Below are 113,878 nucleotides of genomic sequence, written 5' to 3'. Positions count from 1 at the left end.
ACCCGAAGGCCCGGGCGAGGCTGAGGCGGTCACTGGCGAGCAGCTGGTCGTAGCGACGCTCGCTGTCGACCCATGCGCCCGACTGCAGGGTCGAGTGGGCCAGCCAACTGGCGCCGCCGAAGGTCGGTGAGGTCAGGAAGGCGCTGCGCGCCTGGTAGCCCGCGGTTGTCAGCGCGCGGCTGCCCTGGTCGAGGACGTCGACGACCGACGGCGCGAACCAGCTGTCCTCGAGCGCCACCCGGCCGTAGCTCTCGAACCAGACGAGCAGCACGTCCTTGCCGCGCAGCCCGCGCAGCAGCCGGTCGCCGGGCGTCGTGGCGAAGGTGTCGGTGGCGAGCACGCGGGAGAAGACCCGCGTGTCGTGGTGATCGGCGCGCACCTGGTCGACCGTGTCGACGACGAGGCCGGCGGAGCCCGCCGCCGCGACGCCGTCCACCGGCCCACCGAGGGCCGCGCAGAGGATCCAGACCGTGCCGAGGGTGGCCACCGTGCGCCCCGCCGGGCGTGGGCGCCCGGCGGCGGCGTGGGCGACCCGGACGGCGGCCCAGGTCAGCAGCGCGGCCAGGGCCACGACCAGCGAGATCACGCCCACGAGCAGCACGACGGCGACCAGCCCGCCCTGGGTGTCGCGGACGACGCCGTAGCCCTTGGGCAGGTAGGACCAGTCGCCGAGCAGGTGGAACGGCCGTCCCAGGTAGACCTCGAAGCCGAGGCCGAGCCCGCGCAGCAAAGCGAGCGCCGTCATCACGAGCCCGAGGACGACGGCCAGCGCCCGGCGGCCGAGCGTCGGGAGCACCATCGCGAGTACGACCAGCACCAGCCCCTCGACCGGGATCCGGGCGAAGTCGCCGGGGCCGACCCCGTCGGCCACGTGCGGCGGAGCCAGCGCGATCCAGAGGGTGACGACCGCCGCGAACGTGACGAGCCGCGGCGACGGCGCCGTCGTACCTGCGGGGACGGGCGCGTCGGCGGGATCGTGCCGGTGGCGCCACTGCCAGACGACGTCGTGGCCGAAGGACTCGACGAGCAGCAGCAAGGCGGCGACCACCGCGGCGCGGGCGGTCGGCTCGGGCAGGAGGGACGACGCCGCGACGGTCAGCACGATGCCCTGGATCGCGGCGACGACCTTCGCCCAGTACCGCGGCGGGGTCGGTCGCCGCAGCCACGGCAGCGCCCGCGCGGCGGCGACGTAGGCGTAGCGCATCGCCCCGATCGCGAGCACCCACCACCCGAGCGTCGGCGCCACGTGGACGCTCAGCACCGCGATCAGGAAGGCGTCGGTCTCCATGTCGAAGCGAGCGCCGAATGCGCTCGCGGTGCCGGTACGACGCGCGATCCAGCCGTCGACCGCGTCGAGCACCAGCGCCACCGTGCTCACCGCCACCAGGACGGCGGTCAGCCGCGGGGACAGCGGCTCGACCAGGCCGCGCACGGCGAGCACGGCGGCACCGCCCGCGAGGGCGGCGCGCACCGCCGTGACCCGGTCCGCGGGGCCGAGGTGCACGCTCGATTGAACCCGATCCATCGCGCCTCCGTGCTTAGGTGGTACCCACTGCTACGACGCGCGCAGGACATCGGTTCACCAGACGACGAGAGGAGTCCGGGGTGGTCGACGAGGCCCGGGCGTACTGGCTCGCCGAGCCCGGACGCGGCGAGATCCGCCCGGTCACCCTGCCGGAGCCGCGCGACGGCGAGGTCCTGGTCCGGACGCTGCGCTCGGCGATCAGCCGCGGCACCGAGTCGCTCGTCTTCGCCGGCCGGGTGCCGGCCGGTCAGCGCGCCGTCATGCGGGCACCGTTCCAGGACGGCGAGTTCCCCGGCCCGGTGAAGTACGGCTACCTCAGCGTCGGCGTCGTCGAGCGCGGCCCGGCCGCGCTGGTCGGGCGCTCCGTCTTCTGCCTGTACCCGCACCAGACCGCGTACGTCGTGCCCGCCGAGGCCGTCGTCCCGGTGCCGGAGGGCGTCCCCGTGGCGCGGGCGGTGCTCGCGGGCACCGTCGAGACGGCGGTCAACGCGCTCTGGGACGCGCCGCCGCTCGTCGGCGACCAGGTCACGGTCGTCGGCGCGGGGCTCGTCGGCTGCTGCGTCGCACGGCTGGCCGCCGGTGTCCCGGGCGTGACGGCGACGCTCGTCGACACCGACCCGAGTCGGGCCGCGGTGGCCGCCGCGCTCGGCGTGGGCTTCGCCGCCCCGGAGGCCGCGCCGGCCCACAGCGACCTGGTGGTGCACACCAGCGCGACGGAGGCGGGGCTGCGCCGCGCGCTCGAGCTGGTGCAGCCGGAGGGGACGGTCCTCGACCTGTCCTGGTACGGCGACCGGCCGGTCGCCGTACCGCTGGGGGAGGCGTTCCACTCCGCCCGGCTCACCCTGCGTAGCAGCCAGGTGGGCATGGTCGCGCCGGCCCGTCGTGGCTCGCGCAGCCACCGCGACCGGCTGGCGCTGGCGCTGGACCTGCTCCGCGACCCGGCTTACGACGCCCTGCTGACCGGCTGCTCGCACTTCGACGAGCTGCCGGAGGTGATGGCGAGGATCGCCGCCGGCGCCCTGCCGGGGCTCTGTCACGCCGTCGACTACACCGACCACCCCGACCACCGCGACCACCGCGACCACCGCGACCACCGCGACCACCCCGACCACCCCGACCACCCCGACCACCCCGCACCGTCTGAGGAGGCCTGATGTTCCGCGTGAGCGTCCGCGACCACATCATGATCGCGCACAGCCTGCAGGGCGAGGTGTTCGGACCGGCGCAGCGGCTGCACGGCGCGACCTATGTCGTCGACGCGACGTTCTCCGGTCCGGACCTCGACGCCGACGGCATCTTGGTCGACATCGGCCGCGCCACCGACGTCGTACGGGAGGTGCTCGGGCGGCTGCACTACCGCAACCTCGACGACGAGGACGCGCTCGCGGGGCAGAACACGTCGACCGAGGTCCTCGCGCGCTGGGTCGCCGACCGGCTCGCCGAGCGCGCCTCGGGTGGCGACCTCGGGGCGGGTGGCCGGGCCCTCACGGGCGTCGAGGTGACCCTGCACGAGTCGCACGTCGCGTGGGCGAGCTACGAGCGGGCGTTGTGACGGTCCACATCCTCGTTCCGGACGGCGTCGACGACCCGCGGCGGCCGAGTGGCGGGAACGTCTACGACCGGCGGCTCCGCGCCGGCCTCACCGTCCTCGGGCGAGAGGTGCGCGAGCACCGGATCGGCGCCGCGACGCTCGACGCCGTCCTGGCGGGGCTGCCGGACCGCGCGGTGGTGCTCGTCGACGGACTGATCGCGTCGACCACCGACGTCCTGGTAGCCGACAGCCGCCGGCTCCGGGTGGCGGTGCTCTTGCACATGCCGGGGTCGGGGCCGGCCGAGCCGGCGGTGCTGGATGCCGTGGCGGCGGTCGTGACGACGAGCGCGTGGTCACGGGCCTGGGTGCTCGACCGGGTGCCGGGGGCATCGGTCCAGGTCGCGCGGCCCGGCGTCGACCTCGGCCCGACGGTCGCCGGCACGGCAGGTGGCACCCACCTGCTCTGCGTCGGGCCGGTCACCCCGGCCAAGGGCTACGACGACCTGCTCGGCGCGCTCGCCGAGGTCCGCGACCTCGACTGGCACTGCCGGTGCGTCGGCGCGCTCGACCTCGCGCCGTCGTACGTCGAGAGCGTGCGCGCGCGTGCCGGCCGGCTCGGCCTCGGCGATCGGCTCGAGCTCCTCGGGCCGATGTCGCCGGCCCGGCTCGACGACGTCCGCACGGCGAGCGATCTGGTGGTGGCGCCCTCGCACCGCGAGTCGTACGGCATGGCGCTCGCCGAGGGGCTCGCGCGCGGGCTGCCGGCGATCGCGACCGATGTCGGCGGTCACCCCGAGGCGCTCGGCAGGGCGGACGACGGCACGCTGCCGGGCGCGCTCGTCCCCGTCGGCGACCCGGTGGGGCTGGGGCAGGCCCTGCGGGCCTGGCTGTGCGACGCCGACCGGCGCGCGCGCTGGCGGGCCGCGGCGCTCGGACGCCGCACGGGGCTGGAGGGCTGGACCGCGACCGCGGCCGCGGTCGACGGGGTGCTGAACCGGATCGCGCCCGGCGTCGTACTGACAGGAGACGGGTGACGGAGAGCGAGCGGGGAGAGGAGCCGGCCATCGACGCGACGAGAGCGTGGGCGCGGATCCGGCTGCTGGCCGCCGTTGCGATCCTGGTCGTGCTCGCCGTCCGGCTGGGCGCGCGGCCCTTCCTCGACGGTCTCGCGCACACCGACGCGCGCGCGCTCGCGGTCGCGCTGGTCGTCACCGCGGCGACCACCGCCTGCTGCGCGCGCCGGTGGAGCCTGGTGGCGACCGGGCTCGGGGTCGGGATCCCGTTCCGGGCCGCCTACCGCGCCTACTACCGGGCCCAGCTGCTCAATGCGACGCTGCCCGGTGGCGTGGTCGGCGACCTGCACCGCGGGTTCCGGCACGGCCAGGACGCCGGCGCCTTCGGGCGCGGTCTGCGCTCGGTGTTCTGGGACCGGGCGAGCGGTCAGGCGGTCCAGGTCGCGCTGGCCGTGGCCGTCGTACCGCTGCTGCCGGGGGCGCTGCGCGGCTGGGCGCTGGCCGCGGTCGTGGCCGTCGGTGCGTTCGCCCTGCTGGTCGTCGCGGCCGCCCGGAAGGAGGCCGCGGCGGCGCTGGGCGGGACCTGGCCGGAGGTGCTGCTGCTGTCCCTGCTCGCGGCGTCGGGGCATGTGGCCGTCTTCCTCGTCGCGGCGCGGACCGCGGGCGTCACGGCGTCCACGCCGCGCCTGCTCGCGCTGGCGCTCGCGGTGCTACTGGCATCCGCCGTACCGGTGAGCATCGCCGGCTGGGGTCCGCGCGAGGGCGCCGCCGCGTGGGCGTTCGGGGCGGCGGGGCTGGGCGCCGCAACGGGGGTCGAGGTGGCCGTCGTCTACGGCGTCATGTCGCTGGTCGCGACGCTGCCGGGGATCCTGGTGCTGCGGGCGCCGCGCCCGCCGCGGGCCTCGGACGGCGTCCCGGTCGGGAAGGAGGAGCCGGCATGGGCGAGCGGCCGTACGTCCTCCTGAGCTGCAGCGTCTCGCTCGACGGCTACCTCGACAGCGCGGGGGAGGAGCGGCTGCTGCTCTCCAACGACGCCGACTTCGACCGGGTCGACGCGGTGCGTGCCGGGTGCGACGCGATCCTGGTCGGCGCGGCGACGGTCCGCAACGACGACCCGCGGCTGCAGATCCGGTCGGCGCAACGGCGTCGTGCCCGGGTCGCGCAGGGCCGCCCGGAGGGCCCGGTCAAGGTGACCCTGACGTCGGGCGGCGAGCTCGAGCCGGGTGCCCGCTTCTTCACCCTCGGCGACGGCGAGAAGCTCGTCTACTGTCCGGACGCGACCGCCGCCGGGCTCGAGAGCCGGGTCGGCTCGCTCGCCAAGGTCGTCGCGCTCGGCCCCGAGGTGCGGATGGCCGATGTCGTCGCCGACCTCGGCGCGCGCGGCGTACGCCGGCTGATGGTGGAGGGCGGCGGGGCCGTGCACACGCAGTTCCTCGCCGCGGGGCTCGCCGACGAGCTGCAGCTCGTGGTGGCGCCCTTCTTCGTCGGCGACTCCCGCGCCCGGCGGTTCGTCGGCGACGCCGACTTCCCGTTCTCGGCGGGGCGACGCGCCGAGCTCGTCGAGACGCGGGCCATCGGCGACGTGGCCCTGCTGCGCTACGCGCTGTCCGACCGGTTCGAGGCCTGACTCACATTCGTGCAGCCGCCGACCCTGCCGCTTTCTGAGCCGTCGTCCCTCTGGACGGGCCGGGCGCGACGGCGTTTCGATGTGCCGGTCCAGTTCGGAGGAGAAAGGCATCTCGGATGCAGTTGTCAGCTCGGATCAGCAGGATCTCCCTCGGCGTCGCCTGCCTCGCCACCGCGTTCGCAGGCGCGCTCGTCTCGACCTCGTCCTCGGCCGACGCCACCACCGCGTCGACCGGCGACGTCCCCACGTTCCGGGAGTTCGAGGCATCGACGTACGTCGACGTCGACGGCGCGTACGTCGTCAACGGCGACGAGGCGCTCGCGACCAAGGCGGAGCTCAAGAAGTTCTACGACCGCATGGTCAGCACGCCGGACACCCGCAACGACGGGCTCATCGTCAACACCGTCGGCGGCGTCGACGACAAGTGGAGCGCGTCGCAGGCGCTCAACCTGACCTACTGCGTGAGCACCAGGTTCGGCACTCGCCACGACGACATCGTCGCCGCGATGGCCGCCGGCGCCGGGCTGTGGGAGGGCGCGACGTCGAAGGTCAACTTCGTCTACGTCCCCGCCCAGGACGCCAAGTGCACGACCCGCAACAACAGCATCCTGTTCTCCGTCGAGCCGGTGAGCACGACGCAGTACATCGCGAGGTCCTTCTTCCCGAGCACCCCCAAGCGCTCGCGCAACGTCCTGGTCGACGACTCGATCTGGACGTCGGGCATCTGGGAGCCGGGCGACATCCTCGGCCACGAGCTGGGCCACGTGCTGGGCTTCCGGCACGAGCACACGCGCCCGGAGGCGGGCACCTGCTTCGAGGACAACAACTGGCGGCCGCTGACGCCGTACGACGCGGCGTCGATCATGCACTACCCCCAGTGCAACGGCAGCTCGGCCGACCTCGAGTTCCAGGCCTCCGACGCGGCGGGGGTCCGGGCGCTCTACGGCGCCTGAGCCACCCGCAGTGGGGCGGCGAGGGGGTCCGGCGGTGATTCGGGCCCCCTCGTCGTACCGAACTAGAATCAGCGCCCGTGGCACTCACCATCGGCATCGTCGGTCTCCCCAACGCGGGCAAGTCGACGCTCTTCAACGCGCTGACCAAGAACGACGTCCTTGCGGCGAACTACCCGTTCGCCACCATCGAGCCCAATGTGGGCGTGGTGGGCGTGCCCGACCCGCGCCTGGCGAAGCTCGCCGAGATCTTCGGCTCCGAGCGGATCCTGCCCGCGACCGTGGAGTTCGTCGACATCGCCGGCATCGTGCGCGGCGCCTCGCAGGGTGAGGGCCTGGGCAACAAGTTCCTCGCGCACATCCGCGAGTCGGCCGCGATCTGCCAGGTGACGCGCGTCTTCCGCGACGAGGACGTCACCCACGTCGACGGCGAGGTCAACCCGGGCAACGACATCTCGACCATCCAGACCGAGCTCATCCTGGCCGACCTGGAGACCGTCGAGAAGGCCGTCGTACGGCTGGAGAAGGAGGCGCGCAAGGTCAAGGAGCTCGCCGCCAACCTCGACGCCGCCAAGGCCGCCAAGGAGGCGCTCGAGGCCGGTACGCCGATCATCGCCACCTCGATCGACCGCACCCTGCTGCGCGAGCTCTCGCTGCTCACCGCCAAGCCGTTCATCTACGTCTTCAACTGCGACGCCGACGAGCTCTCCGACGACTCGCTCAAGGAGAAGATGCGCGCTCTCGTCGCGCCCGCCGAGGCGATCTTCCTCGACGCCAAGTTCGAGTCCGAGCTGATCGAGCTCGACGAGGAGGAGGCCGCGGAGTTCCTCGCCGAGGCCGGTGTCACCGAGCCCGGCCTCGAGGTGCTGGCCCGCGTCGGCTTCGACACCCTCGGCCTGCAGACCTACCTCACCGCCGGCCCCAAGGAGACCCGCGCCTGGACGATCGCCAAGGGCGCGACCGCCCCCGAGGCCGCCGGCGTCATCCACACCGACTTCCAGAAGGGCTTCATCAAGGCCGAGGTCGTGTCGTTCGACGACCTGACCGCCGCGGGGTCGATGGCGAAGGCCAAGGAGGCGGGGAAGGTCCGGATGGAGGGCAAGGACTACGTCATGGCCGACGGTGACGTGGTGGAGTTCCGCTTCAACGTCTGAATCCGGCGGCCCGGCGGCCCGGAGGCCTGCTCAGGCCGCCGGGCTCTCGGTGGCGGTGGCCATCTCGTCGAGCCAGCGGCGGATGAGATCGAGGCCGGTGTGGCTGGGGCGCTCCGGCGTGTCGGCAGTGGCGTCAGTGTTCACGGTGTTACCTTTCGGGTGTACACCGCACGGGGGGAATGGCAGTTCCCCTGGTGCGGCTTCGTGGCTCCGCCCGAGAACGGTTGGTCCTGTCAACCGTCCCTGATCGGCGGGCGGGCCCGACACCTGAGGGTTTCGCGCGAGTTGCCTCGGTCTCGCGCGTCCGTCGACGTTTCAGGTCGGCTCTCGATCGGCCCATCGGACGGCGCGGTACGCCGTCCGCAGCTCCTGCCGCGCCGAGGCGACATACCACCAGGCGCCGATCACGCCGAGAATCGCGATGCGCAGCACCCAGCGCGCCCGGCTCAGGCCTGCGGCGTCCCACGTCGAGGCCGGCCAGCTGAGCGCGCCGATCAGCGCCCACAGCCAGAAGGCGGGCAGGGCGACCAGCACGCCGACGATCAGTGGGACCATCCGGACCTACCGGCGGAACGTCAGGTGCGTCGTGCCGCTCTCGGCGACCTCGCTCGTCACCTCGTACGACGACTCCAGCCCCCGCAGGTCGTCCCACAGCCGCACGCCCCGGCCGAGCAGGATCGGCGCGATCGCGACGTGGAGCTGGTCGACGAGGCCCGCCTTCAAGAAGTCCCGTACGACGGTCGGGCCGCCGCCCACCCGCACGTCCTTGCCGCCGGCGACCTCCAGCGCCCGGTCGAGGGCCTCCTGCGGCGTCGCGGTGAGGAAGTGGAAGGTCGTGCCGTTGGCCATCTCGATCGAGGGGCGCGGCGCGGTGTGGGTGAGGACGAAGACGGGGATGCGGAAGGGCGGCTCGTCGCCCCACCAGCCGCGCCAGTCCGGGTCGTCGGGGAAGTTGTGCAGGCCGAACATGCCGGCGCCCATGATCTCCGCGCCCAGCTCGGCGAAGTAGGCCTCGGCGTACTTGTCGTCGACGCCGGTGGTGCCGGCGCCCGAGCTGTCGTGCAGGACGCGCTCGCGGAAGGTGCGGGTGGCGACGTACGCGCCGGTGAGCCGCGGCCAGTCGTCGCCGAACGGGTTGTCGTGCGTCTGGTCGGTCGTGGTCGCGAATCCGTCCAGGGAGATGTTGAGGTCGACGCGCACTGCCATGCGGGCAGCGTACTCAGGCCGGAGCTAGCGCGAGAGCGCCAGCGCCGTCCGCCGCGCCAGCACCAGCCAGCAGCAGATCGCCACCCCGGAGAAGGTTGCAGGGACCCAGTGCCCGAGCATCAGCGACGCGGCCACCGCGCAGGCGAACGCCGTCAGGTTGGCCAGGACGTCGTAGACGGGGGCGATGAACTGGCGGTTGATCACGTGGGCGACCGCGATCACGACGCCGCACGCGAAGGTGACGGACAGCAGGAAGCTCACCACGCGCACACGCTATCCGTGGCCTGGGAGGATCGAGTCATGGACAGGTCGGCGCAGCGCGATGCACGCTCGGACCGGTGGACCTCGTGACGATCGACGAGCTCCTCGTCGCCGACCCCGTCGACGCCTGGCGCGACGCCGGCTTCCACGTCGACGCGGACGGCGTCAGCCGGGTCGGCTCGGTTCGGATCCGTCTGGTCGGGCGCGAGCGGGGCCGGGGGATCGTCGGGTGGTCGCTGCGCGGGGTGGCCGCCGACAGCATCGACGGGATCCCGACGACGGCCGCGACGCGCGAGGCCGAGCCCGAGGCCGCGGAGGCGCGGGAGCACCCCAACGGCGTCACCCACATCGACCACGTCGTCCTGCTCACCCCCGACCTGCGCCGCACCGTGCGCGCGCTCGAGGCGATCGGTCTCGACATACGGCGTGAGCGCGACGGCGAGCTCGGTGGCCGGGCGATGCGGCAGGTCTTCTTCCGGATGGGCGAGGTCATCCTCGAGGTGGTCGGCGCCGCCGACGAGCAGGCCGACGGACCGGCGAGCCTGTGGGGCGTGACCTTCACGGTCGCCGACATCGACGCGACGGCCGCGCTGCTGGGCGAGCGGACGTCGCCGGTCAAGGACGCCGTCCAGCCCGGTCGCCGGATCACTACGCTACGCCACCGCGACCTCGGCCTGTCCGTCCGGATCGCCCTCATCTCGCCGCACGTGCGGTCATGAGGATCTCCGTCGTCGGCAGCTCCGGCTCCGGCAAGACCACCCTGGCGCGCCGCCTCGCCGACGTCCTCGGCGTCGAGTCCGTCGAGCTCGACAGCATCCACTGGGGCCCGGACTGGACGCCGCGCGACCCCGACGAGATCCGCGCCCGCGTCGTCGCCGCCACCGCGGGGGACTCGTGGGTGGTCGACGGCAACTACCAGTCCATCCTCGGCACCCTGGTCCTCGAGCGCGCCGACGTCGTCGCGTGGCTCAACCCGCCGCGCTGGCGCGCCATGAGTCGTTCGGTACGACGTACCGCCCTGCGCGCCGCGACCGGAGAGGAGCTGTGGTCGGGCAACCGGGAGTCGTGGCGCGGCCTGATGTTCTGGCGCGGCGAGAGCTCGGTGGTGTGGTGGGCGTGGACCTCCTACCCGGGCACGACCGAGCGCTACGAGCAGCGGATGGCGCAGGCGGGAGGCACCGGCGCGCGCTGGCACCGGCTCCGCACCCGCCGCGACGTCGAGCGGTTCGTGGCTGCGGTCAGCGCCGCCCGCGGTTGAGCACGACCCAGCCGAGTGCGACGCCGAGGCCCGCGAAGATCGGGCCGACGATCGAGAAGGCCTGCGAGGTCTGGTCGCCGATCACGCCCCACGACAGCAGCGTCCACCACACGCCGATGGCGAGCAGCAGCACGGCCGGGGGCAGGCCGAGCGCCAGCGTCTGCCAGCGCGGTCGGGTGCCGTAGCGATCGGGATCCACGCCCCGAGGCTAGCCGACGCGGCAGGCCCGGCCGGAAGGGGAGTCGTGTGCCTGAGAACCCGTCCAGGCGGGTTCTCAGGCACACGACTCACCCAGGGGAGAGGGCTACTCGTTGACCAGCACCGGTACGCCGACGGCCGCCGACACGGCCTTGCCGCGAAGCCCGGCAGGAACGGCGATGGTGAACCGCTCGTGCTCCGACGGCGGACCCGAGTCGTGGTGGGTGTCCTCGTCGAGGTGGTGCGTGAAGCGGTTCTGCCCGATCAGCCGGCCCTTCGCGTCGTAGAACCCGGCGAGGACCTGCAGCTCGAGCAGGTCCGAGACGTCGCTGGTGATGTCGAGCGCGCCGGTGACCTGGCTGCCGTCGAAGCGCAGCCGCGCCAGTGCGAACCGGTCGTCGAACGGCCCGGGGATGTGGCCGACGGCGCCCGCGGCGGGGGCCGACGTCGCGATGCCCGGGAGCTCGGGGTCGCCGGTAGGCGTGGGCAGGTCGGGGAAGGAGGTCATCACGACCGGGGAGGGAGTGCTCGCGCCGGGCGCCGCAGCACCGCCACCCTCAGGGGCGGCGGTGCTGCAGGCGGACAGTGCGAGGGCGGCCAGGGCGACCGCGATCGCGTTCTTCACCAGGTGCTCCGTCAGCGGACCCGGACGGACAGCGAGCCCGACGCCGAGGCGTTGTACGACGTGCTGCCGGCGTAGGCGGCGGTGATCCGGTGCTTGCCCTTCGCGAGCTTCAGCTTCACGACGGCCTTGCCGCCGGAGAGGTTGACGGTCCGGACGACCTTGCCCTTGTCGAGGATCTTGACCGAGCCGGTCGCAGCGGCCGGGGTGACCGTGACGACGATCTTGGCCTTCTGGCCGGCCTTGACCTTGGTCGAGCCGGACAGCGCGGTCTTCGACGCGACCTTGGCCGGCGTGCCCGAGACGTCGAGGCTGAGCGCGTGGCGGACGATGCCGAACAGGTCGGTGTTCTGGATCTCGCCCTCGAGCGCCGAGGAGCCCGGGCCGTAGGCGAAGACGGGGACGTCGGCGCCGGTGTGGTTGCCGGACAGGTAGGTCAGCCACAGGCTGGCCTGCGGGCTGCCGTCGGTGACGCCGGCCGGGTCGTCCGCGGTGCGGAAGGTGGCGGGGGCGAACGCCGTACGGGACGGGTCCTTGGCCTGGTTGGCCGTGCGCAGCGGGGTCGAGTTGTTGGCGGCGTTGCCGGAGTCCTTGTTGACCGGCGGGACGTCGGCCTCGGCGTTGGTGAAGCTGCCGTGCTCGATGATGTTGAAGCCGGCGCACTCGTGGTCGGCGGTGACGATGACCAGCGTGTGGCCGTCGGCCTTGGCGAAGTCGAGCGCGACCTTGACCGCGTCGTCGAACGCCTTGACCTCGTCGAGCGTCTGCGCCGCGTCGTTGGCGTGCGAGCGCTTGTCGATCAGCGCGCCCTCGACCTGGAGGTAGAAGCCCTTGCCGGTGCCGTTGGACTTGGCCTTGAGCAGGTCGATCGCCTTCGACGTCATGTCGGCGACGGTCGGCTCCTGCGCCTCGGGCGCGGCCGGGTTGTCGTGCTTGAACTTCTCGATCGTCAGGTTGCCCTTGTTGAACAGGGCGAAGACCTTCTTGCCGGACGCGGCGGCCAGGTCGGTCTTGGTGGCGACCGTCTGCGACGTCGGCGAGCCGAGGACCGTGTAGCCGCTGTCCTTCAGCGCGGTCTCGTCGGCCGCGTCGAAGCGGGACAGGCCGCCGCCGAGGATGACGTCGGCGGTGTTGTTCCGCGCGATCTGGTCGGCGATCGGGGTGACCCGGATGTCGCTGGTCGGCAGCTCGCTGCCGGTGATGGCGAGGTCCTGGCACGAGCCGGTCGAGTACGACGGCCCCTGGCAGCCGCGGGCCAGCGCGTGGGACATCTGGCCAGCCGGGGTGGCGTCGGTGATCTCGGCCGTCGACACGTTGCCGGTCGCGAGGCCGGCGGCGTGCGCCTGCTCCATCACGGTGGGGACGACGGTGCCCTTGGCGTCGACGCCAAGGGCGGCGTTGTAGGTCTTCACGCCGGACGACCACGCGGTGGCCGCCGAGGCGGAGTCGGTGACGAGGTTGGGGTGGAAGTCGGCCGCGCCGGGCTGACCGGAGTTCTTCTCGAGCGCGTAGGTGCCGACCTGGCCGACGGCCGGCATCTTCTCCATGTTCAGCAGGCCGTCGGCGCCGTAGTAGCGCTGGCGAGCGGCGGTGACGTGGGTGCGGCCCATGCCGTCGCCCAGCAGGTAGATGACGTTCTTGACCTTGCCCTGGTCGGCGGGAGCGGCCGTGGCCTGGCTGCCGATGCCGGAGCCCACTCCGGCCGCGCCGGCGAGCAGGATCGCCGCCACCGCCGTGCCCTTGATGCGAGATCGCATGATCCGTTGTCCCTTTCCTCCGCGCCGCCGATCGGCGCGACGGCCGCAGGCTAGGAAGCCCTCCGCAACCTCGCGCCAGCAGCAGTTGGCCGGCAGGTGTGCGCGACATGAACGGCTCGGGAGCGCTCCTTGGGCATCTGTCCAGGCCGACTTGTCGGCGGCTCCATGGCCAGGGGCGTGTGACGGGTGTCACGATGGTCCGGGCTGCTCGGGGGCGCTGCATGGGGGCAGCGGCCGGCCCGGACGGATGGGAGATCCGCCATGTCGCTCCACTCACGAGACACGGTCCCGGAGCGCTCGGGCAGGCTGAGCAGGCGGTCCTTCGTCGGCTACGTCCTCGGCGGCGCCGGACTCGTCGTCGCCGCCGACCTCGCCCTCGGCGCCGGGCCCGCGCAGGCGAAGGGGCTGCCGATCCCGTCGCTGCCGCAGATCCCCGAGATCTACGACCTCAACGACTTCCTCACCCACTGCACGCTGCCGACGTCCGGCCTGATCGCGATCCACATCGACGAGCGCGGCGACGCGCACTTCGCGCTGCCGCGGATGGAGGTCGGGCAGGGCATCACCACCTCGACCGCGATGCTCATCGCCGACGAGCTCGACCTGCCGCTCGACCGGGTCCACGTGACGCTCGCGCCGGCCCGCCCCGAGCTGCTGTTCAACCAGCTCACGGGCGGCTCGAACACCACGATCTCGACGTACACGCCGATCCGGGTCGCCGCCGCGGTCGCCCGCAAGGCGCTGCTCGACGCCGCCGCCATCCAGCTCGGCGCGCTGGTGAGCACGCTGGTCACCAAGCGCGGCGTGATCAGCGACCTGCTCGGCAACACCCTGTCGTACGGCGACGCCGCCGCGCTCGCCGCGTCGCCCGAGACCCGCGAGGTGAAGGTCCGGCTCAAGCCGGTCGCCGACCGCACCATCGTCGGTACGCCGCAGCGCCGCCTCGACGCGCTCGACGCGGTGACCGGCCGCAAGCGGTTCGCGATGGATCTGGACATCCCCGGCGCTCTGCCCACCATGGTGTGCCGGGCGCCCGACCTCAACGGCACCGCGAAGGAGGTCCGCAACCAGGCGGCCGTCGAGGCGATGCCCGGCGTCACCCACGTCGCGATCATCCCGACCGGCGTCGCCGTCCGCGCGCGGACGTTCGGGCAGTGCATCGACGCGGTCCGGGCGCTCGACGTCGCGTGGAACGCCGGCACGGTGCCGGGAAGGTCGGCCGACGACATCCTCCGCGAGCTGCGGCGCGCGGAGCTGCCGCTCGCCGTGCCGAAGCTCGGGGCGACCACCGTCGAGGGCGACTTCGTCTTCCACTTCCGCAGCGGCTCGGCGCTCGAGCCCAACTGCGCGGTCGCCGACGTCCGCGACGGGTCGGCGACGATCTGGGGCGGGCTGAAGTCGCCGATCGACGCGCAGTCGAAGGTGGCGAAGGCGCTCAAGCTGCCGCAGAAGGCGGTGACCGTCAACGTCGTCCAGGGCGGCGGGTCGTTCGGCCGCAAGCTGTTCAGCGACGCCGCGATCGAGGCGGCGCACGCGTCGCGGGCGTTCGGCGCGCCGGTGAAGCTGATGTGGCACCGCGCCGACGAGCCGCGGCAGGGGCGGGTGCACCCGATGGCGACCTCGCGGGTGCGGGCGACGATCCTGCTCGGCAGCGTCGCGACCTTCGAGCAGCGGCACACCTCGGTGTCGACGGACTTCACGCACGGGCTCGGCGAGCGGCTCACCGCCGAGGTCGCCGCGCTGCCGACCGGGCTGGCGAACCTCGGCTTCTCCGAGACGATCTTCACGCTCACCCAGGAGGTGCCCTACGACTTCGGTGTCGTCACCCAGCTGCTCAACGAGTCGAACCTCGACTTCGACCGCTTCAACACCAGCTCGGTGCGCAACATCTACTCGCCCGACGTCCGCTGCGCCAACGAGCTGATCGTCGACCAGCTCGCGAAGAAGCTGAAGGAGGACCCGGTCGAGTTCCGGCTGCGCCACCTCAAGAGCCCCGTCGTGAAGCGGGTCCTGCGTCGCGCGGCCGAGCTGGGGGAGTGGGGCCGGGCGATGCCGGCGGGCACGGCCCAGGGCATCGCAATCCACAAGGAGTACAAGGGCGCGACCGCCGTACTCGTCGAGATCGACTGCCGCCCAGGGACCGTCGGCCGCAAGGTCCGCGACGCCGTCACCGGTCCGCGGGTCACGAAGGCGACCGTCGTCATCGACTGCGGGCTCGCGGTCAACCCGCTCGGCGTCCAGGCGCAGATGATGGGCGGCTTCTCCGACGGGATGGCGCAGGCGCTCAGCTATGGCAACCACCTCGTCGACGGGCACTTCCTGGAGGCCAGCTGGGACAACTCGGCGTACACGCGGCAGTGGAACGCGCCGCTGGAGTTCCACTGCGAGGTGATGGACGGCGACAGCACCGAGCCCGGCGGCGTGGGCGAGGCCGGCGTCGCGGCGTCGATGGCGGCCGTCGCCTGCGCCTACGCGCGGGCGACCGGCACCATGCCGACCGAGTTCCCCGTCAACTTCCGCGCCCCGCTGCACTTCGAGCCCAAGCCGTTCGTCCCGTCCGTCCCCGAGTCGCCGACCAACGGCCTCGACCACGTCTCCTGAGGAGCTCGCGATGCCGAAGCACACCTTCCAGCTCAACGGCGAGACCGTGACCGTCGACGTCGAGGACGACGTCCGCATCCTCTGGGTGCTGCGCGACGTCCTCGGCGTGACCGGACCCAAGTACGGCTGCGGGATCAACGTCTGCAAGGCCTGCACCTCGCACATCAACGGCAAGGCGTTCAACCCCTGCTCGGTGCCGATCGACGCGATCGGTGCCGACGACGAGATCACCACCATCGAGGGACTCGCCGACACCGTCCCCGGCGACGGGCTGCACCCGATGCAGGAGGCCTGGCTGGAGCACGACGTCGCCCAGTGCGGCTACTGCCAGCCCGGGCAGATCATGGCCGCGGTCGCGCTGGTCCACCGGGTCCGCCAGGAGGGGCGGGCGATCACCGAGGACGACCTCGACGCGATCCGCAACGTCTGCCGGTGCGGCACCTACTCCCGCATCCGGCAGGCGATCAAGGCGGGCGCGGAGGCGATGTAGCGGTCGGGCGTCGCGGTCAGGGCAGCCGGACGGCGCGGACGCCGACGAGCAGCTCGACGACGTCCTCGAAGCGGTGGAGGTCGGCGCCGGTCTTCGTCGCGATCCGCTCCAGGCGGTAGTAGACGGTGTTGACGTGGACGTGCAGCGCCCGGGCGGCGTCCTTGGCGTTGAGGTCGTGCGCGACGTACGCCTCCAGTGAGTCGGCGTAGACGCCGTCGGCGGCCAGGTCGTCGGTGAAGAAGCCGAGGATCTCGGGGCGCACCAGCTTGCGCACCGTGGGGTCGGGACGTCGTACCAGATAGCTGAGCGGCGAGATCGCGTCGAACGCCAGCAGGCCCGGCGCACCCTCGAGCGTGTCGTGCGCGAGCAGCGCCTCGCGGTAGGCGTCGGGCGCGGAGGCGTGGCCCTCGTGGGTGAGGCTGACGCCGACGACCGCGTCGACGCCGGCGGCGTGCAGCTCCTTGACCGCGCGCTCGACGTCGGCGTCGGCGGGCACGAGGCCGACCAGCTCGTGGTGGCGGATCACGAACATCCCGGGCGCGTGGTCGGTGAACGCCGAGCGGGCCTCGGTCCCGGGCGTCACCACGATCACGACGTACGACGTGTCGCCGGTGCCGACCCCGCTCAGCCCGGCGTGCGCGAGCGTCGCGCGATGCTGGTCGAGCAGCGCCTGACCGTCGAGGAGCCGCTCGAGGGTGTCGCGCTGGGTGCGCTCGAGGTCGGCGATCCGGTACTGCTGCGCCTGGTGGTAGGCCGCCGCGGCCGCCGAGCTGCCGACCTCGATCGTCCGCATCACGTGCGCGACCAGAGCGATGAGGACCGCCTCTCGCTCCGCACCGTCGGCCGGGAACGCCTGCAGGCTCTCCCACATGGTCAGCTGGCCGATCCGGAACGCCTTGAGGAAGTCGGCCAGCGCCACGCCCACCTCGACCCGCCGCTCGGCGTGACCGATCGTCTGCGGGAAGTCGCCGAGGTCGGGGTCGCGGCGCTCGCGGACGGTCTGCGCGAAGACCGCGAAGATCTGCCGGCAGTGCGCGGTGACCTCGGCCTCGAGCCCGCTCGTGCGGTACGGCGGAACCGCCTGCCAGATCGCCCGCGTCGCGGCCGCCGCCATCTCGTCGAGGCGCTCCTCGACCCACGTGGCGAGGCGCTCGCGGTCGAAATCGCGCGCGAGCTCGATCGGGGACGGTTCCGGGAGCATCCCGTGATGCTAGATCGTCGTGGCTGGTCGGACGTTGGCGTGTCCGGCACTCAGGCGAGCGCGAGCTTCACGGCGACGACCACCATGGTCGCGGCGATGCAGATCTCGAGCACCTGCCACGAGCGCGGCTTGGCGAGCAGCGGCGCGAGCAGCCGGGCGCCGAAGCCGAGCCCGCAGAACCAGAGCACGCTCCCGAGCGCCGCGCCCACGCCGAACCACCAGCGTCCGGCGACCGCGCCGCCGTCGTGGGCGGCGGCGATCGAGCCGATGAGCAGGACGGTGTCGAGGTAGACGTGGGGGTTGAGCCAGGTGAGCAGCACCGTCTTGCCGACGACGGCGCCGCGGGACTCCTGGACACGCTTCGCGCCGGGGCCGTCGTGCGCGCCCTCGCCGTCGGCCGCGAGGGACTCGGGCCGGGTGGCGCGGCGCAGCGACGCGGCGGCGTACCAGAGCAGGAAGGCGACGCCGATCCAGCGGACCACGACCAGCGCCCACGACGTCTCGTCGACGAAGGCGCCGACGCCGCCGACGCCCGCCGCGATCAGGACGGCGTCCGACAGCGCGCAGATGACGACCACGACGCCGACGTGGGAGCGGAGCAGGCCCTGGCGCAGGACGTAGGCGTTCTGGGCGCCGATGGCGACGATGAGGGAGAGGGTCGTCAGGAGTCCGGCGACGGCGGGGGCGAGCACGTCCGGCAACGCTAGGTGGCGGACCAGCCTTCAGGCCAGCGAATGTTCCTACAGGAACTTCAGTCTTGCTTAACTGGGGTCATGCGCTTCGACCCCGGTCAGCTCGAGACGCTCCTCGCGATCACCGAGGAGGGGACCTTCGACGCGGCCGCGCGCCGGTTGCACGTGACGCCGAGCGCGGTGAGCCAGCGGGTGCGGGCGCTGGAGCAGGCGGCGGGCCAGGTCCTCGTCCGCCGTACGACGCCGGCGAGCGTGACGCCCGCCGCAGAGCCGCTCGTCCGCCTCGGCCGCCAGCTCCGGCTCCTCGGCGCGGAGGCCGCCGCCGCGCTCGGCTCCGATGGCATCGTCGACCTCGCGGTCGCCGTCAACGCCGACTCGCTCGCGACCTGGTTCCGGCCCGTTCTGGCCGAGGTCGCCCGGCGGCCGGGCATCGCGCTGCGCCTGCACGTGGAGGACCAGGCCTACTCCCACGACCTGCTCCGCCGCGGCGAGGTCCTCGCCGCCGTCACCGGCTCGCCGGAGCCGGTCCAGGGCTGCGTCGTCGAGCGCCTCGGTGGCATCCGCTACACGCCCGCCGCCGCGCCCTGGCTGGTCGAGCGCCACCGGCGCGGCCGCGGCGTCGACTGGTCGGCGCTGCCGCTGGTCGTCTACAACGAGAAGGACCACCTGCAGGACGAGCTGCTCGCCGCCCACGGCGCCGGCCGCCCGCCTGTCGTCCACCGGGTGCCCAGCACCGCCGACTTCGAGGTCGCGGTCACCGCCGGCCTCGGCTGGGGCATGCTGCTCGACCCGCAGCTCGAAGCGGGCGTCGCCGCCGGCGACGTCGTACGGCTCCCGGGAGCGCGGCCGGTCGTCGTACCGCTGTACTGGCAGCGGTGGCGCCTCGACAGCCCGGCGCTCGCCGCCCTCACCGACGACGTACGGCGGGCGGCCGGCGTCCTGCGTCGGGTCCCGGCTCCTGCTACGGGGCCGGTCTGATTGGTCTCACCCGGCAGATCGGTCCGGTTTCGGCGCTGATCGGAGCAGGAATGCCGGGTGACACCGACGACCGGGCCGTGGATCACGCCGAGCGGGTCGCCTCCGCATGCGCTCGCTTGACCAGCTCCACCACCGACACCCCGTGCTCGGTCGGCTGGGTCCGGGCCTGGCGGTCCAGCCACATGGCCGCGTCGAGGGCGTCCGCGGCGAGCCGGCGCAGGTCGTCGGAGGTGTGCTCGTGGGCGCCGGCGACCGGCTCGTCGATGGTGGTCATGAACGAGCTCGCGGCGCCGGGGCCCTCCTGCCACCAGGTGCGGAAGACGCCGAAGCGCGGGCCCTCGTGCAGCCACGTGCCCGGGTCCTCGTCGGCGTGCTCGGCGGCGCTGGTCACGCACCAGCGGGGGCAGTCCGGACGCTCCTCGTCGGTCTCCACCCCTGGCCGATCGGCCCGGCGCGACGGGACCTGAGTCGCGGCGGGAGAAGGGGATCGCGGAACCTCCGTCCCGCGGTGGATACTCTCCGCCATGCCGTCGACCAGTCAGCTCGCCGCCTTCGCGGTCGCGTCCTTCCTGTTCATCCAGGTGCCCGGCCCGAGCCTGCTCTTCACCATCGGCCGCGCCCTGACGGTCGGACGGCGTGACGCGCTGCTCTCGGTCGTCGGCAACGCGCTCGGCCTGGTCACGCAGGTGGTGCTCGTGGCGGTCGGCCTCGGGGCGGTGGTGGCGGCGTCCGCGACGGCGTTCACGCTGCTCAAGCTCGGTGGCGCCGCGTACGTCGTCTACCTCGGCGTGCGCGCGATCATCCACCGCGCCGACGCCCGGGCGGCGCTGGCGGAGGCCGGAGTCGGGGTGGCGGAGCCCGAGCGCGGGCTGGCCTCGGTCCGCACCGGGCTCGTGGTCGGGGCGACCAACCCCAAGACGATCGTCTTCTTCGTGGCGTTCCTGCCGCAGTTCATCGACGGCGGGGCGGCGGCCGCGCCGCAGCTGGTCCTGCTCGGCGTCCTCTTCGGCGCGATGGCGGTCTGCTCCGACGCATGCTGGGCGCTCGCGGCCAGCCGGGCGCGCGACTGGTTCGCCCGCAAGCCGACCCGCCTCGACACCCTGGGCGCCGCCGGTGGCGTGATGATGGTCGGCCTCGGGATCACGCTCGCCACGGCCGAGAGCCAGTAGCTACCGGCGCGTAACCAGGCTGACGCGCCCCTCGTTCAGCCTGTGTGAAGCGCGTCACTCTGCTGGTCCTCGCGGTCCTGGCCGCCCTGCTCGCGATCCCGACCGCGCCGGCGACCTCCGCCGACCCGTTCTCGAAGACCACGCTGCACTTCAAGGTGCTCGTCGGCCCGACGGGGACGCAGGTCTGCGACGTCATCGGCGACGTCTACGTCCCCGCGACCGCGAGCGCCACGCGCCGCGTCCCGGCGGTGCTGACGACCAACGGCTTCGGCGGGTCGAAGGACGACCAGGGGGCGGCCGCGGCGGCTCTCGCCAGCCGCGGGTACGTCGTCCTGTCCTACTCCGGTCTCGGCTTCGGCGGGTCTGGCTGCGCGATCACCCTCGACGCGCCCGACTACGACGGCAAGGCGGCCAGCCAGCTGGTCAGCTATCTCGGCGGGGCGACCGGGATCGCCTTCGTCGACAAGGCCCACACCCAGCCGGCGCCCGCGCTCGACGTCGTCCAGCTCGACGCCCGTGACCACGACGGCGTGGCCCGTGCGAACGACCCGCGGGTCGGCACCTTCGGCGGCTCGTACGGCGGCGGCTTCCAGTTCGCGGTCGCCTCGATCGACGCGCGGGTCGACGCGCTCGTGCCGGTGATCACCTGGAACGACCTCAGCTACAGCCTCGCGCCCAACAACACCGCGCAGACGACGGGCGTCTCGACGTCCGTTCCGGGTGCCGCCAAGCTGGTCTGGGCGCTCGGCTTCTCGGTCATCGGCGTCAGCAGCGACCTGATCAACCAGCAGGTGCCGCCGGACCTGCTGCCGTGCCCCAACTTCGCCGCCTTCGTCTGCCCGGCATTGATCACGGCGGGCGCCACCGGCTACCTCCAGCCGGCCGACGTCGCGCATCTGCGCGGGCGGTCGGTCGCATCGTTCCTGCCCGCGATCAAGGTCCCGACGCTGCTCGTCCAGGGTGAGCGCGACACGCTCTTCAACATCAACGAGGCGGTGGCGACCTATCGGGCGCTGCAGGCGCAGGGCACCGAGACCAAGATGGTCTGGCAGCTCGGCGGCCACTCCGGCGACGGCGCCCCCGGCGAGGTGAACTGGACCGATCCGGCGTCCGGCTATGTCAGCGGCCGCGTCCTCAACTGGTTCGAGCGGCACCTCAAGGGCCGCGCGGTCGGCACTGGGCCCGAGTTCGCCTACTTCCGCGACTGGGTGCCCTACACCGGCAGCGCCGGCCCGGCGTACGCGACCTCGCCGACCTTCCCGGTCGGGCAGCAGCGGACCTGGCGGCTCTCCGGGGCCGACGCCCTGACCACCGGTACGGCGACCGCGGGGCGCCAGACTCTGCTGACCCCGCCGGCCGGCCTGCCGACCCGCCTCGACGAGCTCGACGTGCTCGGCAGCAAGGTCGGACCGGTCACCTCCCTCGTCACCGACCTCCCCGGCACCTTCGCCGCCTGGTCGACGGCCCCGCTGACCACGCCGCTGCGCGTGGCCGGCTCGCCGACCGTCCGGCTGCAGGTCAGCGCCCCGGGCGCCGTCCTCACCCAGCAGCTCGGCCCCGCCGGGCAGCTGGTGCTCTTCGTCAAGGTCGCCGACGTCGGCCCCGACGGCAAGGCGCACCTGATCAACGGGCTCGAGGCGCCGGTGCGGATCGCCGACGCGACCAAGCCGTTCACGGTGCAGCTGCCGGCGATCGTGCACGAGTTCGCGCCCGGGCACCGGCTGCGCCTGGTCGTCGCCGGCGGCTCGATCAACTACCGGGGTGGCGTCACCCCCAACGCGGTCACCATCGCGTCGGGAGCTGCGCAAACCCTCACCCTCCCGGTGGTCCCCTGATCTAACGTAGACCGTGATGAGCACGGAACCGGCCGTTCGACCGGGCGCCGCCGTCACGGTCAACGGAGCCGCCCGGGCGCTGGACGACGCCCAGCCACCGGCCACCGCGCTCGACTGGCTGCGCTCGATCGGCCTCACCGGCGCCAAGGAGGGCTGCGCCGAGGGGGAGTGCGGCGCGTGCGCCGTCCTGGTGGCGCGGCCCGGCGTCGACGCCCCGACCGAGTGGACGGCGATCAACGCCTGCCTGATCCCCGCCGCCTCGCTCGCCGACCAGGAGGTCGTGACCGCCGAGGGCCTCGGGACACCGGCCGCGCTGCACCCGGTCCAGCACGAGATGGCGGTCCGCGGCGGATCGCAGTGCGGCTACTGCACGCCCGGCTTCGTCTGCAGCATGGCGGCCGAGTTCTACCGCCCCGGTCGCGCCGCGTTCGACCACCATGCGCTGTCGGGCAACCTGTGCCGCTGCACCGGCTACCGTCCGATCGTCGACGCCGCCGAGGCGCTCGGCGCGCCCGCTGCCGACGACCCCCTCGCCGCCCGTACGACGTCCGCCCCGCCAGCCACGCGCCCTCACCGCGTCGCGGGCTGGGTGCGACCCGGATCCCTCGACGAGGCGCTGGCCCTGCTCGCCCGACCGGGTGCGGTCGCGGTCGCGGGTTCCACCGACCTCGGGGTCGAGGCCAACCTCCGCGGCGCCCGCCCCGACCTGCTGGTCGCCGTCGACCGGCTCGACGAGCTGCGCGGCCTGACCGTCGGCGACGACCTCGACGGCATCGCCGAGATCGGCGCCGGCCTCACGCTGAGCGAGGTCGAACGGCGGCTCGAGGGGAGAATCCCCTTGCTGGACGCGGTGTTTCCGCAGTTCGCCTCGCGCCTGATCCGCAACGGCGCCACCTTCGGAGGCAACCTCGGCACCGGGTCGCCGATCGGCGACCTGCCGCCCGCGCTGCTCGCGCTCGATGCCGAGCTGGTGCTGGTCGGGCCCGCCGGCGAGCGGACCGTCCCGCTGGCGGGCTTCTTCACCGGCTACCGGCAGAGCGTGCGCGTGCCGGGCGAGCTGATCGCACGGATCCGGATCCCGCTGCCCCTCGCCGCCACCACCGCCTTCCAGAAGATCGCCAAGCGGCGGTTCGACGACATCTCCTCGGTCGCTGTGGCCGTCGCGCTCGACCTCGACCCGGCCACCCACACGGTGCGCCGCGCGGCCATCGGCCTCGGTGGTGTGGCCGCGACGCCCATCCGCGCCACCGCCGCCGAAGCCGCGCTCGTCGGCGTCCCCTGGACGGTCGAGGGCATCGCCCCGGCGGCCAGGGCGCTGGCCGACACCGGCACGCCGCTCGACGACCACCGAGCCAGCGCGACCTACCGGCGGGCGATGCTCGGGCAGGCGCTGCCGCGGCTGCTCGCCGAGACCGAGGAGCGACAGCCATGAGCGTCGGCGAGGCTCGCCCCCACGAGGCGGCCGCCCTCCACGTGACCGGACAGGCGCTCTACACCGACGATCTGGCGCTCCGCCTGCCCGGCCTGCTCCACGCCCACCCGGTGCAGGCGCCCCACGCCCACGCCCGCGTGACGCGGCTCGACCCGGCGCCGGCGTACGGAATCCCTGGTGTGGTGCGGGTTCTGACGGCCGCCGACGTCCCCGGCGTCAACGACGCGGGCACCAAGCACGACGAGCCGCTGTTCCCCGACGAGGTGATGTTCCACGGCCATGCGGTCGCGTGGGTGCTGGGCGAGACGCTGGAGGCGGCGCGGCTCGGCGCCGCGGCGGTCGCGGTCGACTACGAGCCGCTGCCGGCGCTGGTCGACGTCACCGAGGCGATCGCCGCCGACAGCTTCCAGGGCGCGCGACCCGTGATGGAGCGGGGCGACGTCGAGGCCGGATTCGCCGCATCCACGCGGGTCTTCGAGGGGATCACCGAGTTCGCGGGGCAGGAGCACTTCTACCTGGAGACGCACGCGTCCTTCGCGCAGGTCGCCGACGACGGCCAGGTGCTCGTCCAGTCCAGCACCCAGCACCCGACCGAGACGCAGGAGATCGTCGCCCACGTGCTCGGCCTCGCCAGCCACCAGGTGACCGTCGAGTGCCTGCGCATGGGCGGCGGCTTCGGCGGCAAGGAGATGCAGCCGCACGGCTTCGCCGCGGTCGCCGCGCTGGGCGCCACGCTGACCGGGCGGCCGGTGCGGGTCCGGCTCACCCGCCAGCAGGACATGACGATGACCGGCAAGCGGCACGGCTTCCACGCCACCTGGCGGGTCGGGTTCGACGACGACGGCCGCCTGCAGGCCCTGGAGGCGACGCTGACCTCCGACGGCGGCTGGAGCCTCGACCTCTCCGAGCCGGTGCTCTCCCGCGCGTTGTGCCACGTCGACAACGCCTACTGGATCCCGCACGTCCGCGTCGCCGGCCGGATCGCCCGCACCCACAAGACCTCGCAGACCGCCTTCCGCGGCTTCGGCGGCCCGCAGGGCATGCTCGTGATCGAGGACGCGCTCGGTCGCTGCGCACCCGCGCTCGGGCTGACCGCCGACGAGCTGCGTCGCCGCAACTTCTACGTCGAGGGCCAGGCGACGCCCTACGGACAGTCGGTCCGGCACGCCGAGCGCCTCGACCGCGCGTGGCAGCAGGTCCTCGACACCAGCGAGTACGCCGTGCGGCGCAAGGAGATCGACCGCCACAACGCCGAGAGCCCCCATCGCAAGCGGGGTCTGGCGATCACCCCGGTGAAGTTCGGCATCTCGTTCAACTTCACGTCGTTCAACCAGGCCGGCGCGCTCGTGCACGTCTACAAGGACGGCTCGGTGCTCATCAACCACGGCGGCACCGAGATGGGCCAGGGCCTGCACACGAAGATGCTGCAGATCGCCGCCACCACGCTGGGGCTGTCGATCGAGCGGGTGCGGCTCGCGCCGACGCGCACCGACAAGGTGCCCAACACCTCCGCCACCGCGGCCAGCTCGGGCGCCGACCTCAACGGTGCGGCGATCAAGGACGCCTGCGCGCAGATCCTCGCGCGGATCGCCCCGGTGCGGGAGCGGCTGGGCGCGACGGCGCCGTGGGAGGACGTCGTACGGCAGGCCTATCTCGACCGGATCCAGCTCTGGGCCGCGGGCTTCTACCGCACCGAGGGCCTCTCGTGGGACGCGACGACGATGACTGGTACGCCCTTCAAGTACTTCGCCTACGGCGTCGCCGCCGCCGAGGTCGAGGTCGACGGCTTCACCGGCGGCTACGACGTGCGCCGGGTCGACATCGTCCACGACGTCGGCGACAGCCTCTCGCCTCTCATCGACCTCGGCCAGATCGAGGGCGGATTCCTGCAGGGGATGGGCTGGTTGACGCTCGAGGACCTGCGCTGGGACACCACCGACGGCCCGGGCCGCGGCCGGCTGACGACCCAGGCCGCGTCGACGTACAAGCTGCCGAGCCTGTCCGAGCTCCCTGCCGACCTGCGCGTCGCGCTGCTGCCGCGTGCCACCGAGGACGGCGTCGTCTACGGCTCCAAGGCGGTGGGGGAGCCGCCGCTGATGCTGGCGTTCTCGGTGCGGGAGGCGCTGCGCGACGCGGTCGCGGCCTTCGGCCCGCTGGGGGCGAGCGTCGAGCTGGCCTCGCCCGCGACGCCCGAGGCGGTGTGGTGGGCGATCGAGCGGGTGCGGCGCTGATGGACTGGCTGCGTGCGCTCCAGCACCTCCGCGAGACCCGCACCCCCGGCGTGCTGGTGACGATCACCGAGGTCCGCGGCCACGCGCCGCGCGCCGCGGGCGCCAAGCTGGTCGTCGCGCCCGACGAGGCCTGGGGGAGCATCGGCGGCGGCAATCTCGAGGAGTCCGCCGTACGACGGGCCCGCGCGCTGATCGCCGACGGGGCGACCGCGCCCAGCACCGAGCGGCACGACCTGTCCGACCGCGCCCCGCTGGAGTACGGCGTCCAGTGCTGCGGCGGCGAGGTCGCGCTGCTCTACGAGCCGCTGCCCGTCCGGCGTGCGATCGCGGTGTTCGGCATGGGTCACGTCGGCTTCGAGCTGGCCCTGCTGCTGAGCCGCCACGACCTCGAGGTCCACCTCGTCGACTCGCGCGCCGACCAGCTCACTCCGGAGCGCGTGGGACCGCTGCTCGCCGGGCCCGCCGACGTCCGCGTGCACGAGGTCCCCGTGCTGCCCGAGCTGGTGATCGCCGATCTGCCACCGGGCGCCGACGTCCTGGTGCTCACCCACGACCACGCCGAGGACCTCGCCCTCCTCGACGCGCTGCTGCGCTCTCCGATCCCCGGCTCGATCGGGTTGATCGGGTCGAGCGCCAAGTGGACGCGCTTCCGCGGCAAGCTCGCCGAGCTCGGGCACGACCCGACCGCCATCGGGCGGGTGCGCACGCCCATCGGCGCCCAGGGCATCACCGGCAAGGAGCCCGCGACCATCGCGCTCGCGGTCGCCGTCGAGCTGCTGGCGCCGGCGCGCGAGCGCTCTGCGGGCTAGCTCACCACCGAGCCGGAGGGCCGCCGGGTCGCCAGTGTCGTCGCGTGGAGGTTGGCCGGCCTGACGGTCTGCGGCAGCTCGACGGTGAACAGGGAGACGCCGCGGTCCTCCGCGAAGGAGAGAGCCTGCTGCGTGTAGCCGGACAGGGCGAAGCAGGCGACGGGATGTCCGTCGGCCGCGCCGACGAGCTGTTGGATGACGGGTCGCCCGACCGGGCGCGAGGTGTACTTCACCTGGGCGAGCAGGCCGGTCGCGCGTACGTCGATGCCGCCGTCGGCGCCGTCCTCCGTGACGTGGGCGTCGAGGTAGCCGAACCGTCGAAGGGCGAGCGCGGCCAGCTGCTCGGCACGCTTCCAGTCCGCGTCCGGGACGACGATCTCGAACTCCCAGTCCTCGCCGTCGACCGGTCCGCCGGGGGAGGCGCGGTCGAGATCGACGGCGCCGTAGGGCAGCGAGTTGAGGAGTCGCAGCCGGCGGTCCTGCGTGGACTCGAAGGGCGCGATGCCCAGGATGCGTCGCGTCCACGACTGGGCCGCGTCGTGCAGCGGGTGGAGGCGGGCGAGGCAGTCGACCAGGACGGCGTCCGAGGGCTGGTCGTAGCGCAGGGCCCAGACGAGTCGGTCGCGCGCGAGGAGGAGGACCTCACCGGCGTTGGCGTTCGCGCCCTCGATCTCCTTCGTGAGCTGCCGCAGCTCCGCTCGGGTGCCGATGGTCATCCGTCGCTGGAAGACCGGTGTCTGCTGGAACGCGAGCAGGTCGGCATGGATCCGCATCAGGTGCTCGACCTCGTTGAGGCGGGCGAGCCGATCGGAGCGCGTCGCCAGCCGCGCGGCCGCGATGGCGTGCTCGTCGGCGGCGGGCTGCCGCCAGAAGCTCCAGCCCGCGGGAGCCGGCGGCCAGCCGAGGTCGGGCGTCCAACCGGCCGGCGGATGCCAGCCGGCCGGCGGCTGAGGCCACTGCGGCGGAGCCGCCCAGACCGGCGCCGGCCGCCGGGGAGGGACTGTCGGCGGTTGGTGGAAGAGCTCGACGTCCTCGTCGTCGCCGACGACCTGCCAGAACTCCCAGTCCTCGGGCGGATTCGGCCAGTAGCGACTCGGGCGCCAGTCGAGCTGGGGCGCGAAGCCAGCAGGGGCGGGATCCCAGCCCGGGGGAGCCGTCCACTCGAGTCGGTACTCGCCCGGCGGGGACGGGGCAGGCCCGAGACTGCCGTGGTCGTTCTGCGTCACGCGCCATATCTTCGCCTGCGGCGCCGGTCGGTGAGCACGAAATCGGGAGTCGGTGCGGCGCGCGCTCAGTAGTGGGTGCGCCCCTCGTGGGCCAGCCACGCGTCGAAGGGCGCCGCCGCGTCGGGCACCCGCAGGTGGGCGATGGCGAGCGCCCACTCCGAGCGCGGCCGCTCGAAGAGCGCGTAGAACGCGGAGTCGTCGAAGCCGCCGCGGGCCGCGTCGTCGCGGTCGGCGGCGTAGACGACCCGGTCGAGGCGGGCCCACAGCGACGCGGACAGGCAGAGCGGGCACGGCTCGCACGAGGTGTAGAGCGTGCAGCCGGCGAGCTCGAAGGTGGCGAGCTTGGTGCAGGCGGCGCGGATCGCCGTCACCTCGGCGTGCGCGGTCGGGTCGAGGTCGCGGGTCACCCGGTTCTGGCCCTCGGCGACGACCACGCCGTCGCGGACGATCACCGCGCCGAACGGCCCGCCGCCGTCGGCGACATTCGTCGTCGCGAGCGCCACCGCACGCGCCAGCCAGCCCTCGTCACCGTTGCTCGCAGAGGTCGCAGCCATGCGGCCATTCAACCCTGTGAGGCGACCAGGCGCTCCATGACGTGGCGCAGCGCCTGGACGACGACCTGCACCGACCGCCGCCGCAGCGTCTCGGGGCGGGCGAGGACGTCGATCGTGCGGCTGGTGCTGAGTCCGTGCAACGGGCGGAGCACGACGTCGTCGTACGGATGGGCGGAGGTGTAGCGCGGCAGCAGCCCGATCACCGATCCGGCGGCGACGAGCGTGGCGACGGCGCCGTAGTCGTTGACCCGGTGGACGACGTCGGCCGGGCGGCTGGCGACCGCGGCGACGGCGGTGAGGACGTCGTCGGGGGAGTAGCCCACCCGGCTGGTGACCCAGCGCTCGCCGATGACGTCGCGCGGGCGCAGGCTCCTGCGGTCGGCGAGCGGGTGTCCCGCGGGCAGCGCGACGTCGAGCGGCTCCCGCGCCAGCTGGACGACGTGCAGGTCGGCCGCGGGCCAGGGCGGGCTGTGCTCCATCCGGTGCGCGAGGACCAGGTCGTACTGCGCGGTGAGCGCGGGGAAGTCGCTCTGGGCGACGTCCTCGTCGGCGAGCCGGAGCTCGGGCGCGGTCGGGTCGGCGCCGAGCTCGTGGAGCAACGGCCCGAAGAGCGCCTGCCCGGCGCTGTGGAAGCTGCTCAGGGTGACGGTGCCGCCGGTCTCGTGCTCGAACTCGTCGACGGCGCTGCGGGCCGCCGCCATCGCTTCGATGACGCCGGCGCCGGCCTGGGCGAGCACGTGGCCGGCGTCGGTGAGGGTCAGCACCCGGCCCTCGCGCCGGGTCAGCGGCGTCGCGAACTGCCGCTGCAGGGCGGCGAGGTGCTGCGACACCGCCGAGGGGGAGACGTGCAGGGCCTCGGCGACGGCGGTGACGCTGCCGAGGGCGCCGAGCTCGCGCAGGACGGTCAGCTGGTGGAGCTCCACGCCGGCCAGCCTACTGTGAAGCGATCACTTAACAGACGTTGCAGGAAGTGCCCGTTGCTCTGCACGGTCGCCCGGCGCTCCAATGGAGCCATGAAGGCGCTCTTCAAGCCAGAGGCGGGCCCCGGGCTCGAGCTCGTCGATCGGCCCGACCCCGTCTGTGGTCCGGCCGACGTGATCATCAAGGTGCTCCGCACCGGCATCTGCGGCACCGACCTCCACATCCTGCGGTGGGACGACTGGGCCGCGGGCGCGGTGAAGGCGCCGCTCACCCCGGGCCACGAGTTCTACGGCGAGGTGGTCGAGGTCGGCCCGCTCGTCACCGACGTCGCCGTCGGCGACCGGGTCTCCGGCGAGGGCCACATCGTCTGCGGCACCTGCCGCAACTGCCGCGCCGGCCGCCGACAGATGTGCATCCGCACCATCGGCCTCGGCGTGCAACGCGACGGCGCCTTCGCCGAGCTCCTCAGCCTGCCGGCCAGCAACGTCTGGGTGCATCACCCCGACGTCGACCCCGACCTGGGCGCGATCTTCGACCCGCTCGGCAACGCCGTCCACACGGCGCTGGCGTTCCCGCTCGTCGGCGAGGACGTGCTCGTCACCGGCTGCGGCCCGATCGGCCTGATGGCGATCGCGATCGCCCGCCACGTCGGCGCCCGCTTCATCGTCGGCACCGACGTCAGCGCCGCCCGCCTCGAGATGGCCAAGGGGATGGGCGCCGACGCGGTCGTCGACGTGTCGCAGGGCACCGTGCTCGACGTCCAGCACGCGCTCGGGATGCGCGAGGGCTTCGACATCGGCTTCGAGATGAGTGGCGCTCCCTCGGCGCTGCCGCAGATGATCGACAACATGAACCACGGCGGCCGGATCGCCATGCTCGGCCTGCCCAGCGCGCCCTTCGCGATCGACTGGGGCAAGGTCGTCACCCACATGCTGACCCTCAAGGGCATCTACGGCCGGGAGATGTTCGAGACCTGGAACGCGATGGGCGCGATGCTGCAGTCGAGCAGCGCGCTGCGCGAGGCGATCGCGTCGGTCATCTCCGACCGGCTGCCGGCCGCTGCGTGGGAGCGGGGATTCGAGATCGCGGCGTCCGCCGGGGTCGGCAAGGTCGTTCTGGACTGGACGGAGCTGTGATGTACGGAGACTTCAGGAGCCACCTCGCCGCCGAGCTCGACGGCATCGAGCAGGCCGGGCTGACCAAGCGCGAGCGCGGGATCCGCGGCCCCCAGAAGGCGGAGATCGTCGCCGACGGCGCCGACGTCCTCAACTTCTGCGCCAACAACTACCTGGGCCTCGCCGACGACCCGCGGCTGCTCGACGCCGCTCGCGGCGCGCTCGACGAGTGGGGCTACGGGATGGCGAGCGTCCGCTTCATCTGCGGCACGCAGGAGCAGCACCTCGAGCTCGAGCGCCGGCTCTCCGACTTCCTCGGCACCGAGGACACGATCCTCTACTCCTCGTGCTTCGACGCCAACGGCGGCGTCTTCGAGACGCTCTTCGGGCCCGACGACGCGATCATCTCCGACGCGCTCAACCACGCCTCGATCATCGACGGCATCCGGCTCTCGAAGGCCCGCCGGCTGCGCTACGCCAACCGCGACATGGCCGACCTCGAGGCGCAGCTGAAGTCGGCCGCCGACGCGCGCTTCCGCGTCGTCGTCACCGACGGCGTCTTCTCGATGGACGGCTACCTCGCGCCGCTGCGCGAGATCTGCGACCTCGCCGAGAAGTACGACGCGCTCGTCTTCGTCGACGACTCCCATGCGGTGGGCTTCGTCGGCGCCGGCGGTCGCGGCACCCCCGAGCTGGCCGGCGTCGGCGACCGCGTCGACATCTACACCGGCACCTTCGGCAAGGCGCTCGGCGGCGCGTCGGGCGGCTACGTCTCGTCGCACCGCGAGATCGTCGCGCTGCTCCGCCAGCGCTCGCGCCCCTACCTGTTCTCCAACACCCTCGCCCCGTCGATCGTCGCCGGCACGCTGCGCGCGCTCGACCTGGTCGAGGGCTCGGGCGAGCTGCGGGAGCGGCTGCAGGCCAATTCCCGGCTGTTCCGCGAGCTGATGGAGGCCGAGGGCTTCGACCTGCTGCCGGGCGAGCACCCGATCGTCCCGGTCATGTTCGGCGACGCCGCGCTCACCGCGCGGATCGCCGAGGTGATGCAGAAGCACGGCGTCTACGTGACGGCGTTCAGCTTCCCCGTCGTCCCGCGCGGCGAGGCGCGGATCCGGGTGCAGCTCTCGGCGGCCCACACCGAGGACCAGGTCCGCCGCTGCGTGGCGGCCTTCGTCGCGGGCCGGGAGGCCGCGCAGGCCTGACAGAACAGAGGAGTGCCGTCGTGAGGTTGATTCAACAGGAGGATTTCCTGTTGAATGGGCCTCATGACGGACGTTCTTTCTCTCGCTGACCGCACGACCGACCGCGGCGCCGTCGTCGCGCATCCGGCCTGGCAGGCCCTGAAGAATGTCGTCGAGGAGATCCGCACCTGGCAGCGGCCCGACGGCTCCATCGACTTCGACGCCGAGATCGCCCCGACCACGGCGGCCGCCGTCGAGTCGGTCGTGCTGGTCACCGAGGCGATCGAGGAGCTCGCGCCCCTGCTGCCCTACGACGCGGCCTATCACCGTGCGCTCATCGCCGACCTGCGTCGCTGGGCCGAGACCGGCTTCGGCGTACCCGACTTCCTCGACTCGCTGATGGCCTTCGAGCCCGCCCGCGACCGCGTCGACGGCCGCCAGCACCTCGTCGTCTTCCCGATGTACACCCAGAACGGCAACCCCGACCGCAACCTCGAGGCGGTCGTCTTCACGATGGTGTGGCCCGACTGGCTGGCCGACCTCGAGGCGACCCGCTACGACAACCCGCTGTTCTGCGGCATCACCTTCGCGGACTTCACCAGCGGCTACGACACCAACTCCGCCGTCCTCTTCCCCGAGACTGTCGCCGTGCGCGAGGTCCCGGAGCGCTTCAGCTGGGGCGGGATCTTCTGCGACCGCGAGGCCGCCCGCTTCCGCCGCGTCAGCGAGGCCGCGGTGAGCCTGCTCGGCGTCGAGCTGCCCGACGACATCCGGGGCCTGCTCGAGGACCAGCAGCGCAGCCAGGACGCCTTCGTACTCTGGGACATGATCCACGACCGCGCGCACAGCCACGGCGACCTGCCGTTCGACCCGTTCATGATCAAGCAGCGCCAGCCGTTCTGGATGTACGGCCTCGAGGAGCTGCGCTGCGACCTGACCGCGTTCAAGGCCGTCGTCGAGCTCGAGGCCGAGGGCTTCGCCAAGGCCGAGGACGTGCAGCACGCGATCCTGCTCGACCGGATGTTCCGCTTCCCGGTCACCGGCGAGCGCACCCGCAACTACGACAGCGTCGGCGGCCAGCTGCTCTTCGCCTACCTGCACCAGCACGACGCGATCCGCTGGACCGACAACAAGCTGCGCATCGACTGGAACCTGGCGCCGCAGGTCACCAATGCGCTGTGCGCCGAGATCGAGGAGCTCTACCGCGACGGCATCGACCGGCCCAAGATCGTGCACTGGCAGGCGGGCTACGAGCTGGTCAGCCGCTACCTCGCCCCGCACCCGGGCTCCAAGTGGGCCCGCGGCGCCGAGGCGCTCGACTTCTCGAAGCAGCCGCGCGAGCTGGTCGACGACGTCCTGCCCGACGAGTTCCCGCTGAGCATGTTCTTCGAGGCGCTGGCCAAGAAGCTGAAGAACGTGATCGCCGAGACCCGCGGCATCACCGCCGCCGCATGACGCGCGTCATCGCGGTCGCGGGGGCGGGCGGACCCGCCGGCCGCGCCGTCGTACGACGGTTGGCGGAGGCGGGCGACATCGTCGTCGCCGCCGACGCCGACCAAGCCCGGCTCGACGAGGCCGTCACCCCGGTGGGGGCCGAGGGCCGGGTCGTCGACCTGCTCGACGCCGCTGCGACCCGAGCGTGGATCGACGACATCGTCGCGCGCCACGGCCGGCTCGACGGCTTCGTCCACCTGGTCGGCGGCTGGCGCGGCGGCAAGGGCCTGACCGCCGAGGCGCTCGACCACTGGGCGGTCCTCGAGCCGCTGCTGGTCCGCACCCTCCAGCACACCTCGCTCGCCGCGCAGGCGGCGCTGGCCGCCGCTCCCGCCGGCCGGTTCGTCATCGTCAGCGCCGCCGGCGCGGGTGCGCCGACCGCGGGCAATGCGGCGTACGCCGCCGCGAAGGCCGCCGCGGAGGCCTGGACCCTCGCGCTCGGCCACGCCTTCGCCAAGGCGGGATCGAACGCCGCGGCTACGATCGTCGTGGTCAAGGCGCTGGTCGACGAGGCGATGCGGGCGGCCCGCCCGGACGCCGCCTTCGACGGCTTCACCGACGTCGACGACCTCGCCCTGAGCATCGCCGGTCTCTGGGACCGGCCGACCGACGAGCTGAACGGAGAGCGCCTGTGGCTGACGCCGCGACCCTGACCACCTCTGGTTCCACGGCGGCCCAGCGGCGGCACGACCCCGAGGCCCGCCAGTTCGCGAGCGACAACTACGCCGGCGTGCACCCCGAGGTCCTGGCCGCGATCGCGCTCGCCAACGGCGGCCACCAGGTGTCCTACGGCGAGGACGCCTACACCGAGCACCTGCAGACGATCATGGCCGGCCTGTTCGGCGACGGCGTCGAGGCCTACCCCGTCTTCAACGGCACCGGCGCCAATGTCGTCGGCCTGCAGGCGCTGACCGACCGGTGGGGCGCGGTGATCTGCGCCGACACCGCCCACATCCACGTCGACGAGGGCGGCGCCCCCGAGCGGATGGGCGGCCTCAAGCTGCACACCGTGTCGACCCCCGACGGCAAGCTCACGCCCGCGCTGATCGACCGCCAGGCCTGGGGATTCGACGACGAGCACCGCGCCATGCCGCAAGTCGTCTCGATCACGCAGTCGACCGAGCTCGGCACGCTCTACACCCCCGACGAGATCCGGGCCCTCGCCGACCACGCCCACGGCCTCGGGATGCGCCTCCACCTCGACGGCGCACGGCTCGCGAACGCCGCGGCGGCGCTGGACGTGCCGGTGCGGGCGTTCACGTCCGACGCCGGCGTCGACGTCCTGTCGTTCGGCGCGACCAAGAACGGCGCCCTCGCGGGCGAGGCGGTCGTCGTCCTCGACCCCGACGGCGTCACCCACCTCAAGCACCTGCGCAAGCTCTCGATGCAGCTGGCCAGCAAGATGCGCTTCGTCTCCGTGCAGTTCGAGGCCCTGCTCGCCGACGGCCTCTGGCTGCGCCTCGCCGGACACGCCAACGCGATGGCCCAGCGCCTCGCCGCCGGCGTCCGCGAGATCGACGGCGTCGAGGTGCTCTACCCGGTGCAGGCCAACGGCGTCTTCGCGCGGCTTCCGCACGACGTCAGCCGCCGGCTGATGGAGCGGCACCGCTTCTACTTCTGGGACGAGGCGGCGGGCGACGTGCGGTGGATGTGCTCGTTCGACACGACCGAGGACGACGTCGACGGCTTCCTCGCGGCGCTGCGCGAGGAGATGGGCCGCTAGCCCGTCCGGTCGGGGCTCAGGGCTTCAGCTCGGCGCGCGGCATCGCGAAGACCCACCGCCGCCGCGGGTGCTCGGTGACCGACCAGAAGCACCCCGTCTCCGGCCACCAGACCAGGTCCTCCGGGCCGATGGGCGTGGCCCACCGGTACTGCCGGAACGCGCCCGGCCGGCCGACGTACACCGAGCCGAGCTTGAGGCTGCTCCGCGACCGAGTGACGTAGTAGGTCCCGTCGACGGCGGCGACGCCCTGCATGTGGACGACGCCGCGGTCGTCGATGTCGGGCACCACGCGGCCGTCGTCCTCGAAGCGGGGGAGGCCGGTGCCGGGGTCGAGGGCGAAGCGGGCGATCCGTCGGGACTGGCGCGCGGAGCCGTACTCGCCGACGAGCAGGGTCGGCTCGTCGCCGGTGCGGTCGATGGTGAAGAACGAGAACCGCAGCCGCTCCACCCCGTCGTCGCTGGCGCCCTTGTTGGCGAAGCGGACGGGCAGCACGTAGCGGTGCCCGAAGGTCTCGTACGGCGACCCGGCCGGCACCCGCAGGACGTCGTCGACGTGGCAGCTGAAGAAGCCGCGTCCGGTCGCGGCGACATGGAGGTGGTCGCCGCTCCAGATGATGCCGCCGGCATGGGCCTTGAGCGGGGCCAGGCCGGGCACGCCGTCGTCGCGGAGGGTCGGCGTCACGAGCAGCACGTGGCCGTAGCGGTGGCGCTCGAGGTCGACGATGCTGATCCGGGAGCCGGAGTCGCCGCGGGAGTACCAGGACGTCGCGAGGACGTCGTGGCCGTGCTGCTCGCGGAAGCCGGTCAACGCCGACGTGGTGATGCCCTGCGGCCACCACTCGCGGGTCGCGCGGTCGTCGGCCTCCCAGGTGTAGGCGCGGCTGACGCGGAGTCCGAGCAGGCGCGGGCTCGGGGCGAGCGTACGACGCAGCCGTCGCGGCAGGTCCGGCATCATCCCGGCCATCCCGACCCGCCCGCCGCCGTCGGCCGCGAGCGCGTCGGCGAGGGCGTCGATGGCGGCGCCGTCGTCGTTGGTCCGTGTCAGATGCAGTCCGGGCACGCCGCCCACCCTAGGCGCTGACCCGTGAGCGATGATGGAGCGATGCGGGGCATCTTCTTCGAGGAGGACGACGCGCGGGCGGCCGCGCTGGCGCTGGTGGGCGGCGGGTTCGCGGCCGAGGTCGTGCGGGAGCGGCTGGCCGGCGAGGACGACGACGAGGACCACCCGTGGGCGGTCGTCACCGACGCCCCGGAGATCCAGCTCGAGATGCTCGTCGAGACCTACGACGGCTGGCTCGACGCCGAGCCCGACGGCGAGGCCGACGCGGGCCACCCGCCGAGCAAGGCGGGGTTCGCGCTGCCGCTGCCGGACGCGCCGAAGCGGATCAAGAAGCCTCAGTAGGCGGGCAGCCGAACGGTCCCTCGAACCGCTGGAACGCCCGGGTGAGGACGCCCCGGTCGCCGAACCCCGACTCGATCAGTACCGCCGGCCCGACGGCGGTGACGTCGAACGCGATGCCGAGGTCGTAGCGCTCGTTCCAGTCGTCGAGGTAGCTCTTCATCGCGTCGGCGTCGGCCGTGGCGTCCTTCTCGGCGGTGGACCCGTCGAAGAGGCGGACGGTGCGGACCTTCTGGTCGGTCGGCACGAAGAGGGCCAGGCCGCCGGGGGTGCAGTCCGGGCCGGGATTCGGGGCGAGGCCCTGGCTGCGCGTGGGGAAGCCGAGGGTGGCGTACTCGAGGTCGCCCTGGTGGTCGGCCTGGGCGAGCAGGTCGTCGTAGCTGCCCTTGTCGGCGAGCGAGTCGGCGTCGTCGGTGGCGACCTTCGCGATGTCGTCGGCGTGCCGGCCGCTGATGACGATCTCCTCGTCGGGCACGAGCACCAGGTCGGCGAGGCGCGACGGGTAGCGGCCGCCGATCAGGCCGGTCTCGTCGGATGCGGCGAGGTCGGCGTGGAAGGCCGGGTGGGACGACGGGCCCGAACGCTCGTAGCCGGCGTCCACGAGGTCGGCCGCCACCTTGTCGAAGTCGAGGTCGTCGGACATCTTCCAGACCCAGGCGGTGGCGCTCCGACCGCTGCCGAGCGCCTCCCACTCGACGTCGAAGTCGCTGAACGCAGCCTCCTGCATCACCCCGGTGAAGGGACTCAGCGAGGTGCCGTAGTCGCCCTTGATCGCATCGAGCCAACGGCTGACGTCGTCGTCCGAGGCGCCGGTGCGCACGTCGCCGAGGTCGAGCCGGTCGGCGATCCGCGCGCGGTCGACGAAGGTGACCAGCGTGGTGTCGGAGGGGAGGTACTCCAGCGCCTCCTCGAGGTGGGTGCTGCCGTCGAGCAGGCCGCATCCGGTCAGGGTCGACGCGGCCAGCAGCAGCGCCGCGACCACGCCGGTGGAGCGCCCGAGAGAGGGAGTCATGGCCCCCATCATTACGCTCGTCGACATGACCGAAACCGCGGCACACCGTCTGCTGCTCGTGCACGCCCACCCCGACGACGAGTCCATCGGCCAGGGCGCGACCATGGCCAAGTACGTCGCCGAGGGCCGCGGCGTCACCCTGGTGACCTGTACGGCGGGCGAGATGGGCGAGATCCTGGTGCCCGAGCTGGAGAACCTGGCCGCCGACAAGGAGGACCGCCTCGGCGAGCACCGCAAGGGCGAGCTCGCCGACGCGATGGCCGCGCTGGGCGTCACCGACCACCGCTTCCTCGGCGGCTTCGGCACCTACCGCGACTCCGGGATGAAGTGGCACGAGAACGGGCACGCCGTCGCGGCCGACGACATCCACGAGAACGCCTTCTGGCACGCCGACCTCACCGAGGCGGCGACGCACCTGGTCGCGGTCATCCGCGAAGTGCGGCCGCAGGTCCTCGTCACCTACGACGAGTTCGGCGGCTACGGCCACCCCGACCACATCCAGGCCCACCGGGTCGCGATGTACGCCGCGCAGCTGGCCGCCGCGCCGTCGTACCGGCGGGATCTGGGGGAGGCCTGGGACATCGCCAAGATCTACTGGGGCGCGATCTCCGAGAGCCGGATCCGCGAGGGCCTGCGGGCGATGCGGGCGGCCGGCGACACCACCACCTTCGAGGGCATGGACCCCGACGGCGAGCTGCCGCCGATGTTCCGCCGCGACGAGGACATCACCGCCGAGGTCGACGCCGGCGCCTACGTCGAGCGCAAGCTCGACGCGCTGCGCGCCCACGCCACGCAGATCACCACCGACGGCCCGTTCTTCGCGCTGTCCAACAACGTGGGGGCGCAGGCCTTCGGGCTCGAGCAGTACGTCCTGGTCAAGGGCACGGCCGGTCCGACCGACGCCGCGAACGGCTGGGAGACCGACCTCTTCGCCGGGATCGCGGGTTGAGTCCGAGGTGCGCGCACTGCTCGCCGTCTCCTGCCTCGTGCTGGGGGTCGGCGTCGCGCTGTGCACGGTGCTCCTGCACGGCTACGCGTGGGGCCTGGCGCTCGGCCTCGCCGCGACGGCCGCGACCCTCGTCGCCCTGCCGGGCGGCTGGTGGGCTCGGCTGGCGTTCGCGATCGGCTGGACGGCGCTGCTCGCGTTCGTGACCCCCGAGCGGGCCGAGGGCGACTACCTGGTCGCCGCCGACGTCAACGGCTACGTGCTGCTGCTCGCGGGAATCCTCGTCCTGGCCGCGGGTTTCGTCGGCGTCCGTCCGCACCGACCCGCCGCCGCGGATGCGGATCCTGAAGTGAGGGTTCCTTAGGATTGCCCGCGTGACGCTGTGGGAGTCCAACACCGACACGACGAAGTCCGAGCGCCCGGGAGGCAAGGTCGTCGTCGCGGTCATCGTGCTGCTCCTGCTCCTGGCCGGAGGCGGCTACGCCGCGGCCCACGTCGTCGCCGGCGACAAGGCCCCGCTCGGCACCACCGTCTCCGGAGTCGACGTCGGCGGCCTGACCCGCGCCGCGGCGATCGCCAAGCTGGAGAAGACCTTCGGGCCGCGGGCCGACGAGCCGATCAAGGTCTCCGTCGAGCACCAGCTCGCCGGCGCCGAGACCGCCGAGGCGTCGGTGCAGCCGGGCGACCTCGGTCTCGGCATCGACTACGACGCCACCATGGCCGAGGCCGGTGCGCGGTCGAGCTGGAGCCCGGGCCGGCAGTGGGACTACTTCACCGGCGGCAGCCACCACGAGGCCGTCGTCCACATCGACGACGAGCTGCTGGGCCAGCAGCTCGAGGCCCTGTCGAAGGGCCTCGGCAAGGCGCCGAAGGACGGCCAGGTCAACTTCACCGCCGACGGCGTCGAGACGGTGCAGCCCGAGGCCGGACAGGCCGTCGACCCCGACGCGGCCGAGAAGGCCATCGTCGACGCCTTCTTGACCGGCAAGAAGTCGGTCCGCCTGCAGGTCGCCCCGGCGCAGCCCGAGATCGACTCCGCCGACGTGGCCAAGGCCGTCGACGGCTTCGCCAACCCGGCGATGGCTCACGCGGTGACGCTGACCTTCGGTGAGAACGACATCCGGCTGGCGCCGCGCAAGTTCGCGTCGGTGCTGTCGATGAAGCCCGACAACGGCGAGCTGGTGCCGGTCGTCGACGAGGCCAAGCTGGCCGCGCTGGTCAAGGACGCCACCGCCGAGGGCAAGCCGGTCGACGCGACCGTGCGCATCGTCAAGGGTCGCCCGCGGGTGATCCCCGCCAAGCCCGGCGTCACCTTCGATCCGGCGCAGGTCGCGGCCGTCTTCCAGGGCCTGCTCACCGCGCCCGAGGCGCAGCGCACCGGCAGGGTCGACGCCAAGGTCACCGACGCCGACTTCACGACCAAGGACGCGCGGGCGCTGAAGATCGTCGAGAAGGTCTCGGAGTTCTCGACCTACTACCCCCACGCCGACTACCGCAATGTCAACATCGGCCGCGCCGCCGAGCTGATCGACGGCACCGTGCTCAAGCCCGGCGAGGAGTTCTCCCTCAACAAGATCGTGGGGGAGCGCACCGCCGAGAACGGCTTCACCGACGGCTACATCATCAGCAACGGCATCTTGAAGAAGGACCTCGGCGGCGGCGTCTCGCAGATGGCGACGACGACCTTCAACGCGATGTTCTTCGCCGGCCTGCAGGACATCCAGCACAAGCCGCACTCGTTCTACATCGACCGCTACCCGGTCGGGCGCGAGGCCACCGTGGCCTGGCCGACCGTCGACCTGCGGTTCAAGAACGACACGCCCTACGGCGTCCTCGTCCACGCCTGGGTCGAGCCGAGCACCTACGCGCGCCAGGGCAAGGTGACCGTGCAGATGTGGTCGACGAAGGTCTGGGACATCGACGCGCGGACGTCGTCGCGCTACGCCTACGTCCCCGCCGCGACGCGGACCCTGACCACGCCCGACTGCGAGCCGCACACCGGCTGGTCCGGCTTCCAGGTCGACGTCACCCGGATCTTCCGCAAGCACGGCTCGTCGGCCGTCGACCACAGCGAGAAGTTCCACACCGTCTACACGCCGTCCGACACGGTGGTGTGCAAGAAGCCGGCGCCGCCGGTCCCCGGCAAGCCCGACCCGGCCGACTGAGCTCCGCTGGGCGCCGACCCGGCGCAAACTTCCGCCGGCTGGGCGCCGACCCGGCGCAAACTTCCGCCGGGTGGGCGCCGACCCGGCGCAAACTTCCGCCGGCTGGGCGCCGACCCGGCGCAAACTTCCGCCGGCTGGGCGCCGACCCGGCGCAAACTTCTGCCGGGTCGGCTCATCGCGGATCGGATGAGCTGGCTGGCGACGCTGCTCCGCCGGTCGGCCTGGCGGGCCGGTGCCCGCGCCGGCCGAGAGCGGGCCGATAGGCTGGCGGGGTGAGCGACATCGAGATCGGCCGCGCCAAGCGGGCCCGCCGCGCGTACTCCTTCGACGACATCGCGATCGTGCCCTCCCGGCGCACGCGCGACCCCGAGGAGGTCAGCGTCGACTGGCAGATCGACGCCTACCGGTTCTCGCTCCCGATCCTCGCCGCCCCGATGGACTCGGTGATGTCGCCCAAGACCGCCATCGAGTTCGGCCAGTACGGCGGCCTCGGCGTCCTCAACCTCGAGGGCCTCTGGACCCGCTACGACGACCCTGAGTCGCTGCTCGAGGAGGTCGCCGTCCTGCAGGGCGTCGAGGCGACCCGCCGGCTCCAGCAGATCTACGAGGAGCCGATCAAGGCCGAGCTGATCTCCGCGCGGCTGCGTGAGATGCGCGAGGCGGGCGTGACTGTCGCCGGCTCGCTGTCGCCGCAGCGCACCAAGGAGTTCGCGAAGACGGTGACCGACGCGGGCGTCGACCTCTTCGTCATCCGCGGCACCACCGTCTCCGCCGAGCACGTGTCGAGCCAGGCCGAGCCACTGAACCTCAAGGAGTTCATCTACGAGCTCGACGTCCCGGTCATCGTCGGCGGCTGCGCGACCCACCAGGCAGCGCTGCACCTGATGCGCACCGGCGCGGCCGGCGTCCTGGTCGGCTTCGGCGGCGGCGCCGCCCACACGACCCGCACCGTACTCGGCATCTCCGTCCCGATGGCCAGCGCCGTCGCCGACGTCGCCGCCGCGCGCCGCGACTATCTCGACGAGTCGGGCGGCCGCTACGTCCACGTCATCGCCGACGGCTCGATCGGTACCTCCGGCGACCTCGCCAAGGCGATCGCCTGCGGCGCCGACGCGGTCATGGTCGGCTCGCCCTTCGCCCGCGCCACCGACGCGCCGGGCCGCGGCTTCCACTGGGGCGCCGAGGCCCACCACGCCGACCTGCCGCGTGGCCAGCGCGTCCAGTTCGACCAGGTCGGCACCATCGAGGAGATCCTGTTCGGGCCCTCCCGCGTCGCCGACGGCACCATGAACCTGATCGGCGCCCTCAAGCGGTCGATGGCCACGACGGGCTACACGGAGCTCAAGGAGTTCCAGCGCGTCGAGGTCGTCTCCCACCACTGAGCCCGCGCCCGACGGTGATCGTCGCCGCCGCCCAGGCCGAGGCTCGCGCCGCCGACCTGGCCCACAACGCCGCCACCGCCGCCCGCCTCACCCGTGAGGCGGGCGAGCGCGGCGCTCGCGTCGTCGTCTTCCCCGAGGCCTTCCTGACCGGCTACGACGCCTCCGCCTTCGCCGGACCGCCCACGTTGGCCGACCTCCGGGGGGTCGACCTCGACCCGCTGCGGGCGGCCGCCGCCGACACCGGCGCGACCGTCGTCGCCTCGACCGCGCTGCGCCGCGACGCGCACCGGACCCTCGCGATGGTCGTCATCGGTCCTGACGGCAGCACCACGGCGCCGTACGACAAGCAGCACCTCGACGGCGCCGAGCCGGACTGGTTCGCCCCCGGCGACCACCCGGCCTCCATCACCGTCGACGGCCGCCTGCTCGCCCTCTCCATCTGCCGCGACGGCAGCATCCCCGAGCACGCCGCCATCGCTGCGGCGTCCGGCGCGACGGCGTACCTCGCCTCGGTCGCGTACTTCCCCGGCGGCGCCCGCCGCCTCGACGTCACCTACGCCGCCCGCGCCCTCGACCACCGCTTCCCGGTCGTGGTCTCCGCGCTCACCGGCCGGTGCGGGGGGCAGGAGTTCATCGGCGGGTCCGCGATCTACGGGCCGGACGCCGAGGCGCTGGTGCGGCTCGACGCGGGCGAGGGGCTCGCGGTCGCCGAGATCTAGCAGCGGGCTCCCTAGGGTCGCAGGCTGCGCGCCAGCGTCGCGGTCAGCCGCTCCACCCACGCGTCGTCGAGCTCGTCCGGGGTGAGCAGCACCCCGGAGATCACCGCGCCGATGACCAGCCGCAGCAGGTCGTCGGCCCGGGCGTCCGGGTGCGCCTCGCCCGCGTCGACGGCGGCGCGCAGCCGCTCGTCGAGGTCGCGGAAGACGCCGGCGAAGCGCTGCATCATCGCGGCGTGCAGGTCGGGCCAGGTGCTGACCTCGGCGAGGAGGGCGGGGAGGGCGGCGGCCGCGACCGGCGCGCAGAGGGCGTCGCGGGTGCCGCGCACGATGCCGGCGAGGTCGGTGGCGAGGTCGGCGCCGAGGTGCATCTGGAGGGCGAGCTCGCCGGGGAAGGCGGCCTCGTGGACCAGGTGGGGGAGCGCGGGCCAGCGCCGGTAGAGGGCGGCCTTCGTCGTGCCGGCCCGGGCGGCGACGGCCGCGACGGTGACGGCGGGATAGCCGCCCTCGGCCAGCAGCTCCCGTACGGCGGCCAGCGCGGCCTGCTCGATCCGCGGGTCCCGCGGCCGGCCGGCGCCCCGCGTCGTGGGAGTCGACCGGGTGGGCCGAGCAGAGATCGTCCCCATGAGCCTCTTCCCCTCTTTCGATACCGAGAGTACCGTAATCGGCCATTGACAAGTTAGAACACGTTCTAACAGGCTGTGACTGCCCTCAGGAGGACCCCCGTGACCCAGTCGCCCCCGCCCGACCTCGCCGATCTCGCCGACCTGCACATGCAGCGGTCCAGCCGCGACCAGGGCACCGTCCACGACCGCCTCGAGGAGTGGCTCGGCGCCGTCCTCCCGGCCGGCGCGGAGCCCCAGGTCACGCTGCACGCGGGCGTCGACAGCAACGGCATGTCCAGCGAGACCGTCGTCCTCGACGTCACCCACACCGCCGACGGCGTCCGGGTCACCGACCGGCTCGTCGCCCGGGTCGCACCGGCGCCCGCGGACCTGCCGGTCTTCCCGGAGTACCGCCTCGGCGACCAGTACGACGCCATGCGCCTCGCCGCCGAGCTGACCGAGGTCCCCGTCCCGCGGGTCCGCTGGATGGAGCCCACCGGCGACGTCCTCGGCACGCCCTTCTTCCTCATGGACCGCGTCGACGGCGTCGTGCCGCCCGACGTGCTGCCCTACACCTTCGGCGACAACTGGCTCTTCGACGCGCCCGCCGCCGACCAGCAGGGCCTGCAGCGCGCCAGCATCGAGGTGCTCGCCCGGCTGCACGCGATCCCGGACGCCGCCACCACCTTCGGCTTCCTCGACCCGGCCGTCAGCGGTCACGAGGGCGCAGGCCCGCTCGCGCGCAACCTGGCGAAGACCCGCTCCTGGTACGACTACGCGCGCAACGCACCGGAAGGGAGCCCGCGCTCGCCGCTGATCGAGCGCGGCCTGGCCTGGCTCGAGGCCAACCTGCCGGCCGAGACCGGCGACCCGGTCCTGGTGTGGGGCGACTCGCGCATCGGCAACGTCATGTACGACGGCTTCCGCCCGGTCGCCGTCCTCGACTGGGAGATGGCGACGCTCGGCCCGCGTGAGATGGACCTGGCCTGGATCGTCTTCGCGCACCGCGTCTTCCAGGAGATCGCGACCATGCTCGAGCTGCCCGGGATGCCCGACTTCCTGCGTGAGGACGACGTCCGCGCGACGTACGCCGAGCTCAGCGGCGTCGAGGTCGGCGACCTCACCTGGTACCAGGTCCACGCCGCCGTCCTGTGGGGCTGCGTCTTCCTCCGCACCAGCGCCCGCCAGATCCACTTCGGCGAGATCGAGCGGCCCGACGACCCGGAGGCCGTCTTCCACCACCGCCCGCTCTTCGAGCGGCTCCTCGAGGAGGTCGGCGCATGAGCACCCGTCACGACCACGGACTGCACGGCGAGTACGACGGCCTCGGCCCGCTCGACGAGTACCCGATCCACCAGCTCCCGCGCCCCGTCGCGTGGGCCGGCAGCAGCGACCGGAACTTCTACGACCGCTGCTACCTCAACGCCCACGACCGCACCGGCGACCTCTTCCTCATCACCGGCCTCGGCTTCTACCCCAACCTCGGCACCAAGGACGCCTACGTCCTGCTCCGCCGCGGCGACGAGCAGACCGCCGTCCACCTCGGCGACGCCGCCGACCCGCGCGGCGCCGACCGGATGGACCAGCGGGTCGGCAACTACCGGATCGAGGTCGTCGAGCCGCTGCGCCGACTGCGGGTGGTCCTCGAGGAGACCGAGGGCATCGCCATGGACCTGACCTGGGAGGGCTCCTTCCCGGTCGTCCAGGAGCTGCCGCACGTGATGCGCCAGGGCAGCGGTACGACGCTCGACGCGCAGCGCTTCGCCCAGGTCGGCACCTGGGAGGGTGTGCTCAGCGTCGACGGCGAGGACATCGTGGTCACTCCCGACCGCTGGGTCGGCAGTCGCGACCGCTCGTGGGGCATCCGCCCGGTGGGCGAGGCGGCGCCCGCGGGCAAGCCGGCCGACCCGGCCTTCGAGGGCATGTGGTGGCTCTACCTGCCGCTGCGCTTCGAGGACTTCTGCGTCGTCCTCATCATCCAGGAGACCCCCGACGGCTTCCGGACCCTCAACGACTGCACGCGGATCTGGGCGGACGGCCGGATCGAGCAGCTCGGCTGGCCGCGCGTCGAGATCCGCTACGCCTCCGGCACCCGCGTGCCCACCGGCGCGACCGTCGTCTGCACGACGCCCGAGGGCAAGGAGCTGATCCTCGAGGTCACCTCCAAGCTGCCCGTCCCGCTGCACGTCGGCGGCGGCTACGGCGGCGACTCCGACTGGACCCACGGCATGTGGAAGGGCCCCGCCTTCACCGAGCGGGTGACCCACGACATGACCGACCCCGCCGTCGCCGGGCGGGTGATGTTCGGCGTGATCGACCACGTCGGCCAGGCCACCGTGCACGGCCCGGGCGCCGGCGTCCCCGACGGCTCCGAGGGATGGGGCCTGTTCGAGCACGGCTCGCTCGGCCGGCACGACCCCAGCGGCTTCGCCGACTGGTTCACCCTCGCTCCCTGACTCGCACCCCACCCCCGGAAGGACCCGACATGACCCTCGATCGCGATGCCCTCTTCATCGGCGGCACCTGGGCCAAGCCCGCCACCGACGCCGTCCTGGAGGTGGTCTCGCCGCACTCCGAGGAGGTGGTGGCGCGGGTCCCCGAGGGCTCCACGGCCGACATCGACGCCGCGGTCGCCGCCGCGCGCAGGGCGTTCGACGAGGGCCCGTGGCCGCGGATGAGACCGGCCGAGCGGATCGAGATCGTGCAGACCCTCTCCGGTCTCTACGCCGCCCGGCTCGAGGAGATGGCCACGATCATCTCCACCGAGATGGGCTCGCCGATCTCGTTCAGCTCGCTGGCCCAGGCGCCCGCGCCGTGGATGCAGATCGAGGCCTTCCTCGCGATCGCGCGGGAGTTCCCGTGGGAGGACCGGCGCGCCGGCTCGCTCGGCGGCGACGTCGTCGTACGTCACGAGCCGGTGGGGGTCGTGGCCGCGATCCCGCCGTGGAACGTCCCGCAGTTCACGATCCTGTCGAAGGTGATCCCCGCGCTGCTGACCGGCTGCACGGTCGTCGTGAAGCCGGCCCCGGAGACGCCGCTCGACGCGTACCTGCTGGCCGAGCTGCTGGTCGAGGCCGGCGTCCCCGAGAGCGTGGTCAGCATCGTCGCGGGCGGGCGCGAGGTGGGCGAGCACCTGGTGCGCCACCCGGGCGTCGACAAGGTCGCGTTCACCGGCTCGACCGCCGCGGGCCGCAAGATCGGCGCGATCTGCGGCGAGCAGCTCAAGCGGGTCTCGCTCGAGCTCGGCGGCAAGTCCGCCGCGATCATCCTGGACGACGCCGACGAGGCGGCCGCGATCGAGGGTCTGAAGTTCCTCGGAGTCATGAACTCCGGCCAGGCCTGCGTCGCGCAGACCCGCGTCCTGGTCAGCCGCGAGCGGCACGACGCCTTCGCCGAGGCGCTCGCGTCGGCGATCGGCGCGATGAAGGTCGGCGACCCGCTCGACCCCGCGACCGAGATCGGCCCGATGGTCGCCCAGCGCCAGCAGGAGCGGGTCGAGAAGTACATCGCGCTCGGCCAGGAGGAGGGCGCCCGGCTGCTCACCGGCGGCAACGGCCGCCCCGACGGCCTCGACACCGGCTGGTACGTCCGGCCCACCGTGTTCGCCGGCGTCGACAACCGGATGCGGATCGCCCAGGAGGAGATCTTCGGCCCGGTCCTCTCCGTCATCCCGTACGTCGACGTCGCCGACGCGGTCCGGATCGCCAACGACTCGGAGTACGGGCTCGCCGGCACCGTGTGGACCGCCGACGTGGAGGCCGGTCTCGAGGTCGCCCGCGGCGTCCGCACCGGCACCTACGGCGTCAACACCTACACGATGGACTTCGCGGCGCCCTTCGGCGGCTTCAAGGCCTCCGGCCTGGGCCGCGAGTTCGGCCCCGAGGGGCTGGCGCAGTACACCGAGGCGAAGTCGGTCTACCTGCCGCTCCCGGAGATGTAGCCTCCCTCGGAGGAGGCGCCATGTCCGAGGGGCTCGACCAGCATCCGGTGCTCGACTCCGTCGACGCGCTGACCGCGGGCGCGCGCGACCGCACACCGCTCAGCGGCCCCGGCAAGTCCGGGGCCGCGCTCGAGCGGGTCACCCTCGACGGCACGACGTACGTCGTGAAGTACCTCGACAGCGACGCCGACTGGACGCTGCGCGCGGCCGGCGTGACCGGCAGCCCGACCGTCGAGCTCTGGCGGCGCGGTGTCCTCGCCGACCTGCCCGCCGAGATCGCCCAGCCGATCGTCGCCCTCGCCCACGACCGCGCCCGGCCGACCCTCGCCGCCCTCCTCATGGAGGACGTCGGGCCGTGGCTGATTCCCGCGACCGACGAGCCGATCACGGTCGCCCAGAACGAGCTGTTCGTCGACCACATGGCCGCGCTGCACGTCGCCTTCTGGGAGACCGAGCGCGACGTCGACGTCGTCCCGGCGCGCGAGCGCTACCTCGAGCTCTCCCCGCGGATGGCCGCGGCCGAGGCGGCCCTCGGCTCCGACCACCTGGTGCCACGCCTCGTCGCGCAGGGGTGGCCGCTGCTGGAGTCCGTCGCGCCGCGCGCGGCCGCGGTCGTCGTACCGCTGGTCGAGGAGCCGGCGCCGCTGGTCGCCGCCCTGGCGAGCACGCCGCAGACGTTCATCCACGGCAACTGGAAGCTCGACAACCTCGGCATCGACGCCACCGGTCGCACCATCCTGCTCGACTGGGAGGCGCCGGGCAGGGGCGCCGGTGCCGCCGACCTGGCCTGGTATCTCGCCATCAACTGCCGTCGTCTCCCTGTCAGCAAGGAGGCCACGATCGCGGCCTACCGTGCGGCCCTCGAGCGCCGCGGCATCGACACCGCGCCGTGGTGGGAGCGCCAGCTCGGGCTCGCGCTGGTGGGCGCCCTCGTGCAGTTCGGCTGGGAGAAGGCCCTCGGCGGCTACGACGACGAGCTGGCCTGGTGGGAGGAGCGGGTCGTCGAGGGCGCGCGCCTGCTGGCGTAGAGCCCCAACTTCGGGCATGGCCCCGGGGCCGATCGATGACAGCCTGGTGAGGTTGTCCAGCCCCAGGAGGAGTCATGCGCACCCGCTTCGTTCTCGCCCTCGGCACGCTGGTCGCGGCCGGTCTGGTCCCCGCCGGGACCGCCACGGCCCAACCCATCGACAAGGGCCACTTCCAGGACGCCTTCACCAGCGACGTCTACGACTGCAACGGGACGCTCGCCCAGGACTCGGTCGAGATCTCCGGCAACTTCCTGTTCAACCAGCGCGGCTCGTCGCCGTTCCCCTACTACCGCGAGAGCGTGTCGGGCAGCGTCACGACGACCAACCTCGCCACCGGCGGCACGTTCACCAACGTGTTCAACGCCAACAGCCGCGACCACACCATCACCGACAACGGCGACGGCACGATCACGATCACCACCTTCGCCTCGGGTGGCGGCCGCTACTACGACACCAACGGCAACTTCGTGCTGAAGGACCCCGGGCAGACCCGGTTCGCGATCGACATCGACTACAACGGCACGCCGGGCAACCCGGACGACGACGTCGTGGTGCCGGACTCGTTCCGCATCGTGCGGCCGTCGACGGGCCACAGCGACTTCTCGGGCCGCGACTTCTGCGCCGACCTGGTGCAGTTCACCTCGTAGACGGAGGTAGGGCGGAGGTAGGCGGAGGTAGGCCGAGCCGTCCGGACGGGCGCGACTGTCCGCCTTCTGGTCGTCAATCTCCACCGGATCACGCGCTTGACACGGCGAGGGAGTGTGTAAAGCGGCACATCTGCTACCGAGCGGTAGCCTCCGTGACTCCGCTCACCTACCCTCGTCCCATGAGCGAAGCGATTTCCGGTTCCGGCGCCTCCGGCGGCCCCGTCGTCGAGGGCCCGCACGACCCCGAGCACGACCCCCGGGGCGCCTACGCCCTGGAGCCCGCCTACGTCGCCCGGCTGACCGACCGGATCGTGGCCACCACCGGCGCCACCACCCAGGTCTTCTCGCCGATCGACGGTGCGCCGATCGCCAACATCCCGCAGTCGAGCAGCGACGACGTCGCCGAGGCCTTCCGCCGGGCGCGGGTCGCCCAGGCGGCCTGGGCGCGGGTGTCGATCGACGAGCGGGCGCGCATCCTGCACCGGCTGCACGACCTGGTCCTCGACCGCCAGGGCGAGATCATGGACCTGATCCAGCTCGAGTCCGGCAAGGCCCGCAAGCACGCCTTCGACGAGCCGCTGCACATCGCGCTCACCGCGCGCTACTACGCTCGCACCGCCCACCGGCACCTCGACACCCAGCGCCGCCCGGGCGTCGTCCCGGTGCTCACCCGGGTCGAGCTCAACCGGGTGCCCAAGGGCGTCGTCGGCATCATCTCGCCGTGGAACTACCCGTTCACGATGGCGCTGTGCGACGGCCTGCCCGCCCTGCTCGCCGGCAACGCGGTCGTCACCAAGCCCGACGCGCAGACCATGCTGTCCGCGCTGCTCGGCGCCCAGCTGCTCGAGGAGGCCGGCTTCCCGCGCGACCTGTGGCAGGTCGTCGCCGGGCCGGGGCGTGAGCTCGGCACGCCGATCATCGAGCGCTCCGACTACATCTGCTTCACCGGCTCCACCGCCACCGGCAAGATCATCGCCCAGCAGGCGGCCGAGCGGCTGATCGGCTGCTCGCTCGAGCTCGGCGGCAAGAACCCGATCCTCGTGCTCCGCGACGCCGACATCGAGCGCGCGGCCGAGGGCGCCGTCCGAGCCTGCTTCTCCAACGCCGGCCAGCTGTGCGTCTCGACCGAGCGGATGTTCGTCGCCGACGCCGTCTACGACCGCTTCGTCGAGCGCTTCGTGGCCCGCACCAAGGCGATGAGCCTGGGCGCGACGATGGACTGGGACGCCGACATGGGCACCCTGATCTCCGCCGACCAGCTCGCCACGGTCACCGCCCACGTCGACGACGCCGTCGCCAAGGGCGCCCGGGTGCTCGCCGGCGGCAAGGCTCGGCCGGACCTGGCGCCCTACTACTTCGAGCCGACCATCCTCGAGGGCGTCACGCCCGAGATGACCTGCTTCGGTCACGAGACCTTCGGCCCGGTCGTCTCGATCTACCGCTTCCACGACGAGGCCGACGCGATCGCCCGCGCCAACGACGGCGAGTACGGCCTCAACGGCTCGATCTACACCCGCGACACCGAGCGCGGACGGGCGATCGCCCGCCAGATCAAGTGCGGCACAGTCAACGTCAACGAGGCCTTCGGCGCCACCTTCGCCAGCATCGACGCCCCGATGGGCGGCATGCGCGAGTCCGGCATGGGACGGCGCCAGGGCGGCGAGGGCATCCACCGCTACACCGAGACCCAGTCGGTCGCGACCCAGCGGCTGATCCGGTTCGGCCCGATGCTCGGCATGTCCGACGAGGGCTACGCGAAGTTCATGAGCGCCTCGCTGCGGCTCATGGACAAGCTGGGCCGGGCGTGAGCCGATGACCGACTTCGACTACGACGTCCTCGTCATCGGCTCCGGCTTCGGCGGCTCGGTCACGGCCCTGCGGCTGACCGAGAAGGGCTACCGGGTCGGCGTCCTCGAGGCCGGCGCCCGGTTCACCGACGCCGACTTCGCCGACAACTCGTGGGACCTGAAGAAGTACCTCTACGCCCCGGCCGCCGGCTGCTACGGCATCCAGCGCATCGACATGGTCAAGGACTGCCTGATCCTCGCCGGCGCGGGCGTCGGCGGCGGCTCGCTGGTCTACGCCAACACGCTCTACGAGGCGCTCGAGCCCTTCTACCAGGACCCGTCCTGGGCCCACATCACCGACTGGAAGGCCGAGCTGGCGCCCTACTACGACCAGGCCAAGCGGATGCTGGGCGTGGTCACCTACCCGCGGATGACGCCGTCCGACGAGGTGATGAAGAAGGTCGCCGACGAGATGGGCGTGGGCGACAGCTTCCACCCCACGCCGGTCGGCGTCTTCTTCGGCGGGCCCGAGCAGTCGCCGGGCGCCCAGGTCGACGACCCCTACTTCGGTGGCGTCGGCCCGCGGCGCAACACCTGCATCGACTGCGGCGAGTGCATGACCGGCTGCCGGCACAACGCCAAGAACACGCTGGTCAAGAACTACCTCTACCTCGCCGAGCAGAACGGCGCGGTCGTCCACCCGCTCACCACGGTGACCCGGGTGCGGCCGCTGGCCGGGGGCGGCTACCAGGTCGACGCCCGCTGGACGAAGGCGAAGCTGTCCCGCCGTACGGCGACCCGCACGTTCACCGCCGAGCAGGTGGTCTTCTCGGCCGCCGCGCTCGGCACCCAGAAGCTGCTCCACCGGCTCAAGGCCGAGGGCGACCTGCCCCACGTGTCCGACCGGCTGGGCCACCTGACGCGCACCAACTCCGAGTCGATCCTGGGCGCGATCGCGCCGCAGGGCGCCGACGTCGACTACACCGACGGCGTCGCGATCACCTCCTCGTGGCATCCCGACGAGCACACCCACATCGAGCCGGTGCGCTACGGCAAGGGCAGCAACGCGATGTCGCTGATGCAGACCGTGCTCACCGACGGCGACGGCCCCGACCCGCGCTGGAAGGTGTGGCTCAAGGAGCTGTGGAAGGAGCGCAAGCGCGTCCGCGACCTCTACGACGTCAAGCACTGGTCCGAGCGGGTCGTGATCGCGCTGGTCATGCAGTCGGTCGACAACTCGATCACCACCTTCCCGCGCCGGATCGCCGGGAAGTGGGTGCTCTCGTCGAAGCAGGGCCACGGCGAGCCCAACCCGACGTGGATCCCCGCTGCCAACGACGCCGTACGACGGATGGCCGCGGTGATGGGCGGCGGCACCGCCGGCGGCACCATCGGCGAGCCCTTCAACCGGCCGCTGACCGCCCACTTCATCGGCGGCTGCACGATCGGCGACAGCCCCGAGTCCGGCGTCGTCGACCCCTACCAGCGGGTGTTCGGCCACCCCGGCCTGCACATCGTCGACGGCTCGACCATCTCGGCCAACCTCGGCGTCAACCCGTCGCTGACGATCACCGCCCAGGCCGAGCGGGCGATGGCCTTCTGGCCCAACAAGGGCGAGGCCGACCCGCGGCCGGCGCTCGGGTCGTCGTACCAGCGGATCGAGGCGGTCGCGCCGCACGCGCCCGTCGTCCCGGCGGACGCCCCGGCGGCCCTGCGGCTGCCGATCGTGGGTGTGAGCTGAGGGACGCGTGACGTCTGCTGAGGCGCTCTCCGGGCTCGCCGGGGAGCGCCTCAGAAGTTTTCGCAACTTGTTCGGGACCGGCGTAACCCGCCCCCGACGGCCTCGTTGATCTGAACGAGCCCGGGAATCACGCTCCCTCCCGAAGCCCGGGCTCGGTCCAGGCACTGTCCATCAGCTGCGTGGACAATCAGGGCCCGGCCACCCTCCCTCCCCGGCCGGGCCCTGGTGCGTTTTCGGGGCCGGTCTTCTGCGTCTCACCCGGCAGATGGGTCGTCCTTCGGCCGAAAACGGAGCATTTCTGCCGGGTGAGACCGAGCCCCTGTGGATGACAGCCGACGCTCATCGCTCGTTCGACGCAGGATCGCGTCATGGATGTGCACCAGGTGAGTCGCCGCGGCGTCGTCCTGCCGGTACATCTCGACGCGACCGGGCGAACCGGGCCGACCCCCGGCCAGGCGCGAGGCGGGCGATGGCGAGGTGTCGCGCCCGGCTGGTACGTGCCCGGCGAGGTCGACGGCGCCGTCCTCGATCAGCGCATCGTCGAGGCGCTCGCGGGGGTGCCGTCCTACGCAGCCGTCACGGGCTGGGCGTCGCTCGCCCGGCGCGACGCACGCTGGTTCAAGGGGCTGGCGGCAGACGGACGCACCGTGGTGGACGTGCCGGTGGCCTTGCAGACGCGCGGGGTACGACGGCGGGCGGGCGTCGAGCTCACCGAGGACTGGCTGTTCGACGACGACATCGAGGTGGTCGACGGACTTCCGGTCACCCGCCCGGAGCGGGCGGTCGCCTTCGAGGTGTGCCGCACCCGATCGCTCGCCCCGGCGGTGCGGATGGTCGACCTGGCCTGTGCGGCCGACCTGACCGACCTTGCCACCTTGGACACCTACACCCAGCGGCTGATCGCCCGACCCGGTGTGCCGAGACTGCGCACCGCGCTCGCCTGGGCGGACGAGAACGTGTGGTCGCCGCAGGAGTCGACGATGCGCGTCGTCTGGCGACAGCGGATTCCGCGAGCGCTCCTTGCCAACCGGCCGCTCTTCGATCACGACGGCAGGCATCTGGTCACGCCGGACCTCATCGATCCACTCGCCGGCGTCGTCGGCGAGTACGACGGCGCCGTTCACCTCGGGGACGGCCTCCGTCGTCGCGATCTCGACCGCGACGCCCTCTACCGCGACCTCGGGCTCGAGCTGGTCACGATGATGTCGGCCGGCACCGGCGACGTCCATCACTTCGAACGACGCCTCGCAGCGGCGTACCGGCGAGCGGCGCGGCGCCCGGCGGAGTCCCCCAGGTGGACGCTGCGACAGCCGGCGTGGTGGGTCGATACCTCGACCGTCGCCCGGCGCCGGGCGCTGACGCTGGACCAGCGCGCGACCTGGCTGCGTCGCCTCGCCCTCTGAACGGGTCTGTCCTCCCGCCCGCTCCCTGTCGCACCCGGCAGATCCGTCGTACTTGGCCGGAAAACCCGACAGAAATGCCGGGTGAGGCACAGGAGCGGGAGGAAGCAGCGGCGGGGGCGACGTGGGTTCGGGGGAGCGGCCCGGGGCTGGATACGATTCGCCCATGACGGCGGTGGAGAACCTTCCCGAGCACGACCTGGTCCTGGTCGTGGACTTCGGTGCGCAGTACGCCCAGCTGATCGCCCGTCGGGTGCGCGAGGCGCGGGTCTACTCCGAGATCGTGCCGCACACCATGTCGGTGGCCGAGATGGTCGCCCGCAACCCGAAGGCGATCATCCTCTCCGGCGGCCCGTCGTCGGTCTACGAGGAGGGCGCCCCGGCGGTCGACCCGGCCATCTTCACGGCCGGCCCCGCCGTCTTCGGCATGTGCTACGGCTTCCAGCTGATGGCCGCCCACCTCGGTGGCACGGTGTCGGCGACCGGCGCGCGTGAGTACGGCCGCACCCGGGTCAACGTCCACCACCCCGGCACCCTGCTCAACGGCATCCCGGCCGAGCACAACGTGTGGATGTCGCACGGCGACTCGGTGAGCGCCGGCCCCGAGGGCTTCGCCGTCCTCGCGTCGACCGACGTCACCCCCGTCGCGGCCTTCGAGGACGTCGACCGCGGTCTCGCCGGCGTCCAGTGGCACCCCGAGGTGCTGCACTCCGAGCACGGCCAGCGGGTCCTCGAGCACTTCCTGTGGGACATCGCCGGCTGCCGCCAGACCTGGACCATCGGCAATATCGCCGAGGAGCAGATCGCCCGCATCCGCGAGCAGATCGGCCCCGACGGTCGCGCCATCTGCGGCCTGTCCGGCGGCGTCGACTCCGCGGTCGCCGCGGCGATCGTGCAGAAGGCGATCGGCGACCGGCTGACCTGCGTCTACGTCGACCACGGCCTGATGCGCAAGGGCGAGACCGAGCAGATCGAGCGCGATTTCGTCGCCGCGACCGGCGCCAAGCTGGTCATCGTCGACGCCGAGAAGCAGTTCCTCGACGCGCTCGCCGGCACCAGCGAGCCGGAGGCCAAGCGCAAGATCATCGGCCGCGAGTTCATCCGCGCCTTCGAGGGCGCCGAGCTCGAGGTCGTCAAGGACGCCCCCGAGGGCGCAGAAGTCGGCTTCCTCGTCCAGGGCACGCTCTACCCCGACATCGTCGAGTCCGGCCACGGCGCCGGCACCTCGACCATCAAGTCCCACCACAACGTCGGTGGCCTGCCCGAGGACCTCGAGTTCGAGCTCGTCGAGCCGCTGCGCGAGCTGTTCAAGGACGAGGTCCGCGCCGTCGGCGCCCAGCTCGGCCTGCCCAGCGTCATCGTCCAGCGCCAGCCCTTCCCCGGCCCCGGCCTCGGCATCCGGATCATCGGCGAAGTCACCCGCGAGCGCCTCGACATCCTGCGCGAGGCCGACGCCATCGCCCGCGAGGAGATGACCGCCGCCGGCCTCGACGGCGACATCTGGCAGATGCCCGTCGTCCTGCTCGCCGACGTCCGTTCGGTCGGCGTCCAGGGTGACCACCGCACCTACGGCCACCCCGTCGTGCTGCGCCCGGTGACCTCCGAGGACGCCATGACGGCCGACTGGGCCCGCCTCCCGTACGACGTGCTGGAGCGGATCTCGACCCGGATCACCAACGAGGTGGCCGAGGTCAACCGGGTCACCGTCGACATCACCTCGAAGCCGCCGGGCACCATCGAGTGGGAGTGAACGGGGGCTGACGCCCGCGTTTCTACCCCGCCCCGAGACCGTCGTACGTACCATGGCGGCTGGGGAGGGGCCCGTCGTGCTGCCGCAACGCAGGGCGGTGGTCTTGGGGAGCGAGGTTTGCCATGGCGTCGAGTGCTGCGCAGACGATCTCTGCGGAGCAGGTGGCGCGCGCCCTCGCCCAGGGCGACGTGGTCGTCCACTACCAGCCCTGCTACGACCTGCGCACCGGCGAGATGGTGGCCGTCGAGGCGCTCGCGCGGCTGCGCAACCGCGACACCGGCGAGCTGATCCCGCCGAGCGTCTTCCTCGACGTGCTCGAGGAGAGCGGGCTGATCGTCCACCTCGACGAGATGGTGCTCGCGGCGGCGGCCGACCAGGTGGCGCGGTGGCGTGAGCTGCCGGCGGGACGGCGGCTGTGCCTGGCGGTCAACCTGTCGCCGGCCGACCTCGACGACCCGCTGCTGCCGACCCGGTTCCGGGACGCGACGGAGTCGGCTGGGCTGCCGCTCGACGCGGTGATCGTCGAGCTGACCGAGACGCTGCTCTCGCGCACCGGGCAGGGGCACGAGCAGGTGCTGGCCGATCTCTCGGCGCTCGGCTGCAATGTCACCCTCGATGACTTCGGCACCGGCAACGCGAGCTTCGACTATCTGCGCCGGTTCGACGTGCAGGGCGTCAAGATCGACCGCTCGTTCGTGCAGTTCCTCGGGGGCGGCGGGCCACACGAGCGGATGTCGGAGTCGCTGGTCCGGTTCTGCCTCTCGCTCGGGGTCCACGTCGTCGCCGAGGGCATCGAGCGGCCGCGGCACATCACCGCGCTGCGCCGGCTCGGCTGCCCGTTCGGGCAGGGCTTCTTGATGAGCCGGCCGCTCGACGCGGAGGCGGTCGAGACGCTGCTGCGTGACGAGGTGGTCCCGCCCGCCCTCGCCTACGCCGCCGACCCGGTCGTGCTGCCCGCGCTCGCCACCGACCCGGAGGCGACGCGGGCGCCGGCGCGCGAGAGCGTCGTCCCGCGGGTCCTGGCCGGACTGGTCAGCCTGGTCCTCGTCCTGGTCGCCGTCCTCGCGCTCGAGGGCCGGGCCGACACCGACGCCTCCCTCACCGGCGCCGCCGAGAACCGGCTCGCCGCCATCGACACGCTCGCCGCCCGCGGGGTCGACTCGCGGCTGGCCGCGCTGCGCGACGTGGTGACGACCTTCAGCCGCAGCCAGTCGGTACGGCGCGCGGTGGTCACCCGCGACCGCGAGCGGATGGTCCTCGCGCTCGAGACGCTGACGTCGTCGACGACCGGAGCCTTCAACACCTCGCTCTACGACGCGAGCGGCACCATGCTCGAGCTGTCGCCGCCGCAGAGCCATCCCGACGTGATCGGCCGCAACTTCTCCTTCCGCGAGTGGTACCGCCCCGCCGGCCGGTCCGCCTCGGCCTATGTCTCCCAGGCCTACCAGCTGATGACCGCCGACAAGACCTGGGCGATCGCCGTCGCCGCGGCGATCCGCGACCGTGACGGCACCATCCGCGGCTATGTCGTCGCGACCGTCGCGCTGTCCGGCATCCAGGCCGAGATGAAGGCCCTCTTCCGCCAGTACGGCGTCTCGGTCAAGGTCGCCGACCGGCACGGGACGACGCTCGCCGACTCCAGCGGCCGGGTCGGCACGCCGAGCGACGACCCGCGGCTCACCGGTCACGTCGTGACCACCGACGGCGAGGCGGAGGGAGAGCGCGACGGACGGCTGTGGGCGGTCGCCGAGGTGTCGTCGATCGGCGGCTGGCTGCTCGTCGAGCAGGACCGTGACGCGGCGGTCGGCAACGGCGGTGGCGGCAACGACCCGGTGATGACCGGCCTGCTGCTCGGCACCGGGTTCGTGGTCGTGCTGCTGTGGCTGGGCACCGACCGGCGCCGGCGCCGGCTCAAGGCCGACCTGCGCAGATCGAACGCCTGGCTCACCTCGATCCTCGGCGCCACGCCGACGCCGGTGCTGGTCAGCGACGCCGACGACAAGGTGCGCCGGGCCAACCCGGCGGCCGCCGCGCTGCTCGGCGTCCCCGTCGACTCGCTGCCCGGCCAGAGCGTCAGCAGCTGGCTGTCGACCCGCGACCATCCGGCGAGCGACGGGGGAGCGTTCACGGCGACGGTCGTGACCCGCGCGGGCGACGTACGGCTGGTCGAGGCGCGGGTCCGCGAGCTCACCGGGCCCAAGGGCGAGCCGATGCGCCTGCACTCGCTGATCGACGTCACGCCGCACCGCCAGGAGCAGGACCGGCTGCGCGCCCAGAGCCGGATCGATCCGCTCACGGGCGTCGCCAACCGGATCGCCCTGCAGGAGGCGCTCGCCGCCGCGCTCGCGCCGGGGCGGCCGCCGTTCGCGCTGGTGATGATGGACCTCGACGGCTTCAAGTCGGTCAACGACGAGCTCGGCCATGCAGCGGGCGACAGCGTCCTGTGCGCGGTCGCCGACGTCCTCGCCGCGGCCGTGCAGCCGGCCGACACCGTGGCGCGGGTCGGCGGCGACGAGTTCGTGCTCGTCGTCCGCCTCGACACCACCGCCCACAGCCACCTGGTCGTCGCCGAGCGGCTCCGCGCGCGCGTCCAGGACGCCCTCGACGCACACCCGTTCGCGCTCCAGGTGGGCGTGGGCGTGAGCGTCGGATCGGTCCTCGTCGGGGCCGACGGGACGGGCGCCGACGAGCTGCTCCGGCTCGCCGACGTCCGCATGTACGACGCCAAGCGGCGCCGCCGTCGCTGACCGCCCCCGGCGTAGAATTTCGGCATCGCCCGGTGTAGCCCGGCCGTTCGGGTACCTCCCGGGACGAGCAGGAGGTGCGCCATGGGTGGAGCAGGTCTGCCGTGGATGGTCTTCGGAGGAGTGGCCGTCGTCCTGGCGTGCGCCGGCGTCCTCCTGATGGTGCCGTGGGTCAAGGCCGAGATGAGGCGCGAGGACGAGCTCGCCAGTCGCGACCGTGACGTGCTGGCCTACGAGGTGCCCGACGGGCAGGACCCGTCGGCGATCCTGGTGGCGCTGAAGGCGGCCGGGATCGAGGCGGCGCCGGCTCTGCGGCACGGTCGTCGGCTGGTGCTGATCGACGAGCGCGGCCAGCGCGACTCGGTGCTGCGCCGGCGCGCCCGCCGGGTGATCGCGCGGGCGCCGCTGAACACGCTGGGTGACCCGGCACCGGTGCACGAGGTGTGGTTCGTCGACGAGCCGCGGACGCGTCCGCAGGGCGCCGCCTGACCCGGCTGGGGGAGGAGCCGTCCTGCCCTGACCGGGACTTATGGGAGTTGTCCTTTACTTTCGGGTCGCTGAGCCGATACGGCCCGCGTGACGACGATGCTCGAGCGCACCGCCCCCGTGCGCGAACGCCCCGCCCCTTCCCCTGTCCCTCCGTCCGCACCGGTGAGTGCGCCCGGCCGGCGGCAGGACTCCCACCGACCGCCGCTGCGCCGCCGGATCACCCTCGTCCAGAAGCTCTGGGCGATGGTCGGTCTCGGCGTGGTCGTGCTGCTGGTCGTCGCCGTGGCCGCCGCGATGCAGGTCTCCGACGTCGTCCACCACGCGGGTGCCAACCGGACGGGCGCGGCGGTCTCGAGCAAGCTCAACGCCGGCTACCAGGAGTGGCTGCTGCAGCGCGCCAAGACCGGTGAGTACGTCGCGACGGTGGCCACCGGCGCGAGCGAGGACGCCGCCGACAAGGTGTACGCGGCCGCGGAGGGCCACTACGACACGGCGCTGGAGAAGTACCGCCAGGGGCTCGAGCTCGACGACCAGGACGTCGCCGGCAAGTACCTCGGCGAGCTGGTCGACCGGACCAAGGAGTACCACTCCTACCTGGAGAGGATCCGTACCGCCGCTCAGGCGGGCGACGTCGACAAGATGGTCGCGCTGATGCTCAAGGCCGAGGCCGACCCGGCCACGGCGATCGACACCTTCTACAACGAGGCCGACGACTTCACCGACGCCAGTGTCGCGTCGCAGGTCGACGACGTCGAGGGCGCGGCCGGCGTGCTGCGGACCCTGATGCTCGTGGTCGCCTTCCTCGGCCTGCTGATGTTCGTGCTGGCCGGGTGGGCCGTCGTCCGGTCGATCGCGGCGCCGTTGCGCAAGGTCGTCACCTCCCTCGCGGCGATCGCCGCGGGTGACCGCAGTCAGCGGGTCCAGCACCCGAACGACGACGAGATCGGCGCGATCGCGGTCGCCGTCGACCACGTCATCGAGGCGCTGGACGCCGCCGACGCCGCGACCCGCCAGGCCGAGGCCGAGCGGATCGCACGCGCCGAGGACGAGAAGCGCGCCCTCGAGGAGCGCACCCGGATGGAGCGCGAGGCGGCGGAGGCCGAGTCGCGGCGCGAGGAGGAGCGGCGCGCGGCGCAGCAGGCCGAGGAGCAGCGCGAGCGCGAGATCGCCGACGAGCGGGCCGCCCAGGAGCGGGCCCGGCTCGAGGAGGAGGCGGCGCGGTCGCGTGCCGCGGCCGAGGCTGCTGCCGAGACGGCGGCGCGCGTCGAGGTGGTCAAGGACTACCTGGCGACCGTGTCGCGCGGCGACCTGACTCGTGAGCTCGCGCTGTCGGGCGACGACAACGTGGGCGCGATGGCCGAGTCGGTCCGCGCGCTGGTGACCTCGCTGCGCAGCAGCATGACGCGGATCGGTGAGACGGCCTCGTCGGTCGCGGCCGCCTCGGAGGAGCTCACCGCGGTGAGCGCCGACATGGGCCGCAGCGCCGACGACGCGTCGGGCCGGATGGGCAGCGTGTCCGCCGCCGCGGCCCAGGTCTCCGGCAGTGTCCAGACGGTGGCGAGCGCCGCCGAGGAGATGAGTGCCAGCATCGCCGAGATCGCGCGCAGCGCGTCCCGGGCGTCGACCGTCGCGGCCGAGGCCGTCGAGCGGGCGCGGACGGCGACCGGCACCGTCGAGGCGCTCGGGACGTCGTCGGTCGAGATCGGCCAGGTCATCAAGGTGATCACCTCGATCGCCCAGCAGACCAACCTGCTCGCGCTCAACGCGACCATCGAGGCCGCGCGTGCCGGCGAGGCCGGCAAGGGCTTCGCCGTCGTGGCGAACGAGGTCCGCGACCTCGCCGCGGCGACCGCGACCGCCACGGACGAGATCGGGCAGCTGATCGAGGCGATCCAGCGCGACAGCGCCGGCGCCGCGGCGGCCCTGACCGAGGTGGGCGAGGTGATCGTGACGATCAACGAGATCCAGGCGACCATCGCCGCCGCGGTGGAGGAACAGACCGCCACGACGAACGAGATCTCGCGGTCGGTGACCGAGGCGGCCAGTGGCACCAACGGCATCGCCGCCGACGCGGCTGTCGCCGCCGAGGCCGCCGCGTCGACCCAGGTGGGTGCTGACGGGACCTCCGGCGCGGCGTCCTCGCTGGCCGAGCTGGCGGCCGAGCTGGACGGCCTGGTGCGTCAGTTCACCTGCTGAGCGCCTGATCACCGCCGAAAAATGAGCCTACGGGGCTCCAGCCGCTCGGCTGGAGCCCCGTAGGCCTTGCTCAGGTGAAGATGCTCACGCCTCCCGGTCCGACGAGCAGGCCGACCACGATCAGCACGATCCCCCACAGCAACTGGCCTCGGAACAGGCTCACGATCCCGGCGACGACCAGGATGACGGCCAAGATCCACAAGATGAATGCCACGATGCTCCTCCTTCTTCATGCCTCTCGGCTTTGGTCGAGAGGTACCCCAGGTCCGCAGGATCAGCCCTCCATGTCCTGATCCTCCGGTTCCTCCTCGTCCGGTACGACGTGCATCGCGGCCTCCTCCGCGCTCGCGGCGGCGCCGTCGATGCCGACGTCCTGGGCGACCAGGTCCGGTTCGACGTCCTCGCCGGCGCCGGCGTCCGGCTCGACCAGACGCCCGGAGCGGGCGTCGCCGACCTCGTCGGTGCGCTCGTCGGCGTCGTGCGGCAGGCCGTCGTCGTCCGCCGCATCGGGATCGTCGGGATCGGCGCCGGTGGACTGGTCGGGGACCTCCTCGGCGAGCCGGTCCTCCAGCGGTCGCGGGTGCGCCTGCTCCCACGGGGTGTTGCCGTAGCCCTGGGCCGCGGAGTACTTCTCCGGCGGTGAGTAGCCGCGGTCGAGCTCGTCGTCGAGCTCGGGGTCGGCGAGCGTGTCCTCGGGCTGGAGCTGGTCCTCGTCGTCGACGCTGTAGCCCTCGTAGTCTTCCGGGTCGTGGGTGCTCATCGACTCGCGGTACCCGGGGGCTCGTGTGCCTACCCGGGCCCGCCCGCGCCGGTCCGGGGTCTCGGGTCAGAGCGCGTCGGTGGCCCCGGAGGTCAGCGGCTCCGTCGCACCGGTGCCCGGCTCGATGGCGACCAGGCCGCGGCCGGTGGCCGAGCTGACGAGCCGCCCGTCGGCGAGCCAGATCAGGCCGAGCTCGGTCTCGCCGCTCTGGCTGAGATTGCGACCGGCGTCGGGGTCGGCGGACCCGAGCGGCGCGACCACGACGTCGGCGTTGCCCTGGACGCCGGCGACATAGGCGACGTCGTCGCCGTCCGGGGAGAGCGCGGGGGAGCGCGCGTGGCCGGCGGTCACGGTCCGCGAGATCTCGGTGAGGTCGGTGGCGTCGAGCGTGACGACGGTGTCGTCGGTCGAGCCGGAGAGCACGTAGGCGAGCCGGGCGCCGTCGGCGGACCAGGTGGGGTCGCGCTCGTCGGCGGACCCGGCGGCGACCGGCCGCGCGACGGTGGCGCCCAGGTCGCGCAGGACGACGTCCTGGCCGCCGGCGGTCGCGACGACATAGGCGACCGCCCGCCCGTCGGGCGCGATGGCCGGTGAGCGGGGATCGCGCCCCACGTCGAGGACCTGCGGTGTGCCGTGGCCGTGGTCGACCACGATCCGGCGGCCGTCGCCGTCGGTGCGGACGTAGGCGACCGTGCGGCCGTCGGCCGACACGCTCGGCTCGCTCGCGCTGCCCTCGCTGGCGACGAGCCGGCTGCGGCCGGTGGACAGGTCGAGGACGCGGACGGTGGACGTCGCTCCGGTGCGGGTGGCGTAGGCGACGAAGCCGGTCGGCGCGGGCGGGGGAGCATCGGTGGGGACGGTCGGGCCGGTCGGGCCGGTCGATGCCGCGGTCGGCGGGGAGGTGGTCGGCGACGTCGGGCCGGGGCCGGCCTCGGGGTCGGGGTCGGGGTCGCCGGAGCCTCCGAGCCAGAGCGCGGTGACGGCGCCGGCGAGAAGGAGCAGCCCGACCAGGCCGGCGAGCAGCGAGCGCCCACGGCGCCGGCGCACGGGTGCCGGCTCGGGACCGGGCTCGGGCTCCGGTACGGGGACGACGGTCCTCGGCGTCGGTCGGGTCACCGGCGCGGGCGGCGGTGCGGGCGGTGGGGGCGGCGGAGGTGACGGCGCCGGTTCGTCGACCGGGCGGTCGACGACCACGAGCTCCTCGGGGACCAGTCCGCGCGCGAACCCGAGGGTCGCGACGGCCCAGCGCGCCCGGTCACGGTCCGCGCCGGTCTGGGTCACGAGCAGGTCGGTGGCCGCGGTGATCGCGGCGGCCGGGGCGGCGTGGTCGGCGAGCAGTCCGGCGAGGCGCGGCAGGGCGCCGTACCGGACCGTGTCGACGAGCAGGCGCAGCTCGGCCGGCGTCGCGTCGCCCTCACCGACGACGTCCTCGAGCACACCGCGGAGGTCGTCGGCGTCCTCGAGCCAGCCGGGCCCGTGGACGCCGACCAGCTCGCGCAGCGTCCGGTGCAGCACGGCGCCTAGCCGGCGCTCTCGGTCGAGCCGAGGTCGGCGCCCTTGCCGGCGCCGACGAGCTGCAGGTCGCCGAAGCCGACGGTGCCGCTGCCCGAGACGTCGCTCAGCTCGATGCTCAGCCGCAGCCCACCGGAGACGTCCACGTCGAGGTGCAACGGCTTCTTGCCGAAGTCGATCACCTGGTTGAGCTTGGACGTGCCGTCGACCTTGATCTGGACCCGCATCCGGGTGCCGCTGTCGGAGGTGTCGGTGAAGCCGACGATGCCGGTGAGCCGGCTCCAGTCCCGGCCGAGGTCGAACTCGAAGACGCAGTTGTCGCCCTCGGGCTGCGCATAGCTGCCGTCGTAGGGGTCGCCGTCGATGAAGGTCTCACCGGCGTCGCCGTTGCAGTAGGTGCCGTTGAGGTCCTCGGTGAGGTAGACCGACTTCGTGCTCGGCGTCCGTGCGACCTTGACGACGATCTCGGACGTCGCCTCCTGGCCCGCGGACGGCGTCGAGGACAGCACCTCGCCGTCGGCCTTCTCGGCGTCGGGGACGGCCTCCTCGGTGAAGGTGATCCCGCGCTCCTCGGCCCAGGCCTGGACGTCGGAGACCTGCTGGCCCGCGAAGTCGGGGACCGGGCCCACCGGCCCGGCGATCTTGAGCGTGATCGTGCCGGTGATCGCGTTGCCGGCGCCCGGCACCGAGCCGACGACCAGGCCGGGATCGAGCAGGCTCTCCTGGGCGGCGGTGACGATGTCGGCGTCGTCGACGCCGAGGTCGAGCAGCTGGGCGCGCGCCTCGTCCTCGGTCAGGCCGCTGAGGTCGGGCATCGTCCCGACGCTCTCGGTCGTCGAAGGCGACGCGGCGGTGGAGCTGCTGGGCAAGGTGTCGGCGCTCGCCTTCTCGGACTTGTCGCCCCCACCGCACCCGGCGGTCAGGGCGGCGAGGACGGCGATGCCGGCGATGCCAGCAAAGGCGCGGACGGTACGGCGATGACGCATGACTGTGTCTCCCCCCATGGATGACAACCGGAGCGCGCCGAGCATAGGGCCGGCGCGCGAGGTCCGCGCCCCGAATCCGGCAATGCCAGGTAAAGCCTCACACGTCCGCGGCGGGGACGGCGACGTGGTTGACCCCGAGCGGGAGCACGTCGGCGCCGGCGGGCTCCTTCGCGGCCGTGAGCGGCCCCCCGGCGGCGGCGTCGGCGGCGTCGGCGGCGTCGGCGGCGTCGGCGGCGTCGAGGGCGTCGGCGGGTGCGACGGCGCCCTGCTGGCGGCGCATGACCCGGTTGAGCCACCCGTCGGTCTCGCTACCGAGCACGACCTTGGGCTTGATGAACACGCTGCGCTCGCCGCTCGACAGCTTGCCGCGGCGCTCGCGCACGAGCATCTGCGCCACGGCCTTGCCCTGCTCGCGGACCTGGATGTCGATGGTCACGTCGGCCGCGTGCATGTCGAGGACGGGGACGTTGCCCCACTCGTCGGCCGCGGCGTTGCAGCCGATGATCGTGACCCGGCTGCGCAGCTCGGGGCTCTGCGAGATGCAGAGCAGGTGCAGGGCGAGGGCGTTCTCGTCGTCGGCGCAGTAGACGGCGCACTCCCCGGGCTGCCGGCGGATCCACGCCAGCGTCTCGGCGCAGCGCACCGGATCGGGCGCCCAGTCGGACAGTGTCATCAGGTGCAGTTGGGCGGCGTGGCCGGCGACCAGCAGCGGGTAGACGACATTGCGGCTGCGCTCCTCGCCCGGCCAGCTGCCCGTGGGGCCGACCCAGAGCAGCGCCGAGCGCTGCCGGTCGGCGGCGAGCCAGGGCTGCAGCCAGCCGGCGATCTCGGTGCCGGTGGCGCTGTACTTCGCGGACACGAACCGCGGCGGCTCGACGTTGATCCGCCGGAACACGCTGTTGGGCGGCTTGCTGTCGACAGCCACCATGAAGCATCCGCTGCGGGTCACCGCCGCCATCGCGTGCCAGAGGTCGTCCTCGTCGCCGGCCGGCAGGATGACGACGGCGTCGACCGCGTTGATGATCGCCGACTGCAGCTGCCGGATCTGCCACTGGACGGCGTTGTCGTGGTCGCCCGGCACCAGGATCTCGGTCTCCCACTCCGCACGGTCGTTGCGCAGGCTCTTGACGATGCTCGACGCGATGCCCTGCCCGAAGTGGTGCGTCCGGTAGTCGATGATGCACACCTTGCGCGGACGCGAGGAGCGGTTGCGGATCTCCAGGCCCAGCGGCAGCAGCAGCGCCAGGAACAGCCCCACGATGCTGAGATTGGTGCCGAGGTTGACGCCGGCGAGCGCGAGCGCGCTGAACAGGATCAGCGAGAGCCCCGCCGACCCGGCGAACACCACGGTCATCGGGAGCCGGATCTCACGCACGCTGCTTCGGGTCATCGGACGCCGCCTTCCTCGTGGAGCGGCACGAGGATAGGGGCCGGACGGGTCCGCCGCGAGCGGATCCGGCAACGCTTTACCCTGCGCCCGACGGGCGTCCGGCGGCCGGCCGCGGGTCAGCGCGCGGGCGGCACGCCGTACAGGGTGGTGCGCTCGCGGACCGGACGGTCGATGCCGGCGCCGATCTCCTCGAGCTCGGCGACGGTCTTGGCGGAGCCGTGCTCGGAGCCGGCCATCCGGGAGATGGTCTCCTCCATGAGGGTGCCGCCGAGGTCGTTGGCGCCGGCGTTGAGCATGGCGCGGGTGCCGTCGATGCCGAGCTTGACCCAGGAGGTCTGGATGTTGTCGATGCGGCCGTGGAGCAGGATCCGGGCCATCGCGTGGACGGCGAGGTTGTCGCGCAGGGTCGGGCCGGGGCGGGCCACGCCGGCCAGGTAGATCGGCGCGGACGTGTGCACGAACGGCAGGGGAACGAACTCGGTGAACCCGCTGTCGCCGTTCGCGCGGGCGGTGTCCTGGATGCCCTTGAGGACGTTGAGGTGACCGACCCAGTGGCGTGGGTTGTCGACGTGGCCGTACATCATCGTGCTCGTGGTCGGCAGGCCGATCCGGTGGGCGGTGGAGACGATCTCGATCCAGGTCCGGGCGGGGAGCTTGCCCTTGGTGAGCACCCAGCGGACCTCGTCGTCGAGGATCTCCGCGGCGGTGCCGGGCAGGGAGCCGAGGCCGGACTCGCGGGCCTTGATCAGGAAGTCCTCGATCGACAGGCCGGTGCGGGCGGTGCCGTTGACGACCTCCATCGGGGAGAAGGCGTGGACGTGCATGTCCGGCACCCGCTGCTTGACGGCGGCGGCGATGTCGAAGTACGCCGACGCGGGGAGCTCGGGGTCGATGCCGCCCTGCATGCAGACCTCGGTCGCGCCGAGGTCCCAGGCCTCCTGGGCGCGGTCGGCGACCTCGGCGTAGGACAGGGAGTAGGCGTCGGCGTCGGTACGACGCTGCGCGAACGCGCAGAACCGGCAGCCGACGTAGCAGACGTTGGTGAAGTTGATGTTCCGGTTGACGACGTAGGTGACGTCGTCGCCGACCGCCTGCTTGCGCAGCTCGTCGGCGAGCCGCACCACCTCGCGGAGCAGGTCGCCCTCGGCGGTCATCAGGGTGAGCGCGTGCTCGTCGGACAGGTCGACCAGGCCGGTTGCGGCGGCTGCCTCGGCGGCGCGCAGGGCGTCGCCGCCCTCGGCGTGCAGGACGGCGGGGGCGGCGTCGATCTGGGAGGTGATCTGCGCGGCCTCGCCGACGGCGGCCCAGTCGCCGTAGACCGAGCCGAAGTCGCTGCGGCGGTCGTCGGTGCGGCCCTCGGTGTCGACGGCGGCGTGGAGGTCGGTGCGTCCGCGGCCATGAACGGCGTCGAAGCCGCCGTCGGGCTCCTGCCACGGCAGCCCGGTGGGCCGGACCTCGGGGATCGCGAGGCCGTCCGGGCCCGCGAGGGCGGCGACGTGGGCGTGCAGGCGCGGGTCGATCCACGCCTCACCACGCTCGAGCGAGCCGCGGACGTACTCCGGGTGCACGGTCAGCCGCGCCCGCAGCTCGAAGCCGCAGGCCGCGGTGATCGAGCGGAGTCGGTCGAGCGAGGGCCAGGGCCGCTCGGGGTTGACGTGGTCGGGCGTGAGCGGGGAGACGCCGCCCCAGTCGTCGACGCCGGCGTCGAGCAGGGCGCGGCACTCCTCTGCGCCGACTGAGTGGTCGACCAGGTTGGGCGGGGCCTGGATCCGGGCCTTCGGGCCGAGGACGAGGCGGGTGACCGCGATCGCCGCGCGGTACTCGGCCAGGTCGAGGTCGTCGACGTGGCGCATCGCGGTGTCGGGCTTGGCGCGGAAGTTCTGGACGATGACCTCCTGGACGGCGCCGTAGGCGCGGGAGGTCGCCCGCAGCGCGAAGATCGCCTCCGCGCGCTCCTCGAGGGTCTCGCCGATGCCGACCAGGAGGCCGGTGGTGAACGGGATGCCGAGCCGGCCGGCGTCCTCGAGGACCCGGAGCCGGACCTCGGGGTCCTTGTCGGGCGAGCCGTAGTGGGCCAGGCCCTTGGTCTCGTACAGCCGCCGGGAGGTTGTCTCGAGCATCATCCCCATCGACGGCGAGACCGGCTTGAGCCGGTTGAGCTCCTCCCACGACATCACGCCGGGGTTGAGGTGGGGCAGCAGCCCGGTCTCCTCGAGCACCCGGATCGCCATCGCCCGGATGTAGGCCAGCGTCGAGTCGTAGCCCTGCTCGTCGAGCCACTCCTGCGCCTCGGGCCACCGGTCCTCGGGGCGGTCGCCTAGGGTGAACAGCGCCTCCAGGCAGCCGAGCTCGGCGCCCTGGCGGGCGATGTCGAGGATCTCGTCCGGCGACAGGTACGGCGACCAATCAGCACGGCCCTCCCGCGCCGCCTGCCTGCGCCCACTTTGAGGTGTCTCGACGAAGGTGCAGTAGTGGCACCGGTCGCGGCACAGCTTGGTGATCGGGATGAACACCTTGGGGGAGTAGGTCACCAGCCCCCGGCCGTCGACCTCGCGGCCGGCGGCGACCAGCCCGGCGTCGCGGACCTTGGCCGCCGCCGCGGTCAGCCGGTCCAGCTCCTCGCCGGTCGCGGCGAGCAGCGCTGCCGCCTCGGCCACGTCGAGCGCGGCTCCGCGCTCCGCGCGCGCCAGGGCGCGTCGTACCTGCTGGGGCGTCGGGGGCGTGGGGGTCGGCTCGGACATCGGCACAAGGCTAACGCCTGCAGGGTTGAGGTAGAACAAGTTCTACTCACTCATCGGACGTCCGTCCATCAGGACCCGAACGATCCGGGCGGGGATCAGTTGGGGATCCGGGCCTTCAGTGAGCCGACCCGCGCCACGAAGGCGCCGTGGTAGGACCCGGGGAAGGTCCACGTGACGACCGTCCCGCGACCGCCGGGGACGGCGGAGACGGTGTCGGTGCAGCTGCCGCTGGTCGACAGGCAGCTGCCGCCGTTGCTCGTGTACGTCGCCCGCACCTGCGCGAAGTCGCGGAAGCCCTCGTAGTGCAGCTGGAAGGCGGAGCAGCCCGCCTCGCGGGTGCACTTAGCGCGCGTCCACCAGATCCGCTTCGGCTTGGCCTCGCCGCAGAACTGCGCCTCGGCGTGGGCGGTCGAGCCCCACGGGTACGTCGCCACGGTCTGCGCCTGCAGGCACCCGCGCCTGCCGCCCTCCTCGGTGTCGACCTCGGCCGTGGTGCCGGCGAGGGCCGTCCAGGCGCCGTCGCCGCCGGTGTTGAGCGTGAGCTCGCCCGGCCCGTCGGCCGGCGCCGGCTTGAGCACGAACTTCACTGAGCGGTAGCCGCTCGCCACCCGTGCGCCCGGCGGCGCCGGCTGCTTCAGGTAGCACTTGTCGAGCGCCTTCACGGCGTCGTCGCGGTCGGCGTCGTCGTACTTCTCGCCGTCGGCCAGCGGCAGCGCCTGCTGCGCGAAGAAGGCGCCGATCGTGGCGCTGCCGATGTCGTCGAGACAGGAGGTGTCGTCGATCTTCCACTCCTTGCCGACCCGGTCGGCCCAGTCGTCGGCGCAGTCGAGGATGCCCGCGTAGAAGGCCGTGGCGTCGGCGGCCCGCCACTGCGCGGTGTAGGACCACGCGTCGCCCTCGTGGGAGACGATCCCGCGCTTCTCGAGGCCGCCGGAGCGGTGCTCGCGGACCAGGTCGTCGGCCGCGCAGCCGACCTGGTCGTCGTCGGCCCAGGCGGGGGTGTCGACACCGTCGGCGATGGCCTGGGCGGCGTCCTCGTCGGCCGCGCTGAGCGGGCCGAAGCCGAGCCGGCCGGTGGCGTAGAGCCAGCCGCCGACGGCCAGGCCGGCGACCAGGACGAGGGCGAGGGCGCCGGCCACGATCAGCCCGGTACGACGCCGGCGCGGCGGCGGCGGGAACGCCGGCGGCCCCCAGCCGGGCGGCGGGCCCTGCGGGGGTCCGGGCGGGCCGGGCCGCGGGGGCGGGCTCGGCGGGCGCCAGGCAGGCGGCGGTCCCAGTGTCGGCGGCTGGCTCACGTCGTACCCCTCTGCTCCTGCGGGCGGCCGGGTCGGCCCGCAGGAGCATCGTAGGCAGCGTGCGCCCTGCTCAAACCCCGGCCGGCACGCGGTCGGCCTCGGGTGCCTCGGGCGCGGCGGTGTCCGTGCTGCCGGGGCCGCGGTCGAGGCGGCTCGGCCACCAGATCTTGCCGCCCAGGTCGAGGTTGAGCGCGGTGACCAGGACCGAGCGGACGATCATCGTGTCGAGCAGGACGCCGAGCGCGATCGTCGTGCCGAGCTGCAGGGTGAACACCAGTGGCATCGTCGCCAGCGCCGCGAAGGTGGCGGCGAGGACGAATCCGGCCGAGGTGATCACGCCGCCTGTCGAGGAGAGCGCGATCAGGCTGCCGCGGCGGGTGCCGTGGACGAGCGCCTCCTCGCGGACCCGGGTCATCAAGAAGATGTTGTAGTCGATGCCCAGGGCGACCAGGAAGACGAACGCCATCAGCGGATAGCCCGAGTCGGTGTGGTGGTGGCCGTAGATGAAGTCGAACACCAGCCCCGAGAGGCCGAAGGCCGCGGCGAACGACAGGATCACGGTCCCGATCAGCAGCAGCGGGGCCAGGAGCGCCCGGAGCAGCAGCATCAGGATCAGGAACACCGCCACCAGGACGATCGGCACGATCACCTTGCTGTCACGCGAGTTGGCGTGCTCGACGTCGAGCGTCAGCGCCGACGATCCGGTGACCTTGGCATCGGCGCCCGGCACCGCGTGGACGGCGTCCCGCATCGACCGGACGGCGTCGAACGCCTCGGTGCTCAGCGGGTCGGGGTTCGTCGGGTTGGCCGTGATGAGGGCGAGGTCGCCCACGACGAACGGGTCGGACGGGTCGGCGGCGCCGTCGACGCCGCTCATCGCCTGCCGGACGGCGTCGGCCTGGTCGGCCTTGGTGACGACCTGGATCGGCGAGGTGGCGTCGACCAGCCCGTGCTCCTGCATGACCTTCTGGCCGGTGACCGAGTCGACCTTCTTGGTGTAGGTGTCGTCGCTCGCCAGGCCCGCGGTGTCGAGCCGCAGCGCGCCCAGGCAGAGCAGGAGCAGCACGCCGCCGGTGACCAGCCAGACCGCACGGGGACGGCGGGAGACGGTGTCGCCGACCTTGGCCCAGAAGCCCGCGGCGGTCGGCTCGGACGAGCCGTAGGTCGGCCGCTGCGGCCAGAAGATCCAGCGTCCGCAGATCACCAGCAGTGCCGGCAGCAGCGTCATCATCACGACGGACGTGACCGCGACGCCGATCGCGTTGGCCGGGCCCAGGCCCGCCGTCGAGTTGAGCTCGGCGAACAGCAGGCAGAGCAGGCCGACCACGACCGTGGCCGAGCTGGCGAAGATCGCCGGCGCCGCGCGGTGCAGCGCGAACGCCATCGCCTCGTGGCGGTTCTCGTGGCGGCGCAGCTCCTCGCGGTAGCGGGCGATGAGCAGCAGCGCGTAGTCGGTGCCGGCGCCGATCACCAGCACGGTGAGGATGAACTGGGTCTGCCCGTTGACGGTCAGGCCGGCGTACTTGGCGAGCAGGTAGAGCAGGCCCATCGAGATGCCGAGACTGACCGCGGCGCAGAAGATGGGCAGCAGCCACAGGATCGGGCTGCGATAGGTGAACAGCAGGATCAGGATCACCACGCCGAGCGTGATGAACAGCAGCTTGCCGTCGAAGGAGGTGAAGATCGACGCCTGGTCGGCGATGCTTCCGCCGAAGCCGGCGACGTAGACCTGCACGCCGTCGATGGCGCTCAGCTTTCGGATGTCCTTCGCGGTCTTCGGCAGCTCGTACCAGAGCTTGTCGCCGAAGTTCTGGGTCAGCTCGACCTTCGCGACCGTGCCGTCGCTCGACACGAACGGGCCGAGCGCCTTGGCCGCGTCGGGGCTCTGGGCGGCGATGCCGGCGGCGATCGCGGGCGTGATCACCGCGGGCAACTGGTCGTTGCCGCGCTTGACGACGCCGCGGACCTTCGCGATCTCGGCGCCCTGACTGTTGATGGCCGCGAGGTCGGCGTCGGTGAGGCCGCCCTTGCGGTAGTAGACGACGGTGGTGGTGACGTCCTGGGTGTCCTGGATCTTCTCCAGCTCCTTGAACGCCTTGGTCGACTCCGCGCTGGCCGGGAGCCAGGACGACGCCTCGTTGTCCTGGACGTCGGTCAGCTTGCCGGCGAAGCCGCCGAGTCCACCCGCCGCCACCAAGACGACGAGCAGGACGATCCATTTCGTGACGGGGCCGGTCAGCTTGCCGGCGATCTGACGGTGCATGGCTCTCACTCTTCACTCGGGCCGGGGGCGGTGGCATCGGGATTCCTCCGGGTCCGACCCTGAGATCGCCCCTGATTCATCGCCGCACGGGAACTTTCGCCCGTACGACGAACGAACCCGCGCTCCTTCGACACCGGACGGCCCCAGGATGTGACATCCCGGGGCCGTCGAGCGAGCGGCTATCGCGCCGAATGCGACCACATATCGGTGAAATATATCGGTGAAATATATCGGTGAAAATATCGGTGAAAATATCGGGGAGAGTCGGAGTCAGAGGCCGAGGAAGCGGCCGATGATCTCCTTCTGGATCTCGGTGGTGCCGCCGTAGATCGTCTGGATCCGGGTGTCGGCGTAGGCCTTCGCGATCGGGTACTCCAGCATGTAGCCGTAGCCGCCGTGCATCTGCAGGCCCTGGTCGACGATCTTCTTCTGCAGCTCGGTCGTCCACCACTTCGCCATCGACGCGAGCGAGGTGTCGACCTGGCCGGCGTTGAGCATCTCGACGCAGTGGTTGACGAAGGTCCGGGCGACGTACGCCTCGGTCGCCATCTCGGCGAGCACGAACCGGGTGTTCTGGAACTTGCCGATCGGCTTGCCGAAGGCCTCGCGGGTCTTGACGTAGTCGAGGGTCAGGTCGAGCACGTGCTCGATCGCCGCGATCGCGATGGTGGCGATCGAGACCCGCTCCTGGGGGAGGTTCTGCATCAGGTAGATGAAGCCCTGCCCCTCCTCGCCGAGCAGGTTGGCCTTCGGCACGACGACGTTGTCGAAGCTCAGCTCGGCGGTGTCCTGCGCCTTGAGGCCGAGCTTGTCGAGGTTGCGGCCGCGGGTGAAGCCCTCCATGCCGCTCTCGACGACCAACAGGCTGATGCCGTGGGCGCCCGCGTCGGCGTTGGTGCGGGCCACGACGATGACCAGGTCGGCGTGGATGCCGTTGGTGATGAAGGTCTTCGAGCCGTTGAGGACGTAGTGGTCGCCCTTGTCGACGGCGGTCGTCCGGATGCCCTGCAGGTCGGAGCCGGCGCCCGGCTCGGTCATCGCGATCGCGGTGACCAGGTCGCCGGAGACGGTGCCGGGCAGCCAGCGCGCCTTCTGCTCGTCGTTGGCGAGGGCGACCAGGTAGGGCACGGTGATGTCGTTGTGCAGCGCGAAGCCGAGGCCGCTCGCGCCGACGCGGGCGATCTCCTCGGTGAGGACCATGTTGTAGCGGAAGTCGCGGATGCCGGGGCCGTCGTACTCCTCGGGTACGTCGAACCCGAGCAGCCCCGTGCGACCGGCCTTGCGCCAGATCTCGCGGTCGACCATGCCGTCCTTCTCCCACTGCTCGTGGTGCGGCACGACCTCCCGCTCGAGGAAGGTCCGCGCCGTGGCGCGGAAGTCCTCGTGCTCGGTCTCGAGAATGCTGGGACGCTCGGGCATCAGCTCACCCACTCCTTGATCTGTGCGATGGTCGCGGCGGGATCGTCCGACGCGGGGGTCACGGAAAGATTGGTCACGCCGGACTCGCGGAAGGCCGCGATCCGCTCCTGGACGTACGACGCCGGGCCGACCAGGTTGCCCGCCTCCAGCCACTCGAGCGGGACCAGCGCCTCGGCCTCCTTCTTCTTGCCGGAGAGGTAGAGGTCCTGGATCTCCTTGGCCTCCTTCTCGAAGCCGTACTCGCAGGCCAGCTGGTTGTAGAAGTTCTTGTCGCGCGCGCCCATGCCGCCGACGTAGAGGGCGTAGATCGGGCGCATGAAGTCGAGCAGCGCCTTGGTCTCGGGGCCCTCGCCGATGGCGACCATGCCGCCGGCCGAGATCTGCAGCGGGCCGAGGTCGGCCGAGCGCTTCGCGGCGCCGCGGGCCAGGGCGTCGCCCCAGACCTCCTTCGCCTTCTCGGGGTAGTAGAGGAAGGGCAGCCAGCCGTCGGCGACCTCGGCGGTCATCGCGACGTTCTTGTCGCCGAGGGCCGCGACCCAGATCGGCAGGTCGGCGCGCTCGGGGCGGTTGAGCAGCTTGAGCGGCTTGCCGAGGCCGAGCCCCTGGCCCGCGGGCAGCGGGACCTGGATGGTCTTGCCCTGGAAGTCGAGGCGCTCGCCGCGCAGGCCCATCCGGAGCACCTCGATCAGCTCACGGGTGCGGGTCAGCGGGCGGTCGTAGGGGACGCCGTGGAAGCCCTCGATCACCTGCGGCCCGGAGGCGCCGAGGCCGAGCACCGCACGGCCTGCGGAGACGTTGTCGAGGCCGGCGGCGGTCTGCAGCAGGGCGCCCGGCGTGCGGGAGTAGATGTTGAGGATCCCGGCGCCGATCTCGACCGTCTCGGTCTTGGCGGCGAGGTAGCCCATCAGGGTCGGGGCGTCGAAGCCGTACGGCTCCGCCACCCAGACGGTGTCGAGCCCGGCCTTCTCCAGCGCGACGACCTGGTCGGCCGACTCGCGCGGGTTGCCCGCGTAGACGAGGGGCATCGAGAGCTTCATGGCAGTCCCTTCTGGCCCGAGCGGGCCGGTGCGACGGGGTGGCAGGGGCGGTGCCCTGCGCAGCAGCGCAACTGTGACAGTAATACTGTCACAATGTCCATGGTGGACGCCCGTGAGACGGCCCGAGACCCCGACCGGGGTGATCGTGATAGGAGGTGTCCGTGACTTCTGACCCCACCACCACCGAGCCCGCCCGCTACACCGTCGCCGTCATCGGCGGCACGGGCCCCCAGGGCAAGGGCCTCGGCTACCGCTTCGCCCGCCACGGGCACGACATCGTGCTCGGCTCGCGCGCGGCCGAGAAGGCCGAGGCCGTCGCCGCCGAGGTGACCGAGCGCCTGGCCTCCGTCCCCGGTGCCGGCAAGGCCACCGGCGCGGCCAACGCCGACGCGATCGCGGCCGCCGACGTCGTCCTGCTGGCCGTGCCGTACGACGGCCACGACGAGCTGGTCGCCTCCCTCGCCGAGGGTGGCGCGCTCGACGGCAAGACCGTCATCTCGTGCGTCAACCCGCTCGCCTTCGACAAGCGCGGCGCCCACGGCCGCGTCATCAACGGCGGCGAGGGCTCGGCCGCCGAGTCGGCCGCCGAGCTGGTGCCCGGCGCGACCATCGTCGGCGCCTTCCACAATGTCGCCGCGCCCGCGCTCTGGGGCGACGACGAGTTCCTCGACGAGGACGTCATCGTCGTCGGCGACTCGGTCGAGGGCAAGCAGGTCGCGATCGACCTCGCCGCGTCCGTCACCGGCCGCCCGGGCGTCGACGGCGGCAAGCTGCGGCTCGCGCGGGTGCTCGAGCCGTTCACCGCGGTGCTGATCTCGATCAACCGCAAGTACAAGACCCACTCGGGCATCCGGGTGACCGGGCTCGGGGGGCACTGAGCGTCGTCCCCGAGCGGGCTTGTAACTCGGTGTTACAACATCTACCACGGTGCTGTGACGTGTCACAGCGCCGTGGTAGATCCACGGACACCGAGTTACATGGTCAGCCGGCCAGCCCCTCGACCACCTCGGCCCCGGGCGCCAGCGCGAACAGGTCCCCGGGCACGAGGAGCTTGGAGCGGCGCAGCCCCGAGCCGATCACGGCCAGCTCCATCTCCGGCACCCGCGCGTCGACCAGCAGCCGCCAGCCCGCCGGCAGGCCGACGGGCGTGATGCCGCCGTACTCCATGCCGGACTCGGCCACCGCCCGCTCCAGCGGCAGGAACGACGGCTTGCGGACGTCGAGCAGCCGCTTCACCGTGTGATTGACGTCGGCGCGGGTGTCGGCGCGCACCAGGCAGGCGGCGATCCGCTCGTCGCCCTCGCGCTTGCCCGCGATCAGCACGCAGTTGGCGCCGGCGGCCATCGGGACGTCGTACGCCGCGCTCATCGCGGCCGTGTCGGCGAGCTCGGGGTCGATCTCGACGACCGCGATCCGCTCCGCGCCCGGCCAGCGCGACAACGCCGCCGCGACGGGCGCGGCGACGAGGTCGGGGTGCTCCACGGCGGGGAGCGAGGTGAGGCCGGTCAGCGCGGGGAGCGTCACTGCCACCCCTGCATCCGCTTGTCGTGATTCCAGGGCTGCTGGTCCCAGGGCTGCTGGTCCCACGGCTGCCGGCTCCACGCCTGGTGGTCCCAGGGCTGGTCCCCGTCCTGCTCGTCGTACCGGCGCCCGCGCAGGAGTGAGGCGATCACGCCCACGGCGCCGCCGACCAGCCACGGCAGCGGCAGGATCCAGCGCGCGTTGTCCAGCTGGACGGTGTCGCTGGACAGCAGCGCCCACACCACGACCAGTCCGGAGAGGGCGACGCCCATCACCAGGTGGCCGGTGTTGACGGGGTGGATGCCGCTGCGGCGCCGCGGGGGCGGAGGCTGCTCGGCGAAGGCCGTGGTGTCGTCGAAGGTGCTCATGCTGCGCTCCGGAACTCGATCTGGCCGAGCTTCATGTCGGCGTCGATGGTCAGGGTCGGGTCGGTGGGGGAGGAGCCGTAGCTGCCATGGGCGGTGCGGTCGCCGCGGTTCTTGCCGAACATCAGGATCTCGCCGGCGTCGACGTCGCCCGTGACCTGCACGTTGAGGCCCTCCTTGGGGACGATCACCTCGATGTGGCCCACGTCGAGGTCGAGGGTGAGGGTGCGGTCGTTCAGGTCGGGCAGGTCCTTGATGCCGCGCAGGTCGATGACGATCTCACCCACCCCGAGCTCGTAGGACGGCAGCAGCTGCGAGGCGTGCTCGAGCGTCGGCTTGGTCTGCCCGATGTCGGTGTTGTCGGCGACCGACGTGATCGCCGTGGCACCGGCCGCGAGCAGGCCGATGAGGATCAGGCCGCCGGCCCGGCCGTAGAAGGCACCGACGAGGAGCATCACGCCGACGACGCCGAGGACGGTCGCAGGGTAGGCCGACGGGATGACCCGGACGCCGGCCAGGTCGAGGGTGGCGAGCGTGCCGACGCCGAGCACGGCCAGGGCGAACGCGAACGGGAAGAGCAGCGGGCCGCGGCGGCGCGGGTCGCGCGGACGGCGGTACGCCGGCGGCGTGCTGCGGTAGGCCGAGTAGGTGACCGGCTCGCCAGACTCAGGCGCGCCGGATGCCGGTGGCGGGGGTGGGGGCGTGCGCAGCCACGGGTGCGGTGGACCGCCGGGCTTGATGGCGTTCTTGCCGGCGAGGACGAGGATCACGATCCCGCCGATCGCGAGCATCGGCCACGGGAAGCCCGGTCCGCCGACGGTGTCGCCGATGACCGAGGCGATGGCGACCACGCCGCCGATGATCAGCGCCGCGGTGCGGATGCCCTCGTCGACGCGGATCACCGTGTCCTCGGTGCCCTCCTCGGGCACGAAGAGCCAGCACACGGCGTACAGGATGAGTCCGCCGCCGCCGAAGAAGGTCAGGATCACGAACGCGATGCGCACCAGCAGCGGGTCGATGTCGAGGTGGCGCGCGATGCCGGCGGCGACACCGGCGACCTTGCGGTCGTCGCGGCTGCGGCGCAGTCGTGCGAGGTCGCGGACCTCGTCACGGGTCACGCGGGGGCCGGAGTCACGCGGCTCGGGCTGCTCGGTGTCGGTCGGTGCGTTCATGTCCTCAAGCCTGGTGGGTGGCGGTCGTCCGGACCATCGGGGACAGCCCTGATCCTGCCGCATCCCCCGGGGGTGAGCATCAGGGTCGGCTCAGGGTCCTTCCCCCTGCTGACGCGCGGGGCCCTGTGTGACGATGGATCCATCATGACCAGCACTGCGACCCTGTCGGCTCCACCGGCGCCGCCCCGCGACGTACGGCGGGCCTGGCGCGACCTGCGCGAGCCGATGATCGGCGGCGTCGCGTCCGGTCTGGCCGCCCACCTCGGCGTGCCGGTGCTCGCCGTCCGGGCCGCCTTCGTGATCGCCACGGTCGTCGGCGGCTCCGGGATCATGGCGTACGCCGCCCTGTGGGTGATGCTGCCCGCCGGGCCGCCGCCGGAGTACCTCGCGCCCGGCCTCGAGAGCGCCCTGCGCGGCGGCCGTCGTCCCGGGCGCCGGGGCCGGCGACTGTCCGACGTCGGCCCGGTGATCACGCTGGGCGTGCTCGGCATCGGCGCGGTCTTCATGATCGAGGCGCTGCTCGGCACCGGCTGGTGGCTCTGGCCGGTCGGCATCGCCGTGGTCGGCGTCGCGCTGATCTGGCGCCAGGCCGACGAGGTGCAGCGCGAGCGCTGGCTCGACGCCACCGGGCGCGTCGACCCGGTCCGGCTGGTGGTCGGCCGCGGCGGCTGGGCGGCCTGGGCGCGCATCGGCGCGGGCGTCCTCCTCATCGTGGTGGCGCTGGTGCTGTTCACGCTGCGCGACGGCTCGCTCTCGGTGGCCCGCGACGCGACGCTGGCGATCCTGCTGGCCTGCGGTGGCATCGCGATCGTGGTCGGGCCCTTCGTCTACCGGCTGATGTCCGACCTCAGCGACGAGCGCGCCGAGCGGGTGCGCACCCAGGAGCGCGCCGACGTCGCCGCCCACCTGCACGACTCGGTGCTGCAGACCCTCGCCCTGATCCAGAAGAACCCCGGCGACGCCGCCCGCCTCGCCCGCGCCCAGGAGCGCGACCTGCGGGCCTGGCTCTACGCCGGCGAGTCGCTCGACGAGGCGACCGTCGCCAGCGCGCTGCGCGCCGCGGCCGCCGAGATCGAGGACGCCTACGGCATCACCGTCGACGTCGTCGCCGTGGGCGACTGCGACTACGGCGAGCACGCCCGCCCGATCGTCCAGGCCGCGCGGGAGGCGACGACCAACGCCGCCAAGCACGCCGGCGTCCCGCGGGTCGACGTCTACGCCGAGATCACGCCCGCCGGCATCGACGTCTTCGTCCGCGACCGCGGCGTCGGCTTCGACCCGGACGCCACCCCGGAGGACCGGCTCGGCGTACGGCGCAGCATCATCGACCGCATGGAGCGTCACGGCGGACGGGCCGAGATCCGGTCCGCGCCGGGGGAGGGCACCGAGGTGCGCCTGCACCTCGACCACCATGCCGACCACCGTTCCGACCATCATGCCGACCAGACCGTGAAGGAGACCCATGAGTGAGCCGGTGCGCGTGGTCGTCGTCGACGACCACGCGATGTTCCGACGGGGCGTCAGCGCCGAGCTGGGGACGACGGGCGCGGGCCGGGTCGCCGTGGTGGCCGAGGCCGCCGACGTCGACGAGGCCGTCGCCGCGGTCGTCGCGCACCGGCCCGACGTCGTCCTCCTCGACGTGCACCTGCCCGGGGGCGGCGGCGTCGAGGTGATCCGCCGCGTCAACGACTCCGACGTCCGCTTCCTCGCGCTCTCGGTCTCCGACGCCGCCGAGGACGTCATCGGCACCATCCGCGGCGGCGCCCGCGGCTATGTCACCAAGACCATCACCGGCCCCGAGCTCGTCGACGCGATCGCCCGGGTCGCCGACGGCGACGCCGTCTTCTCCCCGCGCCTGGCCGGCTTCGTCCTCGACGCCTTCGCCGGCGCCGGGCTCTCCGCCGACCTCGCCAGCGTCGACGAGGACCTCGACCGGCTCACCGAGCGCGAGCGCGAGGTGATGCGCCTGATCGCCCGCGGCTACTCCTACAAGGAGGTCGCCAAGGAGCTCTTCATCTCCATCAAGACCGTCGAGACGCACATGTCGTCGGTGCTGCGCAAGCTGCAGCTGTCCTCGCGTCACGAGCTGACCCGATGGGCCTCGGACCGGCGGCTGCTGTGAGGCCGGTCGCCGCGCTGCTCGCGGCGACGCTGGTTCCGGCGATGCTGCTCGCCGGGTGTGGGCAGACGGCGGCGCCGAGCGGGCAGCCGGCGCCCGCGCCCGTCTCGAGCTCGCCGGCGCCCAGTACGCCGGCCCCGCCGCCGAGCAGCAGCCCTGCCACGAGCACGTCGAGCCCGAGCACGTCGACCCCGAGCGCGCCGGCGAGCGACGGCCCGTCGTACTCGGCGTGGCAGCTCGGCGTGCACGTGCTGCCCCGGACGGCCCAGGGCTTCGGCGAGATCCTGCCGACCCCCAAGGCGCTGCGCGTGCGGCGCTACCCGACGACCGACCGGCTCCCGCCGCCCGCCGACGGCCGGTTCCACTCCAGCATCGGGCCGGTGACCGCCGCGATCCGGCAGCGGATGGGAGAGTCCTGGTCACCCGCGTGCCCGGTCGGGCTGGCCGATCTGGCCTATGTCACCGTCTCCTTCCGGGGCTTCGACGGCAAGGCCCACACCGGCGAGCTGGTGCTCGCGCGCAGCCGGGCGGCCGACGTGGTGTCGGTGTTCCGTGCGCTCTTCGCGGCCGACTACCCGATCGAGGAGATGCGGCTGCCGACGACCGCCGACCTCGAGGCGCCGCCCACCGGCGACGGCAACGACACCGCCGCGCTGGTCTGTCGCGCGACGCGGGGGACGACGGCGTGGTCGGCGCACGCCTACGGGCTGGCGATCGACGTCAACCCGTTCCTCAACCCCTATCACAAGGGCGACCTGGTGCTGCCCGAGCGCGCGTCGGCGTACCTCGACCGGACGCGCACCCAGCCCGGGATCATCCACCCCGGCGACCTGATCGTGCGCGAGTTCGCGCGGATCGGCTGGAGCTGGGGCGGCGCGTGGACGTCGCTGCAGGACTACCAGCACTTCACCGCCACCGGACGCTGACCGCTAGGGTGCGGGCCATGGAGACCCTGCGCCTGATCCTGCTCATCCTCCACATCCTGGGCTTCTCGGCCCTGATCGGCGGCCTGCTCGCGCAGATCGGCCCGGGGGAGAAGAAGGTCACCGGCGTGATGCGCGACGGCGTGGGGACGGCGTTCCTCGCGGGCCTGCTGCTCGTCGGCGTCCTCGAGGGCACCGACGGCGTCACCGTCAACCACGCCAAGATCGCGGTCAAGCTCGTGATCGGCCTCGTCCTGCTGGTCCTGGTGATGGCCAACCTGCGCAAGCCGAAGATCCCCAACGGGCTGTGGGCGGGCCTGCTCGCGCTGTCCGTGGCCGAGGTCTGCATCGCCGTCCTGTGGTCGCCCGTCCACAGCTGATCGTCGCCGGCTGACCGCGCCGAGAGGTACGGCGTCGGTGCGACGCCGTACCCTGGACGGAGCATGACTACGACGCCCACGGCACTCACCGCAGAGACGCTCCTCGAGGGGCTCAACGACCCGCAACAGCAGGCAGTCCGGCACGAGGGCGTCCCGCTCCTCGTGGTGGCCGGCGCCGGCTCCGGCAAGACCCGGGTGCTCACCCGGCGGATCGCGTGGTTGATCGCGGTCCGCAAGGCCCACCCGGGCTCGATCCTCGCGATCACCTTCACCAACAAGGCCGCGGCCGAGATGAAGGAGCGGGTCAGCGAGCTGGTCGGCAACCGGGCGCGGATGATGTGGGTCAGCACCTTCCACTCCTCGTGCGTGCGGATCCTGCGCAAGGAGGTCGAGCACCTCGGCTACGAGCGGCTGAAGTCGAACTTCTCGATCTACGACGCCCAGGACCAGAAGCGGCTCATCCAGCTGGTCTGCAGCGACATGGAGCTCGACCCGCGCCGCTTCCAGCCGGGGCCGATCCTGCACTGGATCAGCAACCACAAGAACGAGCTCCGCGGCCCCGACGAGGTCGCCGCCGAGGCGCGCAACTCGATCGACGAGACCTACGCCGCGGCGTACAAGTCCTATCAGCGGCGGCTGCGCGAGGCCAACGCCGTCGACTTCGACGACCTGATCATGGAGACGGTCCGGCTGTTCCAGCTGAAGCCGGAGATCCGCGAGACCTACCGGCGGCGGTTCCGGCACATCCTGGTCGACGAGTACCAGGACACCAACCACGCGCAGTACGCGCTCATCCACCAGCTCTGCGGCCAGGACCTCGAGGAGCACGACCCGACGACGCTCGACGGGCTGCCGGCCGACCGGGTGCCGCCCGCCGAGCTGATGGTGGTCGGTGACGCCGACCAGTCGATCTACGCCTTCCGCGGCGCCGACATCCGCAACATCATGGACTTCGAGAAGGACTTCCCGGACGCCCGGACGATCCTGCTCGAGCAGAACTACCGCTCGACCCAGACCATCCTCACCGCCGCCAACGCGGTCATCGAGCGCAACGAGGGGCGCAAGCCGAAGCGGCTGTGGTCCGACGCCGGCGACGGCGAGAAGATCGTCGGCTACGTCGCCGACACCGAGCACGACGAGGCGCGCTTCGTCTCCACCGAGATCGACGCGCTGACCGACCAGGGGCTCAAGCCCTCCGACGTCGCCGTCTTCTACCGGACCAACGCGCAGTCGCGGGTGTTCGAGGAGATCTTCATCCGCACCGGCCTGCCCTACAAGGTCGTCGGCGGTGTCCGCTTCTACGAGCGGCGCGAGATCCGTGACGCGCTCGCCTACCTGCGGATGCTGGTCAACCCCGACGACCAGGTGTCGCTGCGCCGGATCCTCAACACCCCCAAGCGCGGCATCGGCGACCGCGCCGTCCTCGCGATCACGATGTTCGCCGACCGCGAGCGGATCACCTTCTGGGAGGCGCTGCAGCGCGCCGCCGAGGCGCCCGGTCTGGCCACGCGCAGCCAGACCAATATCGAGGGCTTCGTCGCCATGGTCGTCGAGCTGCAGCAGATGGTCGCGGCCGGTGAGCGGCCCGACGTCGTCCTGGAGACGGTGCTCGACCGCTCCGGCTACCTCGCCAGCCTCGAGGGATCCGACGACCCGCAGGACGCCACCCGCGTCGAGAACCTGGGCGAGCTCGTCGCCGTCGCGCGCGAGTTCGCCGAGGACCCCGTCGCCGCGCCGTCCGCCGACCCCGCCGACGTCGACGCCGGCCTGGTCGAGCCCGGCCTCGCCGACTTCCTCGAGCGGGTCGCCCTCGTCGCCGACTCCGACCAGATCCCCGACGCGCCCGCCGATGACGCAGCCGACCCCGACGCGCCCGAGGACCAGGGCGTGGTCACGTTGATGACGCTGCACACGGCCAAGGGCCTGGAGTTCCCGGTCGTCTTCCTCACCGGCCTCGAGGACGGCGTCTTCCCGCACTCCCGTGCGCTCGGCGACAAGCCCGAGCTCGAGGAGGAGCGGCGCCTGGCCTACGTCGGCATCACCCGCGCCCGCCAGCGCCTCTACATCTCGCGCGCCGTCGTCCGCTCGGCCTGGGGCGCACCCGCCCACAACCCGGGCTCGCGCTTCCTCGGCGAGCTCCCCATCGACCTCGTCGACTGGCGCCGTACCGAGGCCGACCAGACCCGCTGGACCCGGCCGTCGTACGGCTCCTCGGACGACTACTCCGGCAACCGCCTCGGCGCCCCCAACGCCGCCGGCCGCCGCAACTTCAGCTCCGCCGCCGCGCGCGCCGACGCCGCCGCCAAGTCGAAGCCGTCGCGTCCGATTCCCGTGCTCGCACCGGGCGACAAGGTCACGCACGACTCGTTCGGGCTGGGCACCGTCGTCGCGGTCGAGGGGGCCGCGGAGAAGTCGGTCGCGTCGATCGACTTCGGGTCGGACGGGGTGAAGCGGCTGCTGCTGCGGTATGCGCCGGTGGAGAAGCTGTAGCCGCGTCGTACCGGACGTATCGGTCGCGGAACAGCCGACATCGCGACCGAGACGTCCGGTACGACGGTGCCGCGGGGTCGGGAGGCTCGGGAGTGACTACGGCGTGACGCCGTGCTGCCGGAGGGCAGCGTCGGGGTCGACCGGGTCGCCGCCGCCGGGGCGGACCTCGACGTGCAGGTGCGGGCCGGTGACGTGGCCGGTGCCGCCGACGTAGCCGATCAGGTCGCCGGCGCGGACCTTGTCGCCCACCGAGACGTTGAAGGCGCTCTGGTGGCAGAACCACAGCTCGGTGCCGTCGTCGAGGGTGAGCACGGTCTTGTTGCCGTAGGCGCCGTCGAAGCTGGCGGAGGTGACCACGCCGTTGGTGATGGCGTGGATCGGGGTGCCGGTGGGGGCCGCGAAGTCGAGACCGGTGTGGTAGTGCGACCACAGGCCGTACTCGCCGAAGCGCGCGGTGAGGTGGTAGGCGCCCGGGGCGATGGGGAGGACCCACCGGTTGAGGGCGATCTCGGCGGCTTCCTTCTCGGCGGCCTGCGCGAGGTTGCCGAGGGCGCTGGTGCGCTCGGCGGCGGACCGCTCGGCCTCGGCGACGAGGTCGGTGCCGGCGGCCTGGGCGAGGGTGTCGCGGTCGGAGTCGCGGCTCACGGTCTCGCCGCGGGTGCCGACGGAGGCGTTGCCGAACGAGCCGGTCAGCGCGTTGGCGGCGGTGACGTGGTCGGACGCCGACGCGAGCTGCGGGTCGGCCGAGGTGACGACGCCGGTGACGGCGATCGCGAGGGTCGCGACGCCGGCGGCGACGGGCAGGGTCGGGAGGCCGCGGAAGAGCGGGCCGCGGGAGCCGGCGTGCTTGACGGCGCGGCGCTTGCCACCGCCGGCCGGTACGGCGCGCAGCCCGGCCGAGGAGTCGGTCAGCAGGTCGGGCGCGGGGATGTCGCGCAGCGCGGGCAGCTCGACCGTCGGCGCGCGGTCGACGACCGGAGCGGTCACGACCGGGGCGATCACGACGGGAGCCTCGACGGTGGGCGCCTCGAAGGCGGGAGCCGTGGGGATCTCGGGGGAGGCGGCTGGGCGGGCGGCTCGCTTGCCGACGTACGACGACGTGGTGGCGGGGGCTTCGGTCTCGACCCGCTGGGCGACCCGCTTGCCGACGTAGGCGGAGCCCGAGTCAGGGGTCGTCGTGGCGGGTCGCGGCGCGCGGTGATCCGCTCGGTGGCTACCCATCGACTGCTGACTCTCCTTGGGGGGACGATTCGTGCAGGCCCGTTTCGCCCGCACCTTCTCGTCCGAGGCGCCCGAGTGGCTCCGACCGAGGTGGCCGCCGGATGGCGACCGGGTGAAACATGCGTAAGGACCATAGCCGATGCCCGGACCGCCCCGAAATCGACCGTCCCGCCTGATGAGGACGGCCGGCCGGCAGATGCGGGCGGCCAGGCGGGTGCCGCACTGACCCGCGACGGCGCGTGACGCCTGTCACGAAGTCGCCTCCGGTCTCGTCCTACTGGTGGGTCAGGACTATCGTGCCCGGGGGTGTGCCGCTGTGCGCACCGAACCTCTGACCCAGATGTGAGGACGTATCAGTGGACCTGATGGAGTACCAAGCGAAGGAGCTCTTCGCGAAGCATGGTGTCGCCACCACGCTCGGCACGGTCGTCGAGACGGCCGAAGAGGCCAAGGCCGCGGCGGAGCAGATCGGCGGCGTGACCGTGATCAAGGCTCAGGTCAAGGCCGGCGGCCGTGGCAAGGCCGGCGGCGTGAAGCTCGCGAAGACGCCCGACGAGGCGTTCGAGCACGCGTCGAACATCCTCGGCATGGAGATCAAGGGCCTCACGGTCAACCGCGTCCTGGTGACGCCGGCGACCCCGCCGGAGGAGGAGTACTACTTCTCCTTCCTGCTGGACCGCTCCAACCGCCAGTACCTCTGCATCGCGTCGGTCGAGGGTGGTGTCGAGATCGAGGAGGTCGCGAAGACCAACCCCGACGCCGTCAAGCAGATCGGCATCGACCCCGGCAAGGGCGTCGACGCCGCGAAGGCCCGTGAGATCGCCACCGAGGCGAAGTTCCCCGAGGCCGTCTTCGAGCAGGCCGTCGAGATGATCGAGGCCCTCTACAAGGTCTTCGTCGAGGAGGACGCGACCCTCGTCGAGGTCAACCCGCTCGCCCGCCTCGCCGGCGACAAGCTCGAGGCGCTCGACGGCAAGGTGTCGCTCGACGACAACGCCTCCGAGGTCCGCCACCCCGACCACGAGGAGTTCGAGATCCGTGAGGAGGCCGACCCGCTCGAGGCGAAGGCCAAGGACCTCGGTCTCAACTACGTCAAGCTCGACGGCCAGGTCGGCATCATCGGCAACGGCGCGGGTCTCGTCATGAGCACCCTCGACGTCGTCGCGTACGCCGGTGAGAACCACGGCGGCGTCAAGCCCGCCAACTTCCTCGACATCGGTGGCGGCGCCAACGCGCAGGTCATGGCCAACGGCCTCGACGTGATCCTGAACGACGAGCAGGTCAAGTCCGTGTTCGTCAACGTCTTCGGCGGCATCACCGCGTGCGACGAGGTCGCCAACGGCATCAAGGGCGCGCTCGAGCTGCTCGGCGACAAGGCCACCAAGCCGCTCGTCGTCCGCCTCGACGGCAACAACGTCGAGCAGGGCCGCGCGATCCTCAACGAGCTGAACCACCCGCTCGTGACGCAGGTCGACACCATGGACGGCGCGGCCGACAAGGCCGCCGAGCTGGCGAACGCCTGAGATAGAGAGCGATAGAACAATGAGCATCTACCTCAACAAGGACAGCAAGATCATCGTCCAGGGCATCACCGGCGGCATGGGTGCCAAGCACACCGCCCTGATGCTCGACTCGGGCGCCCAGATCGTCGGTGGCGTCAACGCCCGCAAGGCCGGCACCACCGTGACCCACAAGGACGCCGCGGGCGCCGACGTGGAGCTCCCGGTCTTCGGCACCGTCGCGGAGGCGATCAAGGAGACCGGCGCCAACGTGTCCGTGCTCTTCGTCCCGCCGGCGTTCACCAAGGACGCCGCGATCGAGGCCATCGACGCCGAGATGCCGCTGATCGTGGTCATCACCGAGGGTGTGCCGGTCCAGGACACCGCCGAGGTGTGGTCCTACCTGCAGGGCAAGTCCACCCGGATGATCGGCCCCAACTGCCCCGGCATCATCACGCCGGGCGAGTCGCTGGCCGGCATCACGCCGCACACCATCGCGGGCAAGGGCCCGGTCGGTCTCGTGTCGAAGTCGGGCACGCTGACCTACCAGATGATGTACGAGCTGCGTGACTTCGGCTTCTCGACCGCCATCGGCATCGGCGGCGACCCGATCGTCGGCACCACGCACATCGACGCGCTCCAGGCCTTCGAGGAGGACCCGGAGACCTCGGTGATCGTGATGATCGGCGAGATCGGCGGCGACGCCGAGGAGCGGGCGGCCGACTACATCAAGGCCAACATCACCAAGCCGGTCGTCGGCTACGTCGCGGGCTTCACCGCCCCCGAGGGCAAGACCATGGGCCACGCCGGCGCCATCGTCTCCGGCTCCGCGGGCACCGCCCAGGCGAAGAAGGACGCGCTCGAGGCCGTCGGCGTCAAGGTCGGCAAGACGCCGTCCGAGACCGCCGCGCTGGCTCGGGAGATCCTGCAGTCGCTGTGACGCACTGAGCACGAAGCGAAGGCCCGCCACCCCCACGGTGGCGGGCCTTCGTCGATTTCATGACGCAAGAGCCGTCCGGACCGGCTCAGAGGCGTGCCGCCGCCTTCGGCAGCATCCGCTCGACCGGCGTCCCGCCGAGGAAGTCGTAGTCCTGGCCCACGACGACCGACGTCAGCACGACGACCCGGTCGCCCTTGCGGACCACGCCGGTCTCCACGAGGTAGGCGGCGTCGCCGTTCGGGTCGACCTCCTTCGGCACCGGGCCGACGTGGGCCTCGGTGATCACCGCGTCGGTCTCGGGGATCGCGACCTTGCGCGTCTGCAGCGTCCGGTACGACGTCAGGTCGGCCGGCCGCGCCGCGCACTCCTCGAGCCAGCCGTTGATCGTGGTCCAGGCCCGGGTGGCGGCGGCCTCGTCGTCGTACTGTCCGACGACCTCGACCAGGTAGTCACCGGTCACCTCGGGCGCGCCGGCGCCGGAGTTGCGCAGCTCGTAGTCGGCGCGGACCACGGTGGTCGCGCCGGTGCCGGTCAGGCTCTGCGCGGCGCAGGGGTTGAAGGCGTCCTGGCCGTCGCCCTCGCCGGAGCCGGTGCGGAACCAGTCGGCGCCGGAGTCGTACTCGGTCTCGGAGTCGGTCAGCAGCGTCTCGGTCGAGAGTGCCGGCCGCGGGGCGCCGGCGGCGGGGGCGCCGCCGTCGCGGGCGGCGGCGTCGCCGCTGCAGCCGGAGAGGACGAGGGCGGGCGTCGCGAGCAGGGCCGCGGCGAGGAGAAGCTTCATGGCGGTGTCTCTTTCTCGGGGTGGAGGGGGCATCGAGGGGTCGTCGAGGAGGAGTCGTGTGCCTGAGAACCCGCGTACACGCGTTCTCAGGCACACGACTCGGCGCGGAGCGCGGGACGTGGTGCGGGCGAGGGAGGGAGAGTCAGAGAGAGTGAGGCGGGGAGGGGAGGCTGCGGCTAGAGCGTCGGCAGCTGGGCGACCGGCTCGGCGGCGTCGTCGAGCAGGCTGCCCGCGGTGGTCGCGATGTCGCCCTGCGGGTCGGCCGCGCCGCCCTCGTTGCCGGCGGTGAGGATGAGTACGGTGTGGCCGCTGCGGATGACGTAGTCGACGCCGAGCGCCGGCACGTGCGAGCCCTGGTAGGTGTACCAGGTGCCGATCACCCAGGACTCGTCGCCGGCCGTGCCGTCCTGGACGACGTGGTGCGGCGTCTGGCCGCTGTCGTCGGCCGGCTCCTCGGGGCAGGCCCGGTGGGCCTCCACGACGGCCTTCGCGGCGGCCACGGCGTCCGCCTCGGTGGCGTAGACGGAGAGCTGGCGGCCACGGCCGTCCTCGGGCTCCTGCCAGCTGGCGATCATCCGGTCGACCGGCGCGGGGGAGTCGGGGACGTCGGCGCCGCACACCGACCAGGTGAACGCGGGCAGGTCGCGGGCCGGGCCGGCGGTGCTGCCGTCGCCGTCGATCTCCGGCCAGCCGGCGGCCAGCGGGAAGTCGTCGGGGATGGCGGTCGCACCGACGCCGCCCGAGCTCGGCGTCGGCGGGTTCGAGGTGTCCGGCGAGGGGTTGCCGGGCAGGTCGGCGCCGGGCAGCAGCCGCGCGGCCGCCTTCGGGACCATCCGCTCGACCGGCGTGCCGCCGTCCTCGGGCAGGAAGTTGTAGTCGGACCCGACGACCACCGAGTCGATGACCGCGAGCCGGTCGCCGACCAGCACCAGGCCGGTCTCGCCGATGAACTTCGAGATCCCGTCGGCCAGGTTGTCCGGCAGCGGCCCGTACTGGCTCTCGATGATGGTCGCCTCGCCGTCCGGGACGGCGGGGTCGGCCGAGCGCGGGTCGAAGGTCCGGTAGTCGGGGTAGCCCTGGCCCTTGGCCCGCGGCCCGCAGTTCTGCACCCACGCCACGACCTGGTTGTAGGCCTTGCGGGCGGCGGCCGGGCTCGGGAAGGCCGCGACCGTCTCCTGCAGGAAGCTGCCCGCGGCGGGGCCGGCGGGAGCGTCCGGCAGGGTGCCGCGCAGCTCGAAGGTGCGGCCGAAGGTCGCCGTCGCGCCGAGGCCGGTCATGCTCTGCTCGGCGCACAGCTGGAAGCTCGCCTGCCCGTCGCCCTCGAAGGTGCCGGTCGCGAACCAGTCGTTGCCCTGGCCGTAGACGGTGTCGCCGTCGGTGAGCAGGTCGGCCTGGCTGAGCGCCCGGGTCGGGTCGTTGGTGATCAGGTCGTCGCGGTCGCTGCGGGCGGAGCCGTGGGTGAGGGTCAGGACCGGCACCGTGATGGCGGCGACGGCGAGGGCGGCGGCACCCGCGACCAGGGCGGTACGCCGGCGGCGGATCTGGTCCCCGCGACGTCGTACGTCGGCTGCCGTCCGCGGCATCTCGCCACCTCCTCCGGCCTGGAAGCCGGCTCCGAACCGCGCGAGGTCCTCGATCGGGTCGTGCTGCTCAGGCATGGGTCACCCCTCCTCCCGCGAGGCCGGTCTCGTCGGCCAGCAGTGTGGCGAGCGCCGCGCGTCCCCGGCTGAGCCGGGCCTTGATGGTTCCTTCGGGAACGCCGACCTCGGCCGCCACCTGCTGCACGGGGAGGTCGGCGATGTGGTGGAGGACGAGCGCTTGGCGCTGCGCCTCCGGGAGCTGCTTGAGGGCCGCGACGAGCGCGACGTGCGACTCGTCGACGGCGGCGGCGACGCCGAGGTCCTGCAGCGCGCGGTCGGGGGAGCGCTCACCGCGCTTGCGGCGGCGCCAGCGGCTGACGGCCAGCCGGTACGCCGTCGTCCGCACCCACGCCTCGGGGTACTCCGCCCGGTCCAGCTTGCGGCGGTGGGCCCAGGCCCGGGCGAACGCCTCCTGGGTGCACTCGGTCGCCTCGTCGAGGTCGCCGATCATGGCGTACACCTGTCCGGTGACCCGGCGGAACGACGCTGCGTAGAACTCGTCGAACTCTGCGGCTTCCACGTCGTACCTCCTCTCGACCGAACAGGTCCCGGTGCGGGACTCTCGGGAGGGATACGCCGGGAGCGGGAGGTCGGTTGCACCGATCCCGGATCTTTTTCCGAGGCCTTCGTGAGCGTCCCGCTAGGGAGCGTAGGGCTCCATCAGGGCCAGCCGCTCGAGGGAGCGCCGGGCGAGGGCGACGAAGTCGGCGTTGGTGATCCGGGCGCGCGGGGACGCGACGTAGACGAGCACCGAGACGGACGTGCCGCGGCGCAGCACCGCGACGTCGTACTCGACGGTGCGGTTGCCGGGCAGGGCCGTGCTCAGGTGCCACGCGGAGAGCGTGTCCTTGTCGTGGGCGAGCTCCTCGACGTCGGTTCCGGCGGTGGCGTCGAGGTCGGGGCAGGCGCCCATCTGCTCGCGGAAGCGCTGGAGGAAGCCGCGCGCCGACGCGGTCGGCAGCGAGCCGACGGTCTGGGTGAGGCCGACCTCGGGCGGAAGCTGCGGGTTGTTGACCACGAAGGTCCGGAACTGGTTGCCCTGGACCGACTGGCCGCGGAAGCTGCCGAACAGGTGCACGGTCGAGCAGCCGACCGCGCCGCTGTCGATCCGGTCCTCGCCGAGCTTGGCGGCGGGGGTGCCGACCCACGGTCCCTGGTCGGTCACCAGCGGGGGCAGGTCGATCTCGGAGAGCAGCCACGCCACCGCCCCGGTCCGGTACGGCGCCCGCGGGGTCGCCTTCGGCTTCGGGGTCGCGCAGGCGCCGCCGTCGGGCAGCGCGCACAGCTGCTCGACCGAGCCGGCGAGCAGGCGGGCCACGCCGGTGCGGGTGGCGGGGTTGGACGGCTGGGTGTCGGTGAGCGAGGTGACGGTCGTGTACTGGCCGGTGCGCGCGACGCCCACGACGTACGAGGTCCGGTCGCCGCGCGAGCGCAGCGTCAGCAGCGCCGACTGGTCGCCGACGCCGGCCAGCGACGAGGTGCTGAGCAGCTGGATCCGCAGCGGGGCGGCGTCCTTCTCGGCGGGCGTCGGGCAGGTGGCGAACCAGCGCAGCGCCCGGCGGTAGGTGCGCACCGCACGCGGCTCGGCGGAGGAGGCCTCCGCCAGCTGGACGACGGTCCGCGGCGCCTTGGGCCGGGTGCTGTCGCGGAAGCTGCGGACCCAGGCGGCGGTGCCCTGCGGGTCGGCGTACCGCTCCGCCTGGCAGGGAAGGACCAGCCCGTTTCCGGAGGAGTTGTCGGAGGTGGTGCCCTCCTGCCAGCGCTTGCCCGGCAGCTGCTGCTGGACCGACGCGACGGTCAGCAGGGCGCTGTCGGGCAGGGTCGCCGTCGGCATCTTCGGTGGGTGCGGCGCGGTGGCGGCCGGGCGCCCCTCGCGGTCGAGCGTGGGCCGGACGCCGGTGGCGTCGTGGGCGACCGCGCCGCCCGCGACGAGCGCGACGACGGCGGCCGCGCCGCCGAGGACGGTGTGCGCGCGGCGCCGGGCTGCGCCGGCGCGGCGGATGATCGTGACCCGGGGCCAGGTGGCCGAGCGGACGGCGTCGCCGAGCGAGCTCAGCGACAACGGGATCGCGGACGTCGGCAGCGCGAGCTGGGTGGCGAACTGGGCCGCGCCCTGCTGGAGCTCGCGCTCGGCGGCCTCGACCGGCAGCCCGATCTCCTGCGCCATCTCGTCCATGGACACGGCGGCGAGCTGGGTGAGGAGCAGCGCCTTGCGCTGCACGACGGGCAGCGCGGCGAGCGCGTCGAGGATCGCGCGGCTGCGCTCGTCGATGTCCTTCTTGCGGTGCCAGGGCCGGTGGCTCGCCCGCCGCAGCGCCTTGCGCCAGGCGTCGGGCCGGACCGCCATCTCGGGGTCGTCGAGCCGGCCGGTCTTGCGCCAGTGGTGCCACGAGACGACGTACGCCTCCCGGACCGCGCTGCGCGCCACCGCGAGGTCGCCGGTCAGCGCGAACGTCTGCAGCAGCAGGCGCTCGCGGGTGTCCTTGTAGAAGGCGTCGAAGCTCGCTGCGAGGTCCGCGTGGCTGACGTACGCGGACCGTGGCTGCGCGCTGCTGTGGCTCTCGGGGGCGTCCGCGGTCATGACCGGGACACCGTACGACGACGCGCAACCCCGTCCGGAATCACGGGTCGGCCGCGGACGGCGTGTCCGGCGGACCTCAGGCCTCGAGCGTGGTGCGCAGCCAGGTGTTCCTGGTCACGATCAGCCGCTCCAGGTAGCGGCCGAGCGCGAGCCGGTCGACGGCGGCGCCGAGCGGGCCGAGCGGGCCGAGCGGGCCGAGCGGGGAGGCGAAGGCGATCAGGTCGGTCATCAGCGTGCCGCCGTCGGGCTGCTCGTCGAAGAGGTGCTCATGGCGCCAGCGGCCGAACGGGCCGCGGACCTGCTCGTCGACGAAGCGCCGCGGCGCGTCGTACGCGGTGATGGCGACGGTCATCGTGAAGGGCACGCCGAAGTGGACCGCGTGCCAGGTGACGCGCTCGCCGAGCTCGAGCCGCCCGGAGGTGCGGCCGCCGACCGCCCGCTCGCCCGCGTCGCCCATCGAGGCGGTGTGGGCGTCGACCGAGAGGGAGAGGTCGAAGCAGGCCCGGGGCGGCGCGGCGATCCGGGTCTCCAGGCGCAGGGTCGGCATGTCAGGACCGTAACGGTCCCCACAGTCCGGGGCCCGTCCGGCGTGGCGAGCCGGGAGGGAGGCGCGGGCGCGTGAAGATGGACGGACCATGACGTCGTTGCAGTCCCCGCCGTCGCGCCGTACCGGATCGGGTCGCGGATCCGCCCGGTCCGACGCCGACCTGCGCCGCGACCTCGCCACCACCCGGCCGCTGGTGCCGACGGCGACCATCGGCGGCGCGATTGCCGCGGGCGGTCCGCTGCTCGTGTGCCTGGCCCTGGCCGTCGTGGGCTGGTTCCTCACCGACGCCGGCGGCGCCGGCAGCCCGAGCGGCGCGCTGCGCGTCGGCGCCCACGGCTGGCTGGTCGCGCACGGCTCGACGGTCGCGGTCGAGGGGATCCGGCTCACCGCCATCCCGCTCGGCCTCACCCTGATCTGCGCGTGGACGACCTGGCGGGTCGGACACCGGGTCGGGGAGTCGATCTCCGGCCACGGCCCCGACGCCGACCGGATCGCCGACGGCGCCCGGGACTGGACCGTGCCGCTCGCCGCGGCCCTCTTCACCGTCGGCTACGCCGTCGTCGGCGTCCTCACCTGCTCCGTCGCGGCCACGGCCGCGTCGACGCCGTCCTCGGCCCGGGTCGTGCTCTGGTCGATCGTCCTCGGCGCGGGCGTCGGCGCACCGGCGATCGCCTACGGCTCCGGTCGCGCCTCGATCTGGCTGCCGAGCGTGCCCGCGATGGTGCGCGACGTCCTGCTCGTCGCGCGCCGGATCCTCGGTCTGTGGGCGCTGGCCTGCCTGGTCGCGCTGGTCGCGGCGTTCGTCCTCGACTTCTCGACGGCGGCCAACGTGGTCTCGCAGCTGCACGCCGACGCGGGCGGCGTCCTGCTGATGACCGTGCTGACCCTGCTCGTGCTGCCCAACGCGCTGCTGTTCTCGAGCGCCTACCTGCTCGGCCCCGGCTTCACCGTCGGCGCCGGCACCACCGTCTCCACGACCGCTGTCGTGCTCGGGCCGCTGCCGATGTTCCCGCTGCTCGCCGCGCTGCCCGACCAGGGCGCGCAGCCGTGGTGGACCGACTGGCTGATGCTCAGCCCGGTGCTCATCGCGCTGTACGTCGCCGGGCGGGTCCAGCGCGACCGCCCGACGCTCGCGTGGGACCAGGCCGCGATCCGCGGCTGCGCGGGCGGCATCACCGCGGGCGTGCTGCTGACCCTGCTGACCGCCTTCGCCGGTGGGGCCGTCGGCCCGGGCCGGATGCGCGACGTCGGTCCCTACACCTTCGACGTGCTGCTCCACTCGATCACCTCCTTCGGCATCGGCGGGGTCGTCGGCGCGGTGGTGGTCTGCTGGTGGCAGCGCGACGCCGACTCATGGGTGCGTGTGCGGCTTGCAGGTCTGGGCCGAGCGCGTCTCCGGCGCTGAGGAGGCAGCAAGCTGCCGGAGGTGCGCCTCCCGCCGCGCTGCCGGCCTGCGCCGTCCGCGACCGGCTGCCGCGTCGGTCCTGACGATCGGGACGCCCTAGAATCCGGGCCGTGCCCGCTCGCCCTCGCCTCGTCGTCCTCGTGTCGGGTTCCGGCACCAACCTCCAGGCCCTGCTCGACGCCTGCGCCGACCCGTCGTACGGCGCGCGGGTGGTCGCGGTCGGCGCCGACCGCGACGACATCGAGGGGCTGGCGCGTGCCGAGCGCGCCGGGATCCCGACCTTCGTCGCCAAGCTCTCCAACTACTCCGCGCGCGAGAACTGGGACCGCGCCCTCGCCGACAAGGTCGCCGCGTTCGAGCCCGACCTCGTCGTCCTGGCGGGCTTCATGAAGCTGGTGGGGGAGACCTTCCTCGAGCGCTTCGGCGGGATGACCGTCAACACCCACCCGGCGCTGTCGCCGTCGTTCCCGGGGATGCACGGGCCGGCCGACGCGCTGGAGTACGGGGTGAAGGTCACCGGCGCGACGCTCTTCGTCGTCGACGCGGGCGTCGACACGGGCGCGATCGTCGCGCAGACCGTCGTACCGGTCGAGGACGACGACGACGTCGACACGCTCCACGAGCGGATCAAGGTCGCCGAGCGGGCGATGCTCGTCGACGCGGTCGGCCGGATGGCCCGGGAGGGCTTCGCCGTCGACGGCCGGCGAGTTCGCCTCGGCGGCTGACCCCACCGTAGAATCGGCGGCACACGACTGGCGCAGGTGGGCAACCACCAGGGAGTGACGAGTCGGCATCGATCGCCTGGGTGCCCTCATCGAGATGCAACGACCCGATGAGGAAGTGAACCGTCATGACTGACAAGGTCCAGATCAAGCGCGCGCTGGTCTCCGTCTTCGACAAGACCGGTCTCGACGACCTGGTCCGCGGCCTGCACGAGGCCGGTGTCGAGCTCGTCTCCACCGGCGGCTCCGCCGCGCTCATCGAGAGCCTCGGCCTCCCCGTGACCAAGGTCGAGGAGCTGACCGGCTTCCCCGAGTGCCTCGACGGCCGCGTGAAGACGCTGCACCCGCGCGTCCACGCCGGCATCCTCGCCGACCGCCGCCTGCCCGAGCACGTCGCGCAGCTCGAGGAGCTCGGCGTCGAGCCGTTCGACCTCGTCGTCGTCAACCTCTACCCCTTCGCCGCGACCGTCGCCTCCGGCGCCGGCATCGACGACTGCATCGAGAAGATCGACATCGGCGGCCCGTCGATGGTCCGTGCAGCCGCCAAGAACCACCCGTCGATCGCGATCGTCACCGACGGCGCCGACTACGCCCGCACCCTCGAGGCCGCGCAGGACGGCGGCTTCACCTACGAGGAGCGCAAGGCGCTGGCCGCCAAGGCGTTCGTGCACACGGCGACCTACGACGTCCAGGTCGCGTCCTGGATGGGCTCGGTGCTGACCGACTCGTCCGAGGGCACCGGCTTCCCGGCGTGGATCGGCGGCACCTGGGACAAGCAGGCCGTCCTCCGCTACGGCGAGAACCCGCACCAGCCCGCCGCGCTCTACCGCTCCGGCCACGGCCCGGGCGGCCTCGCCGCCGCCGAGCAGCTGCACGGCAAGGAGATGTCCTACAACAACTACGTCGACACCGACGCGGCCCGCCGCGCGGCGTACGACCACGGCGACCTGCCCACCGTCGCCATCATCAAGCACGCCAACCCGTGCGGCATCGCCGTCGGCGCCGACGTCGCCGAGGCCCACCGCCGCGCCCACGAGTGCGACCCGGTCTCCGCCTTCGGCGGCGTGATCGCCACCAACGTCTCCGTGTCGGTCGAGATGGCGCGCCAGGTCGCCGAGATCTTCACCGAGGTCATCGTCGCGCCCGGCTACGACGAGGGCGCCGTCGAGGTGCTCCAGGGCAAGAAGAACATCCGGATCCTCGTCGCCGAGCCGCTCACCGTCGGCGGCGTCGAGACGCGCCCGATCAGCGGCGGCCTGCTCATGCAGCACACCGACCAGTTCCAGGCCGAGGGCGACGACCCGTCCGCCTGGACGCTCGCCACAGGCGACGCCGCCGACGAGCAGACCCTCGCCGACCTCGCCTTCGCCTGGCGCTCGGTCCGCGCCGCCAAGTCCAACGCCATCCTGCTCGCCTCCGGCGGCGCCTCGGTCGGCATCGGCATGGGCCAGGTCAACCGCGTCGACTCCTGCAAGCTCGCCGTCGAGCGCGCCAACAGGCTGGTCGAGGGCGTCGAGCGCGCCCGCGGCGCGGTCGCCGCCTCGGACGCCTTCTTCCCGTTCGCCGACGGCGCGCAGATCCTGCTCGACGCCGGCGTCAAGGCGATCGTGCAGCCCGGCGGGTCGGTGCGCGACGAGGAGACCATCGCGGCGTGCCAGGCGGCGGGCGTGACGATGTACTTCACCGGCACCCGGCACTTCGCCCACTGAGTTGGTCTGGGCCGAGCGTGTCGCTCGTTCCTCGCGCCACGGTCGTCTGGGCCGAGCGTGTCGCTCGTTCCTCGCGCCACGGTCGTCTGGGCCGAGCGTGTCGCTCGTTCCTCGCGCCACGCTGCCGGCCTCGCGGTCGAGGTTCGCGCGGTGCGGGGAACGTCTGGCGGCCAGACGGTCGGCGCGTGGGAACGCCGATTCCTGCGCTCCGGTCGCTCGTGCCTCGCTCTCTCCGCTCCGTCGCTCGGCGTCCCCACGTCAGCCGACTTGATTCGCCCCGTGGCTCAGGGTCCGGGTGCCGGGCTCGCAGCCCGGCCGCCCGGCTCCGCGTGGGTCGTTCGTTCTGATCTGGAAGGATTCCTCCCGTGACTGCACAGAAGCTCGACGGCAACGCGACCGCGGCCGCCATCAAGGACGAGCTGCGCGTCCGCATCGACAAGCTCCGCGAGCAGGGCATCACCCCCGGTCTCGGCACGGTGCTGGTCGGCGACGACCCCGGCTCGCGCTGGTACGTCAACGGCAAGCACAAGGACTGCGCCGAGGTCGGCATCGCCTCGATCCGGGTCGACCTGCCCGAGGTCGCCACGCAGGAGGAGATCGAGGAGGCCGTCGCCGGCCTCAACGCCGACCCCGCCTGCACCGGCTACATCGTCCAGCTGCCGCTGCCGCGCGGGCGTGACGAGAACCGGGTCCTCGGGCTGATCGACCCCGCCAAGGACGCCGACGGCCTGCACCCGACCAACCTCGGGTGGCTGGTGCTCGGCAACGAGGCGCCGCTGCCCTGTACGCCGTACGGGATCGTCGAGCTGTTGCGGCGCCACGACGTGCCGATCGCCGGCGCGGAGGTCGTGGTCGTGGGCCGTGGCATCACCGTCGGCCGGCCGCTCGGGCTGCTGCTCACCCGCCGCAGCGAGAACGCCACCGTCACGCTGTGCCACACCGGCACCGTCGACCTCGCCGCGCACGTCCGCAAGGCCGACATCGTGGTCGCCGCGGCCGGCGTACCGGACATCATCACCGGCGACATGGTCAAGCCCGGCGCCGCCGTCCTCGACGTCGGTGTGAGTCGGGTCGACGGCAAGATCGCCGGCGACGTCGCCGCCGACGTCTGGGACACCGCGGGCTGGGTCTCGCCCAACCCCGGTGGCGTCGGCCCGATGACCCGCGCCATGCTGCTCGCGAACGTCGTCACCATGGCCGAGAAGCAGGCGGCGCGCGAGAGCGGGAAGGCAGCGCACTGAACGACGAGTCCCCGGAGCCGGCCTCGCCGCCGGAGCCACCGCCCCCCGCGCAGCCACGCCGCTACCCGTCCACCATCGGTGGGGTCGGCTACCTGGTCGTCCTGCTCGGGGTCGGCGTCGGACTGGTCGTGGTCGCGCTCACCGAGTGGCGGCTGGGCCTGCGGATCATCGCCGGGGCGCTCGGTGTGGCTGCGCTGCTGCGGCTGAGCCTGCCGGAGAAGGACGCCGGGATGCTGGCCGTGCGCCATCGGCTGCTCGACGTGGGGATTCTGCTCGGGGTGGCGATCGCCCTGGTGTTCCTCGCCGGGAGCATCCCGGAGCAGCCGGTCTGAGCGCCGACCCGGCACAAACAAGCTCGCGATCTGCGCCGACCCGGCACAAACTAGCTCGCGAAATGCACTGACCCGGCGGAAGTTTCTGCCGGGTCGAGCTGCTCGATCACCCGGCGCGCTCGTAGCCGAGAGACGACGAAGCCCCGGCCGTCCGGCCGGGGCTTCGTCGTCGGTGCGAGGTGCGTCGGGCTCAGATCAGGCCGAGCTCGGTGACCGCGGCCTTCTCGTCCGCCAGCTCGGCGACCGACGCGTCGATCTTGCCGCGCGAGAAGTCGTCGATCTCCAGGCCCTGGACGATGCTCCAGTCGCCGTCGGCGGTGGTGACCGGGAAGGACGACACGAGGCCCTCCGGGACGCCGTAGGAGCCGTCGGAGACGACGGCCATCGAGACCCAGTCGCCGGCCGGGGTGCCGTTGAGCCAGTCGCGGGCGGCGTCGCAGGTCGCGGACGCGGCGGAGGCGGCCGAGGAGGCGCCACGGGCGTCGATGATCGCGGCGCCGCGCTTGGCGACGGTCGGGATGAAGGTGTCGGCGATCCAGGCCTGGTCGTTCACGACCTCGGCGGCGTTCTTGCCGGCGATCTCGGCGTGGAAGATGTCGGGGTACTGGGTGGCCGAGTGGTTGCCCCAGATGGTGACCTTCTTGATGTCGGTCACGGCGGCGCCGGTCTTGGCGGCCAGCTGCGACATCGCGCGGTTGTGGTCGAGGCGGGTCAGCGCCGAGAACCGCTCCTTGGGGATGTCGGGGGCGTTGCTCGCGGCGATGAGCGCGTTGGTGTTGGCCGGGTTGCCGGTCACGCCGATGCGTACGTCGTCGGCCGCCACCTTGTTGAGGGCCTGGCCCTGGGCGGTGAAGATCGCGCCGTTGGCGGAGAGCAGGTCGCCGCGCTCCATGCCCGGGCCGCGCGGGCGCGCGCCGACGAGCAGGGCGAGGTTGACGCCGTCGAAGATCTTCTCCGGGTCGGAGCCGATCTGGACGCCGGCGAGGTTCGGGAACGCGCAGTCGTCGAGCTCCATCACGACGCCCTCGAGGGCCTTCAGGGCCGGCTCGATCTCGAGCAGACGCAGCTCGACGGGACGGTCGCCCGCGATCGCGCCGCTGGCGATGCGGAAGAGCAGGCTGTAGCCGATCTGGCCGGCCGCGCCGGTCACGGCCACCTTGAGCGGGGTGGTGCTCACTGGGTCTCCTCAAGAGGGTTGCGGTGGGACTCCCAGGGACGCTAGCAGCGCCCGGGCCGCCGCGGGGACCCGGGCACGGGTGCGAGACGATGAGCGCCATGCGGATCCCTCCTCGCGCCGCCCTGGCCGCCGTCGCCGCGGGCGCCGTCCTGGTGCTCGCCGGCTGCGGCTCCGCGGCCGAGCCGAGCCCGCCGGCCGGCGTCGACACGCTGGTCATCCCGACGCCCGACCCGCACCCGTCCGACTTCGTGGCCGCCGTCGACAACCCGTGGCTGCCGCTGCGCCCCGGCGCCCGCTGGACGTACGGCGACAGCGCCGCCGCGCCGCAGATCGTCGCGGACGTCGTCGCCGGGCCGACCATCCTCGGCATCCGTACGACGACGCTGGTCCGCACTGTCGAGGGCGGGACGCCGACCCGCGACCACTTCGCCCAGGACCGCGCCGGCAACGTGTGGTGGTTCGGGCGCGAGGGGGAGTGGACGGCCGGTGTCGGCGGTGCCGAGGCCGGGCTGGCGATGCCCGCGCACCCGCGGGTCGGCGACGGCTTCCGCGCCGGGCCGGAGACGGTGGTGACGGTCGAGGACCTGGGGCAGGAGACCGAGGTCCCGCTGGCGACGTACGACGACACGGTGACCGTCGAGGTCCGTGACGGCGGCGGCCTGCGCACGGAGGTCTACGCGAAGGGCGTCGGGCTGGTCAGGACGAACGAAACGGGGCTCGTCGCGTACGACGAGCCCCGTTGACGCCCCGTTGACGAGAGAGTCCGGCCGTTACTGCGGCGGGCGGACCTGCGTCTGCTCACCCGGCGGCGGCGCCCAGCCGGACTGACCGCCCTGCTGCGGGTCGGGAGCGGCCGGAGCGGCGGGCTGCTGGGCCGGGATCCACTGCTGGGTGGCCGGGTCCCACTGCCAGCCGTCCTGGATGATCGGCTGCTGCTGCGACGGGACCTGCTGCGGCTGCGACTGCACCTGCTGGCCGTAGCCCTGCTGCTGGTTCCACTGCTGCTCGAACGCGTTCGGCGCGCCGAAGCCCGGGACGGCGACCGGGCGGGCGCCGCCGCCGAAGCCCGAGCCGGGCACCGGCTCGGAGCCGCGGCCGAAGAGCAGCGGGTAGAGGACGCCGGCCAGCGCGCCGCCGATGAGCGGGGCGACGATGAACAGCCAGAGGTCCTTGATGGCCTCGGAGCCGGAGAAGAAGGCGACGCCGATCGAGCGGGCCGGGTTGACCGACGTACCGGTCGCACGGATCGCGACGAAGTGGATCGCCGCGAGTGCCAGGCCGATGGCCAGCGGGGCGAAGGCGACGGTGTCGTTGCGCTCGTCGGTGACGCCCAGGATCACGGTCAGGAAGATGAAGGTCAAGATGATCTCGATGAGCAGCGCGCCGAGCAGCTCGACCTGGCCGACACCGCCGAAGCCGTTGCTGCCGAGCGGGTCGCCGAAGCTCCAGCCCACGTCGCTGGCCGCGACCGTGGTGGCCAGGGCGAGACCGCCGATGAGGGCGCCGACGGTCTGCGCGGCGGAGTAGAGGCCCGCCTCGCGCCAGGCGATGCGACCCGCGAGCGCCGCGCCGACGGAGACGGCGGGGTTGAAGTGGCCGCCCGAGATCCGGCCGAAGGCGTAGGCCATCACGACGATCGCGATGCCGAACGCGAGGCCGGTGGCGGCGAGGTCGGCGCCGGTGGTGACGGCGGCGCCGCAGCCGACGAACACCAGCACGAAGGTGCCGACGAGCTCCGCGAGGAGCTTCTGCGTCAGGTTGGGGGGTGTCGCGGTCAGGGCCGCAGCGTCTTCAGTCATGTCATCTCCTCGGTTCGGCTCCCGAAATACCAGCCGGGCTACGTCCCAACCCTAGCCATTGACGGCCGTATCGAGCGGAGGCGAGGCTGACCGGGGCCGCGGGTTCCGTCGAGCTGGCCCCGTCAGATATCTTGATGTCAAGCAATCTCACCCACGCTCAGGAGTGACGCCGGAACATGTCGAGCATCATCTACACCCACACCGACGAGGCGCCGCTGCTCGCGACGTACTCCTTCCTCCCCATCGTCGAGGCGTACGCCGCCAAGGCCGGGGTCGCCTTCGAGACCCGCGACATCTCCGTCGCGGCGCGCATCCTCGCGCAGTTCGGCCTCGCCGACGACGCGCTGACGGAGCTCGGCGAGCTCGCCAAGACGCCCGAGGCCAACATCATCAAGCTGCCCAACATCTCCGCCTCCATCCCGCAGCTCAAGGCCGCGATCAAGGAGCTGCAGGAGCAGGGCTTCGCCGTCCCCGACTACCCCGAGGCGCCGGCGACCGAGGAGGAGAAGGAGATCCGGGCCAAGTACGACAAGGTCAAGGGCTCCGCGGTCAACCCGGTCCTGCGCGAGGGCAACTCCGACCGTCGCGCGCCCGCGTCGGTGAAGAACTACGCCAAGACGCACCCCCACACCAACAAGCCGTTCGCCGACGGCTCGAAGACCAATGTCGCCACCATGGGCGAGCACGACTTCGCGAGCAACGAGAAGTCCGTGACCCTCGCCGCCGACGACACGCTGTCGATCGTGCTCGAGACCGAGGCCGGCGACACCGTCGTCCTCAAGGAGGGCCTGAAGGTCCTCGCCGGCGAGATCATCGACGCCACCAAGATGGACGCCGCGCACCTGCAGGCCTTCCTGCGCAACGCGCTCGCCGAGGCCAAGGCCCAGGACGTGCTGTTCTCGGTCCACCTCAAGGCGACCATGATGAAGGTGTCCGACCCGATCATCTTCGGCCACGTCGTCAAGGCCTACTTCGCCGACGTCTTCGCCCAGTACGGCGACCAGCTCGCCGCCGCGGGCCTCTCGGCCAACGACGGCCTCGGCGCGATCCTCGCCGGCCTCGACGCGCTCGACAACGGCGCCGAGATCAAGGCGGCGTTCGACGCCGCGCTGTCCGCCGGGCCGCGCCTGTCCTACGTCAACTCCGACAAGGGCATCACCAACCTGCACGTCCCCTCCGACGTCATCGTCGACGCGTCGATGCCGGCGCTGGTCCGCAACGGCGGCCGGCTGTGGGGCGTCGACGGCGGCGAGGACGACACCCTCGCGGTGATCCCGGACTCGTCGTACGCCGGCGTCTACCAGGCCGTCATCGACGACGTGAAGAAGAACGGCCCGCTCGACCCGGCCACCATCGGCACCGTCCCCAACGTCGGTCTGATGGCGCAGGCGGCCGAGGAGTACGGCTCGCACGACAAGACCTTCGAGATCGCCGAGGCCGGCACCGTCCGGGTCCTCGCCTCCAACGGCGACGTCCTCATCGAGCACGACGTCCAGGCCGGCGACATCTGGCGCGCCTGCCAGACCAAGGACATCCCCGTCCAGGACTGGGTCAAGCTCGCCGTCACCCGGGCCCGTGCGTCGCAGACGCCGGCGATCTTCTGGCTCAACGAGTCGCGCGCCCACGACGCCGAGCTCATCAAGAAGGTCAAGGCCTACCTGCCGCAGCACGACACCGAGGGCCTTACCATCGAGATCCTCGCGCCGACGCTCGCGACGGCGTACTCGCTCGAGCGGATGCGCAAGGGCGAGGACACGATCTCGGTCACCGGCAACGTGCTGCGCGACTACAACACCGACCTGTTCCCGATCCTCGAGCTCGGCACCTCGGCGAAGATGCTCTCCGTCGTCCCGCTGATCGCCGGCGGCGGTCTGTTCGAGACCGGCGCGGGCGGCTCGGCGCCCAAGCACGTGCAGCAGCTGGTCGAGGAGAACTACCTGCGCTGGGACAGCCTGGGTGAGTTCTTCGCGCTCGTCCCGTCGCTGGAGAAGTACGCCGAGCAGGCCGGCGCCCCCGCCGCGCAGGTCCTGGCCGACGCGCTCGACCGCGCCACCGGCACCTTCCTCAACGAGGACCGCTCGCCGGGCCGCAAGCTCGGCACGACCGACAACCGTGGCTCGCACTTCTACCTGGCGCTCTACTGGGCCGAGGAGCTGGCCAACCAGACCGTCGACGCCGACCTGGCGGCCGCCTTCAAGTCGCTCGCCGAGACGCTGCGCGCCAACGAGGAGACGATCGCCGCCGAGCTGATCGCCGTCCAGGGCAGCCCGGCCGACATCGGCGGCTACTACCGCCCCGACGCCGAGAAGACCTCGGCCGTGATGCGTCCCAGCGCCACGCTCAACGAGGCGCTGGCCGCCTTCTGAGCGACGTGACCCTGTCAGCCGCGGTCCGCACCTCGTTGCGGGCCGCGGCTGACGCGTCTCTGGCGCCGGGCCAGCAGGCGTACATGAAGTCGGCGATGCCCTTCCTCGGCGTCCGCGTGCCCGAGGTACGGCGGCTGGTCCGGGCGCTCGTGAAGGAGCGCGGCGAGCGTGAGCCCGCCGTCCTCGTCGCCGCCGCGCGCGAGCTCTGGGACGACGCCACCCATCGCGAGGAGCGCTACGCCGCCGCGGCCCTGCTCGGGCTCCGCCCCCTGCGGGGCGACCTGTCGCTCGTGCCCCTGCACGAGCACGTCGCCCGCACCGGCGCCTGGTGGGACCACGTCGACGAGGCGGCCCACCGGATCGCCGACCTGCACGACGTCCACCCGATCGAGACGGCCGCCATCGTGCGGCGCTGGTCGCGCGACGAGTCCCTCTGGGTACGCCGGCTCGCGATCCTCGGCCAGCTCGGCCGCCGCGACCGGATCGACCTCGACCTGCTCGCCGCCGTCCTCGAGCCCAACCTCGGCGACGGCGAGTTCTTCATCCGCAAGGCGGTCGGCTGGTCCCTGCGCGAGGCGGCGCGGGTCGACCCCGACTGGGTCCGCGCCTACGCCGACGACCACGCGCTGAGCCCGCTCAGTCGCCGCGAGGCGCTCAAGCACCTCTGAGCCCGCGGACATCCGGCGCCTGCCGTCTCCGGCCGGAAGAAACTCGGAGGCGAAGTGTCGGTGCCGGAACATACGCTGGCGGGCGATGACCTCGACGCTCACCCGCCCCGCTGACACGACCGACCCGGCCGCGCGCGCCGACGACCCCAGCCGCCGCGTCGACTGGCGCCGGATGCGTACGCCGGCCGCCGGGTTCGCGGTCGCCGCGGTCGCCATCGCGGCGCTCGGGCAGGCGCTCGGCACCGTCGTCGCGGGCCGGCTCGCCGACCACCCGACCACGGCGCTGGTCGGCTGGCTGGCGCTGTTCGTGGTGGGCGCAGCGACGATCGACACCACCGGCCGCGTCGTGTGGGCCGGCGTGGTCGACCGTGCCGAGGGGCGGCTGCGCGGCGACCTGTTGAGCGCGGCCCTGCAGCAGCCGCTGGCCCATCTCACCGAGCAGGCGGTGGGCGAGGTCCTCGACCGGGTCGACGACGACACCCACGAGGTCGGCACCCTGCTGCGCCAGCAGATCTGGATGGCGATGCGCACCGCGTTCGCCGCGCTCCCGATGTGGCTGGTCGCCGGCTTCACCTGGTGGCCGGCGTTCGTGCTGTTCCCGGTCGTCGGCGCGGTGACGGTCGTGGTGATGCGGCCCTCGCTCGTCGAGATCGCGCGCCGCAAGGTCATCGAGGAGGCCGCCTGGACCGACCACGCCGCCGCCCTGGAGGAGGGCATCGCGGGTCGTGACGACCTGCGCACCAGCCTCGGCCAGGCGTTCGCCGTACGACGGCTCGCGCGGCTGTCGGCCGACGTCCACGAGAAGTTCCGGCGGGTGCTCCACGTCGAGGCGCGGCTCGCGGTCCGGGTCGGGCTGCTGCTCCACGGCCTGCTCGCGGCGATCGCCGTCGCCGGCGTGGTGCTGGTCAGCGGCGACCACCTCGGCGTCGCCCGGCTGGTCACCCTCTTCCTGGTGACGACGATCTTCGTCGGCCAGATCAACAACCTCGCCCACCAGCTGCCCGACATCCAGGCCGGCCTGGGCGCCGTCCTGCGGCTGCGCCAGCTGCTCTCGGTCGAGGCCGAGCCGGTCGGCGGCGCGCCGGTGCCCGCCGGCGCGCTCGACCTGCGCATCCGCCACCTCGACTTCTCCTACGCCGAGGGGTCCTTCGGGCTGCGCGAGGTCGACCTGTACGTCGAGGCCGGCCACACGCTCGCGCTCGTCGGCCGCACCGGCTCCGGCAAGTCGACCCTCGCCTCGCTGCTCTCGCGCGCGGTCGAGCCGCCGCCGGGCGCGATCTTCCTGGGCGGCGCCGACATCACCGGCATCGACCTCCACGAGCTGCGCCGCCGGGTCGGCGTGGTCACCCAGCGCACCGAGATCCTGGCCGGCTCGCTCGCCGACAACATCGCGCTCTTCGCGCCGGTGCCGCGCGAGGAGATCGAGGCGGCCGTCGACGAGCTCGGCCTGACCGAGTGGGTCGCCGGCCTGCCCGACGGGCTCGACACACTGCTCGGCCCCGGCGGCACCACGCTGTCGGCGGGTGAGGAGCAGCTGGTCGCCTTCGCCCGGCTGCTGGTGCGGCACGTCCAGGTCGTCGTCCTCGACGAGGCGACCGCGCGGATGGACCCGGTCACCGAGGCGCGCGTCGTCGCGGCGGCCGACCGGCTGATCAGCGGCCGCACCGGCATCCTGGTCGCCCACCGGCTGAGCACCATCGAGCGGGCCGAGGCGGTCGCCGTCCTCGACCACGGCCGGGTGATCCAGCACGGACTGCGCGACGAGCTCGCCGTCGTCGACGGACCGTTCCGGCGGCTGCTCGAGGCCAGCGACACCGAGGGCTTCGACGACGCCGAGGCAGTCGAGGTCGAGGGCGCCGTCGGCGGGCGCCGCCGTACCGGCACGCCGCCCGAGCGCCCCGAGGTCGGCGTCGGCTCCTCCCTCGCGCGGGGCACCTGGAACGCCTTCTGGGTGCGCCCGTGGTGGGGCGCCTACTCCGTCCTGCTGTTCCTCGGCGGCACGATCTTCGCGCCGCTCGGCGCGATCACCGGCTTCGTGTGGGGGCAGGTCGTCGTCCGGCTCGAGCGGGGCGAGTCGGTCACCGCGCTGACCGCGGTGCTGGTGCTGACCCTGCTGGTCGCGCCCTTCCTGCTCGCCGACGCCTTCCGGCGCTATCCGCGCTGGTGGATCGAGGTCATGCTCCGCGTCCGGATGAGCGTGCTCCTCGGCCAGGTCGCGCCGCGTCGGCTGCCGCGCACGCCTCCGGGCGAGGTGGTGGCGCGGTCGATGGACGCCGACCGCTACGCCCGCTACGCCGACCGCTGGGTCGACTTCACCAACGGCCTCCTCATCGCCGCGATCACCATGGTCGCCGGCGGCACCTGGCTCGCCGGCGGCGTGCTCATCGTCGTGATGGTCACCAGCGCGCTCGCGTCGTCCATCGGCCGGCCGATCGCGGGCCGCTCGGCGGCGCGCTCCTCGGCCGCCCGCGCCCGCTTCGGCCGGGCGGTGGTCTCGGCCGTCGAGTCCGCGCGCACCGTCAAGCTCGCCGGCCGCACGCCGCAGGTCCACGCGCACCTGCGCCGCGTCGACGCCGGTCGCGTCGAGGCGGCCGTCTTCGAGCACCGGGTGCAGGCGGTCCTCGACGGCGTCCCGATCGTGATGGTGCAGGTCGGTGTCGTCGCGGCGTGGGCGCTCTACCTCTGGGACGTCTGGGGGCTCGCGACCGCGCTGCTCGTGGCGACCGCGGTCAACGGATTCGACTGGTTCGGCCGGGTGGCCGGCGCCGTCGTCACCGAGGCGCCGGGCGTGCGCGCCTGGCAGCGGGCGACCGCGCGCTTTGCGGGCGGCAAGGACCTGATGGACCTGCCCGCCGGCGTCGACCTGGTCAGCGGCGACGCGCCCGCTCCCGCCGAGCCCGAGCGGGTCCGGCTCGACCGGCTCGAGCTGGCCGGCTACGGCGCCGTCCACGACGACGGCACCGTCGGCGCGAGCGACGTCACGCTCACCGTCGAGCGCGGCGAGCTGATCCTGCTCGTCGGCCAGGTCGGCTCGGGCAAGTCCAGCCTGCTCTCGTCGCTGGCCGGCCTGATCGACCACCGCGGCTCGCTGTGCTGGAACGGCGACCAGGTCACCGACGCCGAGACCTTCCTGCGCCCCAGCCAGGTCGCCCACGTCGCCCAGGTCCCGCGGGTGCTGTCCGGCACCTTCGCCGACAACATCCTGCTCGGCCACGACCGCGCCATCGAGCGGCCGCTCGCCACCGCCCGCCTCACCGACGACGTCGCCGAGGCCGGCGGCCCCGACGCGATCATCGGCCACCGCGGCGTCCGCCTCTCCGGCGGCCAGGTCCAGCGGCTCGCCCTGGCCCGCGCCCTCGCCGCCGACGCCGAGCTGCTGCTCGCCGACGACGTGTCGAGCGCGCTCGACGCGGCCACCGAGATCGAGCTGTGGGCGGCGCTGCGCGAGCAGCACACCACGGTGATCGGCGCCACCTCCAAGCGGGCGGCGCTGGCGCAGGCCGACCGCGTCGTCGTCCTGGTCGACGGGAGGGTCGCGGCAGTGGGGCCCTGGTCGGGGCTGGCGGCGGAGTGGGGACACCTGGCCGGCTGAGGCCGACATTTCCCGGATCGTCCCCACGAGCGCCTACCCTGGCGAGCGTGGGGACGTTCTCGGTTGGCGCACGTCGGCGTGCGGCGCCGGTGCGCAGCTGGCGTGACCACAGCATCGGCGAGGTCTTCGACCCCCGGCGCAACGCGCTCAACCTGGTCCGCCTCGGGCTGGCGCTCCTGGTGCTGGTCGCGCACTCGTTCACGCTCTCCGGCAACGGCTACGGGTTCACCTTCAACGGTGATCATCTCGGCACCTGGGCGGTCTTCTGCTTCTTCTGCCTGAGCGGCTACCTGATCACCGGCAGCCGGGTGCGCACCCGCTTCATGGAGTACCTCAGCCACCGCATCGGCCGGATCTACCCGGGCTTCCTGGTCTCGCTGATCGTGGTCACCTTCGGCTTCGCGCCGATCGCGTACCTCAAGGAGAACGGCAGCCTCAACGGCTTCCTCACCACCGCGCCGCAGCCGCTGCACGCCCTGGTCTCCAACCTCGGGCTGAGCATGCGCGAGTGGGGCGTCGCGGGCACGCTCGCCGACAACCCCTATCCGCTCGCATGGAACGGCTCGCTGTGGTCGCTCTACTACGAGTTCCTCTGCTACCTGAGCATCGGCGCCCTGCTGTCGATCGCCCTCCTGCGCCGCCGTCCCCAGCTGCTGCTGCCGCTGTTCGGGCTGTCGGTCCTCGCGGTCGCGCACACGTCGACGACCCTCGGCTACTTCGGCGGCAACGGCGAGGTGGCCCGACTGGTGCCACTGCTGCCGTTCTTCCTCGGCGGCGCGGTGGTCTACGCCTTCCAGGACGTGATCCCGCTGACCTGGTGGTCGGCGATCCCGGCGTTCGCGGGCTTCGTCGCCCTGGTCCGGCTCGACGGCGTCTGGGGGCCCGGCGCGGCCGCCCCGCTGCTCACCCTGGCGCTGCTGTGGCTCGGCAAGGTGCTGCCGTGCCCCGGCCTGCTCCGGCGCCACGACATCTCCTTCGGCACCTACGTCTACGCCTTCCCGAGCCAGCAGCTGGTCGCCGCGCTCGGCGGCACTGCGTGGGGCCCGTACGTCCACGCGGCCCTGGCGCTGCCCAGCACGCTGGCGCTCGCCACCGCGAGCTGGCTCCTCATCGAGCGTCCGGCGATGAACGCCGCGCGCGGACGCCACAGGCCCGCCGCGGAGCCCGAGCCGGCCCCGATCGGCGTGCCGAGCGCGACGGGTGCGCGTGCCGAGATCCTCGCGTGAGCGAGGAATACCCGCGGGCCACGGCCGGGTTGCACCCTGACGTGACCTCCGCGCCGACGACGACCACCGCCGACGTCCGACCCGAGGTGTCCCACCACCGTCCCGCGCTGGCGATCCTGGCGCTCGCGGTGGGCGGGTTCACGATCGGCACGACCGAGTTCATGACGATGGGCGTGCTGCCGGAGATCGCGCGCGGCGTCGACGTGTCGGTCCCGACCGCGGGGCATGTGATCTCGGCGTACGCGCTGGGTGTCGTGGTCGGCGTCCCGATCCTCGCCTTCTTCGGAGCGGCGCTGCCGCGGCGGGCGATGCTCGTCGGCTTCATGGGCGCCTACGCCGCGTTCAACCTGCTCAGCGCCGTCGCCCCGTCGTACGACGTGCTGGCGCTCGCCCGCTTCCTCGACGGACTGCCGCACGGCGCCTACTTCGGGGTCGCGAGCCTGGTGGCCGCGAGCCTGGTGACGCCCGAGCGGCGCGGGCGGGCGGTCGCGAGCGTGATGCTCGGGCTGTCGGTGGCCAATGTCGTCGGCGTGCCGCTGGCCACCTTCCTCGGCCAGCAGGTGGGCTGGCGCACGACGTACCTGCTCGGCGGGCTGCTCGCGCTGGCGACGGTCGCGATGGTGCTGGCGCTGGTGCCGTCGGTGCCGGGCGACCCGGAGGCGAGCGGACGCAAGGAGGCGCGGGAGTTCTTCGGCAGCCTGCAGGTGTGGCTGACCATGGCGGTGGGCGCGGTCGGCTTCGGCGGGATGTTCGCGGTCTACTCCTATATCGCCAAGACGGTCACCGTCGTCGGCGGCCTCGACCGCGGCACGGTCCCGTTCTTCGTGCTCGCGCTCGGTCTCGGCATGGTGGTCGGCACCTGGCTCGCGGGCGAGCTCGCCGCCTGGTCGGTCTTCCGCAGCCTGCTGCTCGCGGGCTCGACCGGCATCGTGCTGATGCTCGTCTACTACGTCGCCGCTCCGCACGGCTGGCTGCTACTGCCGGTCGCCTTCCTGGTCACCGCCACCGGGTCAGTGCTCGTCGTCAACCTGCAGCTGCGCCTGATGGACGTCGCCGGGGGAGCGGTCACGCTCGGCGCGGCGATGAACCACGCGGCGCTCAATATCGCCAACGCGCTGGGCGCCTGGCTCGGCGGCATCGTGATCGCGGCCGGCCACGGCTACCGCGCGCCGGCGCTGGTGGGCGCCGTCCTCGCCGCCGTCGGTACGGCGATCCTGGTGGTCTCGGCGCTCACGCATCGCCGTGCGGCGACCACCGCGGCGGCACCGGCGGCAGCGCCGGCGACCCCGGCCTCGGAGCTCCCGCCGACGGTGGGCCGGCCGGAGAGCCCGACGGAGAGCCCGACGGAGAGCCCGACGGAGAGCCCGGCGGCGTCGCCTCACTGAGCGCAGCCTTCTGGGCGGCCGTGATCTGGCCGACCAGCGCGCACCACAGCGCGCATGCGACGACGACGGCGACCGCGGCGACCACCTCGGCCGTCGGGAAGGCGTCGAAGTCCGGGTTGAGCTGAAGGTCGAGGTTGGCCCTGGCGTCAGCGTCCCGCACCCGATCGATCCCCCGCGGGACGAGGAGGTAGACCAGCCACGCGGTCCACCACAGCCCGACGCCGACGGTCTGCCCGAAGCGAACGCTGCCGTTGCGGATGTCGCGCACCACCTGATAGGGGAACCACAGGTTCACGACCGGCACGATCCAGCCCAGCCACACCCACACCGAGCTGCGCTGGAGGGGGATGTCGGGGCTGATCAGGCGGGCGTTGGTGCGTGCGCGCTGCAGCCAGAGGCACGAGACGACATACCCCGCGACGATGGCCGCGACCGTGGCGGTCGCGATCCAGTCCTGCGTCGCCGTCGCGCCCGTGCCGAAGAGCTCGTCGACCGAGCCGCGATCCTTCAGGGCCGCGACCGCAAGGGCGACCTGCAGGGCCGTGAGGACGACGGCGAGCGCGATGCTGGCCGTGGCCAGCGCCCGGGGTGCGCGCCGCAGGGGAGCAGGGGGCGTCATGTCCCGATGCTAGGTCGGACGTCCGCCGAGGGCGGGGGCTTTACGGAGATCGACCGTGTCCTGAGAGAATCCCTCCCATGTCCGCCACCACCGAGCACCCGCCCGTGCCGGAGACCGCGCAGCCGGCCACGCCCGAGGGAGGGGCGCGCCCGCGCGTCCTCTCCGGGATCCAGCCGACCGCCGACTCCTTCCACCTCGGCAACTACATGGGCGCGGTCCGGCAGTGGGTGGACCTGCAGCGCGACCACCAGCCGTTTTTCTTCATCGCCGACCAGCACGCGATCACGGTCGACTGGGACCCCAAGCTGCTGCGCGAGCGCACCCTGCGCAGCGCGGCCCAGCTGATCGCCGCGGGCGTCGACCCGGCGCGGTCGGCGATCTTCGTGCAGAGCCACGTGCCGGCGCACGCGCAGCTGGGCTGGGTCCTCAACGGCCTGACCGGCTTCGGCGAGGCGCGCCGGATGACGCAGTTCAAGGACAAGTCGGCCAAGGGCGGCGAGGGCGCGGCGAGCGTCGGCCTGTTCGCCTACCCGATCCTGATGGCGGCCGACATCCTGCTCTACCGGCCCCACTACGTCCCGGTCGGCGAGGACCAGCGCCAGCACCTCGAGCTGACCCGCGACCTCGCCCAGCGCTTCAACAGCCGGTTCAAGAAGACCTTCCGCCTGCCTGAGCCCTACATCCTCAAGGCGACCGCGAAGATCTACGACCTGCAGGAGCCGACCCGCAAGATGTCGAAGTCGAGCTCGGGCCCCAACGGCATCATCGAGATGCTCGACGACCCCAAGCTCACCGCGAAGAAGATCCGCTCGGCGGTCACCGACTCCGGCACCGAGATCCGCTTCGACCAGGCCGACAAGCCGGGCGTCAGCAACCTGCTGACCATCTACTCCGCGCTGACCGGCGAGAGCGTCACCAGCCTCGAGGAGCAGTACGTCGGCCGCATGTACGGCGACCTCAAGAAGGAGCTCGCCGAGGTCGTGGTCGACTTCGTCACCCCGTTCCGCGAGCGCACCCTCGAGCTGCTCGACAACCAGGACCACCTGATGCAGGTGCTCGCCCAGGGAGCCGAGACCGCCGGTGCGGTCGCCGAGGCGACACTGCGCGACGTCTACCAGCGGATCGGGTTCGTGGCACCGGTGGAGCGTCGTCCGGAGGTCGACTGATGCCGGTGATCGGCGTCGCGGTCGCGATCCCGGAGCCGTGGGCCTCCGAGCTCTACGACTACCGGCTCTCGATCGGCGACCCGACGGCCGAGGGCGTGCCGAGCCACATCACACTGATCCCGCCGACCGAGATCGACAACGGCCTCGACGAGATCGAGGCGCACCTGGCGTCGGCGGCGGGCGAGGTCGGTCCCTTCCGTGTGCACCTGCGGGGGACGGGTACCTTCCGGCCCGTGTCACCCGTCGTCTTCGTCGGACTCGCCGAGGGAATCTCCCAGTGCGAGCAGCTCGCCGACGTCGTACGACGGGGACCGCTCGGGGTCGACCTGCACTTCCCCTACCACCCGCACGTCACGATCGCGCACCACCTCGACGACCCGACCCTCGACCGGGCGTTCGACGAGCTGGCCGGCTTCGAGTGTGCTTTCGACGTCACCGACTTCCACCTGTACGTGCACGACGAGCAGGTGGGCTGGCGGTCCCGCCGGACGTTCCCGCTGACATGAGGCTCGTCGATCGCGTGAAGGCGAAGGTCACGGAGGCCCGTGACCGGTGGCCGCTCGTCGATCACGTGGTCCGCACGCAGGAGCACTACAGCGCCGTCCAGGGCAGCCAGCAGGCCGGCGGCGTCACCTACTTCGGCTTCCTCTCCGTCTTCCCGATCCTCGCGCTCGCCTTCTTCGTGGTCGGCTGGATCGCCAAGGTCTTCCCCGACGCGCAGGACGCGCTGATCAAGGCCATCGACGAGGTGCTGCCCGGCCTGGTGGGCAACGGGCCGCACGACGTCCACCTCGCCGACGTCCAACAGGCCTCGGGCACGGTCGGGCTGATCGGCCTGGTCGGCGTCCTGTACGCCGGCCTCGGCTGGCTGTCGTCGCTGCAGTCGGCGCTGGGCGTGCTGTTCGCGCTGCCCGAGCGGATGCGGCCGAGCTTCGTCGTCGGCAAGATCCGCGACCTGGTCACCCTCGCCGTGCTGGGCGTGGTGCTGCTGCTCAGCGTGGTCGCGTCCGCGGTCCTCACCCGCACCTCGCGCGCCGTCCTCGACCTGCTCCACCTCGGCGGCGAGCTCGGCTGGCTGGTCGCCCTGCTCGGTCTCGTCGTCGGCATGGCCGCGTCGGCGCTGCTCTTCTTCCTGATGTTCCGGCTGCTCGCGCGCCCGGACCTGCCGGCGGGTGCGCTGTGGTCGGGCGCGATCCTGGGCGCGATCGGGTTCGAGGTGCTCAAGCAGCTCTCGGGGCTGCTGCTCGCCGCCACCCGCGGACAGCCCGCCTTCCAGGCGTTCGGGATCGCGCTGATCCTGCTGGTCTGGATCAACTACTTCTCGCAGGTGATCCTGTACGCCGCCGCCTGGGCGCACACCAGCCGGCGCGAGGAGCCGCGTCCGGCCGAGGTGGAGCCGTCTGGGACAATGGCGGGGTGAAGTTCGAGCGCAAGCACGCCATCCTGCTCCTCGCCGTCGCGGCCTGGAACGTCTTCTCCTTCGGCAACTTCGCCAAGAACCTCTACCACGCCTACGACACCGGCGAGGACCGCCCGACCGGCTACTGGGTCGCCCACACCGTCCTCATCGTCGTGAACTTCATCATCGCCGGCCTCCTCGGCTCGCTCGGCTGGAAGGCGCTGCGGGCGTCCAAGGACGCCTGAGCCTCGCGACGACCCCGTGACCACCCGGTGATGGCTCCATGACCCGGCGCTTCGGGCAGGCCCGCGGCGCGCTCGCGGGGTGCGTCGCCGCCTTCGGCGCGCTGGTCGCGCACGTCGCCGCGGGCGGCTCGGTCGAGCTGGTCCCCGGGCTCGTCGTCACCGCGGTCGCCCTCCCGCTCGCGGTCGCGCTGACGCCGCGCGACGCCGTCGACCTGCCCCGGCTCACGGGCGTCGCACTGGTCGCGCAGGCGCTCGGGCACCTCTGCCTGATGTTCGCGCCGAGCGGGCAGCACCACCACGCCTCCGGCCCCGGTGCGGGCGGCGCGGTGACGCCGGCCATGCTCGGACTGCACCTGCTCGTCGTCGCCGCCACCGACGCGGTGGCGGCGGGGCTCGACCGCGCCGCGCTCGACGTCGTCCTCGCGGCGGTCGGGTGGCTGCTGCCGCTGCTGCTCGCGGTGTCGCCGGGCGTCGTCCGCCACCGGTCGCGGGCACTGGCCCGCGTCCGCCGGCTGCACGGCCGGCTCGCCGGGCGCGTGGGCCGGCC

The 113,878-nt window shown here is 72.7% G+C and carries 101 protein-coding genes, 1 pseudogene and 1 riboswitch (1 of these 103 cut by a window edge); of the genes and pseudogenes, 64 read left to right on the top strand and 38 right to left on the bottom strand.

All coding sequences use genetic code 11. The annotated features are described in order from the left end of the window. Positions 1–1,525, bottom strand: partial view of a CDP-alcohol phosphatidyltransferase family protein gene (locus AB4880_RS15335; RefSeq protein ID WP_367920089.1) — the 5' portion only. The gene continues 662 nt to the left of window position 1, outside the view; 1,525 of the gene's 2,187 nt are visible here — the first part of the coding sequence; it begins with the start codon at positions 1,523–1,525; its stop codon lies beyond the left edge, outside the window. 80 nt (positions 1,526–1,605) lie between these two features. Here AB4880_RS15335 and AB4880_RS15330 point away from each other — a divergent pair, with 80 nt between their 5' ends. The 7 genes from AB4880_RS15330 (at position 1,606) to ychF (ending at position 7,800) form a co-directional block, all read left to right on the top strand. Beyond that, entirely contained in the window at positions 1,606–2,679 is a 1,074-nt protein-coding gene (locus AB4880_RS15330) for a zinc-dependent alcohol dehydrogenase (protein ID WP_367920088.1), read from the top strand. Then, complete coding sequence (locus AB4880_RS15325; RefSeq protein WP_367920087.1) at positions 2,679–3,077, top strand: 6-pyruvoyl trahydropterin synthase family protein; 399 nt, start codon at positions 2,679–2,681, stop codon at positions 3,075–3,077. The genes AB4880_RS15330 and AB4880_RS15325 overlap by 1 nt, the downstream gene beginning before the upstream one ends. Continuing rightward, positions 3,074–4,090 carry a glycosyltransferase family 4 protein gene (locus AB4880_RS15320; RefSeq protein WP_367920086.1) on the top strand — a complete coding sequence of 339 codons (1,017 nt, stop codon included), beginning with the start codon at positions 3,074–3,076 and terminating at the stop codon, positions 4,088–4,090. Before AB4880_RS15325 ends, AB4880_RS15320 begins: the two co-directional genes overlap by 4 nt. Next, positions 4,087–5,034 carry a lysylphosphatidylglycerol synthase domain-containing protein gene (locus AB4880_RS15315; protein ID WP_367920085.1) on the top strand — a complete coding sequence of 316 codons (948 nt, stop codon included), beginning with the start codon at positions 4,087–4,089 and terminating at the stop codon, positions 5,032–5,034. The genes AB4880_RS15320 and AB4880_RS15315 overlap by 4 nt, the downstream gene beginning before the upstream one ends. Then, complete coding sequence (locus AB4880_RS15310; RefSeq protein ID WP_367920084.1) at positions 5,007–5,696, top strand: RibD family protein; 690 nt, start codon at positions 5,007–5,009, stop codon at positions 5,694–5,696. The genes AB4880_RS15315 and AB4880_RS15310 overlap by 28 nt, the downstream gene beginning before the upstream one ends. Before the next feature lie 116 nt (positions 5,697–5,812). Further along, complete coding sequence (locus AB4880_RS15305) at positions 5,813–6,649, top strand: zinc metalloprotease (RefSeq protein WP_367920083.1); 837 nt, start codon at positions 5,813–5,815, stop codon at positions 6,647–6,649. A 77-nt stretch (positions 6,650–6,726) separates the two neighbouring features. Further along, positions 6,727–7,800 (top strand): redox-regulated ATPase YchF, encoded by a 1,074-nt coding sequence (gene ychF / locus AB4880_RS15300; protein WP_367920082.1) that lies wholly within the window; start codon positions 6,727–6,729, stop codon positions 7,798–7,800. A 315-nt stretch (positions 7,801–8,115) separates the two neighbouring features. On the opposite strand, the gene AB4880_RS15295 is transcribed toward ychF, so the two are convergent. From AB4880_RS15295 to AB4880_RS15285, 3 genes are read right to left on the bottom strand one after another with little or no spacing between them, the layout of a single operon-like run. Next, positions 8,116–8,355: a hypothetical protein gene (locus tag AB4880_RS15295; protein WP_367920081.1), complete on the bottom strand. Its 240-nt coding sequence runs from the start codon at positions 8,353–8,355 to the stop codon at positions 8,116–8,118. 6 nt (positions 8,356–8,361) lie between these two features. Continuing rightward, the gene (locus AB4880_RS15290) at positions 8,362–9,006 is read right to left on the bottom strand and encodes a dihydrofolate reductase family protein (RefSeq protein ID WP_367920080.1); all 645 of its coding nucleotides are present in this window, start codon (positions 9,004–9,006) and stop codon (positions 8,362–8,364) included. A 24-nt stretch (positions 9,007–9,030) separates the two neighbouring features. Next, complete coding sequence (locus AB4880_RS15285; protein WP_367920079.1) at positions 9,031–9,270, bottom strand: hypothetical protein; 240 nt, start codon at positions 9,268–9,270, stop codon at positions 9,031–9,033. A gap of 74 nt (positions 9,271–9,344) precedes the next feature. On the opposite strand from AB4880_RS15285, the gene AB4880_RS15280 reads away from it, so the two are divergent. Continuing rightward, complete coding sequence (locus AB4880_RS15280; protein WP_367920078.1) at positions 9,345–9,986, top strand: VOC family protein; 642 nt, start codon at positions 9,345–9,347, stop codon at positions 9,984–9,986. After that, entirely contained in the window at positions 9,983–10,525 is a 543-nt protein-coding gene (locus AB4880_RS15275) for a P-loop NTPase family protein (protein WP_367920077.1), read from the top strand. Before AB4880_RS15280 ends, AB4880_RS15275 begins: the two co-directional genes overlap by 4 nt. Here the strand turns inward: AB4880_RS15275 and AB4880_RS15270 are convergent. The 3 genes from AB4880_RS15270 to AB4880_RS15260 all read right to left on the bottom strand — a co-directional run bounded on the left by AB4880_RS15270 (position 10,506) and on the right by AB4880_RS15260 (position 13,102). Beyond that, positions 10,506–10,724 (bottom strand): hypothetical protein, encoded by a 219-nt coding sequence (locus AB4880_RS15270; protein WP_367920076.1) that lies wholly within the window; start codon positions 10,722–10,724, stop codon positions 10,506–10,508. The two genes, AB4880_RS15275 and AB4880_RS15270, sit on opposite strands and share 20 nt — an antisense overlap. A 105-nt stretch (positions 10,725–10,829) precedes the next feature. Then, on the bottom strand, positions 10,830–11,348 hold the full coding sequence (locus tag AB4880_RS15265) for a hypothetical protein (protein WP_367920075.1): 519 nt from the start codon (positions 11,346–11,348) through the stop codon (positions 10,830–10,832). Positions 11,349–11,359: 11 nt separating this feature from the next. After that, on the bottom strand, positions 11,360–13,102 hold the full coding sequence (locus tag AB4880_RS15260; protein WP_367920074.1) for an alkaline phosphatase: 1,743 nt from the start codon (positions 13,100–13,102) through the stop codon (positions 11,360–11,362). Between the two features lie 261 nt (positions 13,103–13,363). Between AB4880_RS15260 and AB4880_RS15255 the strand changes: the two genes are divergently transcribed. Both AB4880_RS15255 and AB4880_RS15250 read left to right on the top strand, forming a co-directional pair. Continuing rightward, the gene (locus tag AB4880_RS15255; RefSeq protein WP_367920073.1) at positions 13,364–15,703 is read left to right on the top strand and encodes a molybdopterin cofactor-binding domain-containing protein; all 2,340 of its coding nucleotides are present in this window, start codon (positions 13,364–13,366) and stop codon (positions 15,701–15,703) included. 10 nt (positions 15,704–15,713) lie between these two features. Next, positions 15,714–16,193: a (2Fe-2S)-binding protein gene (locus tag AB4880_RS15250; protein WP_367920072.1), complete on the top strand. Its 480-nt coding sequence runs from the start codon at positions 15,714–15,716 to the stop codon at positions 16,191–16,193. Between the two features lie 16 nt (positions 16,194–16,209). Here AB4880_RS15250 and AB4880_RS15245 read toward each other — a convergent pair whose 3' ends face one another. Both AB4880_RS15245 and AB4880_RS15240 read right to left on the bottom strand, forming a co-directional pair. After that, positions 16,210–17,394 (bottom strand): PucR family transcriptional regulator, encoded by a 1,185-nt coding sequence (locus AB4880_RS15245; RefSeq protein WP_367920071.1) that lies wholly within the window; start codon positions 17,392–17,394, stop codon positions 16,210–16,212. 50 nt (positions 17,395–17,444) lie between these two features. Next, positions 17,445–18,086: a LysE/ArgO family amino acid transporter gene (locus AB4880_RS15240; RefSeq protein ID WP_367920070.1), complete on the bottom strand. Its 642-nt coding sequence runs from the start codon at positions 18,084–18,086 to the stop codon at positions 17,445–17,447. An 81-nt stretch (positions 18,087–18,167) separates the two neighbouring features. Here AB4880_RS15240 and AB4880_RS15235 point away from each other — a divergent pair, with 81 nt between their 5' ends. Further along, positions 18,168–19,064 carry an ArgP/LysG family DNA-binding transcriptional regulator gene (locus AB4880_RS15235; RefSeq protein WP_367920069.1) on the top strand — a complete coding sequence of 299 codons (897 nt, stop codon included), beginning with the start codon at positions 18,168–18,170 and terminating at the stop codon, positions 19,062–19,064. An 82-nt stretch (positions 19,065–19,146) separates the two neighbouring features. Here the strand turns inward: AB4880_RS15235 and AB4880_RS15230 are convergent, their stop codons facing one another. Continuing rightward, on the bottom strand, positions 19,147–19,497 hold the full coding sequence (locus tag AB4880_RS15230) for a hypothetical protein (RefSeq protein WP_367920068.1): 351 nt from the start codon (positions 19,495–19,497) through the stop codon (positions 19,147–19,149). 91 nt (positions 19,498–19,588) lie between these two features. Here AB4880_RS15230 and AB4880_RS15225 point away from each other — a divergent pair, with 91 nt between their 5' ends. From AB4880_RS15225 to xdhC, 5 genes are read left to right on the top strand one after another with little or no spacing between them, the layout of a single operon-like run. Beyond that, positions 19,589–20,233, top strand: a complete 645-nt coding sequence (locus AB4880_RS15225; RefSeq protein WP_367920067.1) for a LysE family translocator — start codon at positions 19,589–19,591, stop codon at positions 20,231–20,233. A 44-nt stretch (positions 20,234–20,277) separates the two neighbouring features. Continuing rightward, complete coding sequence (locus AB4880_RS15220; RefSeq protein ID WP_367920066.1) at positions 20,278–22,068, top strand: CocE/NonD family hydrolase; 1,791 nt, start codon at positions 20,278–20,280, stop codon at positions 22,066–22,068. Positions 22,069–22,084: 16 nt separating this feature from the next. Next, positions 22,085–23,500, top strand: coding sequence for a xanthine dehydrogenase small subunit (locus tag AB4880_RS15215; RefSeq protein ID WP_367920065.1), 1,416 nt, complete (start codon positions 22,085–22,087; stop codon positions 23,498–23,500). Beyond that, positions 23,497–25,731, top strand: a complete 2,235-nt coding sequence (gene xdhB, locus AB4880_RS15210; RefSeq protein ID WP_367920064.1) for a xanthine dehydrogenase molybdopterin binding subunit — start codon at positions 23,497–23,499, stop codon at positions 25,729–25,731. Before AB4880_RS15215 ends, xdhB begins: the two co-directional genes overlap by 4 nt. After that, positions 25,704–26,540, top strand: a complete 837-nt coding sequence (gene xdhC / locus AB4880_RS15205) for a xanthine dehydrogenase accessory protein XdhC (protein WP_367920063.1) — start codon at positions 25,704–25,706, stop codon at positions 26,538–26,540. Before xdhB ends, xdhC begins: the two co-directional genes overlap by 28 nt. On the opposite strand, the gene AB4880_RS15200 is transcribed toward xdhC, so the two are convergent. The 3 genes from AB4880_RS15200 to AB4880_RS15190 all read right to left on the bottom strand — a co-directional run bounded on the left by AB4880_RS15200 (position 26,537) and on the right by AB4880_RS15190 (position 29,243). Further along, positions 26,537–27,766 (bottom strand): restriction endonuclease, encoded by a 1,230-nt coding sequence (locus tag AB4880_RS15200; RefSeq protein ID WP_367920062.1) that lies wholly within the window; start codon positions 27,764–27,766, stop codon positions 26,537–26,539. The genes xdhC and AB4880_RS15200 overlap by 4 nt on opposite strands. A 65-nt stretch (positions 27,767–27,831) precedes the next feature. Continuing rightward, positions 27,832–28,320, bottom strand: a complete 489-nt coding sequence (locus AB4880_RS15195) for a nucleoside deaminase (protein ID WP_367920061.1) — start codon at positions 28,318–28,320, stop codon at positions 27,832–27,834. Between the two features lie 8 nt (positions 28,321–28,328). After that, positions 28,329–29,243: a LysR family transcriptional regulator gene (locus tag AB4880_RS15190; RefSeq protein WP_367920060.1), complete on the bottom strand. Its 915-nt coding sequence runs from the start codon at positions 29,241–29,243 to the stop codon at positions 28,329–28,331. Between the two features lie 90 nt (positions 29,244–29,333). On the opposite strand from AB4880_RS15190, the gene tdh reads away from it, so the two are divergent. The 5 genes from tdh to AB4880_RS15165 all read left to right on the top strand — a co-directional run bounded on the left by tdh (position 29,334) and on the right by AB4880_RS15165 (position 34,754). After that, positions 29,334–30,377, top strand: coding sequence for an L-threonine 3-dehydrogenase (gene tdh / locus AB4880_RS15185; protein WP_367920059.1), 1,044 nt, complete (start codon positions 29,334–29,336; stop codon positions 30,375–30,377). Then, complete coding sequence (locus AB4880_RS15180) at positions 30,377–31,558, top strand: glycine C-acetyltransferase (protein WP_367920058.1); 1,182 nt, start codon at positions 30,377–30,379, stop codon at positions 31,556–31,558. Before tdh ends, AB4880_RS15180 begins: the two co-directional genes overlap by 1 nt. Positions 31,559–31,621: 63 nt before the next feature. Then, positions 31,622–32,992 (top strand): DUF6421 family protein, encoded by a 1,371-nt coding sequence (locus AB4880_RS15175; protein ID WP_367920057.1) that lies wholly within the window; start codon positions 31,622–31,624, stop codon positions 32,990–32,992. Next, the gene (locus AB4880_RS15170; protein ID WP_367920056.1) at positions 32,989–33,684 is read left to right on the top strand and encodes an SDR family NAD(P)-dependent oxidoreductase; all 696 of its coding nucleotides are present in this window, start codon (positions 32,989–32,991) and stop codon (positions 33,682–33,684) included. Before AB4880_RS15175 ends, AB4880_RS15170 begins: the two co-directional genes overlap by 4 nt. Continuing rightward, positions 33,663–34,754 carry a threonine aldolase family protein gene (locus AB4880_RS15165; RefSeq protein ID WP_367920055.1) on the top strand — a complete coding sequence of 364 codons (1,092 nt, stop codon included), beginning with the start codon at positions 33,663–33,665 and terminating at the stop codon, positions 34,752–34,754. The genes AB4880_RS15170 and AB4880_RS15165 overlap by 22 nt, the downstream gene beginning before the upstream one ends. Positions 34,755–34,770: 16 nt before the next feature. On the opposite strand, the gene AB4880_RS15160 is transcribed toward AB4880_RS15165, so the two are convergent. Beyond that, positions 34,771–35,814 carry a hypothetical protein gene (locus AB4880_RS15160; protein WP_367920054.1) on the bottom strand — a complete coding sequence of 348 codons (1,044 nt, stop codon included), beginning with the start codon at positions 35,812–35,814 and terminating at the stop codon, positions 34,771–34,773. A gap of 24 nt (positions 35,815–35,838) precedes the next feature. Here AB4880_RS15160 and AB4880_RS15155 point away from each other — a divergent pair, with 24 nt between their 5' ends. Next, the gene (locus AB4880_RS15155; protein WP_367920053.1) at positions 35,839–36,156 is read left to right on the top strand and encodes a hypothetical protein; all 318 of its coding nucleotides are present in this window, start codon (positions 35,839–35,841) and stop codon (positions 36,154–36,156) included. Here AB4880_RS15155 and AB4880_RS15150 read toward each other — a convergent pair. Continuing rightward, positions 36,140–37,165, bottom strand: a complete 1,026-nt coding sequence (locus tag AB4880_RS15150) for a hypothetical protein (RefSeq protein WP_367920052.1) — start codon at positions 37,163–37,165, stop codon at positions 36,140–36,142. The two genes, AB4880_RS15155 and AB4880_RS15150, sit on opposite strands and share 17 nt — an antisense overlap. A 25-nt stretch (positions 37,166–37,190) precedes the next feature. Between AB4880_RS15150 and mshB the strand changes: the two genes are divergently transcribed. From mshB to AB4880_RS15125, 5 genes are all read left to right on the top strand, one after another. Beyond that, the gene (mshB, locus tag AB4880_RS15145) at positions 37,191–38,114 is read left to right on the top strand and encodes an N-acetyl-1-D-myo-inositol-2-amino-2-deoxy-alpha-D-glucopyranoside deacetylase (protein ID WP_367920051.1); all 924 of its coding nucleotides are present in this window, start codon (positions 37,191–37,193) and stop codon (positions 38,112–38,114) included. A gap of 7 nt (positions 38,115–38,121) precedes the next feature. Next, a complete protein-coding gene (locus AB4880_RS15140) occupies positions 38,122–38,475 on the top strand; it encodes a hypothetical protein (RefSeq protein WP_367920050.1) in 354 nt (117 codons plus the stop codon). Between the two features lie 10 nt (positions 38,476–38,485). After that, positions 38,486–40,276, top strand: coding sequence for a VanW family protein (locus AB4880_RS15135; protein WP_367920049.1), 1,791 nt, complete (start codon positions 38,486–38,488; stop codon positions 40,274–40,276). Positions 40,277–40,548: 272 nt separating this feature from the next. Then, entirely contained in the window at positions 40,549–41,658 is a 1,110-nt protein-coding gene (locus tag AB4880_RS15130; RefSeq protein WP_367920048.1) for a GuaB3 family IMP dehydrogenase-related protein, read from the top strand. Between the two features lie 14 nt (positions 41,659–41,672). Next, positions 41,673–42,377, top strand: coding sequence for a carbon-nitrogen hydrolase family protein (locus AB4880_RS15125; protein WP_367920047.1), 705 nt, complete (start codon positions 41,673–41,675; stop codon positions 42,375–42,377). A gap of 11 nt (positions 42,378–42,388) precedes the next feature. On the opposite strand, the gene AB4880_RS15120 is transcribed toward AB4880_RS15125, so the two are convergent. Beyond that, complete coding sequence (locus AB4880_RS15120; RefSeq protein ID WP_367920046.1) at positions 42,389–43,000, bottom strand: TetR-like C-terminal domain-containing protein; 612 nt, start codon at positions 42,998–43,000, stop codon at positions 42,389–42,391. 99 nt (positions 43,001–43,099) lie between these two features. Here AB4880_RS15120 and AB4880_RS15115 point away from each other — a divergent pair, with 99 nt between their 5' ends. The 12 genes from AB4880_RS15115 to AB4880_RS15060 all read left to right on the top strand — a co-directional run bounded on the left by AB4880_RS15115 (position 43,100) and on the right by AB4880_RS15060 (position 60,701). After that, positions 43,100–44,263, top strand: a complete 1,164-nt coding sequence (locus AB4880_RS15115) for a phosphotransferase family protein (protein ID WP_367920045.1) — start codon at positions 43,100–43,102, stop codon at positions 44,261–44,263. Beyond that, positions 44,260–45,435 carry an Rv3169 family protein gene (locus AB4880_RS15110; protein WP_367920044.1) on the top strand — a complete coding sequence of 392 codons (1,176 nt, stop codon included), beginning with the start codon at positions 44,260–44,262 and terminating at the stop codon, positions 45,433–45,435. Before AB4880_RS15115 ends, AB4880_RS15110 begins: the two co-directional genes overlap by 4 nt. Positions 45,436–45,464: 29 nt before the next feature. Then, positions 45,465–46,919 carry an aldehyde dehydrogenase gene (locus AB4880_RS15105; protein ID WP_367920043.1) on the top strand — a complete coding sequence of 485 codons (1,455 nt, stop codon included), beginning with the start codon at positions 45,465–45,467 and terminating at the stop codon, positions 46,917–46,919. Between the two features lie 20 nt (positions 46,920–46,939). After that, complete coding sequence (locus AB4880_RS15100; RefSeq protein ID WP_367920042.1) at positions 46,940–47,947, top strand: phosphotransferase family protein; 1,008 nt, start codon at positions 46,940–46,942, stop codon at positions 47,945–47,947. Positions 47,948–48,021: 74 nt separating this feature from the next. Beyond that, a complete protein-coding gene (locus AB4880_RS15095; protein WP_367920041.1) occupies positions 48,022–48,594 on the top strand; it encodes a hypothetical protein in 573 nt (190 codons plus the stop codon). Positions 48,595–48,773: 179 nt separating this feature from the next. Further along, a complete protein-coding gene (locus AB4880_RS15090; protein ID WP_367920040.1) occupies positions 48,774–50,402 on the top strand; it encodes a succinic semialdehyde dehydrogenase in 1,629 nt (542 codons plus the stop codon). Between the two features lie 4 nt (positions 50,403–50,406). Next, positions 50,407–52,122, top strand: a complete 1,716-nt coding sequence (locus AB4880_RS15085) for a GMC oxidoreductase (RefSeq protein ID WP_367920039.1) — start codon at positions 50,407–50,409, stop codon at positions 52,120–52,122. A 368-nt stretch (positions 52,123–52,490) separates the two neighbouring features. Then, positions 52,491–53,525: a hypothetical protein gene (locus tag AB4880_RS15080; RefSeq protein WP_367920038.1), complete on the top strand. Its 1,035-nt coding sequence runs from the start codon at positions 52,491–52,493 to the stop codon at positions 53,523–53,525. Between the two features lie 163 nt (positions 53,526–53,688). After that, a complete protein-coding gene (gene guaA, locus AB4880_RS15075; protein ID WP_367920037.1) occupies positions 53,689–55,272 on the top strand; it encodes a glutamine-hydrolyzing GMP synthase in 1,584 nt (527 codons plus the stop codon). A 122-nt stretch (positions 55,273–55,394) separates the two neighbouring features. Beyond that, a complete protein-coding gene (locus AB4880_RS15070) occupies positions 55,395–58,019 on the top strand; it encodes an EAL domain-containing protein (RefSeq protein WP_367920036.1) in 2,625 nt (874 codons plus the stop codon). Between the two features lie 81 nt (positions 58,020–58,100). After that, positions 58,101–58,505 (top strand): hypothetical protein, encoded by a 405-nt coding sequence (locus AB4880_RS15065; RefSeq protein ID WP_367920035.1) that lies wholly within the window; start codon positions 58,101–58,103, stop codon positions 58,503–58,505. Between the two features lie 162 nt (positions 58,506–58,667). Then, positions 58,668–60,701, top strand: coding sequence for a methyl-accepting chemotaxis protein (locus AB4880_RS15060; protein ID WP_367920034.1), 2,034 nt, complete (start codon positions 58,668–58,670; stop codon positions 60,699–60,701). A gap of 70 nt (positions 60,702–60,771) precedes the next feature. On the opposite strand, the gene AB4880_RS15055 is transcribed toward AB4880_RS15060, so the two are convergent. From AB4880_RS15055 to AB4880_RS15010, 10 genes are all read right to left on the bottom strand, one after another. Then, positions 60,772–60,915, bottom strand: a complete 144-nt coding sequence (locus tag AB4880_RS15055; protein ID WP_170222488.1) for a GPGG-motif small membrane protein — start codon at positions 60,913–60,915, stop codon at positions 60,772–60,774. 60 nt (positions 60,916–60,975) lie between these two features. Beyond that, complete coding sequence (locus AB4880_RS15050) at positions 60,976–61,461, bottom strand: DUF5709 domain-containing protein (RefSeq protein ID WP_367920033.1); 486 nt, start codon at positions 61,459–61,461, stop codon at positions 60,976–60,978. Positions 61,462–61,527: 66 nt separating this feature from the next. After that, positions 61,528–62,976 carry a TolB family protein gene (locus AB4880_RS15045; RefSeq protein WP_367920032.1) on the bottom strand — a complete coding sequence of 483 codons (1,449 nt, stop codon included), beginning with the start codon at positions 62,974–62,976 and terminating at the stop codon, positions 61,528–61,530. Positions 62,977–62,981: 5 nt separating this feature from the next. After that, positions 62,982–63,959, bottom strand: a complete 978-nt coding sequence (locus AB4880_RS15040; RefSeq protein WP_367920031.1) for a PASTA domain-containing protein — start codon at positions 63,957–63,959, stop codon at positions 62,982–62,984. A gap of 97 nt (positions 63,960–64,056) precedes the next feature. Continuing rightward, the gene (locus AB4880_RS15035; protein ID WP_367920030.1) at positions 64,057–65,349 is read right to left on the bottom strand and encodes a hypothetical protein; all 1,293 of its coding nucleotides are present in this window, start codon (positions 65,347–65,349) and stop codon (positions 64,057–64,059) included. Between the two features lie 116 nt (positions 65,350–65,465). After that, positions 65,466–68,090 carry a bifunctional FO biosynthesis protein CofGH gene (locus AB4880_RS15030; RefSeq protein ID WP_367920029.1) on the bottom strand — a complete coding sequence of 875 codons (2,625 nt, stop codon included), beginning with the start codon at positions 68,088–68,090 and terminating at the stop codon, positions 65,466–65,468. A 95-nt stretch (positions 68,091–68,185) separates the two neighbouring features. After that, on the bottom strand, positions 68,186–69,385 hold the full coding sequence (locus AB4880_RS15025; RefSeq protein WP_367920028.1) for a hypothetical protein: 1,200 nt from the start codon (positions 69,383–69,385) through the stop codon (positions 68,186–68,188). 70 nt (positions 69,386–69,455) lie between these two features. Beyond that, positions 69,456–71,648: an MMPL family transporter gene (locus tag AB4880_RS15020; RefSeq protein WP_367920027.1), complete on the bottom strand. Its 2,193-nt coding sequence runs from the start codon at positions 71,646–71,648 to the stop codon at positions 69,456–69,458. 270 nt (positions 71,649–71,918) lie between these two features. Continuing rightward, on the bottom strand, positions 71,919–73,067 hold the full coding sequence (locus AB4880_RS15015; RefSeq protein WP_367920026.1) for an acyl-CoA dehydrogenase family protein: 1,149 nt from the start codon (positions 73,065–73,067) through the stop codon (positions 71,919–71,921). Continuing rightward, positions 73,067–74,104, bottom strand: a complete 1,038-nt coding sequence (locus AB4880_RS15010; RefSeq protein WP_367920025.1) for an LLM class F420-dependent oxidoreductase — start codon at positions 74,102–74,104, stop codon at positions 73,067–73,069. Before AB4880_RS15010 ends, AB4880_RS15015 begins: the two co-directional genes overlap by 1 nt. Before the next feature lie 161 nt (positions 74,105–74,265). On the opposite strand from AB4880_RS15010, the gene npdG reads away from it, so the two are divergent. Continuing rightward, the gene (npdG, locus tag AB4880_RS15005) at positions 74,266–74,982 is read left to right on the top strand and encodes an NADPH-dependent F420 reductase (protein WP_367920024.1); all 717 of its coding nucleotides are present in this window, start codon (positions 74,266–74,268) and stop codon (positions 74,980–74,982) included. 103 nt (positions 74,983–75,085) lie between these two features. Here npdG and AB4880_RS15000 read toward each other — a convergent pair whose 3' ends face one another. The 3 genes from AB4880_RS15000 to AB4880_RS14990 are packed head-to-tail and all read right to left on the bottom strand — an operon-like array spanning position 75,086 to position 77,162. After that, a complete protein-coding gene (locus AB4880_RS15000; protein ID WP_367920167.1) occupies positions 75,086–75,628 on the bottom strand; it encodes a YbaK/EbsC family protein in 543 nt (180 codons plus the stop codon). Continuing rightward, positions 75,625–75,993 carry a hypothetical protein gene (locus AB4880_RS14995; RefSeq protein ID WP_367920023.1) on the bottom strand — a complete coding sequence of 123 codons (369 nt, stop codon included), beginning with the start codon at positions 75,991–75,993 and terminating at the stop codon, positions 75,625–75,627. The genes AB4880_RS15000 and AB4880_RS14995 overlap by 4 nt, the downstream gene beginning before the upstream one ends. Beyond that, positions 75,990–77,162, bottom strand: a complete 1,173-nt coding sequence (locus AB4880_RS14990; RefSeq protein ID WP_367920022.1) for a PspC domain-containing protein — start codon at positions 77,160–77,162, stop codon at positions 75,990–75,992. Before AB4880_RS14990 ends, AB4880_RS14995 begins: the two co-directional genes overlap by 4 nt. 144 nt (positions 77,163–77,306) lie before the next feature. On the opposite strand from AB4880_RS14990, the gene AB4880_RS14985 reads away from it, so the two are divergent. The 5 genes from AB4880_RS14985 (at position 77,307) to pcrA (ending at position 83,074) form a co-directional block, all read left to right on the top strand. Further along, the gene (locus AB4880_RS14985; protein ID WP_367920021.1) at positions 77,307–78,632 is read left to right on the top strand and encodes an ATP-binding protein; all 1,326 of its coding nucleotides are present in this window, start codon (positions 77,307–77,309) and stop codon (positions 78,630–78,632) included. After that, on the top strand, positions 78,625–79,284 hold the full coding sequence (locus AB4880_RS14980; RefSeq protein ID WP_367920020.1) for a LuxR C-terminal-related transcriptional regulator: 660 nt from the start codon (positions 78,625–78,627) through the stop codon (positions 79,282–79,284). The genes AB4880_RS14985 and AB4880_RS14980 overlap by 8 nt, the downstream gene beginning before the upstream one ends. Then, positions 79,281–80,207, top strand: a complete 927-nt coding sequence (locus AB4880_RS14975; protein ID WP_367920019.1) for a M15 family metallopeptidase — start codon at positions 79,281–79,283, stop codon at positions 80,205–80,207. Before AB4880_RS14980 ends, AB4880_RS14975 begins: the two co-directional genes overlap by 4 nt. A 17-nt stretch (positions 80,208–80,224) precedes the next feature. Beyond that, the gene (locus AB4880_RS14970) at positions 80,225–80,584 is read left to right on the top strand and encodes a hypothetical protein (protein ID WP_367920018.1); all 360 of its coding nucleotides are present in this window, start codon (positions 80,225–80,227) and stop codon (positions 80,582–80,584) included. A 63-nt stretch (positions 80,585–80,647) separates the two neighbouring features. Further along, a complete protein-coding gene (gene pcrA / locus AB4880_RS14965) occupies positions 80,648–83,074 on the top strand; it encodes a DNA helicase PcrA (RefSeq protein ID WP_367920017.1) in 2,427 nt (808 codons plus the stop codon). A gap of 96 nt (positions 83,075–83,170) precedes the next feature. Here pcrA and AB4880_RS14960 read toward each other — a convergent pair whose 3' ends face one another. Beyond that, positions 83,171–84,295: a peptidoglycan DD-metalloendopeptidase family protein gene (locus AB4880_RS14960; RefSeq protein ID WP_367920016.1), complete on the bottom strand. Its 1,125-nt coding sequence runs from the start codon at positions 84,293–84,295 to the stop codon at positions 83,171–83,173. 356 nt (positions 84,296–84,651) lie between these two features. On the opposite strand from AB4880_RS14960, the gene sucC reads away from it, so the two are divergent. After that, positions 84,652–85,818 carry an ADP-forming succinate--CoA ligase subunit beta gene (gene sucC / locus AB4880_RS14955; RefSeq protein ID WP_367920015.1) on the top strand — a complete coding sequence of 389 codons (1,167 nt, stop codon included), beginning with the start codon at positions 84,652–84,654 and terminating at the stop codon, positions 85,816–85,818. Positions 85,819–85,837: 19 nt separating this feature from the next. Then, positions 85,838–86,734 carry a succinate--CoA ligase subunit alpha gene (gene sucD / locus AB4880_RS14950; protein ID WP_367920014.1) on the top strand — a complete coding sequence of 299 codons (897 nt, stop codon included), beginning with the start codon at positions 85,838–85,840 and terminating at the stop codon, positions 86,732–86,734. Between the two features lie 85 nt (positions 86,735–86,819). On the opposite strand, the gene AB4880_RS14945 is transcribed toward sucD, so the two are convergent. The 5 genes from AB4880_RS14945 to AB4880_RS14925 form a co-directional block, all read right to left on the bottom strand. After that, on the bottom strand, positions 86,820–87,512 hold the full coding sequence (locus tag AB4880_RS14945) for a hypothetical protein (protein ID WP_367920013.1): 693 nt from the start codon (positions 87,510–87,512) through the stop codon (positions 86,820–86,822). Between the two features lie 176 nt (positions 87,513–87,688). Beyond that, a complete protein-coding gene (locus tag AB4880_RS14940) occupies positions 87,689–89,170 on the bottom strand; it encodes a hypothetical protein (protein WP_367920012.1) in 1,482 nt (493 codons plus the stop codon). Further along, on the bottom strand, positions 89,163–89,672 hold the full coding sequence (locus AB4880_RS14935; RefSeq protein ID WP_367920011.1) for an RNA polymerase sigma factor: 510 nt from the start codon (positions 89,670–89,672) through the stop codon (positions 89,163–89,165). Before AB4880_RS14935 ends, AB4880_RS14940 begins: the two co-directional genes overlap by 8 nt. A gap of 120 nt (positions 89,673–89,792) precedes the next feature. Then, positions 89,793–91,733, bottom strand: a complete 1,941-nt coding sequence (locus AB4880_RS14930) for a sigma factor-like helix-turn-helix DNA-binding protein (protein WP_367920010.1) — start codon at positions 91,731–91,733, stop codon at positions 89,793–89,795. Positions 91,734–91,809: 76 nt separating this feature from the next. Continuing rightward, positions 91,810–92,280 carry an SRPBCC family protein gene (locus AB4880_RS14925; RefSeq protein WP_367920009.1) on the bottom strand — a complete coding sequence of 157 codons (471 nt, stop codon included), beginning with the start codon at positions 92,278–92,280 and terminating at the stop codon, positions 91,810–91,812. Positions 92,281–92,368: 88 nt separating this feature from the next. On the opposite strand from AB4880_RS14925, the gene AB4880_RS14920 reads away from it, so the two are divergent. From AB4880_RS14920 to AB4880_RS14900, 5 genes are all read left to right on the top strand, one after another. Beyond that, the gene (locus tag AB4880_RS14920; protein ID WP_367920008.1) at positions 92,369–93,685 is read left to right on the top strand and encodes a cell division protein PerM; all 1,317 of its coding nucleotides are present in this window, start codon (positions 92,369–92,371) and stop codon (positions 93,683–93,685) included. A gap of 101 nt (positions 93,686–93,786) precedes the next feature. Continuing rightward, positions 93,787–94,410: a phosphoribosylglycinamide formyltransferase gene (gene purN, locus AB4880_RS14915; RefSeq protein WP_367920166.1), complete on the top strand. Its 624-nt coding sequence runs from the start codon at positions 93,787–93,789 to the stop codon at positions 94,408–94,410. Positions 94,411–94,423: 13 nt separating this feature from the next. Continuing rightward, a riboswitch (ZMP/ZTP riboswitch) is annotated at positions 94,424–94,499 on the top strand. A 36-nt stretch (positions 94,500–94,535) separates the two neighbouring features. Further along, positions 94,536–96,116, top strand: a complete 1,581-nt coding sequence (purH, locus tag AB4880_RS14910) for a bifunctional phosphoribosylaminoimidazolecarboxamide formyltransferase/IMP cyclohydrolase (RefSeq protein WP_367920007.1) — start codon at positions 94,536–94,538, stop codon at positions 96,114–96,116. 365 nt (positions 96,117–96,481) lie between these two features. Continuing rightward, positions 96,482–97,357 carry a bifunctional methylenetetrahydrofolate dehydrogenase/methenyltetrahydrofolate cyclohydrolase gene (locus AB4880_RS14905; protein WP_367920006.1) on the top strand — a complete coding sequence of 292 codons (876 nt, stop codon included), beginning with the start codon at positions 96,482–96,484 and terminating at the stop codon, positions 97,355–97,357. Next, entirely contained in the window at positions 97,240–97,689 is a 450-nt protein-coding gene (locus AB4880_RS14900) for a DUF3017 domain-containing protein (RefSeq protein WP_367920165.1), read from the top strand. Before AB4880_RS14905 ends, AB4880_RS14900 begins: the two co-directional genes overlap by 118 nt. A gap of 190 nt (positions 97,690–97,879) precedes the next feature. Here AB4880_RS14900 and AB4880_RS14895 read toward each other — a convergent pair whose 3' ends face one another. Then, positions 97,880–98,866 carry a malate dehydrogenase gene (locus AB4880_RS14895; protein ID WP_367920005.1) on the bottom strand — a complete coding sequence of 329 codons (987 nt, stop codon included), beginning with the start codon at positions 98,864–98,866 and terminating at the stop codon, positions 97,880–97,882. Between the two features lie 98 nt (positions 98,867–98,964). Between AB4880_RS14895 and AB4880_RS14890 the strand changes: the two genes are divergently transcribed. After that, entirely contained in the window at positions 98,965–99,609 is a 645-nt protein-coding gene (locus tag AB4880_RS14890; RefSeq protein WP_367920004.1) for a hypothetical protein, read from the top strand. 27 nt (positions 99,610–99,636) lie between these two features. Here AB4880_RS14890 and AB4880_RS14885 read toward each other — a convergent pair whose 3' ends face one another. Further along, entirely contained in the window at positions 99,637–100,665 is a 1,029-nt protein-coding gene (locus AB4880_RS14885; RefSeq protein WP_367920003.1) for an aquaporin, read from the bottom strand. A gap of 176 nt (positions 100,666–100,841) precedes the next feature. Between AB4880_RS14885 and AB4880_RS14880 the strand changes: the two genes are divergently transcribed. From AB4880_RS14880 to AB4880_RS14860, 5 genes are all read left to right on the top strand, one after another. Further along, a complete protein-coding gene (locus AB4880_RS14880; RefSeq protein ID WP_367920002.1) occupies positions 100,842–103,031 on the top strand; it encodes an NADP-dependent isocitrate dehydrogenase in 2,190 nt (729 codons plus the stop codon). Positions 103,032–103,036: 5 nt separating this feature from the next. Beyond that, a complete protein-coding gene (locus AB4880_RS14875) occupies positions 103,037–103,699 on the top strand; it encodes a DNA alkylation repair protein (RefSeq protein ID WP_367920001.1) in 663 nt (220 codons plus the stop codon). Between the two features lie 85 nt (positions 103,700–103,784). Beyond that, positions 103,785–107,291, top strand: a complete 3,507-nt coding sequence (locus AB4880_RS14870) for an ATP-binding cassette domain-containing protein (RefSeq protein WP_367920000.1) — start codon at positions 103,785–103,787, stop codon at positions 107,289–107,291. Positions 107,292–107,338: 47 nt separating this feature from the next. Further along, positions 107,339–108,517 (top strand): acyltransferase family protein, encoded by a 1,179-nt coding sequence (locus AB4880_RS14865; protein ID WP_367919999.1) that lies wholly within the window; start codon positions 107,339–107,341, stop codon positions 108,515–108,517. Continuing rightward, entirely contained in the window at positions 108,514–109,902 is a 1,389-nt protein-coding gene (locus AB4880_RS14860; RefSeq protein WP_367919998.1) for an MFS transporter, read from the top strand. Before AB4880_RS14865 ends, AB4880_RS14860 begins: the two co-directional genes overlap by 4 nt. Before the next feature lie 43 nt (positions 109,903–109,945). On the opposite strand, the pseudogene AB4880_RS14855 reads toward AB4880_RS14860, so the two are convergent. After that, positions 109,946–110,521: pseudogene (locus AB4880_RS14855) on the bottom strand (DUF4328 domain-containing protein); the annotation flags it as partial. A gap of 77 nt (positions 110,522–110,598) precedes the next feature. On the opposite strand from AB4880_RS14855, the gene trpS reads away from it, so the two are divergent. From trpS to AB4880_RS14830, 5 genes are all read left to right on the top strand, one after another. Further along, a complete protein-coding gene (gene trpS, locus AB4880_RS14850; RefSeq protein ID WP_367919997.1) occupies positions 110,599–111,687 on the top strand; it encodes a tryptophan--tRNA ligase in 1,089 nt (362 codons plus the stop codon). Then, positions 111,687–112,193, top strand: a complete 507-nt coding sequence (locus tag AB4880_RS14845) for a 2'-5' RNA ligase family protein (protein ID WP_367919996.1) — start codon at positions 111,687–111,689, stop codon at positions 112,191–112,193. Before trpS ends, AB4880_RS14845 begins: the two co-directional genes overlap by 1 nt. Then, a complete protein-coding gene (locus AB4880_RS14840; RefSeq protein ID WP_367919995.1) occupies positions 112,190–113,107 on the top strand; it encodes a YihY/virulence factor BrkB family protein in 918 nt (305 codons plus the stop codon). The genes AB4880_RS14845 and AB4880_RS14840 overlap by 4 nt, the downstream gene beginning before the upstream one ends. Then, complete coding sequence (locus AB4880_RS14835; RefSeq protein WP_367919994.1) at positions 113,104–113,331, top strand: SCO4848 family membrane protein; 228 nt, start codon at positions 113,104–113,106, stop codon at positions 113,329–113,331. Before AB4880_RS14840 ends, AB4880_RS14835 begins: the two co-directional genes overlap by 4 nt. A gap of 38 nt (positions 113,332–113,369) precedes the next feature. After that, positions 113,370–113,878: hypothetical protein (locus tag AB4880_RS14830; RefSeq protein WP_367919993.1), on the top strand; the 509-nt coding region annotated here is incomplete at its 3' end.

Origin of the sequence: Nocardioides ginsengisoli, assembly GCF_039537225.1 — a bacterium.
Lineage (GTDB): Bacteria > Actinomycetota > Actinomycetes > Propionibacteriales > Nocardioidaceae > Nocardioides > Nocardioides ginsengisoli.
Note: the sequence above shows the minus strand (reverse complement) of the source record. Positions and strands in the feature narration are given on the sequence as shown.

What these genes read in the sequence shown, in the direction of transcription:
- AB4880_RS15040 (WP_367920031.1), bottom strand. Translation starts at nt 63,959, where the DNA reads ATGCGTCATCGCCGTACCGTCCGCGCCTTTGCTGGCATCGCCGGCATC.
- AB4880_RS14885 (WP_367920003.1), bottom strand. Translation starts at nt 100,665, where the DNA reads ATGACTGAAGACGCTGCGGCCCTGACCGCGACACCCCCCAACCTGACG.
- AB4880_RS15095 (WP_367920041.1), top strand. Translation starts at nt 48,022, where the DNA reads ATGCGCACCCGCTTCGTTCTCGCCCTCGGCACGCTGGTCGCGGCCGGT.
- AB4880_RS14845 (WP_367919996.1), top strand. Translation starts at nt 111,687, where the DNA reads ATGCCGGTGATCGGCGTCGCGGTCGCGATCCCGGAGCCGTGGGCCTCC.
- AB4880_RS15150 (WP_367920052.1), bottom strand. Translation starts at nt 37,165, where the DNA reads ATGACTCCCTCTCTCGGGCGCTCCACCGGCGTGGTCGCGGCGCTGCTG.
- AB4880_RS15035 (WP_367920030.1), bottom strand. Translation starts at nt 65,349, where the DNA reads ATGACCCGAAGCAGCGTGCGTGAGATCCGGCTCCCGATGACCGTGGTG.
- AB4880_RS15070 (WP_367920036.1), top strand. Translation starts at nt 55,395, where the DNA reads ATGGCGTCGAGTGCTGCGCAGACGATCTCTGCGGAGCAGGTGGCGCGC.
- AB4880_RS15260 (WP_367920074.1), bottom strand. Translation starts at nt 13,102, where the DNA reads ATGCGATCTCGCATCAAGGGCACGGCGGTGGCGGCGATCCTGCTCGCC.
- AB4880_RS15235 (WP_367920069.1), top strand. Translation starts at nt 18,168, where the DNA reads ATGCGCTTCGACCCCGGTCAGCTCGAGACGCTCCTCGCGATCACCGAG.
- AB4880_RS15100 (WP_367920042.1), top strand. Translation starts at nt 46,940, where the DNA reads ATGTCCGAGGGGCTCGACCAGCATCCGGTGCTCGACTCCGTCGACGCG.
- pcrA (WP_367920017.1), top strand. Translation starts at nt 80,648, where the DNA reads ATGACTACGACGCCCACGGCACTCACCGCAGAGACGCTCCTCGAGGGG.
- xdhB (WP_367920064.1), top strand. Translation starts at nt 23,497, where the DNA reads ATGAGCGTCGGCGAGGCTCGCCCCCACGAGGCGGCCGCCCTCCACGTG.
- AB4880_RS14970 (WP_367920018.1), top strand. Translation starts at nt 80,225, where the DNA reads ATGGAGACCCTGCGCCTGATCCTGCTCATCCTCCACATCCTGGGCTTC.
- AB4880_RS15110 (WP_367920044.1), top strand. Translation starts at nt 44,260, where the DNA reads ATGAGCACCCGTCACGACCACGGACTGCACGGCGAGTACGACGGCCTC.
- AB4880_RS15195 (WP_367920061.1), bottom strand. Translation starts at nt 28,320, where the DNA reads ATGGCTGCGACCTCTGCGAGCAACGGTGACGAGGGCTGGCTGGCGCGT.
- AB4880_RS15010 (WP_367920025.1), bottom strand. Translation starts at nt 74,104, where the DNA reads ATGAAGCTCTCGATGCCCCTCGTCTACGCGGGCAACCCGCGCGAGTCG.
- AB4880_RS15180 (WP_367920058.1), top strand. Translation starts at nt 30,377, where the DNA reads ATGTACGGAGACTTCAGGAGCCACCTCGCCGCCGAGCTCGACGGCATC.
- AB4880_RS14945 (WP_367920013.1), bottom strand. Translation starts at nt 87,512, where the DNA reads ATGAAGCTTCTCCTCGCCGCGGCCCTGCTCGCGACGCCCGCCCTCGTC.
- AB4880_RS15175 (WP_367920057.1), top strand. Translation starts at nt 31,622, where the DNA reads ATGACGGACGTTCTTTCTCTCGCTGACCGCACGACCGACCGCGGCGCC.
- AB4880_RS14980 (WP_367920020.1), top strand. Translation starts at nt 78,625, where the DNA reads ATGAGTGAGCCGGTGCGCGTGGTCGTCGTCGACGACCACGCGATGTTC.
- AB4880_RS15080 (WP_367920038.1), top strand. Translation starts at nt 52,491, where the DNA reads ATGGATGTGCACCAGGTGAGTCGCCGCGGCGTCGTCCTGCCGGTACAT.
- mshB (WP_367920051.1), top strand. Translation starts at nt 37,191, where the DNA reads ATGACCGAAACCGCGGCACACCGTCTGCTGCTCGTGCACGCCCACCCC.
- AB4880_RS15020 (WP_367920027.1), bottom strand. Translation starts at nt 71,648, where the DNA reads ATGCACCGTCAGATCGCCGGCAAGCTGACCGGCCCCGTCACGAAATGG.
- AB4880_RS14880 (WP_367920002.1), top strand. Translation starts at nt 100,842, where the DNA reads ATGTCGAGCATCATCTACACCCACACCGACGAGGCGCCGCTGCTCGCG.
- AB4880_RS15090 (WP_367920040.1), top strand. Translation starts at nt 48,774, where the DNA reads ATGAGCGAAGCGATTTCCGGTTCCGGCGCCTCCGGCGGCCCCGTCGTC.
- AB4880_RS14840 (WP_367919995.1), top strand. Translation starts at nt 112,190, where the DNA reads ATGAGGCTCGTCGATCGCGTGAAGGCGAAGGTCACGGAGGCCCGTGAC.
- tdh (WP_367920059.1), top strand. Translation starts at nt 29,334, where the DNA reads ATGAAGGCGCTCTTCAAGCCAGAGGCGGGCCCCGGGCTCGAGCTCGTC.
- AB4880_RS15305 (WP_367920083.1), top strand. Translation starts at nt 5,813, where the DNA reads ATGCAGTTGTCAGCTCGGATCAGCAGGATCTCCCTCGGCGTCGCCTGC.
- AB4880_RS14920 (WP_367920008.1), top strand. Translation starts at nt 92,369, where the DNA reads ATGACGTCGTTGCAGTCCCCGCCGTCGCGCCGTACCGGATCGGGTCGC.
- AB4880_RS14890 (WP_367920004.1), top strand. Translation starts at nt 98,965, where the DNA reads ATGCGGATCCCTCCTCGCGCCGCCCTGGCCGCCGTCGCCGCGGGCGCC.
- sucD (WP_367920014.1), top strand. Translation starts at nt 85,838, where the DNA reads ATGAGCATCTACCTCAACAAGGACAGCAAGATCATCGTCCAGGGCATC.
- AB4880_RS15030 (WP_367920029.1), bottom strand. Translation starts at nt 68,090, where the DNA reads ATGTCCGAGCCGACCCCCACGCCCCCGACGCCCCAGCAGGTACGACGC.
- AB4880_RS15050 (WP_367920033.1), bottom strand. Translation starts at nt 61,461, where the DNA reads ATGAGCACCCACGACCCGGAAGACTACGAGGGCTACAGCGTCGACGAC.
- AB4880_RS15245 (WP_367920071.1), bottom strand. Translation starts at nt 17,394, where the DNA reads ATGCTCCCGGAACCGTCCCCGATCGAGCTCGCGCGCGATTTCGACCGC.
- purH (WP_367920007.1), top strand. Translation starts at nt 94,536, where the DNA reads ATGACTGACAAGGTCCAGATCAAGCGCGCGCTGGTCTCCGTCTTCGAC.
- AB4880_RS15105 (WP_367920043.1), top strand. Translation starts at nt 45,465, where the DNA reads ATGACCCTCGATCGCGATGCCCTCTTCATCGGCGGCACCTGGGCCAAG.
- trpS (WP_367919997.1), top strand. Translation starts at nt 110,599, where the DNA reads ATGTCCGCCACCACCGAGCACCCGCCCGTGCCGGAGACCGCGCAGCCG.
- AB4880_RS14930 (WP_367920010.1), bottom strand. Translation starts at nt 91,733, where the DNA reads ATGACCGCGGACGCCCCCGAGAGCCACAGCAGCGCGCAGCCACGGTCC.
- AB4880_RS14960 (WP_367920016.1), bottom strand. Translation starts at nt 84,295, where the DNA reads ATGGGTAGCCACCGAGCGGATCACCGCGCGCCGCGACCCGCCACGACG.
- AB4880_RS15255 (WP_367920073.1), top strand. Translation starts at nt 13,364, where the DNA reads ATGTCGCTCCACTCACGAGACACGGTCCCGGAGCGCTCGGGCAGGCTG.
- AB4880_RS15325 (WP_367920087.1), top strand. Translation starts at nt 2,679, where the DNA reads ATGTTCCGCGTGAGCGTCCGCGACCACATCATGATCGCGCACAGCCTG.
- AB4880_RS15170 (WP_367920056.1), top strand. Translation starts at nt 32,989, where the DNA reads ATGACGCGCGTCATCGCGGTCGCGGGGGCGGGCGGACCCGCCGGCCGC.
- AB4880_RS15295 (WP_367920081.1), bottom strand. Translation starts at nt 8,355, where the DNA reads ATGGTCCCACTGATCGTCGGCGTGCTGGTCGCCCTGCCCGCCTTCTGG.
- AB4880_RS14995 (WP_367920023.1), bottom strand. Translation starts at nt 75,993, where the DNA reads ATGAGCACCTTCGACGACACCACGGCCTTCGCCGAGCAGCCTCCGCCC.
- AB4880_RS14985 (WP_367920021.1), top strand. Translation starts at nt 77,307, where the DNA reads ATGACCAGCACTGCGACCCTGTCGGCTCCACCGGCGCCGCCCCGCGAC.
- AB4880_RS15250 (WP_367920072.1), top strand. Translation starts at nt 15,714, where the DNA reads ATGCCGAAGCACACCTTCCAGCTCAACGGCGAGACCGTGACCGTCGAC.
- AB4880_RS14870 (WP_367920000.1), top strand. Translation starts at nt 103,785, where the DNA reads ATGACCTCGACGCTCACCCGCCCCGCTGACACGACCGACCCGGCCGCG.
- AB4880_RS15310 (WP_367920084.1), top strand. Translation starts at nt 5,007, where the DNA reads ATGGGCGAGCGGCCGTACGTCCTCCTGAGCTGCAGCGTCTCGCTCGAC.
- AB4880_RS15215 (WP_367920065.1), top strand. Translation starts at nt 22,085, where the DNA reads ATGAGCACGGAACCGGCCGTTCGACCGGGCGCCGCCGTCACGGTCAAC.
- AB4880_RS14940 (WP_367920012.1), bottom strand. Translation starts at nt 89,170, where the DNA reads ATGCCTGAGCAGCACGACCCGATCGAGGACCTCGCGCGGTTCGGAGCC.
- AB4880_RS14990 (WP_367920022.1), bottom strand. Translation starts at nt 77,162, where the DNA reads ATGAACGCACCGACCGACACCGAGCAGCCCGAGCCGCGTGACTCCGGC.
- AB4880_RS15015 (WP_367920026.1), bottom strand. Translation starts at nt 73,067, where the DNA reads ATGCCCGAGCGTCCCAGCATTCTCGAGACCGAGCACGAGGACTTCCGC.
- AB4880_RS14925 (WP_367920009.1), bottom strand. Translation starts at nt 92,280, where the DNA reads ATGCCGACCCTGCGCCTGGAGACCCGGATCGCCGCGCCGCCCCGGGCC.
- AB4880_RS15065 (WP_367920035.1), top strand. Translation starts at nt 58,101, where the DNA reads ATGGGTGGAGCAGGTCTGCCGTGGATGGTCTTCGGAGGAGTGGCCGTC.
- AB4880_RS15085 (WP_367920039.1), top strand. Translation starts at nt 50,407, where the DNA reads ATGACCGACTTCGACTACGACGTCCTCGTCATCGGCTCCGGCTTCGGC.
- guaA (WP_367920037.1), top strand. Translation starts at nt 53,689, where the DNA reads ATGACGGCGGTGGAGAACCTTCCCGAGCACGACCTGGTCCTGGTCGTG.
- AB4880_RS15290 (WP_367920080.1), bottom strand. Translation starts at nt 9,006, where the DNA reads ATGGCAGTGCGCGTCGACCTCAACATCTCCCTGGACGGATTCGCGACC.
- AB4880_RS15275 (WP_367920077.1), top strand. Translation starts at nt 9,983, where the DNA reads ATGAGGATCTCCGTCGTCGGCAGCTCCGGCTCCGGCAAGACCACCCTG.
- AB4880_RS15120 (WP_367920046.1), bottom strand. Translation starts at nt 43,000, where the DNA reads ATGGGGACGATCTCTGCTCGGCCCACCCGGTCGACTCCCACGACGCGG.
- AB4880_RS15225 (WP_367920067.1), top strand. Translation starts at nt 19,589, where the DNA reads ATGCCGTCGACCAGTCAGCTCGCCGCCTTCGCGGTCGCGTCCTTCCTG.